Source organism: Mycobacteroides sp. LB1, from assembly GCF_013449725.1.
In the GTDB taxonomy this organism is placed as follows: Bacteria; Actinomycetota; Actinomycetes; order Mycobacteriales; family Mycobacteriaceae; genus Mycobacterium.
Genome location: NZ_JACCFF010000001.1, coordinates 2110774 through 2225154, shown reverse-complemented (window position 1 = coordinate 2225154; position 114381 = coordinate 2110774). Strand labels below are relative to the sequence as shown.

Below are 114381 nucleotides of genomic sequence, written 5' to 3'. Positions count from 1 at the left end.
CTCTACCAGTTCCGCGATCGCGATCGTCGCCAACGCGGTATGCTCGGTAGGCAACAGCTGGCGGAACTTGGGGAACTCCGCATCCAGCAGACGGGTGGTGCTGCGCTTACCGCCGCTAACAACCCCGAGCAGCCCCTCAGATCCGATGGACGAACCGGCTCCCAGCGCGAGCTGCACATCCGAACCACTGGACGCCGACTTCGCAGCCTCCGACAGGGTCTTGGCCGGCACCAGCACGGCAGCATTGGCCTCACTGGATCCCGACGTCCACTTCAGCTCGCGCACCGCCAGCCGGAACCGATCGGTTGCGGCCAAAACCACTGTGTCACCGCTAATTTCGACACGAATACCGGTCAGCATCGGCAGCGTGTCATCCTTGCCCGCTGCCACCGCGACCTGGCCGATAGCCTCCGCGAACACATCGGCGGGCAGAGCACCAGTCTCATCAGGTAGCGAGGGCAAGGCCGGGTAGTCCTCGACCGGCATGCTCGGCAACGAGAACTTCGCGCTTCCACAGCTGATCAGCAGACGCGTGCCTTCCAGCGCCACGTCTACCGGCTTGTTGGGTAACGACCGGGTGATATCCGAAAGCAGTCGACCCGAGACCAGCGCACTACCGGCCGCGGCGACCTCGGCCGGCACCTGCACCTGTGCGGAAACCTCGTAATCGAAGCCGGACAGCCTCAAACCGGTTTCATGCGCAGTCAGCAGCACACCTGCCAGCACCGGAACCGTCGGCCTGGAGGGCAGGCTCCGAGCGACCCAAGCCACCGAATCGGCGAAGTCGTCGCGCGCAACCCTGAACTTCAGGCTGGTGTCTGTGGCAGTGGGGCTCGCAAGATCCATGGATACCCTTTGCTTCCTCGTTGTCCAGGTCGAACTGTCTCCACACGAAAAATCTGTGATAGCCATCGTGGCACGACCGGGTGACAGCTTTGACAGCGCATCCGGCTGCCATCCGGTACTGACCGGGGCGCCGTGTACAAGTCCTGTCACTCGGGGTGGGAAGTCGTCAGGCCATGCGACTTCCGAAGCACAACCGTAGATGCTTTCGACGCATCGGGAAAGCCGTTCTGTTCCGTTTCGTCCATCGCCGGGTTACCGGCCAGATGGTCGGTGTTGAAGCGTCCATCCACACAGCTGCTTTTAAAGAGGAAGATTAGATAGAGATTTAAGCAGTAGTAGTAGGTCCTGTGGAATCTGTGGACAGACAAGTGTTGTCGCACGATAACGCGGCATCCGGGTTGTCAGCGGATTGTGGATTCAGAGGCAGTTGGCAGCGCGCGGATGTGGACGCCATGTCATTCGTTCAGCAACTCCCAGCCGATCGCAGGTTTACCCGATGGCAGTCCACAGTCCTGTGCACAGCCACCACTGTTGTGGATGTGACGTATGAGCCCCACGAGGTGACAGAAATTCGTTGAGAAAAATCTCGAAAAGTCTTGAAACACGAGTGCGTTGAGGGCCCGAAGCAGTGTTTCGAGACGAAAAAACCCGGCCACGGGGGCCGGGTTTGGTTCGGAATCAGGTCAGTGTCGGGAGCGCTGACGGATCCGCGCGGTGAGCTCTTTGACGTGATCGAAAACCTCACGCCTCTGTGCCATTTCGCCGCGCACCTTCTTGTCGGCGTACATGACGGTGGTGTGGTCGCGCCCGAAGGTCTGCCCGATCTTGGGTAGGGATAGATCGGTGAGCTCGCGACAGAGGTACATGGCAATCTGGCGGGCCTGTGCGAGAGCCCGCGTCTTGCCGGGGCCACGAAGCTCCTCGAGGCTGGTGTCGAAGTACTCGGCGGTTACCGCCATGATCGTGGCAGCGCTGATCTGGATGGAGTTGGAGTCGGGGATGAGGTCGCGCAACACGATCTCGGCCAAGGACAACTCGATGGGGGATTTGTTCAGCGATGCGAACGCGGTCACACGTATCAGAGCGCCCTCGAGCTCGCGAATATTGCGTTCGATCCGGCTCGCGATGAGCTCCAGCACGTCGTCGGGGACATCGAGGCGGTCCATCTGCGCCTTCTTGCGCAGGATGGCGATCCGGGTCTCCAGCTCAGGGGGCTGAACGTCGGTGATGAGGCCCCATTCGAAGCGGGTACGCAGCCGGTCTTCGAGGGTGGCCAGCCCCTTGGGCGGCCGGTCAGAAGAGATCACGATCTGTTTGTTGGCGTTGTGCAGGGTGTTGAAGGTATGGAAGAACTCTTCCTGGATACCTTCCTTACCCTCGATGAACTGGATGTCGTCTACCAGGAGTACATCGATGTCGCGGTAGCTGCGTTTGAACGCGACCCTGCGGTCATCGCGCAAAGAGTTGATGAAGTCGTTGGTGAATTCTTCGGTGGACACGTACTTGACGCGCATACCGGGGAACAGCCGCTGTGCGTAGTTTCCGGCGGCGTGCAGCAGATGCGTCTTGCCTAGCCCGGATTCACCCCAGATGAACAACGGGTTGTACGCCCGGGCGGGCGCTTCGGAGACTGCTACCGCCGCCGCGTGGGAGAACCGGTTGGATGCGCCGATGACGAACGACTCGAAGGTGTACCGCGAGTTGAGGCTCGTGTCAGGGGTCTCGGCCTTGTCGGCGCCACCGGGACGATTGATGAAGTACGAAGGCCACGATTCGTGTGCACTAGCAAGCGCCTCGGTGGTCTCGTCGACCTCGTCGACCTCGAGTTCGAGGGCCGGCCCGGCGACGTCTGAATCTTCGCCAGGAGGTGGCGCTGCGATCCGCACACCCAACTCGACATTTTCGCCCAGCCGCCTGGAAAGCGCCTCTACGATCGGCCCGCGCAGGTGCCGTTCGATCTCGTTTTGCACGAAACTGGACGGCACCGAAAGCAGTGCGAAGCCCTCAGCCATGGTGAGTGGTTTAACCAGAGTCAGCCAGGCGCGCTGTTGCGGCGTTAATGGCGGGAAACTCGACAGGTATTGGCTGTCGTCACCGTTGAGCTCGGCGACGACGGTATTCCATACCGCCGTGAACTGGGAATTCAGTTCGTCAGTCAACGGCGGGCATCTCTCTGGCTGGAAGGGACACGTCGACACTAGCCCCTTTTCAACGATGGATCGCGGGTTTCCACACGGTTATCCACACCTGTGGACAACAAAGCCGACCACCCTATGGTGGTCAGTGCGCTCATACCAGGAGATCGCTGCGGATCACCTGTTCCGGGGGACCGGCTAGTCGGTGTTCGACCGCGATCGGCATCGGCCACCGGGGGTGGTTCCGATGCATTCGCCCGGCAGAAATGGCATTCGCAGAAGCTAACAGTTTTTGTTCCGCCCCGCCAACTGATCGGGAGACATCGGTGACAACTCTCGTAAAGCTGACAGACTCGTGTGCCCAGGGGATACGGATGTGGCGTTTGTGATCAGTTTGACCGGCGTCGAGCAGGTCAGTACCCTCAAACAGTCGCCCGAACGTTGGCGGCACGGCCGCGACCCGCACGTCATCAGGGATGAAACCCAGGATTCCGTAGGTACCGCGCCGGTGGCGAGTGAGAAGTACCAACGGACTGATACGTCTCAGCACATCGCATGCGTCGTGAATGAACGGCGTGGGTGATCCCGGCTGAGAACGTGAAGGACATGAAGGAGTAGTTGCGGTGGCAAAGGGCAAGCGGACCTTCCAGCCAAACAATCGGCGTCGCGCGCGTACCCACGGTTTTCGGTTGCGCATGCGCACCCGCGCCGGGCGCGCGATCATTGCGGTCCGGCGTCGTAAGGGCCGCAAGGAACTGACCGCCTGAGTTTCGGGCGCAGGTAGGTAGTCGGTGTTACCGACTCGACACCGGATGACGAAATCATCCGAATTCCGGCAGACCGTCAAGCGTGGCGCTCGAAGTGCCCACGCGGACTTGGTGATTCACCTGCAGCGTGGTTGTGCGGGCTCCGAGTGTGGGCAGGTCGAAGGCCCTAAAGTCGGTCTGATCGTCGGGAAGTCGGTCGGTGGAGCGGTAGTGCGTCACCGGGTATCGCGCCGACTTCGGCATGTTGCCGCGGAAATACTTCCCAGGCTTGAGCCGGTGGATCGAATGGTGATCAGGGCGCTGCCCAGCAGTGGAACCGCACTATCGGCGAGCCTGCGTCAGCAATTGCGTGACGGGATCGATCGGTCTGCACGACCACAGGAACCCGTACAGAAGCGGCAACGATGAAAAGCCGCCCGGCCAGGGCTGTGATCTTTCTGATCCGTCTGTATCAGACCTGGATCTCCCCGACACGATTGCCGAGTTGCCGATTTATGCCGACCTGTAGCCAGTACGCGGTGGAGGCGCTGAGTGTGCACGGCCTGATTCGCGGCAGCTGGTTGGCGACGATCCGCCTACTGAAGTGTGGTCCGTGGCACCACGGTGGATGGGATCCGATTCCCGACCGTCATACGAAGCATGGGGGCCCAGTTGTTCGGGGCCGAGAGCACGTGAGCGTGCAGAGGAGCACAGCGGATGTTTGATTGGTTCAGCCTCGGGTTCGTCTACTACCCGGTCTCGGCGATCATGTGGGTTTGGTACAAGCTGTTTGCGTACCTGCTGGGGCCCAAGAACTTCTTCGCGTGGGCGCTGTCGGTGATGTTCCTGGTGTTCACCCTGCGCGCGATTCTGTACAAGCCGTTCGTGCGGCAGATCCGGACGACTCGGCAGATGCAGGAGCTGCAGCCACAAATCAAGGCCCTGCAGAAGAAGTACAAGAACGATCGCCAGCGCATGGCGTTGGAGATGCAGAAGCTGCAGCGTGAACACGGCTTCAACCCGATCTTGGGTTGCTTGCCGATGCTGGCGCAGATTCCGGTGTTCCTGGGGCTGTTCCATGTGCTGCGTTCGTTCAACCGAACTACCGGCGGCTTCGGACAAGTACATATGTCGGTGGAGGCGAACCGCGCCACCGGTAACTACATTTTCAGCGCGGGCGACGTCGCCAACTTCCTGGACGCCAATCTGTTCGGTGCGCCGCTGGGCGCGACCATGATTCAGACGACGGGTCTGGACGCGTTCACCGAATTCAATAGGTGGGCCGTGGCCGGTGTCGCGGTGCCGTTGATGGTCCTGGCCGGTGTCGCCACCTACTTCAACAGCCGGGCATCAATAGCGCGTCAGAGCCCGGAGGCACAGGCGAACCCGCAGACCCAGATCATGAACCGGTTGGCGTTGTACGTCTTTCCGCTGGGCGTGGTGGTCGGCGGACCGTTCCTGCCGCTCGCGATCATCCTGTACTGGGTGGCGAACAACATTTGGACGTTCGGGCAGCAGCACTACGTCTTCAACGCGATCGCCAAGGAAGAAGAAGAGAAGAAGCAGGCGGATCTGGAACGGCGAGCAGCCAACGCCCCGAAGCCGGGAGCCAAACCGGCGCGTGGTGGGAAGAACCAGCCGACCAAACAAACAGACGAGTCCGAGAACGACACAGACGACCCTGTAAGTACCGCGGGGTCCGATGGAACGGACGAGGACACCGGGGGACAGGCTTCCCCGAATTCGACAAATGGATCAGGCGCGACCAGCCGCACCCCGAAGCCGGGTGCCCGGCCGGACCGTCGCCGCAAGCGCTAACCGCCCGCGTTCCTGCACGGGCGTGACAGAGGGAGAAGAACGATGACCGATCTCGATACGCAGGCCGAAGAGACCACGGCCGAAGAGACCACGGTGGAGGCTGCCACCGAGCCGGACACCGAGCCGGATGCCGAGCTGGACACTGAGCCGCGCGGCAGTCTCGAAGAGCGTCTGGTTGCCGAGGGCGAGGTCGCCGGCGACTATCTGGAAGAGCTCCTGGATCTCCTCGACTTCGATGGCGACATCGATCTGGATGTCGAAGGGGACCGCGCGATCGTCAGCGTCGATGGCGGCAGTGATCTGACCAAGCTCGTTGGCCGCAAGGGCGAGGTGCTGGACGCGTTGCAGGAACTGACCCGGCTGGCTGTCCAGCAGAAGACCGGTGAGCGCAGCCGTCTGATGTTGGACGTCGCCAACTGGCGTGGCCGCCGCCGCGATGAGTTGGCGACGTTGGGCACGAAGATCGCCAAGCAGGTGCTGGAGTCGGGGGAGCGCGAGGAGCTCTCTCCGATGACTCCGTTCGAGCGCAAGATCGTGCACGACGCGGTCGCCGCGATCGATGGTGTGCACAGCGAGAGCGAGGGCGTGGAGCCGTCGCGTCGCGTCGTCATCCTGCACGACTGACCGCACTTAAATCTCACCCATGTAATTCAGCGGCCGCGCTCCGGGAGGAATGTTTCACGTGAAACACGGCGAGACTCTCCCGGTGCCGGAGGCTGCGGCAAAAGTCTTCGGCGACCGCCTCCCTGTCGCGGTGGAGTACGTCGACGCGCTGGCCACCATCGGTGTGGAGCGGGGCCTGATCGGACCCCGTGAAGCCGACCGATTATGGGAGCGCCACATTCTCAACAGCGCCGTCTTGGGGGAGCTGCTCGAGCCCGCGGAGCGCGTGATCGATATCGGGAGCGGCGCGGGTCTTCCGGGCATCCCGTTGGGCATCGCGCGCCCCGACGTAGGTATAGCTCTCGTCGAGCCGATGCTGCGCCGGACCGACTTCCTCCGTGAAATGATTGAGCGGCTCGGGCTGACCAACGTGTCGGTTGTACGCGGCCGGGCGGAGGAGCCGAGTGTTATCGCGGCGGTCGGTGAAGCGGACGCGGCGACGTCCCGGGCGGTCGCGGCATTGGACAAGATCGGCCGCTGGTCTCTTCCCTTGGTGCGGATCGGCGGACGCATGTTGGCGATCAAAGGCGATCGCGCCGATGAAGAAGTGCGGCAGTACGGAAGTGCGCTGAGCCTGCTCGGCGCTGACGATGTGAGGGTGGTGCAGTGTGGCACGCGGTACCTCGATCCGCCCACCACGGTGGTGGTCGCGCGGCGGAAAGAATGCGACGGAGACCGTCGGCGGGGAGACACCCGCGGCGGTCCGCGAAAGCGGAGCCGGTGAGCATCCGATCAAGGAGACGACTGTGAGTAGCGACAAGCACGGACCGCCAGATGTTTCACGTGAAACCGGCGCACCGGGAGACGGTCGCCGATCACCCGCGGAGTTCAAAGAGTCGGACACCCCGATCGGTGCCGCTGCTCAACGCGCCACCCAAATCAAGCAGGGATCGGTCCGACTCCCGAAGCCGGCGCAGCGCCGGATGCTGACGATCGCCAACCAGAAGGGTGGCGTCGGAAAGACCACCACCGCGGTGAACCTGGCCGCTGCGATGGCGCTGCAGGGGCTCAACGTTCTGGTGATCGACCTCGATCCACAGGGCAACGCGAGCACCGCATTGGGCGCCGACCACCGCGCGGGCACCCCGTCCTCGTACGAGGTGCTCCTCGGGGAGATCTCGATCCAAGAAGCAATCCAGACCAGCCCGCAGAGCGAGCACCTCTTCTGTGTCCCGGCGACGATCGACCTCGCCGGCGCCGAGATTGAGTTGGTATCGATGGTCGCCCGCGAAGGACGGTTGCGCACCGCAATCGCCGGCCTTCCCGCCGACACTTTCGACTTCGTCTTCATCGACTGCCCGCCGTCGTTGGGTCTGCTGACGGTTAATGCACTCGTCGCCACCAATGAGGTGCTGATCCCCATCCAGTGCGAGTACTACGCACTGGAGGGTGTGGGTCAGCTGCTGCGCAATATCGAACTCGTCCAAGCACACCTGAATCCGGCCCTGCATGTGTCGACGATTCTGCTCACCATGTACGACGCCAGGACCAAGCTCGCCGATCAGGTGGCAGACGAGGTGCGCAACCACTTCGGTCCGAAGGTGCTTGGCTCGGTCATCCCGCGCAGCGTCAAGGTGTCCGAGGCCCCCGGGTACGGGACCAGCGTCCTGGATTACGACCCGGGTTCGCGTGGTGCGCTGAGCTATCTGGATGCCGCACGTGAGCTCGCGCAGCGGCCAGGACCGTCGGCGAGTGGTCCCCAATGAGCCGGTTGCGGTACGGGAAGATAGTCGCATGCGTGACGAGGAGAGGTAACCGATGAGCCAGTCGCCACCACGGCGTAAGGGCGGACTCGGCCGGGGTCTGGCATCGCTGATTCCCACGGCACCGACGGACGGCTCGCCCACACCTGCGGGTCCAGGGCTGGGTGCCGCGGCGGCCGATGTCGTCATCGGCGGTGGTTCGGCGGCCGCAGTTGCGCCGACGGTCGATATCGGCGCGGTGTACCGCGAGATTCCGGTGACTGCCATCAAGCCCAACCCCAAGCAGCCTCGCCAGGTGTTCGACGAGGAGGCCCTCGCCGAGCTGGTCCACTCCATCCGTGAGTTCGGCGTGATGCAGCCGATCGTGGTGCGCACGGCGGAGGGTGGTGACTACCAGCTCGTCATGGGGGAGCGGCGGTGGCGCGCCACCCAGGCAGCGGGTCTGGAGACCATCCCGGCGATCGTCCGGGAGACGGCAGACGACAACCTGCTTCGCGATGCGCTGCTGGAGAACATCCACCGGGCACAGCTGAACCCCTTGGAAGAGGCGGCAGCCTACCAACAGCTTCTCGAAGAGTTCGACGTGACGCATGAGGAGCTGGCCTCCCGGATCGGTCGTTCGCGACCGGTGATCTCGAACATGATCCGCCTGCTGCGTCTTCCCATCGCGGTGCAGCGGCGGGTCGCGGCAGGCGTGCTGTCGGCCGGACACGCGCGCGCGCTGCTCGCCCTGGATGGTGGGGCCGAGGCGCAGGAGGAGCTGGCGGCTCGGATCGTGGCCGAGGGGATGTCGGTGCGTGCCGCCGAGGAGGCGGTGACGCTGGCGAACCGCAGCGATGCTGTCAAACCGGCACCGCGGCGCAAGCCGATCCAGATGCCCGGCCTCCAGGATGTCGCCGAGCGGCTGTCGGGTACCTTCGACACCCGCGTGACGGTGAGCCTGGGCAAGCGCAAGGGCAAGATTGTCGTCGAGTTCGGTTCGGTCGAGGATTTGCAGCGAATTGTCGAGATGATGTCCGGCGAAGCAACGTCCTAGCCCACAGGGGAGAAACGTCACAGTGACGTGTAACCCGTTTCAATCTCGTTCGGAAGCATGCCAGTCACGAAAATGGTTGGTAGGTAAGAGCTTTCAGTTCTGCGAGGCAATGATGTGCTCGGCTGTCGTCGGCGCGGCGGACACGGGCCCTCGCGATGCGGCTGCCGGGTGCCAAACGAGAAATTTCGCTTATCCTTGAAGGGTTGCCGGACGCACGATGCGTACCGCGCACCATGGTGACCGGACGTGGAGGCGTGCAAGACCAGTGTCGGCTCGGATCGTTCCCTTGCGGCTCGATGGTTTCGAGCAGCTGCCCAAGCACGCCCGGCGGTGTGTCTTCTGGGAGGTGGACCCCGCTACCGTCGGGGATCGTCAGCACCTATCGGACCCCGAGTTCGAGAAGGAAGCGTGGCTGTCGATGGTCATGCTCGAGTGGGGGTCGTGCGGTCAGCTCGCGGTGACCGGTCCACAGACCCGACCCACCACCGCGGGGTACGCGTTCTACGCTCCACCCGGTGTGGTGCCGCGCGCCCGGTTGTTCCCGACGGCACCAGTCAGTGCGGACGCGATCCTGTTGACCTCCCTCGGGGTGGAGCCGGGGCACGAATCAGACGGCTTGCCGCACAGCATTATCGCCAGCGTGGTGACCGAGTTGGTGCGCCGTGGTGTGCGCGCGTTGGAAGCGTTCGGTCGTACCAGCGAGGCGTTGGAATTATGCGGGGGATCGGTGCCGGATCCTCTTCGCCCGGGAGGTTTATCGACGGTCAGGCATTCGGAAGCAGCGGATGTATTGGGGGAGTGCACCATCGAGCAGTGCATGATCGATGTGAACTTCTTGAAAGACGTGGGTTTCACGGTCGTGGCACCGCATCAGCACTTCCCGAGGCTACGCATGGAGCTCGATAGCGGGATCGGCTGGAAGGCCGAGGTGGAGGCGGCGTTGGAGCGACTGCTGGAGTCCGTTCACGTGCCACAACCGGCCGGGGCAGGCCCCGTGGTGGGCGCCGGGCTCTAGCCGTCGAGTGGCTGTGCCGAGACGGCGATCCCCCGGCAGACGAGATCGGCGGTTGCACGCACTCTTGAGGCAAGGATCGCCTGATCAGGGTCGTGCCCGTAGCGGGCGAGCAGGCCCAGCGGAATACCCACCACCGAATCCGCAACAGCTTCGACGTCGATATCCTGCCTGACGTATCCGGAAGCGATCCCATCGCGTAGTAGAGCAGCGAGAACTGAAGCGCCGGTGTCAAATACGCGGCAGAACTGATCGGTCATCTCTTTGTCCACCGCGGCGCCCTGCTGCAGCAGCAAGCGCGATAGGCGGGGGTCCTCCACCACCAGATCGATGTACGCAAGCCCGAGATTCACTGCGAAATCATGGAATTCGTCTAACGACGTGATTTGACCGGGCACGGTCTGAGCGAGTGTTTCGATGGTGCGCTGTGTGGCGTGCTGGACCGCGTGTTCGAGGATATCTCGCTTGTTCGCGAAGTATCGATAGAACATCGAGTGACCGGTGCCGAGCCGTTCCGCGATGTGCGCAATCGAGGTCTGGTGGTAGCCGCGCTCGGAAAACTCGGCGAGGGCGGCATCGACAACCTCTTCTTTGACGAGTTCACTGCGCCGAGCGCGCTGCCGATCTGCCATCCGGATCGGCGGTCCCGATGGGTCCACCATGCGGCCGAGGATAGCCGATCGAAGCGCTCTCGTGCCACCCATGTCGTTGTACGGAATGGTTTGTCTTGAAATGATTGACATGTTCCCAAACAAGACATTAGTGTCCGGAGCAACTTCTTTACGGCGGCGAAAGGACACTCGGGATGACACGGCTGAGCACAGGCACGGAATGGGGGCCGCCACCGGTCATTCATGGTGAGCCCTGGTGGGCCTGGATGGTGGTCGCCGTACTCGTTGTGTGCCTGGTGATTTCGCTTGTTTGGGTCGGGTGGATGACGCTGCGCAAGCACGAGGACGCGTTGATGTACTGGCTGGTCATGCTCAGCGGGGTGACGATTCTGCCGTACTTCGTTGAGCCGTGGCTCGACATCATCGGTGCCACGACATACATGACCAATGTTCTGCCCTACGTCACCATCGCGGACCGGCCGCTGCCGATCTTCGTCCCGCTGGTGTGGGTGGGCACGGCACCGACCGCACTGGTGGTGTACGAGATGATCAAAAGGGGATGGGCCGCCCGAACGCTCATCGTGTTCGCGTTGGTATTCGGGATCTTCGAGTGCATCGGTGAGATGGTCAACAGCCACTTCGGCGTGATGAAGTACTACAGCAATAACGCGTTGGTCCTCGGCGTGCCGCTGCCCAGCCTCGTGCAAAACGGCGGATTCCTGGTCATGATCGCCTGGGTGCTTGTCGTGATACGACCGCACATGCGGGGATACCGTTGGGCCGCTATCCCTTTTGTTGCGCCCGGTGCTTATCTCGCGTACACCATCATCTGTACGCTGCCCAACTACTTCGCGATCCATTTGGGGCTGGCACCGGTGCCGTCGTGGGGGCTGGCCCTTCTTTCCACGGCACTCAATCTGCTGGCCGTCGTCATCGTCGCGTACTCGCCCACGTGTCAACGCTTTCGGGACGAGGTCGGCGCCAAGGTGCTGGGACCGGCGCGTACCGCAGCCGCCAGACAGCCCGTACCTGCAGCGTAATCGGAACCTCCGGAAAGGAGACTGAATGAGTACCTCGCAGCCATCGCTTGCCGAGTCACGTGACGGAGCCTGTCCGATTGCGCCCGCGGTTTCGCAAAGCCACAGTTCGGCAGCAGATCTCAGCCTGCCTCGCCAGCTGGCGGGGCAGTGGGGGCCCCTGCCGATGAATCCAACAGTGCGCGAGGTCAACGAAACTGCCAGGGCACAGGGAAGATTCGCGTCCTTGCGGCACGATCCGTTGTGGATCACCCGCGGATCGATTCCACTGGCCTCCAGCGTGGTCCGCGGCGTGGGGAGTCCGACGCTCACCCCGCCCGGGCCCGTCGGTCTGCCCATCGTGGGCAGCGTCCTGGAGATGCGGCGCGAACCATTCGAATTCTTCCGGCGCTGCTCCCAAGAATTCGGTGATATCTATCGCGTGCCGTTCCCGGTGGGCGGCAGCATCATCGTGGTGAATCATCCGGACTACGCGAGCCAAGTGATGGACGATCCCGTCGGCCGGTACAGCATGATCGGTCCCGGCCAGGCGGCGATGGGATTGATCGGAGCGGCGATTCCGATGTTGGAGGGGGAGAAGTTCCGCCAGCGTCGCCGGATGCTTATGCCGATGTTCGGGCGGCGTCACTTGGCCCGGGTGGCCGAGGTTATCGCCGACGAGTTCGTCAGACGAATCGACGGGTGGTCGCAGTGGGCGAACACCGGTGGGGTGGTGGACCTGCAGCACGCCATCGCGCAGGTCACCTTGCCGGCGTTCTTGCGGGCGATGTTCTCGTCGTCGATCACCGCGCAGGAAATCCACGAAACCGATGTTGATCTGCGGACGTTCATGTCCTTGATGGCGTCGGTGACGATGATGAGTCCGTTGCCCAGGCTGATTCCCATGCCCGGGCGGGACACCGCGCCCCGGTCGATGTGGAGACTGCGCCGACTGACTCGGAAGCTGATCAAAGAGCGCCGCAGGAATCCCGTCGACACGCCAGACCTGTTGAGTCTCTTGCTGGAGGCCACCTACGACGACGGAAGTCCTTTGTCGGAACGGGATCTCAGCATGGAGTTGATGATTCTGATGGCGGGCGGATACGAGACGGTGGTGGCGTCGTTGTCCTGGACGCTCGCACTGCTACTGTCGCACCCCGATCACCTCCAGCGTCTCTACACAGAGGTGGACTTGTTGGAAGGCGCCGTCCCGACACCGGAGGATCTGCCCAAATTGGCTTGGGCGAAGGCGTGTTTCGATGAGGGACAACGGTTGCAGGGCCACCCGCTCAATCCGCGGTTCGCGATGGAAGACGATGTTATTGGCGGGTACTTCATCCCGCAGTACACGATCGTCGGCCCATCGCTCTACTCGATACATCGCGATCCACGGTGGTGGGCGGACCCGGACGCCTACGATCCGAACCGATTTATGGATGAGGCCTTGGCCAAGAGCCGGCCAAGGTTGGCATTCATGCCCTTCGGATCGGGTAGGCACCACTGTCTCGGTACGGGCATGGCCTATATGAACGCGCAGTTCCTGTTGTCGATCATCTTTCAGCGGTACCGACTTACCTTGCCGGGGGGCTGGAAACCTAAGCATCACTTCAACTTCTCGGTGACTATCGACGGCGGTCTGCCTGTCACATTGACGAGGGCGTGACCGTGGGCAGCTCAGACGGCGAGCGGTTCACGATCACCGTCGATCAGGATCTGTGTATGGGTTCGGGGTATTGCATTGTGCAGCATCCGGGTCTGTTCGGTGCGGATGCCGACGGCATCGCGATGCCACTCATCACAGGGGCGCTACTGGAGGATCAAGTAGTGGAAGCCGCCGACGCGGCGCATATCTGCCCCGCGAGCGCCATCGAGGTGCTGCGCGGAGACTAGCTGCCTGCGGAAAGTTCGTGGGCCAGCAGCTCATCGAAAGTGAATGTGCCGGTGGGCCTGTCGTTCTTGCCGAGCAGGTATACGCGTTTCACCGCGGCCAGTATCGATTCGGCCACCATATCGCGATAGTGTGCGCCGCTGAGGATGGAGACGTCGTTCGGTGAGGTGATGTAGCCGATATCCACCTGCACGGTGGGCATCCGGGTAAGGCGCAGCAGGTCCCATGTGCGACCGTGTGTACGGCAGTCGCGTAACCCGGTCCGCGCCACCACTTCTCGTTGAATGAAGTCGGCCAGCATGTGGCCGATGGTGGATACCGAACCGTGCAGGTTGCCAAAGTGATAGGAGGCCACGCCGCTGGCGACCACGGCAGGCTGCGAGTCGAAGCGCAGGCTGATCATCAGGTCTGCACCCACGTTGTTGGCGTAGGTGGCGCGCTCGATATCGGTGGGGTTGTTCTGGATGGCACGCGAGATGTAGGTCTCCATCCCGATCGCGGTCATCCGCCCTTCGAGGCGGCTCGCCAAGTCCCACAACATATCTGCTTCACTCGTGGGGCCCTCGCGGCCCGGCACGATGCGGCCGTGGTCGCCCCCGCCAAGGCCGGGATCGATCACGATGCGCTTACCCGACAGTTGCGGGCCGGCGTTGCGGACGTGCTCGGTCTCGCGGATCGCGTGCGCGGAACCACCGGTGACGTGGCGGCCCAACAGTTCAAAGGAGCGCAGCGTCTCGGGTCCGCAGATACCGTCGGCAGTCATCCCGTACTCCCGCTGGTACGACATGAGCGAGTTGTAGGTCTGCAGTCCGAAGTTCCCGTCCACCAGGCCGGTGTAGAACCCGAGATCCTGGAGGCGCTTTTGCAGGGTGGCGACGTCATCGCCGTACATGGGCGCCGAGAACTGGTGGAAGAGCGTGCGCGCCCCGAGTCGGTAGGAGGCTTCTTTGAGGGTGCGGTAGGTCGCGGGACCGACGACACCGTCGACGAGCAGGCCACGGCGCTGCTGGAACGCCCGAACGGCGTCGTGCAGCGTCGCGTCGAAATGGTCCACCACGACCAGTGGACCGGTCGCCAGGACTTCGTCGGGGTCCGCCAGGAATCCGAGCGCCAAAAGGACCTCGCGGACCTCAGTGACAGCCGGGCCTCGATCGCCGTGGCGAATGTTCGACGCGCCTGTCGTCATACTCAGCCTTTCGCAGCCGTTCGCAAGGAATCCGCACTGCCACCGACCCGGGCTACAGCTGTCCGTCATCGGGACCGCAATATTGTCTCAGATGCCTAGGCGATGGGCGAAACTCCTGTGCCCTTCAACCGGTGCGAGTCGAGCCGGTTAGACGACCCCGTCCAGTTCGCGCAGCAACGCGGACTTGCTCTTGGCGCCGACAATCCGCTTGGTTGCCTCACCATTTTGGAACAGGATCAGCGTGGGGATCGAGGTGACCTGGAACGCGCGGGCGGTATCCGGGTTGGCGTCCACGTCGAGCTTGGCGACAGTGAGTGCTTCGCCATGCTCCTTGGCAATCTCCTCCAGTACGGGGGCCACCATCTTGCAGGGCCCGCACCAGGTCGCCCAGAAATCCACAAGCACCGGCTTATTGCTGGAGACGACGTCCTCCTGGAACGAGTCGTCGGTGACCGTCACGGTCGCGTGGTCGCTCATGATTCTCCTTTGATCAGTGATTACGAGGCTAGGCTTCGACGAGGGTCTGGGAATGCGCCGTCTCGGCGAGCCACCGTTCGGCGTCAATGGCTGCAGCACAACCGCTTCCGGCAGCAGTAACCGCCTGCCGATAGGTCCGGTCTACGAGGTCTCCGGCGGCGAACACGCCCTCCAGCGAGGTGAATGTGCTGCGGTCTCGCACTAGCACGTACCCGTCGGGATCGACGTCGACGGCGTCGCGCACGAGTTCGCTGCGCGGGTCATGACCGACGGCGACGAACATCCCGGTGACGGGCAGTTGTGAAGACTCACCGGTGAGCGCGTTCTCCAGTTTGAGCCCGGTGACCGAGTCGGTGCCCTCGACCCCGGCGATCTTGGTGTTGGTGAGGACGGTGATCTTGGGGTCCGTGTAGGCGCGTTCCAGCATGATCTTGGAGGCGCGGAATTCCTCGCGGCGGTGGATAAGTGTCACGCTGCGGGCAAATCGGGTGAGGAAGGTGGCCTCTTCCATCGCGGAGTCGCCGCCGCCGATGACCGCGATGTCCTGATCCCTGAAGAAGAAGCCGTCACAGGTGGCGCAGGAGCTCACGCCACGGCCCAACAGGGTGTCCTCGCCGGGTACGCCGAGGTACCGCGGTGCGGCACCCATGGCCAGGATGACGGCCCGCGAACGGTAAACCTCGTCACCCACGGTGACGCTCTTGACGGGACCTCGCAGGGAGACCTCGTCGACGTCCTCGGTGCGCAGGTCGGCACCGAACCGGATGGCCTGTTCACGCATCTGGTCCATGAGGTCCGGGCCCATGATCCCCTCGCGGAACCCGGGGTAGTTCTCGACCTCGGTGGTGGTCATCAGTGCTCCGCCGAACTGGGTGCCCTCGAACACGATCGGTTTCAGCTGGGCGCGGGCCGCGTAGACGGCAGCGGTGTACCCAGCGGGTCCCGAGCCGATGATGATGAGCTCGTGGACGTCCGATTCGGTCTCGGTCGACGTAGCCGACGGTGCAACCCCTGCCATGCGGTTCCCTTCTGATTCCGATCTGATTCCCTCATCTGATGAGGTCATGCGAGTGCTGAAACAACAGCCTAGAGCGGGATGTTCCACGCGGGTGGGATGGGTGGTAGGCGCGGTCTAGCGGCCGGGCGTCGCGCCGAGGCGGGTCTGGGCCACCCGTTGAGGATCCGACTGGTTACATCCCGGCCGCACGGCTACCGCCAATAGTTCACCCGGCCGTTCGGCGGGCAGCACCATGAGCACCGCGGGGCCATCGATGTCGAGAGTCTGTGCGCCGAGGACCGGAGTCGATGCCTCGAAGCCGAGCCCGGCGAGGCAGGACGCACGTTTCGCGGCATCGGCAAGATCGCCGAACGCGGGGGTGCGGCCGACGAGTGCGGTGATCTCATTTCCTGAGATCGGGAAGGCTGTCACGCCCCGGGCACGCGTCGCGGGCAGGTTCGGCGCCACGGGGGCACCTGTCTGGGGGGCGGTCTGCTGAGACAGCGACGGACCCGCCACAGCGGCGGTGGTCTCGGAAACGCGTCGTTCGTTCTGTGCGATGAGGGTGACGGCGACGGCAGCGCAGGCTGCGGCCGCCAACCCTGCGGTGGAGTAGGCGATCCACCGACGCTTTGCCGCAGGGCGTCGGCGATGGTCCAGTGGGACCGAACCGGTGACGAGGTTGAGGCTGGGGTTGGCGGGGCGAACGGCGTTCGCAGCTACCGCGGGCAACGTGGACTTGGATGTCTCGGCGCGTAATGCGGCAACGATGTCGTCGACCACGGACCCGGGTACATCGGGTGCCGGGCTGTCCATCCACACCGCCAGATCGGCGCGCACTTGGTCGAGGGCGGCCAAGGTACTGCGCGCATCCCTATCTTGTTCTGCGCGTTGCCGAAGTATGTCGGTATCGCCGGCGTCGTAGACGCCGGCCTGTAGTTCGGCCAGGACCTCTAGTGACAGCGGCACCTCAGCGAGGTTCACCTTGTCGAGGTTACCTTCGCCATCGGGACCGTCCGGATTCTCGCTGACCATTTGAGTTCATTGTTCCCATATCCAGCTACCGTTCGCCACGCCCATGGCCCAATTCGTAGGCGGATCGTGACACGGTGGCACACGGCTAGTAGTCGATGGTTTCCGGTTCGACCGAGCCGGCCTTGTCGAGATAGTGCAGGGCGACCGCCAGGCGTGCGCGAGCACGCGCACAGCGGCTCTTCACCGTGCCCTCGGGGATGCCCAGCAGCTCAGCCGCGTCGGCAACGGAGTATCCCTGCATGTCGACCGCGATGACGGCGGCGCGCTGCTCGGGAGGCAGGCGCAGCAGGGCCTTCTGAATGACGATCGAGGTGTCGACGTGGGTCGAGGGGTCCTCGACGGCGTAGAGCTCATCTTCGAGTTCGATGGGGACGTGGGCCTTATTGCGACGCAGGCGATCCAGACAGGCGTTCACGACGATGCGGTACAGCCAGCTGGTGACGGCGGCGTCATTGCGGAAGTTGGCGGCCCCGCGGTGTGCCGACAGCATCGCCTCCTGGAGCGCATCGGCGGCATCCTCGGGGGTGCGGCTGGTAGCCCGGGCGAGTCGGTAGAGGCGGCGGTGGTGACGGCGGAACAGCTGTTCGAAAGCTGACGGATCGCCGGCGACGTGGGCAGCCAACAACTCGGCGTCCGAGTGTTGAGGTGCGGTGAGAACCCCCTGATCCATGCCCACACGCGCACAGTAATCAAAAATGTGGTGTGTCGTCGACCACGGGACGCCCCTGTAGCAAACTGTTATACAAGTTTCAACAATCGGTAACAGTGATACGCGTAACTGAACAACATGAACCGCAGTTCAACGGACAATTTCGAGGTTGCCATCGGGTTTCAACTACCGCGAAAAATATAGGGCTGTAATTGCGGGATCGATACCGAAGGCCTTTCGGTAATTGCTCGACTGGCAGACGACCGCGCAGCTAGGACGCCGTTGAGACGGTGATTTCGCTGATCTCCGCATGGTGATCACCGTTGGTGGAGCCCAGCTTGTTGATCCACACCAGCACATGAGAGACCTTTGAGCTGCTGGTGATGGGAATCGTTGTTTTGCCGGGCTGCAGCGTGGTGGTGGCGGAAATCTCCTTGGTGTCGTTGACGGAGGCCGGTGTGGCCGAGTCGGCAGACCGTATCTGCACTTGCGTTCCGACACTGTGCGATTCGATGGTGACGCTGCTCAGAGCGCTGGCGGACTGCAGATCGAGCAGCAGGCCCACCCCGGGTTTGAAGAGCGTCGGAAAGGGATCGGCGTCGGTGTAGGTATCGGTCGTCCACGACGTGGAGGCGTTGCCGTCCACCGCCATGCCCACCTTGCCCGGCTGATCCGCGTCGGGCCCTGGGGGGAACACGGTTGCCTGGGTGATCTTGGCAGGGCTACCCGCCGCCGCTGTGTCGCCGTTCGAGGACTGGGTCGGCAATCCGATCCCGATGTTGATCTTGTCGAGAGGCCCGACGTCTCCGAAGATCCGCGTGACCCAGACACCCAGCGCGATGCACAGGGTGATGACGAGGACCCCGACCACGCCGAGACCGATCAGGAAGATCTTGCGGTGGCGGGCCGCATCCTCCGGATCGTCCTCGTCTTCGGAATCCTCGGGCTCCTCGTCGTCGTCAGCTGCGTCCGCCGGACCCTGGAACCCGCGGGGGCGGCCGATGTCCAGCGCCTGCGTGGATGCCGCGGCCGCAGGTTCGAGCATGGTTGTGTGGTCGACGCTCGCGACGGCCGATTCCAATTCGTCGAGGAGGCCGGCGGCGGAAGCGGGGTCATCGCTCAACGCGCGTGCGGCCACATCGGAAATCGCTGCGGGGACGGTGGGCACGACGACCCGCGCCTCGACCGGTCGACCGTCCGGAGCCCGGCTGGCGGTGGCCAGCCCGCTGGGTTGGCCGGTCTCGGCCAGCGGCCAGCGGCGGGTGGTCAGCGCATACAGGGCGGCGCCCAGGCCGCGCACGTCCTCGTCCGCGCTCGCCGAGGACAGGGTGGCGGGGAACGCCAGCACGGCGTCCCCATCGATGCTGATGCGCACGCGGTCGGGGTGGTCGATGCTCAGCGCCGACCCGGCCTCGAAGGCCGCGTCAGCAGCCTCTGCCAAGGACCGGACCGCCCGGCTGGCACCAACGGCGGACGGTTGGGTGTCGGCGACCTCGCGCAGCGAACCGCCGCGGACCCATTGCGCGACAACGATGCCACCGGTTCCCTCGCGTACGGCATCCAGCACGCGGGCGAGGCCCGAAGATTCGATCTTGCTGAGCCGCAAGGTATTCGACAGGACTTCCTGCACCTGATCGGGGCTGAACACGGTTCCGTCGATGATGGTGAGAGCCACCGGTCGATTCAGCTGGGTATCGGTAGCCTGCCAGAAGTGCAGCCCTTCCGGGCCACCGTGCGATGTCAGCAGGCGGTAGCGACCGTCCGCGATGCGAGCACCGGGCATCACGGGTGTGGAGAGAGCACCCCCGGAAGGAGACTGGGTAGGAACAGGCCGGGTAGATGATCCGGGAGTGTCGGTCACGGCCCTGCCCTTCCTCGCGTCGGCACCGTCCCCGCGCGGTGGTTTGTTTGCGGTATCAGGGTACGGCAGGGATGGCGCCGGGGAGTTGGGCATGACCGAAGCGTGATCATTGGCGCCCGATCCCTGGCGACGACCCAGGAGGCGCTGCAACACAGAAACCACGCTAAGCGCCTCTGGCAGCTTGACCGCCACCATGAGCGCAAAGGTGACGCCGAGCATGACGATGCCGAGGATGGCCAGCCGCAGAATCGAGCCCAGGCCGCCGCCGCGCAGGGTGAGTAGATCTAGGCCGAATCCGCGGTCGATGGCCAGGCCGATGGCCGCCGCCGTCGCAGAGGCAGCCAGCGAGACCAGAACCGTACGGGCCACCTCCGGTGCGATGAGCGGCCCGGCGGTGCGTCCCATACTTCTGCGCAACAGCAGGTATCCACAGATGGCGCCCACCACCCAGCCGATGCCGTTGGCGGTGCCGAGATAACCGGCGACCATGCGCGGATCGTCGGTGAGGTGCGGTGCGATGACCGAGGCGACGATCTTCACCGTGGTGATCGCGATGATGATCAGCGTGGGCGTCCAGGCCTCGTGGCGCGCATAGAACACCCGGAGCTGTAGCAGTACAAGGGCGTACGGAATGAGAGTGAATGCCGACAGCGCGATGGATAGCCCCAGATAATGTGCGGAAGCGAGGCTGAAATTCCCGTAGGCGAATAGCGCGGGTCCCATCGCCGGACCGCCGACGGTCATCACCGCCACCACCGGAATCAGCACAGTCATCGTCAGCCGGGTGGCCAGAGACATGTCACCGAGTACGGCACCGATGTCCTCAGCGGCCGCGTTCCGACTGAGCCGGGGCATGATCGCGGTGAGAATGGTGACGCCGACCACCCCGTATGGCAGCTGCAGGATCATCCAGGTCTGGTTGTAGATGATGGGGCCGGAATCGGCTGCGCCGGCGGCAATCCGGTTCGTGATAACGAACCCCAGCTGGCTGATGGCCACATACGCGAACATGGCAGCGGCCATACCGGCGAACTGTTTGAGGCGGTCGTCGAGCCCCCACAGTGGCCGCAGGGGGATCTGTTGGCGCCGGACCGCGGGCACCAGCACCGCGGCCTGCGCCACCACACCGAGCGTGGTGCCGATGCCCAGCACCAGGAGTTTGGGATCGCTCAACCGCGTCGGGTCGAGGGTGAGCTCGCCGGGCATCAGCCAGAACAGGATCAAGGTGACGATCGCGACGACGTTGTTCCACACCGGAGCCCACGCTGGTGGACCAAATACATTGCGGGTATTGAGGATCGCCATGAACACCGAGGACAGCCCGTAGAAGAAGATCTGCGGGAGAAGTAAATACGCCAGCGCGGTGGTCAACGGCGTGCTGACCTTCGGGTCGCTACCGAGCATGAGTGAGGCGAGCAGCGGTGCGGCCAGGACCGACAGCGTCGTCGTGACCAACAGCAGCGTCGTCACGATGGTCAGCAGCTTGCGGACGAAGGCCTGTCCGCCGTCGGCATCCTCCCGTTCCGCGCGGGTGAGCACCGGGATGAATATGGCGGTGAAGGTGGCCTCGAGCACCAGTGCGGCAATGATGTTCGGCAGCTGGTTGGCGGTCGAGAACGCGCTGGCGGATGCGGCGCCGAGGGCGGCCGTGATCAACAGCAGTTTGATAAATCCGGTGACGCGGCTGACCAGGGTCGCCACTGCCATGGAGCCGGAATGCGCGACGACCGCTGCGTCGGACAGCTCGTCGATCGTGTCGTCGGATTCGGGATCGGGCAACGGGTCGAGCGGCTCTCTCACGGGTGCCGCGATTCATCAGGGCCCGTCGCTCTTCGCGCCAGCTGGGGGTCCCTCCCGCTTGCGGGGGCCTCATCACCCCGGTCGAGGTCTGCGCGGTCGGGCTGACCGCGGAACCGGTGCCACAGACGCCGGCCCGTCAACGCGAAGAGCACCGTGGCGGCACTGATGGTGATGAAGAACAGCAGCTTGCCGTACGCGTTGGAGTGCACCGAGAGACGCACGGGATCGCCCAAGGGCAGGCCGTCGGGCGTGTGCAGCGTCACGTCGACAGCCATGCGCTGTGACACGTTGACCTCCACGGGGACCTTCACCGGCAGGTACCCGGGCGGAATCTCTTGTACACCAACATCGGTCGCGCTCATGCCGGCCGGCGTTTCGGCGCGAAGGGTGACCCTGATCGGCACCGGAAGTTCGTTGCGCAGCACCAACGGCAGCGGGCTGTGCTCGGTGGCCAGTGTGTAGGAACCACCCGGATTGACGACGGTGACGGCATTGAACAGATCACTGACCGTGTGGCGGATGGCCGCGAGCCGTTCCCGGGCGGTGTCGTCACGCGCATCCGACGGCACGCTCTGGCTCACGGCCCGCAGGGCGTCCTGACGCAGCGGATCGGTGTACTGGGTGCCCGTGAGTCCGGTGCGGGCGTCCACGGTCAGCGCTGCGGTGAGTCCCCACAGTCGGCGGACCTCGTCACCCAGCTGCTGTGACACCCAATCATCCACGCTGCCGGACGAAGCCACCCCATACGCGGTGTCCACCGGATTGGCCTGGGCGCCCGCGCGGTCCTCGCCGATGACCGTTGGCAGCGGACGCGGTATTGCGAGTCCGGCGTGCAGGAGGGTGGATGCGGCAGACAGGATCGCGCGGGCCTCGCCATCGGACAGATCCCAGGTGGCCGCAGGCAGGAGGATCGTCTGGCGGGGGGTCTCCTGGGGGGTGAGCGCCTGCCAGGCCATCGCCCCGAGCGCATCCTGCATTCGCGCGACACGCGAATCGTGTTGCAGCGCAAACCGGAGCGACTGGGGCACGTATTCGGGGGTGGTCGGCGCGCGACCGGCCGCGCTGAGCGCGGCGCCCACCGACGGGTCGAAGGGTGCCGCCACGACGGTGTCGGATACCCGGCGAGGGGTGAAATCGGGCGGTGTCTCCTGGTCCGAGGGCAGGGCGGACACGGCGACGGTGGGCCCTTGTCCGGTGAGCAGGTCGATGCTTGCATTCGAAAGGTGGCCGTCCCCAAGGAGGGTGGCGCCGCGCAGGCTTCCGATTCCCAGGATCTGGTCGAGGACATCCGCTGCGGCGGTGGTGGCCTGATGGGACAGGCCCTCGTCGGCCATTTGTGCGACCGCATCGAGGCTGGCCTGGGCGTAGGGCAGCGGTGTGACACACGTGCGTTTTGCCAGTGCGCGCAGCCGGTCGAGCCACCCGGCGGCAAGCCCCTGTCCGGTACCGGGATGTACGGGACCGGTGGGATCGGCCGAATTGTCGAGAACCTGGTAGCCGAGCGTCATTTCGTTCACGGTCACCAGCAGATCGGGGTCGATCGCCATGCAGACCGTGCGGCCCAGATCTCCCTTGGGGTCGACGGCAGCGTCGGTGGCGAACTCCAGGGCGCCCAGCAGCGCGTCCAACCGACCTCCGGGGGAAAGGGACCGCTCAAGCTGATCGTCCAGCAGCCGCACCGGTGTGGGGCCGCCGGGCTGGCCGGGCGCGAGCCGGGGACGGTCGGCCAGGGGCCACAGCAGTGTGAGGCCTACCGGGCGAGAGGTATCGGGGGCGACCTCCGGTTCGGGGGACTCACCGGCCGGTGGCGAAACCCCGAGAATCGGTAGCAGGAAACGCGCGTCGTCGAGCCGCGCGGCGGCCCCGTAATCCGGGGTGCCGTTGACGTTCACGAGGGCGGGATATACCCCGGGTTTGTCGATGTTCCAGGTGGGTCCGGTACCCCCGCGCAGCGGGAAGGCGAGTGTGAAGGGACGCTGCTGCCCCTGTTCGAGAGTCCCTGCGACGGTGACGAATTCGCCGACGGGGCGGAACTGGTCGTGGCGGCCGTGCAGATTCGCGCGCAGCTCGGCACGGGTGGCGACGGCGTCGGCGCGTTCCAGCCGGACCACCACGTCGGTGACGGGGCGATCGCCGACATTGGCCACTGTGCCCCGCACCGTCACCGTCGGATCGGCGGTCGTGACGGTTTGTGGTGTCACTTCGTCGATGAGGACCTTGAGGAATTGCCCGTCGCGGTAGGCATGGGCGCGTGGCGTCGACCAGGGAGTGCCGAGCAGGACAAGCGCGAGGACGGCAAGCACCGCTGTCACGCGCGTGGCGCTGCGAGGGGTGAGTCGTCTCATTGTTGTGGTCCGCGGCCGGTACGCCGGCCGGGTGTCCTGTGCGTGCTGGAGTGCGTTTGAGGACGGCGCCTCGGCGAGGATTGGGGCAGGGGTGGCAGGGACGCGGGGCCCCCGGAGTGCAGTTTGTCGATGAGGTCTCCGGCCACCTCGGCCAGACGTCGTTCGTCGGCGTATGCCAGGCGGGTGGGCAGCTCGTCGAGAGGAACCCAGGCGACCTCGGTGACTTCGACATCGTCATCGGACAGCTCGCCGCCCAGGGAGCGCATTAAGTAGTGGTGCACGGTCTTGTGTACGCGGCGGCCCTCGGTGACGAACCAGTAGTCGATGCTGCCGAGTGCGGCCAGCACGCTGCCGCGGATTCCGGTCTCCTCGGCCACCTCGCGGATGGCAGTTTGCTCGGCTGTCTCGCCCTGTTCGATATGGCCCTTGGGCAGCGACCACAGCATCCGGCCGCGGCGGTCGGTCCGTCCGATCAGGGCGGCGACCTGGTCGTTCTTGGGGCCGTCGATCCCGGCGATCACCAGACCGCCCGCCGAGGTTTCGCGGACAGTACGCAGCGAGGTTCCCGCGGTGCCGCCCTTCGCCCGCCCGCGCCCACGACCTTTTCCGTCGGAGCCCTTGGCCCCGCTGGTTCCATGAGCCCCGCCAGCTGTAGGGGAGGGCGTCGGAGTGGGGGCGCCTTGCGCCCGGCCCTGTGCGCGACCCTGCGATCGGTTGCGCCGACCGCGGCGCGACCCCCTGCCGCGCGCTGAGCCGTTGGGCTCGTCCGACGACCCACCCGTGCGGGAACCGCCGGAGGAGTCAGACACCCATGTGATGGTAGTTCCCGCTACTGAGAGCCCTCGCGATACGCGCCGGTAGGCTGCCCGACGTGCCCGAATCGATACCGACCGCCGAGCTGTTGGCCACCGCCCTGGTGACCCTGAACCGGCACAAGAAGATGCTGTCGGAGTTGGGGGCACTCTTCGATTCGGCGGGTTTCAGCCTGTACCTGGTGGGCGGGAGTGTTCGTGACGCCGTCCTGGGCAGGGCAGGCACCGATCTGGACTTCACCACGGATGCCCGCCCCGAGCAGGTGCAGGAACTGGTGACGGGTTGGGCCGAGGCCATCTGGGACACCGGCATCGCTTTCGGCACCATCGGGGTGGCGCGCAAGGGGCAGCGGGTGGAGATCACCACGTTCCGCAGCGACAGCTATGACCAGCAGACGCGGAACCCAGAGGTGGTGTTCGGCGACAGCCTCCGCGGCGATCTGGTGCGCCGGGACTTCACCGTGAACGCGATGGCGGTCAAGATCGGGCCGGACGGACCCGGGGAGTTCTGCGATCCGCTGGACGGTTTGGAGGCGCTGCGTACGGGGGTACTGGATACCCCGTCGGCTCCCGAGATCTCCTTTGGTGACGACCCGCTGCGGATGCTGCGGGCGGCCCGGTTCGTCTCTCAGCTTGGTTTCGCGGTGGCGCCGCGGGTGGGTAAGGCGCTGACCGAGATGGCCGATCAGTTGGGTCGGATCACCGCTGAACGGGTACAGGCCGAACTGGACAAGTTGATCCTGGGCGCGCATCCGGTCGCCGGAATCGATCTGCTGGTGGAGAGCGGGCTCGGTGCGGTGGTGCTGCCTGAGGTCGGTGAGATGCAGTTGACCATCGATGAGCATCACCAGCACAAGGACGTGTATCGACACTCGCTGACGGTGCTGGAACAGTCAGTGGATCTTGAGGACGATGGCCCCGATCTGGTGCTGCGGTGGGCGGCGCTCCTGCACGACATCGGTAAGCCGGCCACCCGCCGGCACGAGGACGGCGGTGGCGTGAGCTTTCACCATCACGAGGTCGTCGGCGCCAAGATGGTGCGTAAGCGGATGCGTGCGCTCAAGTACTCCAAGCAGATGGTCGAAGACGTCTCGCAGCTGGTGTATCTGCATCTGCGGTTCCACGGGTACGGGGACGGCAAGTGGACCGATTCGGCGGTGCGCCGGTACGTCACCGATGCCGGGCCGTTGTTGCCGCGATTGCACAAGCTGGTGCGCGCTGACTGCACCACGCGCAATAAGCGACGCGCGGCCCGGCTGCAGGCCAACTACGACGGGCTGGAGCAGCGCGTCGCCGAGCTGGCGGCCATGGAGGATCTGGCGCGGGTGCGGCCCGATCTCGACGGTAACGCGATCATGGAGCTGTTGGGTGTGCCGGCCGGGCCGATTGTCGGGGAGGCGTGGCGGTTCTTGAAGGAGCTCCGGCTGGAGCGGGGTCCGCTCGATCATGACGAGGCGGTCGAGGCTCTGCGCGAGTGGTGGGCGGGTCGCAGCGGCTAGCCCCGCTTGCTCGTGTGTCCGGTCAGCCGAGCATGTCGTAGCCCAGCTTGCCCACCATCACCACGACGACCACCAGCAGCACCACGCGGACAAATCCGGCTCCGCGCCCAAGTGCCATGTGTGCGCCAAGCTGGGCACCCGCGATGTTCGCGAGGCCGAGGGCCAGCCCGAGCAGCCACAGCACGTGCCCCTGGGACGCGAAGACGATGAGCGCCCCGACATTGGTTCCCGAGTTGAGCACCTTCGCGGTGGCCGAGCTCTCCAGGAACGTCATCCCCGCGACGGCGGTCAACACGATGATCATGAATGTCCCGGTGCCCGGGCCCATGATGCCGTCGTAGAACGCAATGAGGACGGCGGCAGTGGTGAGTGCGGTCAGGGTGGCGGCCTTGGTACGGGGGGTGTCGGCCTCCGTGGTTCCGAATTGGGGACGCGTCGCGACGAACAGTCCCACGGCCACCAGCAGGACGAGCACCACGGGCTTGAAGACGGATGCCGGTAGCCGCGAGGCGGTGTAGGCGCCGGCACTGGCGAAGGCCGCCGCGAGGACGAAGGCGCCGAGCAGCGGACGCCAGTTCAGGGGCGTCTGTGGGAAGAGCCGAATAGCGGCCGATGCGGTACCCGCCAGCGCGGTGAGTTTGTTGGTTCCGAGTGCGGTGGCGGGAGCCATCCCGGGGAAGATGAGCATCAGTATCGGGATGAGGATGAGCCCGCCCCCACCCACCACTGCGTCGACCCAGCCGGCGGCGGACGCGGCGGTGAGAAGCAGCGCGAGGGTAGGGGCGTCCACGGGGTCAGAGATTACGGATGGAACCAAACAGCTGCAGTTCCCCTCCCACGTATGTGAACCGAAATCAGCGCACGTTCTGTCTCCGCGGTTATCCACATGCCCGAAGACGACGGAACCGCCGCGCAGGCGGGGCGCTCATATCAGGTATGGACTACTGCTTTGGTGCGGGCGACGGCATCGTCACCGCGTGGGATGCGCCACCCAACGCTGACCTGGACGGTGACGGGGTACTGGATGCGGTGCGGCTGGATTTCGACGGTGACGGGGTGTTCGACGACATGATGTGGGACGCCGACGGCGACGGATCGGCCGATCACAGCGTCCTCGATGTGGACAACGATGGCACGCCCGAGACCTACTTCACCGATGATGGTCTGGGCACCTGGGTGTTTCACGTGGAACGAAGCGGATCGATCAGTTGGTTCGGCCTTGACGGGATCGAACACCCCGGCGGCGCAGCCGATCTCGACGGAGACGGGACACCCGAGCGGCTGCTCGATATGGATGGCGACGGTGATGCCGAAAGAGCCTACCGTACAACCGATTCCGGTGTGGCTGTGTACGTCGACACGACTGGCGACGGCCGCTGGGATGTCGAGCTCACCGATACCAACGGGGACGGAGCCGCCGACGCGTCGCGACCCCTCGGACCACCGCGGCCGTCAGCCGAGGATCCGGTCGAAGGATCGCCCTAGCGCACCTGTCCATGCGAGCGTGGGGTCGGACTCGTCCGCCACCCATGTGGGATGGTCGAGACTGAGCCGTCCCTCGCAGGTGGTGATGAAGAAAGTCGGCGGAGCCACCGCGGCCCGACTGGTGCGTGAACCGCTTGCGGAGGCGCGAAAGTCGTGAATCTGCACGCCCTCCGGCAGACGCAGAGTGGGAATACGCCCCCAGTTGGTGACCATAAGAGGATTCGTGACGGGTTGCCGCCAGATGTCCCGTGGTCGCAGAAAGACCTGATGCACGGCGCGTTGGGAAAGGCCATCTGCGAGGGAGCCCAGGACCGCACGTCCGATGCGCACAGGGTCATCCTCCGGCAGTACCTCGATCGCTGCGGTGTCCGCGCCTTGGATGACGGTGCCGGCCTCGGCGGCGATGGGCGGTCCGATTCGCGTGCGCAGGTCCACCGAGGACACCACGCTGAACGGCACGGGGCCGCCCGAGCATGAAAGATCGTGCGCGGCAAGCAGGATCGCGGCACAGACGATTCCATGCACGGTGAGGCCGGACGCGCGTGCGACCTCGAACAAATGGGCGGTGGCATCCCGTCCCAGCCGGGTGCGTCCGTGCCGCATCAGGACGGCCGCGGTGGCCTCCGAAGCGGGCTCCGGTGGCGTCGTCTGGTCAGGCCGCGGAATGTCGACCCCGCGGGCGGCGAGGAACTGCTCCAGCGACATGGCCAGTGGATGCGAAGGGGTGGTCCCGGGTGAGCCCGTCTCGACCACGTGGGTGTAGAACGCGCACAACGCCTCCAGATACCGCAGCGAGGCGGCGGCGTCGGCGATGCTGTGGTGCGTCAGCAAGGTCAGCCGAAAGTCACTGCCGTGCTGGGCCACATCGACGGCGCATACCGCGTCGGGGTCGACGACGGCGAAGCCCTCCGGTGGTAGGGCGGTGGATGTTCCCACCCGCAGCGCGGGCGTGCGGGGAGCGTGCTGCAACGCGTATCCGTTTCCGGCGGGAATGATCTCGGCGGCCAGCACAGGATGGCTCGTCAACAGCGCGTGGAAGGCGGTTGCCAGGGCTGCGATATCGAGCGCACCGGTTCCGAATGCCGAATACGCGACAGTGCTGCGGTTATCCGCGAACATCGCCTCCGAGGGGTAGAGCCGGCGATGGAACACCGAAAACTATCCGCGACCAGAACCCGGAGGTCCGGCGAATGCCTGTCCAATGGACAGCCATTTCTCGGCGTCCTCGCCGATGGCCTGTAGATCCAGCTCGGCCCGCGGACGCCGTTGGGTCACCAGGTAGCAGAAGTCGAGGGCCGAACCGGTGACCCGCTGGGCCGCGTCCTCGGGGCCCCAGATCCACGCATCGCCCTCGGGGCCGATCAGCTCGACCCGGAACGGTTCGGCGGGAGCAGGCAGTCCATGCACCGAGAACGCATAGTTTTGGGTCCGAACACCAAGATGGGCAATGGATTTGAGGCGAGCGGTCGGTACGGTTGTCACCCCGAGCGCATCCGCGACGTCAAGGCCGTGCGCCCATGTCTCCATCAAGCGTGCGGTACCCATGGAAGCCGAGCTCATCGGCGGCCCGTACCAGGGGATCTTCACACCGTCCGGCACCGCGCGCAGCGCCGCATGCAGTTGGTTTCGAGTATCGCGCCAGTGGATGAGTAGTTCGGCGGGCGGAGTCTGTGCGGTTTCCTCGGCGGCCTTGTCCACGAATCCAAGTGGGTCGGCCAGCGCCTTGGGCAGCTCGTTGGCGAAGCCATCCGGATCGGTGACGGCCAGCAGCGACTGGGCATCGGTCCAATGCAGATGGGCGATTTGGTGGGCGATGGTCCAGCCCGCCGCGGGAGTGTCCTGGGCCCAGCCTTGTTCGGACAGCGGTGCCACCAGGGCATCGAGCCCATCGCTCTCGTCGCGCAGGTCGTCGATGACTGCGTCAGCGGTCGAGGTCACGGGTTGGTCCTTCCGGGTCGGGCTGGGTGGGCAGAGACTCAGGGTCGGGCTGGGTGGGCAGAGCTTCTGTGTCGGGCTGGTCCGGAGTGGGCCAAAGGGTCCGGGTCATATGCACGAGCAGGCCGATCAAGTAGACCACTGCTCCGGAGAGGGCCAGCCAGTGCGCATGCGTGATGAAGGCGGCGCTCACGCTCATCGCGGCGGTGAACGTCACCCAGAACAGCGAATCCTGTACGGCGAAAACGTGTCCGCGGAGGGCATCGTCGACGTTGGTCTGCATCCCGACATCGGCGGACAGCTTGATCACCTGCCCCGCCATTCCCAGACCGAACGCGGCACCCAGCAGGATTGGCATGTACAAACCCGAGGCCAACAGCTGCAGGACGACCGCACCGCCGAGCGCCATCCCGAGGGTGCGCCCGCGGCCGTACCGCCGCAGCAGGGCGGGGGTAGAGATCGTCCCCAGGAACGAGCCGATGCCGGTGCACGCCAGGAACAATGCCGCCGCGCCGATCCCGGCGAACACCGACTCGGTATTGCGTACCAGGACGAGCACCAGCAGGGTGTTGATCCCGAACACCCATCGGTGTGCGGCGAGGCCGATGAGTGCATCGAACACCGACGGTGTGTTGACGATGGTCCGCGCTCCATGGATCCATCCGGTGGCCACCGCATAGAAGGCCGAGCCGTGTACGGCGCGCGCCGTGTCATCGGGGCCCAACCGGTCGCCGGAAAATCCGGAGGCGACCCACGCCGCCGCCGTCGCAGGCACGATCACCAGGAAAATGACTGTGGCAGAGCCCAAGTCTCCGGCGCCGAAGGCAGCCCGCAGCATCAGCATGAAATTGGCGCCGACAAAGGTGGCGCTGGCGCCGACGGCGGTGGCCACCGAGTTCATGGTCGCGACCTGATCCCGCGGCACCACATGGGGGAGTGCCGCAGACAGACCCGATGTCACGAATCGGGTGACTCCGTTGACGATCAGCGCGCCCAGCAGCAGCACCACATCGTCGGCGCTGAAGGCCAGTTCGATGCCGACGAGCGCCACCAGCAGCACGCGAATCAGGTTGGCGACGATCAGGACGGTGCGCCGGTCCCAGCGGTCCAGTAGCGCACCTGCGAACGGACCGATCGCCGAGTACGGCAGGAACAGCACCGCGAACGCCCCGGCGATCGCCCAGGGCTCGGCCTCACGCTCCGGGTTGAACAACAGCGCACCGGCAAGCCCGGCCTGGAAAAGGCCGTCACTGAACTGGGTGAGCAGCCGCACCCACACGAGCCGCCCGAAGTCGGGGAGATCGTGGATCGCGCGCCACAGACTCAGCGGCGAGTGGCGCGGAGTCATGTGAGTCGCTTTCGTGGTGTCGGCTGGGGCATCTAGGGAATTGGCGATAGGAATTAGGCAGAGTACTTAACGCCCACACTACAAATGTGTAGCGGTTAGCCGAGCACAAGTCATGAAACGGCAAACGGTGTCATGATGTTGAGGTGGCGCATGGGGACGAGCCCGATGAGGGCGAGGCATACAGCGAGGGGTACATGGCGCCCCCCGCACATCGCCTGCGCGCGGGTACCTTGCTGATCGCCAATACCAATCTCTTCGAGCCGACCTTTCGGCGCAGCGTGATCTTCATCGTCGAGCACAATGACGGCGGCACGCTGGGCGTGGTGCTCAACCGGGCCAGCGAGACGGCGGTGTACAACGTACTGCCACAGTGGGCCAAGCTCGCCAGCAAGCCCAAGACGATGTTCATCGGCGGTCCGGTCAAGCGGGATGCGGCGCTCTGTCTGGCGACGCTCCGGGCCGGAGTCAGCATTGACGGCGTGAAGGGTCTGCGTCATGTGGCGGGCCGCATGGCCATGGTCGATCTTGATGCCGAGCCCGAGGATATCGCCCCGCTGGTCGAGGGCATCCGGGTCTTCGCCGGCTACTCGGGTTGGACGATCGGTCAGCTGGAGGGTGAGGTCGAGCGCGACGACTGGATCGTGTTGTCGGCGCTCCCGTCCGATGTGCTCACCGATGCGTGTGCCGACCTATGGGCCAAGGTGCTGCGGCGGCAGCCGCTGCCTTTGTCGTTGTTGGCGACGCACCCCATCGACGTCAGCCGCAACTGACCCTTACGCGCCGCGTGACCTAGAGATCGTCGCCCACCGATGGATCCGGTGGGATGACGGCCCGGCAGAAGTCCTCACCGAACGGCGTCAGGTGGACGCTGCGGCGGACGGTCTTGTGTGCGCGGCCCGCGCGTCGGCAGGCCGCGACGACATCCGGTTGCACCTCCAACACCTGATAGCGCTCGGCCGCAACCGCTTCCGTCGATGCGCGGACCAGGCCGAGCCGCACGAGATTATTGGTGTACGCGTTGTTGCGGTCGGTGTAGCGGCAGCCGGATCGTTCGGCCACCATCGATAGGCCCTCGGCGATCATCTCCGAGCCGACGTCGAACGGACGGCTGGTGCGCACGTCCACCACCGGTTGCGCGCCGTGCGCGGCAAGGAACCGCAGAATGCGCGCCTCATCGGGTGCCAGCTGATTGAGAATCCGGGCATAGGCGGGATGGGTGTCCTCGACGTCACTGACATCTGCTGAACGCCGCAGCAATTCGGCTCCGCGCCGCCGCAATTCATCACAGTCGGGGGAGCCCGATTCGGTGATGTCGATGGTGACCCGTGACGGGGTGGGTTGTTGCGGTTTGACGAACGAGAGCCCGCTCGAATCGGATGGCAGCTGCAGCGCATCGCGAACGGCTCCCAGGACGTGCTCGGTGGCCGACAGCGCGATATCGGAGGCCGACCGCCCGGCACGCACATCGTCGATGATCTTGGTGCCCGTGGTGGTGGCGATATCTGCCGACCACTTCACGCCGCGCCACCAGGTTTTCGCGGCCAGCATGGCGACGCCCTGGACTACGCGATCTGGCCGTACCTGGCGATTGTTGTGCGCGGGGACGGGCGTGTTATCGGTCATCGGGCATCATCTTGTCAGGTCGTTTCGGGCATGTGTCATCCCGCCGGTGGGAAGATCAGCAGGTGCGCCAGGCCGCCGGCGGCCCCGAGAACGGCCCCGTGCACGAACAGCAACCACTCGTCCTGTTTGACCGCCGAGCGCAGCAACTCGTTGAAATCGTCGAGTGAGAGCTTGTGCATCTGGGTTGAGACGAACGAGCCGATTTTGCCCTGGCGTTGTTTGTTGAATTCCGGATCGGAAAATGCAAGGGGTGCAAAGCCGGTTGCCTCGAGGGTGACGGATTCGGTGATCTGGTCGTACTGGCGCCGGCCGACGGCCACCCGGATGGCGCGGCGGGCGGGCCCGAGGGCCTGCTCGAGTGCCGGCCGGATACCGTCGGCCAGCATCTGCCGAGTGCGGTCCGAACGCGGCCCGTTGAGCATCTCGTTGCCGATGTTCTCCAGGGTGATGACGTTCTCGGAGATGGTGCGCGCGTATTCCTCCGAGATCTCCGCCTTGCGTTTGATGAACAGACCCTGACGCCACGGCACCCATTTACTGGGGTGAACCGGTTCGAAGATCATGGTGATGCCGAGGTAGTTGACGATGTACCCGATGACGATTCCACCCAGTGGCAGCACGATCCATGGTGTCCACCAGTGGTGGGGAACGGAATGCAGGATCCCGACGAGAACGAAGCCCATGGGGTAGCCGAAGTAGAAGCCGAAGTTCTGCATGAACTGCAGCTCTTTGGTGCCCATGGTCCGGAAGATGTCGTTGAGCAACTTGGGATGTGCGGTGAGGTACCGGATGATCATCAGCTTGGCGTCGACCAGCTGCCCGATGTTCTCGCCGATCTGGTCGGTCATGTTCTTGACGATCTGCGGCAGCTGGTTCTCGATGCGCTTGAACATCATTTCCCGCAGCGCCGGGGGCAGGTTGTGCCACAGCTGCGGGTTTTCCCGCTCCATGATCTTGGTGATGACGCTGCGAATCTCTGACTTGGCAATCAGCGCAAGGTGATTGGCTATGAGGTCCGGTTCGAGCTGCTCATAGAAATCCGAGATGCTGCCGAGCTTGGCCAGGCTCTTGTCGACGGCGATGCTGGCCATCTTCTCGGCGCGCGACGGCACGATGCCCTGCCATCCGAACCGTCCGTCGGAGGTGATGGCGGGGATCACCTGCACGCGCCGGGGCAGGAACGCATACAGCGTGCGTAACCCAGGGATGCGCCAGCCGTAGAAACGCAAGGGTGCGAACAGCATCAGCACACCGGTCCAGTTGGTGATGTACCCGATGATGCCGGTGAACAGGGGGACGGTGAGCAGATCCACCATCAGCTGGTCATCGCGATAGATGTATGCAGCGATACCGGAAACGAGGGTGAGAACACCAACGAAGATGAACTTCACCATCTGTTTGGTGTCTTTCACGGCTCCCTTTCTGACCACACTCGTCTGCGAGTGTTCGGAGACATCACACCAAAAAAGGGGCGGACGTGGGCGAATACCGCTCAGATTCCGATGAGGTCGTGGCGGCGGTGTCTAAAGAGTGGACACGTTAGGGCCGTGCGCACACGGATGAGCCGCGTGCGGCGGTGCTCGGGCATCCTGCACAGGAACTACCGCAGCCGCCCGAGGATGACGACATTTGTTGTGCGGCGGTGGTGTACCGCGATACCTGCCACGCTGCCGCACTCACCGTCGCAACGGCAGCAATGCAGCACACCAACAGCCCCACCAAACCGATTGTGGTGGAGCCGAATAACGCGGCGACAGCGCCGGGCACAAGAATGACCGCGGCCGCGGCCTGAGCCGGTGCCATCATGCGCTGCGGGCTGCCGTGCGGTGCGCGCAGGAACGCCGCTGCCGCCAGCGCAGCCAGCAGCCCGGCGAGGGCAATGGTCACGATAGCGGCGGTCAGCACCCGCTCAGTTTAAGGGGTGTCAGATCGGCGTCGAAAAGGTTATGCCGCGGGCGGCGCCGGAGGCACAAGCGGAGGCAGGGTGGGCAGGGGCGGCAGACCGGGGATACCCGGTGCCGGAGCAGGCGGTGCGTTGGGGTCCGCGGGTGCTCCCGGAGCGGGCGTCAGGGGTGCTGCCGGCAGGGCATCCGGATCGGCGAGGGCATTGGGATCGGCTACCGGCGCCGTGACCGGTGCGGCATCCCCGAAGCGTAGCCCGTTGACGATCAGGTCGGTGGCCGGGGCCTCGGCGATGGCGTTGCCGACGGTGGTGGTGACGGCGAGTTGAACCAGGTACCGGTCCTTGCCCTGCGTGATGATCACGGCACGGCGTGAGGTGTTGAGGGTTTCACCGTCCTGGCGGAAGGTGCCCTCCACAACTGAGGACGGAAAGCCCTGGTAGGTGACCAGCGAGGCGTCGGTCGGCTGCCAGCCCTGCAAGCCCCTGACCTCAACAGGGCCGTGCGAGACGGCCTCGTTGGTATCGAATTCGCCGACGAGCTTGCTCATCAGGACCTGCGCGTTGGACTGGTACAGCCCGGTGCCGTTGGCCTTGCTGACAATCACCTGGTAGGCGTTGGGGACGTTGGGGTCCGGCACGTCCGCCCAGTTGCTCGGGACGGGGATAGTGATACGTGGGCCGCCATGGCTGTTCTTGGTCAGCGGTTCCAGCTTGACGTTCTTGGATGTGAAGAACTCCGCCAGAGTGCCTTCGGCAGCGGGTGCCACCCCGTTGATCGGGGCCGCAGGCTGCAACGGATTCGTGGCCGCGGCGGGCGCCGCCGCGGCATTCGGGGCAGCCGGGGCATTGGGAGTCGCCGCCGGTGGGACGGGAGCCGAGGTGGCCGCGTTCGGAGTGGCCACCGGTGCGGGAGGCACGGGTACCGGCTGCGGGTCGGCCAGCGCCACGGCGGCAGTCCCGACGAGCAGCGCCGCGACGGAGATCGTGGCCGCCGCGAATCTGACTGAATACCGTATGGTCGTCACCTTTTGGTCCCTCCGGATCTGTCCAGTGCGTGGTGTGAGGTTGTCTTGTGGCGATCCCGAAGTTAGTGAGCGCAGCTGAGAAACCACCCCGGACACCCCCGGAAGTGGCCGGATTGTGACCAGAGTGATGAACTCTCGTCGCCAAACCGGCGATTTCAGTCCCTGAGCTGCCGCCTTTACCCTTGACGGGTGAGTGAAGCCCAGCAGGATCCCACCGCCAGTACTTCTGGAGAAACCCCCGAGCATCGCTACACCGCGCAGCTCGCCGGGCAGATCGAGCGTCGCTGGCAACAGGACTGGGCCGACCGCGGCACCTTTCACGTACCGAACCCGGTGGGATCGCTCGCACCCACCGATGGCACACCGGTTCCCGCGGACAAGATGTTTGTCCAGGACATGTTCCCGTATCCGTCGGGTGACGGTCTGCATGTCGGACACCCGCTGGGCTATATCGCGACGGATGTCTACGCCCGGTTCCATCGGATGCGCGGCGCCAACGTGCTGCACGCGCTGGGGTTCGACGCATTCGGGCTGCCTGCCGAGCAGTACGCGGTGCAGACCGGCACCCATCCGCGGGTGCGAACCGAGGCGAACATCGTCAACTACAAACGCCAGCTGGGGCGGCTCGGCCTGGGCCACGATTCACGCCGCAGCTTCGCCACCACCGACGTCGGCTTCTACAAGTGGACGCAGTGGATCTTCCTGCAGATCTACAACGCCTGGTACGACACCGACGCTCAGCGGGCCCGTCCCATTCGTGAGCTGGTCGCCGAATTCGATTCAGGTGCACGTAAGCCCACCAACGGTGGGGCGTGGGACGAGCTGAGTGCCGGTGAGCAGGCGGATCTCGTCGACTCGTATCGCCTGGTTTACCAATCGGATTCAGTGGTCAACTGGTGTCCGGGACTGGGCACCGTGCTGGCCAACGAAGAGGTCACCTCGGATGGTCGCAGCGAGCGCGGGAACTTCCCGGTATTCCGTAAGCGGTTGCGGCAGTGGATGATGCGGATCACCGCGTACTCCGACCGGCTGATCGATGACCTGGAGTTCCTGGACTGGCCCGACAAGGTCAAGGCCATGCAGCGCAATTGGATCGGCCGGTCCCAGGGTGCTTCGGTGCTGTTCGCCGTAGAAGGTCGGCCGGGTGCGGGCGATATCGAGGTGTTCACCACCCGACCCGACACGCTTTTCGGCGCCACCTACATGGTGCTGGCCCCCGAACACCCGCTGGTCGACGCGCTGGTCGGGGACACCTGGCCGGACGGGACCGATGCGCGGTGGACCGGCGGGCAGGAGTCACCGCGCGCGGCGATCGCGGAATACCGTCGCTCCATTGCCGCCAAGAGTGATCTGGAACGTCAAGAGAACAAAGAAAAGACGGGCGTCTTCACGGGCGCGTACGCCACCAATCCGGTGAGCGGGGATCCGGCGCCGATCTTCATCGCCGACTATGTGCTGGTTGGCTACGGCACCGGGGCCATCATGGCGGTGCCGGGCCATGACCAGCGTGACTGGGACTTCGCCAACGCCTTCGGTCTGCCTGTGCGAGAGGTGATCTCCGGCGGAGATATCACCCAGGCCGCATACACGGGCGATGGTGCATTGGTGAACTCCGACTACCTGAACGGGCTGGACGTCGATGTGGCCAAGGCCGAGGTGACGCGCAGACTGGTCATCGACCGGCGCGGTGAATCGCGCATCGAATACAAACTGCGCGACTGGCTCTTTGCGCGCCAACGCTATTGGGGCGAGCCGTTCCCGATCGTCTACGACGAGGATGGGCGACCGCACGCGTTGGCCGATGGCACGTTGCCGGTCGAACTGCCCGAGGTCGAGGACTACGCACCGGTGTCCTTCGATCCGGATGACGCAGCGTCGGAGCCGTCGCCGCCGTTGTCCAAGGCCACTGACTGGGTGAATGTCGAGCTGGACCTGGGGGATGGGTTCAAGCACTACACCCGCGACACCAATGTGATGCCGCAGTGGGCGGGCAGCTCCTGGTACGAGCTGCGCTACGCCGATCCGGACAATGCGGAAGCGTTCTGCGACAAGGAGAACGAGGCATACTGGTTGGGTCCGCGCCCGGCCGAGCACGGCCCGGACGACCCGGGCGGGGTCGACTTGTACGTCGGCGGCATGGAGCATGCTGTGCTGCACTTGCTGTATTCGCGGTTCTGGCACAAGGTGCTGTACGACCTCGGGCATGTCAGCTCACGCGAGCCGTACCGGCGCCTGCTGAACCAGGGCTATATCCAGGCCCACGCCTACACCGACTCGCGGGGGATGTACGTGCCGGCCGCCGAGGTGGTCGAGGAGAACGGAAAGTTCTTCTACCAGGGGGCCGAGGTAAATCAAGAGTTCGGCAAGATCGGTAAGAGCCTGAAGAACTCGATCTCACCCGATGACATCTGCGAGAACTACGGCGCCGACACGCTGCGCGTGTACGAGATGTCGATGGGTCCACTGGAGCTGTCCCGCCCTTGGGCGACAAAGGATGTGGTGGGTGCGCACCGTTTCCTGCAGCGGGTGTGGCGCGCGGTCGTCGACGAGGAGACCGGCAAGATCCGCGTCTCTGAAGGCAACCTGGATGAGTCGAACAGCGAAGGCACCCTGCGGGTGTTGCACAAGACCATCGCGGGTGTCACGGAAGACTATGCGGGGCTGCGTAATAACACCGCGGCCGCCAAGTTGATCGAGTACACCAATCACCTGACCAAGGAGTACCCGGAGGGTGCCCCGCGGGCCGCGGTGGAACCGCTGGTGCTCATGCTGGCTCCGCTGGCGCCGCACCTGGCCGAGGAGCTGTGGAGCCAGCTGGGCCGTGACGAGTCGCTGGCCCACGGACCTTTCCCGGTATCCGATGAGCGATGGCTGGTGGCCGATACCGTCGAGTATCCGATTCAGGTGAACGGCAAGGTGCGTGGCCGCATCACGGTGGCTGCCGACGCACCGGCCGTCGATATCGAGGCGGCGGCACTTGCGGAGGAGAAGGTGCTGGAGTTCCTGGCGGGCGTCACCCCGAAGAAGGTCATCGTGGTGCCGGGCCGCATGGTGAACCTGGTCGTCTAGTTCTGGCGCACCACGATCTGGTGAACACGGGCGTCACGTGGCAGGTTCACGGCATCGGCGACTAGTTGTGCGACGGACTCGGGGCGCATGTACTCGTCCGGGTTGTATGTGCGCCCTTCGTGTTCGGTGAGCTCCTGTTGCATGGGCGTGCTGATCCTGCCGGGATGTACCGAGGTCACCCGCAGCGCGGGCTCCTCGGCGCGCAAGACATCGGCGAAGCCGCGCAGCGCAAACTTGCTCGCCGAGTATGAACCTATTCCGGCGTGCGCGTTGATCCCCGCTCCGGAGTTGATGAACACGATGTCACCCTGCGCCGCGCGGAGGGCGGGAAGGAGCGCCTTGGTCAGTGCAACGGGTGCTAATACGTTGATATCGAACGTCTTTCGCCAGTCGCCCAGCGCCGAATCGGCAATCGTCGCCGGATAGGACACACCGGCGTTGTGCACCAGTACGTCAAGTGTGCCGATATCGGTGGCGGCGGCGAGTACCGCGTCCTCGTCCCCCAGGTCCACCGACCACGCGGTGGCATCCAGTTCGCCGGCCAGCTCATCGAGCCGCGCGGACGGGCGGCCTCCCAGGAGGAGCTCATGGGTGGGAGCGAGTGCACGCGCGATGGCGGTACCGAGGCCGCCGCTTGCACCGGTGATGAGAGCGAGAGGCATGCGCGTCACGTTAGCCCTCTTATGCCGGATGTCGACTTTTGGCGGGTTCTACTCGCACTTTCGCACCAAAAGTCGATATTCGACGAGAGGGAATGGTCGGGTACACCCCACAATGGACGGATGCCATCCCACCCGATGTTCACCCCCACGCAGCTAGCCGCACGCGCGGCATACCTGCTCAGGGGGAATGACCGGGGGACGATGACCAGTGCCGCGCCCAAGCTGTACCCGCACATGTGGAGCTGGGATGCGGCATTCGTGGCGGTGGGGCTCGCGCCGCTGAGCGTCGAACGGGCGGTCACGGAACTGGACACGCTGCTCTCGGCGCAATGGGCCAACGGGATGATCCCGCATATCGTCTTCGCCAACGGGGTCGACGGGTACTTTCCCGGACCCGCTCGCTGGCGGACCTCAGAGCTGGCAGCGAACGCGCCATCGGGATACCAAACCTCGGGGATCACCCAACCACCCGTACATGCCATTGCGGTACAACGCATCTTGGATCACGCGCGCCGTCGAGGTCGTAGTGCGCGGGGTGTTGCCGAGGCATTCCTGGACCGGCGCTGGGCCGATCTCATGCGGTGGCACCGTTGGCTCGCCGAGACACGGGACCAGAACGGGCACGGTCGAATCACTCTGTATCACGGGTGGGAATCGGGGATGGACAACTCTCCGCGTTGGGATGCGGCCTACGCCAACGTAGTTCCGGGCGAGCTGCCGGCGTATGTGCGCGAGGACACCGCGATCGTCACCGATCCGTCGCAGCGCCCCAAGGACTCCGAGTACGACGTGTACCTGTGGCTGCTGGAAGAGATGAAATCGGTGCGGTACGACGACGCGAGACTGCCCGACGCGATGAGCTTTGTCATGGAGGACGTGTTCGTCTCGGCGATCTTCTCGGTGGCCTGCGAAGTGTTGGCCACCATCGGCGAGGAGCACGCCCGGCCGCACGCCGATGTGCGAGAGCTGCACGGCTGGGCCGACCGGTTTCGACGCGGAGTTCTCGATACTACCGAGGAACGTAACGGTGCGGCAAGGGATTTCGACGTCAAGACCGGCAAGTGGGTGGCGACCGATACAGTGGCGATGTTCGCGCCGCTGCTCTCCGGCGGTCTACCGCGCCCGCGGGAGCTGGCACTGCTGAGACTGTTGGAGGGGCCGCGGTTCTGTGGCCACCCGGATCTGCGGTATGCACTGGTGCCCTCGACGTCGCCGGTGTCGCGAGACTTTCGTCCGCGCGAGTATTGGCGGGGCCCGGTGTGGCCGGTGCTCACCTGGCTGTTCTGTTGGGCGTTCGAACGGCGGGGATGGAGCGAGCGTGCGTTCCTGTTGCGGCAGGAGGGATTACGCCAAGCGGGCGACGGGTCGTTCGCGGAGTACTACGAGCCCTTCACCGGCGCGCCCCTAGGCAGCATGCAGCAATCCTGGACGGCCGCAGCAGTTCTGGACTGGCTCGGCTAGTCACTCAGCACCGGCGAGACGCCTCAGCAGTGGTGTCATCCGGAATGCCACCAACTCGTGCATCGCAATCGCGATCGAGGTCCGGGCGATGCCGGGGATATCGAGGATGTTTCCGGCGATCCGGTACAGGTCGTCGCTGTCGACGGCCACCACCTTGATCATCAGGTCGTCGGCGCCCGCGAGGCCGTGCACCTGCACCACCTCCGGCACGTCGGCGAGGGCCACCCCGATGGCCTTCAGTTGGTGCTGGTCGATGCGCGCGGTGACGTACGCGGTCATCGGATAGCCCATCGCGCGCGGCACGATCTGGTGGTCGATCCCGGCCAGCGCCTCGTGTTGGTCCCAGCGGGTTAGCCGCGCCTGCACGGTGTTGCGCGACAGATTGAGCCGCTGCGCCAGCTCGACCCCGGACGCGCGGGGTGTTTGCGTGAGCGCGAGTAACAGCTTCGCATCAGTGGCGTCCAGAGTGGTCATAGCGCGCAGTATCGCACAGAATGGCCCAACAAATATGCGCAGAATGCTCAATGCGACACGCATCGGTTGCGCAGTATGACTATCTGATGCACTGTGAGGCATGGCACACCCACAAGGTGGCAGTCATCCATTGGCGGTGCACCACATCGTTAGCGAGGCGAGGCGGTTATGGAGACCATCCAGCTTCTGGATCCGGACGGCAACCGGGTCGAGAATCCGGCGTACACGCCGCTGATCAGCGATGTCCTGGACGAGGAAGGTCTGGCCCAGCTGAGGGCGCTGTACGAGGACATGGTCGTGGTGCGGCGCATCGACACCGAGGCCACGGCACTGCAGCGGCAGGGCGAGCTAGCGCTGTGGGCGCCGCTGCTGGGCCAGGAGGCCGCACAGGTTGGCTCCGCGCGCGCACTGGAGCACGACGACTTCGCCTTCACCAGTTTCCGTGAGCACGGCGTCGCCTACTGCCGTGGTGTCGAACCCACCGCCATGCTGCAGTTCTGGCGCGGTTCCACACAATCGGGCTGGAATCCCCGCGACCACAACATCACTGCACCGGCGATCATCGTCGGGGCACAATCCCTGCACGCCACCGGATACGCGATGGGGGCCAAATTCGACGGCTCGGACACCGCAGTCATTGCGTACTTCGGCGATGGCGCCACCAGCCAGGGGGATGTCTCGGAGGCTTTCGCCTTCGCGTCGAGCTTCGGTGCCCCCGTTGTCTTCTTCTGTCAGAACAACCAGTGGGCCATCAGTGAGCCCGTCCGAGTGCAGAGCCAGCTGCCGCTGGCGGCCCGCGGCATAGGATTCGGCATCCCGGGAATCCAGGTCGACGGGAACGATGTGCTTGCCGTGATGGCCGCAACACGGTCGGCGTTACGGCGCGCCCGAGAGGGCAGCGGACCCACCCTTATCGAAGCCGTCACCTACCGTATGGGGCCGCACACCACTTCCGACGATCCGACTAAGTACCGCAACGCCGCGGAGCTCGACGAATGGCGCGCCAAGGATCCGCTGTCGCGGGTGCAGAAGTACCTGGAGAGCCATGGGGCGCTGAGTGAGTCGGAGAAACAGCGCATTGCGGCCAAGGCCGACACGGTGGCCGCGGACATGCGTGCCGGTTGTCTCGGCACGGTCGAGCCGACTGCCGCCGACATGTTCAACCACGTGTACGCAGAACCACATTCGCTTGTCGCCGCGGAACGGCGCGACTACCTGGAGTACCTGGCCGGATTCGAGGAGGCAGCATCATGACCAGAATGACCATGTCCGGCGCCCTGAATGCGGGCCTGCGGGCGGCCCTGGAGGACGACGACAAGGTGATCGTCATGGGCGAGGACGTCGGCAAGCTCGGCGGCGTCTTCCGGGTCACCGACGGGCTGCAGAAGGACTTCGGCGACCACCGTGTCATTGATACACCGCTCGCGGAGTCTGGAATCATCGGTACTGCAGTTGGTTTGGCGATGCGTGGATACCGCCCGGTGTGCGAGATCCAGTTCGACGGCTTCGTGTACCCCGCCTTCGACCAGATCGTCAGTCAGGTTGCGAAGCTGCACTACCGCACCAAGGGTGCAGTGGGCATGCCACTGACCATCCGCATCCCGTTCGGCGGCGGTATCGGTGCGGTGGAACACCATTCGGAGTCTCCGGAGGCCTACTTCGCGCACACCGCCGGCTTGCGGGTGGTGTCCTGCAGCTCGCCGCAGGACGCGTACGACATGATCCGCCAGTCCGTCGCGTGTGACGACCCGGTGATCTTCTTCGAACCCAAGCGCCGCTACTGGGAGAAGGGTGAGGTGATCCTGGATAGCGCGGGAGGGGCCGAACCGCTGCCTCTCTCCTCCGCGCGCATCGTCCGGCCCGGTACTGGGGCCACTATTGCCGCGTACGGGCCGATGGTCGCCGTTGCCTCCGCCGCCGCGGAAATGGCGGCCGAGGAGGGAATATCGATCGAGGTCGTGGATCTGCGTTCCCTCTCACCCGTTGACTTCGACACCCTGGAAGCTTCGGTACGCAAGACCGGACGGTTGGTGGTGGTTCACGAGGCGTCGGTGTTCATGGGATTGGGCGCAGAGATCGCGGCGCGCATCACCGAAAGGTGCTTCTACCATCTTGAGGCGCCGGTGCTGCGGGTTGGCGGCTTCGCCCTTCCGTACCCCGCCAACAAGGTGGAGCACCACTATCTGCCCGACGCCGAACGAGTGATGGACGCCGTCGACCGCGCCATGGCCGCGTAGGGAGGGGACGAAATCCATGGCAGTCAAACAGTTTCTACTCCCGGATCTCGGCGAGGGGCTCACCGAAGCCGATCTGATCACCTGGAAGGTGAAGGTCGGCGACGAGGTGAAGCTGAACCAGGTGCTCGCCGATGTGGAGACTGCCAAAGCGATGGTCGAGCTACCGTCCCCGTACGAGGGGACGGTAGTGGCCCTGGAGGCGACCGAGAGCTCCACTATTGCGGTGGGTTCGCCATTGATCTCGATCGAGGTGGCCGGCGCGGAACCCGACCAGCCCGCCAACCTTGTCGGCTACGGTCCGTCGGAATCGAGTGGCCAGACGCGGCGGCGTCGTCGCGTGACAGGAGCGGGGTCGGCCGCTCTCGCCCTCGTGGAACCTGCCGAGGCGCCCGCGCCGGAGACTGTTCTACCGGCTGCCAAGCCGTCGGTCCGCAAGCTCGCCGCCGAACTGGGTGTGGCTCTCGAACACATCAGCGGGACGGGTATCGGGGGCAGCATCACCCGACAGGATGTGGAGGCCCACACTCGGAGCCTCACGGCGCAGGCCGTGCCGGAGCCTGTGATCCGGGTGTCGGCACCGGAGGTGGCCGGCCTTGCGGCGCCGGTGGGAGGGGAGACGCGGATAACCATCGCGGGCATCCGGAAGCACACCGCCGCCGCGATGGTTCGTAGCGCCTTCACCGCGCCGCATGTCACCGAATTCCTCACGGTCGACATGACCGCGACGATGGAGCTGCTCGCAGAACTGAAGGTCAAGTACCCGAACCTCAAACTCACGCCGACGACCCTGGTGGCGCGGATGGTGCTGCTGACTCTGCGATCGCATCCCTCGCTCAACTCCAGCTGGGATGAGCAGGCCGGTGAGATTGTCGTCAAGCACTATGTGAACCTCGGACTGGCGGCCGCCACCGCACGCGGTCTGGTGGTGCCGAACATCAAGAGCGCTAACGCGATGTCACTGCATGAACTGGCCGCCGCCATCGCACAGTTGGTGATCACCGCACGCGAGGGCAAGACCGCTCCCGCCGATATGACGGCAGGAACGTTCACGCTCACCAACATCGGGGTGTTTGGCGTCGACGCGGGCACTCCGATCATCAATCCGGGCGAGGCCGCCATCCTGGCCCTGGGATCTGTCGCCAAACGCCCCTGGGTGGTGAAGGGAGAACTCGCGGTCCGCGACGTCACCACGCTGGCGCTGTCCTTCGACCACCGGCTGGTCGACGGTGAGCAGGGATCGAGATTCCTCGCGGATCTGGGCGCGATGCTCACTGATCCGCGCCTGGCCCTGGTGGTGTAGCTACACTTCTAGCAAACCCGGTTCGAGGGTGCGGGGATACCTATGGTTCCGACAACAAGGTGGGTGACGTGTTGGACCGGTTGACGAAGAAGCTGTCGGAGTGTCGGTAATGCGCTGGGCACCAGGCGTTTTTCTCAGCATTGCCGTTCTCGCGTCCGGGTGTACCCACCCGGTCGGTGGTACTGCGGCGGCTCCCCAGGGCACCAAGCCGTTCTACTCGAAGGTGCAGCCCGAGCAGCGGATCATGGCGAAAAAGTTGCTTACCGCCGAGGAGATCGGCGAGGTGACGGGGATACCTCGGTTGGAGCAGGTGGTGCCGATCGAGACCGTGCTAGCCAACGGGAACATAGTGTCGGACTGTGCATTCGGTGCCACCCTGGCCACCCGTCAGCAGTACCTGAGCTTCACCGCCGCTCGCGTGCAGACCGCGACCAAGGTCGCCGACGGCGTCCGGGAGTACACGATCAGTAATGCACTGGTGGTGTTCGAGAGCGTGGCGAATGCGCAGCAGCAGTTCGAGCAGTTCTCCTCTCGGATGCAGCGGTGTGACGGGGTGCGCGGCGATCTCAACACCGCGACCGGCTCCGAAAGCTGGCACATTCAGGTGATCCACGCCGGTGACGATGAGGTGAATTGGACACGGAAGAACGATTCCGGAAAGTGGTCGTGTCGGCTGATTGCGCGGCCGCGCGCCAACTACATCGCCTCGGTTATGTACTGCCGATTGGTTGACGCCGACGACAAAGCCGAACAGGTCATCAGTCGGCTCCTGGACAAGCTCGCTGGCTGAATCGGGGCGGTGGCCCCTTGCGGTCCTAGTGCTCCCTCATTTAATGTATCGATCGCCACATTAAATGAGGGAGCACCGGATGCTGCAGGACAAGGTCGTCGTCGTCACCGGCGGAAGCCGCGGATTGGGGCGGGCGATGGTGCAGGCATTCGCGGCGCACGGCGCCGATGTGGTGATTGCCAGCCGCAAGATCGACTCCTGCAATGAGTTGGCCGCCAAGGTGGAAGCCGAGCACGGCCGCCGCGCGCTCCCCGTCGCCTGCAATGTCAGCTCCTGGGAACAGTGCGATGGGCTGGTCGACACCGTGTACCGCGAGTTCGGGCGGGTGGACGTGCTGGTGAACAACGCGGGACTGTCTCCGCTGTACGCCAGCCTGGACCAGGTATCGGAGGCGCTGTTCGACAAGGTCATCGGGGTCAACCTGAAGGGCCCGTTCCGGTTGTCGGCATCGATCGCCACCAAGATGGCAGCGGGGGCCGGCGGTTCGATCATCAATATCAGCTCGATTGAGGCGGTGCGACCCGATGCGACGGCGTTGCCGTACGCGGCGGCCAAGGCCGGATTGAACGCCCTGACTCTCGGGTTGTCGCATAGCTTCGGGCCGACCGTGCGTGCCAACACGATTCAGTGCGGGCTGTTCAACACCGATATCGCGGCGGCCTGGCCAGAGGGATTCGCCGAGGCGCTGATTCCCAGCATCCCACTGCGACGAGTCGGCGAACCGGAGGATATCGTTGGCGCCGCACTGTATCTCGCGAGTGAGGCGTCGGCCTACTGCACGGGGAGCACGATCCGATTGGACGGCGGCATCCTGTGACGGAAACCGGCGCAAAACCGCGCCGGGGCCGTCCGCCCGCCTCCGACGGTGATGCCGCGGCGACTCGTCGGCGGATCATGGACGTGGCTACGGAGCTCTTCGCGGAAAAGGGGTTTCACGGCACGGGCGTCGCGGAAATAGGCTCCGCGGCCGGTGTGCGCGGCGGCGCGCTGTACTACCACATCGGGTCCAAAGAGGAACTCCTGTGGGAGATCCTGCGCAGCTACATCGATGAAATGCTTACCGAGGCAGCCCATATCGCTGGCATGAACACTCATCCGGCCAAGCGCCTGCGCACACTCATAGGCTCCTACGTCATCCTCATTGTCAAGTATCGCAAGCAGGTCGCCATCCAGGTCCGCGACGGTTCCGCGCTGACTGGTGAGCGCGCGGCGGAACTGCAGGAATTGCGCGACGAATTGCAGCGCTGCTGGCAGCGGGTCCTCGATGAGGGACACCAGGCGGGGGTGTTTCGTACGGCCGACCACGTGGTCACCAATGCCATCCTCGGCATGCTCAACATGGTCTCGGTGTGGTACCGCACGGACGGCAAGAGCCCGGCGCAGATCGCCAAACGTATCGCAGACATGATTTTGGACGGTGTCCAAATGAACTGTCCAAATTGACTTTCTAGATGAACCCCGAACCGACAGGAAGTGACTGACATGGCATGGGATTTCGAAACCGACCCGGAGTACCAGGAGTTGTTGGACTGGGCCGACGAGTTCGTCCGCACCGAGGTCGAACCGCTCGATTATGTGTTCGCCAACCCGTACGACAAGTCCGACACCGAAGCGATGGACTACGTGCGTCCCCTCAAGGAGGAGGTCAAGCGCCGCGGCCTGTGGGCCTGCCACTTAGGGCCCGAGCTGGGCGGCCCCGGATTCGGCCAGCTGAAGCTGGGTCTCCTCAATGAGATTCTGGGCCGATCAGTATGGGCCCCTTCGATATTCGGATGTCAGGCGCCCGATACCGGTAATGCCGAGATCCTCGCACATTATGGCACCGAGGCGCAGAAGGCCAAATACCTGCAGCCGCTGATGGACGGTGATATCGGCTCCTGTTACGTCATGACCGAGCCGCAGGGCGGGTCCGACCCGACGCTTTTCAAGACCACTGCGGTGCGCGACGGCGACGAGTGGATTCTCAACGGGGAGAAGTGGTTCAACTCCGAGGCGCGGCACGCGGCCTTCTGGATCGTCATGGCTGTGACCAACCCCGACGTCAGTGCGTATCAGGGAATGTCAATGTTCATCGTCGACCCGAATGCCCCCGGGGTCGAGATCGTCAGAAACATCACCGTGCACGGGTTCAGCGAGGACGAGGCGTATACCCGCTTCACCAATGCTCGGGTCCCTGCCGAGAACATGCTGGGTGCCGAGGGTGCGGCGTTCGTGATCGCGCAGACTCGCCTCGGCGGCGGTCGCGTGCATCACGCCATGCGGACGGTGGCCCAGGTTCGCAAGGCATTCGACATGATGTGCGAGCGAGTCATCAGCCGAGAGGCCCGCGGCGGCACCATCGCGAAATTGCAGATGACACAGGAGCGCATTGCCGACAGCTGGATCGAGATGGAGTCGTTCCGCCTGCTGGTGCTGCGTACCGCCTGGCTGATCGATAAGCACCAGGATTACCTCAAGGTGCGCAAGGACATCTCGGCCATCAAGGCCGCTATGCCCAAGGTCATGCACGATGTCGCCCAGCGCGCGCTGCACCTGCACGGCTCCCTCGGGGTGTCCGAGGAACTGCCGCTGGCCAAGATGTTCCTCTACTCGGAGGTGATGGGCCTCGTCGACGGCCCGACCGAAGTACACAAGGTCACCATCGCCAAGGAGGTGCTCAAGGAGTACGCCCCGTACGAGGGGCTGTTCCCGCCGAGCCACATCCCGGCGCTCACCGAGAAGGCCCGGGCGCATGTCGCGGCTCGGCTCGAGCACCGGGTGGGCAATCTGTAATGGCCGCACCTCAGCATGTGGATCCAAAAAGCGTTGATTTCGATGTTGTTTCGCGCTGGATGGATGAGCAGGGCCTGCCGGGGGGAGAGGTCGTCGATGTCGCCCCGATTTCGGGTGGCACCCAGAACATCATGGTGCGTTTTACCCGTGGTGGACGCGAATACGTGTTGAGGCGGCCGCCAAAGCATCTGCGCGAGGCCAGTAACAATGTGATCCGTCGGGAGGCGCGATTGCTGGGAGCGCTACGCGGGCAGGGGGTTCCCGCACCGGAGCTCATTGCGGCGTGCACCGATGAGTCGGTGCTGGGAGGTGCGGTCTTCTACCTGATGGAACCGGTGGACGGCTTCAATGCCTCGGTCATCTTGCCGGAGTTGCATGCCGGCAGTGCGGATGTCCGACATCAGATGGGGTTGGAAGCCGTCAGTGGTATCGCCGCGCTGGGTGCACTCGACTATCAGGCGCTGGGACTTGACGGCTACGGCAACCCCGACGGCTTCCTGGAACGCCAAGTGCCCCGTTGGCTCAAGGAGCTGGATTCCTATGCCAAGCACGAGGGGTATCCGGGGGCCGATATCCCGGGCCTGCAATCGGTCGCGGATTGGCTTGAGCTACATCGACCCTCGCAGTGGAAACCGGGAATCATGCACGGCGACTTTCACCTGGCCAACATGATGTTCCGGAACGACGGACCCCAGCTCGCCGCGATCGTGGACTGGGAGATGTCGACGATCGGTGACCCGCTGCTGGATTTGGGTTGGCTGCTGGCGACCTGGCCGTCGGAGGCGGACGATGCGTCACTGGGTGGAGCGCTGGTCCAGGCCGGGAACCTACCCACACCGGAGGAACTGGTCGCGCATTATGCGGAACGCACGGACCGGGATCTGAGTGCCATGGACTGGTACACGGTGCTGGCCTGCTTCAAGCTGGGCATCATCCTGGAGGGCACGCATGCCCGCGCATTTGCCGGGAAAGCGCCTGTGGCGGTGGGGGATTACCTCCATGGCCTGACGCTGCAGCTGTTTGCGAGGGCGGTGTCGATCACCGGGTAACCGGCTCCTTGGGTACCGGCGCGCGCCGCTGAGTCAGTCGGAGCACACCGAAGAGGCACAGGATCACCGCCCAGGACAGCAGGCTGGCCCATAGTTGGGGGCGGGTCTCGTCCTGAAAGCCCATCTCCACCAGGATCGCGACGATGGCGATGGCGGTGAGAATGGTGAGCCAGGGGTAGCCCCACATCTTGACGATCAACTTCTCGGGCGGCGTCCGCCTGCGCAGCACGAGCTGCGAGATGGCAATCATCAAGTACACGAACAGGATTACCGCACCCGATGAGTTGAGCAGGAACAAGAAGACCGTCTTCTCGAAGAAGTACGCCAGGATAACGCAGACGAAGCCGACCAACGAGGACGCGAGAATCGCGTGCACCGGGACGCCGCGAGAGTTCACCGTGAGCCAGCTACGAGGCGCTTCTCGACGGCCGGCCAGCACAAAGAGCATCCGGGATGCGGTGTACATCGCCGAGTTCAGACAGGACAGCACGGCAGTGAGCACGACAAACCGCATGACGTGATCGGCCGCCGGGATTCCCATGGCGTCGAATGCAGTCACGTACGGCGAGGTCCCCAGCTCCGGGCTGTCCCACGGCACGATCACCGCGATCAGGAAGATCGAGCCGACGAAGAAGATTGCGACGCGATAGATGACCGAATTCGTCGCGCGGCTAATGGCTTTGGCGGGATCCTTGGATTCGGCCGCGGCAATGGTGGCGATCTCGGCGCCGACCATCGAGAAGATGACGATGACGATGCCGCTGAAGATCGCACCCGGTCCGTGTGGCATGAACCCGGTCTTCGTGAGGTTGGAGAAGTCCATCTCCTTGTTGGGCCACCACCCGAGGACGTAGCACGTTCCGGCGATCAGAAACGCCACTATCGCAGCGACTTTCACGCTGGCGAACCAGTACTCGAACTCGCCGTAGGAACGCACCGAGAAGAGGTTGGTGGCGGTCATCGCCATCATGAGGAGCAGTGCCACCAGCCATAGCGGGGCTCGCGGTAGCCAATCCTGGATCAACTTGCCACCGGCGACCGCTTCGAACCCGACCACGATCACCCAGAAGTACCAGTACAGCCAGCCCACCGAGAAACCCGCCCAATCGCCGAGGGCGCGGCGGCTGTAGTCGGCGAAGGAACCGGTGGATGGGTTGGCGACGGCCATCTCGCCGAGCATCCGCATCACCATGACGATGAGGACGCCCGTGATGGCGTAGGTGAGGAATGCAGCGGGCCCAGCGGATTGAATGATGGCTCCGGAGCCCACGAACAGGCCGGCACCGATCACGCCGCCGATCGCGATCATCGTCAGGTGGCGCTTCTGCAACGAGTGCTGCAGGCCGCCACCCTCGATGGGCTCATCCGCAGCCATGATGTGCCTCCTTCGGTCCGGGGGTAGCTCGAGGATGCACCCCGTAACCAGATTGTGCAGTGCGTTGCCTGGAATTCGCAGCGTGAGATGGCGGTTCCTGCTTGTCGTGACCCTCATTCCGAGCTTCGGCATCTCCACCTCATCCGCAGACGGATACGTGACCCCGGATGTGCTTGCCCGTGCTGTCGAGGAACGCGGATTCGACTGGCTGCTATTCGATGACCACTCCTACTTTCCGGTGGATACGCCGGGTCAGGACGAGATCGCGCCTGCTTTCCGTGCCCGATTGCCGTTGATCAGAGATCTGCCGGTGGTGCTGGCCTATGCACTGTCCGCGACGCGACGGCTGGTCATCGGTTCCGGAGTCGCCTTGCTGCCGCAGCGCGATGTGTTGCATACGGCGAAGGCCACCGCCACCCTGGCCACGCTGTCGGACGACCGGCTGGTGCTCGGCGTCGGTGTCGGGTGGAATCTGGGCGAGCTGAGTAACCATGGCGCCGACCCAACGAAGCGGGGCGCCAAACTCGATGAGCAGCTGACTGCGCTGCGGGCTATCTGGACCCAAGACCAGACCGAATTCCATGGCAAGCACGTCGATTTCGGGCCGATTGTGTCGCGGCCCCGTCCGAGCAGGCCGGTACCCGTTTACGTGGGCGGGGCCAGCAAGGCGGCGCTGTCGAGGACGGTGCGCCTGGCCGATGGCTGGCTGCCGCTGGCGCCCGGCACCACACCCGAGGATGTCCGGAATATTCGCGGCTGGTTCGCCGAGCAGGGCCGCGCCGACCTGGGAGTGACCGTTACCGAGGTGCCGCCCGATGACAGGCTGGCCGCGAATTACCTTGAGGCAGGCGCGGATCGCGTGTTGTTCCACCTGGATCCGTTGAGTGAAGCGGAATCCATGGCAGCACTCGATGCGTTGGCCCAGATCGCGAATACAGCGCGAGCGCGCAGTTAGGCACCGATTTCTCACAAAACCTGTGCATAACTACGCGCTCGGCGCATAGGGACTTAACCCTCGATGAACTGCTCCAGCTGGGTACGCGCGATATCGTCGGGCAGCTGCTTGGGCGGGCTCTTCATCAGGTAGGCCGAGGCCGGCAGGATCGGGCCGCCCAGGCCGCGATCGAGCGCGATCTTCGCAGCGCGCACCGCGTCGATGATGATGCCCGCCGAGTTGGGCGAATCCCATACTTCGAGCTTGTACTCGAGGTTCAGTGGCACGTCACCGAAGGCGCGGCCTTCGAGGCGGACGTAGGCCCACTTGCGGTCATCGAGCCAGGCGACGTAGTCGGACGGGCCGATGTGCACGTTCTTGTCGTACACCTTGTCGGCCAGCGAGCCGCTGAGGTTCGAGGTGACGGCCTGTGTCTTGGACACCTTCTTGGACTCCAGGCGCTCGCGCTCGAGCATGTTCTTGAAGTCCATGTTGCCGCCGACGTTCAGCTGGTAGGTGCGGTCCAGGGTGACACCGCGATCTTCGAACAGCTTGGCCATCACGCGGTGGGTGATGGTGGCGCCCACCTGGCTCTTGATGTCGTCGCCGACGATGGGCACACCGGCGTCTTCGAACTTCTTGGCCCACACCGGGTCGGAGGCGATGAACACCGGCAGCGCGTTGACGAACGCCACCTTGGCGTCGATGGCGCACTGGGCGTAGAACTTGTCGGCTTCTTCCGAGCCCACCGGAAGGTAGGAGACCAGGACGTCAACCTTGTTGTCCTTCAGCGTCTTTACGACGTCGACGGGCTCAGCTTCGGAGATCTCAATGGTCTCGGCGTAGTACTTGCCGATGCCGTCCAGGGTCGGGCCGCGCTGCACGATGATGTTGGTCGGCGGTACGTCGGCGATCTTGATGGTGTTGTTCTCGGAGGCCGAGATCGCTTCGGAGAGATCGAAGCCGACCTTCTTGGCGTCCACGTCGAACGCGGCGACGAATTTTACGTCGCGCACATGGTACTGACCGAACTTGACGTGCATGAGACCGGGAACATTGGAGTTCTCGTCCGCGTCCTGGTAATACTGCACACCCTGGACCAGCGAGGATGCGCAGTTGCCAACGCCGACGATAGCGACGCGCACCTCAGATGTGTTGTTGGACATGGACGGTTCTCCTTTACCGATGGACATGCTTTGGGTCACTGCTCCGTGCCCCTGGCCTGAGCAGTGTGCTCGGCCGCGATTAAATCGTTGAGCCACTTCACTTCTCGTTCGCTGGACTCCAGGCCCAGCTGGTGCAGCTGCTTGGTGTAACGATCAAACGAGCTGCTTGCCCGGGTGACGGCCTCGCGTAGGCCTTCCCGGCGTTCCTCTACCTGGCGGCGGCGGCCTTCGAGGATCCGCATCCGAGCCTCGGCCGGGGTGCGGTTGAAGAATGCCAGGTGCACACCGAAGCCGTCGTCGGTGTAGTTCTGCGGGCCGGTGTCCGCCACCAGCTCGCTGAACCGGGCTCGGCCGGCGGCTGTCATCTGGTAGACCCGCTTGCCGCGAAGCAGCACCGTGGTGCCTGCGGGGGCGGAGTCCTCCTCGATAAGCCCGTCGGCTTGCATGCGGCGCAGCGCCGGATACAGCGAGCCGTAGGAGAACGCTCGGAACGCTCCGAGCAACCCTGTCAGGCGCTTGCGCAGCTCGTAGCCGTGCATGGGTGACTCAAGCAGCAAGCCAAGGATGGCCAGTTCCAACATGAAGTCACCTCCCACCAACGTATATGTCGCCGGAGCATCTCTGTGCACCGATCGAGCAATAGTATCGCCGCGATATATGCGGGCGCCACACGGGGGAGGATCTAGTTCCCGGATGGATACATGGTGCGAATGGGCGTGCCGTCGGGATTGACGTAGATCGATCCGTTCTGGAACTCGCCGCTCACCGAAATATCGATCTGCACGGTGTCCGGTGGCGCGGTTTTGTCCTCGCTGGGCTTGATGAAGAGGTAGGTGTTCTTCACCTCGGTCGCCTTGATGCCAAGGGTCTCGGGTGCGCCGCGCAGGATTCCGATGATGGTCTTGACGTCGAACTTGCCGAGATCCACCACGCGATCGTCGTGATCGGGGGAAGAGGATTCGTCGGGGTGGTCCCACCCGCCTGCGTAGCGGTACCGGAGCGTGCGGCGCGGTTCACGCGGATCCGGTCGGGTGAGAAGGGCATAGTCCCCGTAGATGTTCAGCTCGTATCCCGTGGTGTCACCGAACTTTTGGCGCATCTGATCCAGCAATCCGGTCAAACCACCCAGTGACATCAGTTGACGTGGGGGGGTCAGCACAATCGGTGCCACACCGTCCGGTTTGGCGCCGGGGTCCGTGGTGAAGTCCAAGGGGGAGCTGGTGTTTCCATACGCGCCCCAACCGACGAGGACACCCACCAGAACCAGCGCGGTAGACACCCCTACGGGGATGTACCACCGCCGCCATCGCCGTCCTTCCGGCCCCTTGAGGACGCGCATGTCCGCGGACTCTTTGGCGTTCTGCAGGTCGGAGACCAGCGAGCTGAGCTGCGCCAGCGTGGAGGCGTTGGTGGCAGACGTGACGCGCTCCCGGTGCTCCTCCATGGACAACTGCCCGTCGCTCAGCGCGTCGTCGAGGAGCTTGCAGGTGTCGTTACGGTCGCTGTCCTTGGCCCGGATGACTGTCGCCATGCGAGGAATCGTAGAGCGGCCGGGATCTTGGTGGTCAGGGAGCGGGCGCAACCTCCTTGGGTTCACCGTTTCCCGCGACCACCATGCGGCCGGTGCGGTCCCTCTCCGAGACGGTGATGGTGATGTCGACGCCCTCGTCACTGGGCCGGATCACCATGACGGTTCCGCTCTCTCCGGCTGCGGGCACGTTCAGGGTCTGGGGTGCGCCGCGCAGCACGCCGACGATCTTGGTCGGATCGAATCGGCCCAGATCTCCGATTCGTACATTCCGCCAGGTGCCCGGCATCGCACCGCCGTCGCGGAACCCGCCCTGGTACGGGTACGTGATGGGCAGGTTCGGGTCCGCGGATTCGATGCGGACCAACGACGCGTTGTTCGAGCGGACGGTCAGCTCGATACCGGTGGTGTCGCCGAACTTCGCGTGCATCTGGTCCAGCAGGCCGGACAGGCCCGGGACGGAGAACAGTTTCGTCGGGGCGATCACCACCGGTGCGACGCCGTCTGCGGCAGCACCCGGGTCGGGAGGTACCGGTCGTGTCACATAGGTATTGGCCCCTGCACCGATTGCTGCCGCGGCGATTGCGGTGAGCAGCAGGGCGGGCCATATCCGGCGCCGCGGCGTGGGCGGGACCGCGGCGAGCTCAGCCGGGCGATTGGCCAACTGCAGATCGGAGACCACACCGTTGAGCTCGCCAAGGGTCTGCGCGCGGGTGGCAACGGCGATCCGCTGGCGGTGTTCGTCGGTGGAGATTTGGCCCTCGCCGAAGGCGTCGTCGAGCGCCTTGCAGGTGAGGTCTCTGTCGGAATCCTTGGCTCGGGTCGCCATGCGAGGAATCGTAGAGCGGCCCATCCGCGGTCGTGATCGTCAGGATGCGGGCGCGAGCACCTCTACTCGTAATACGAGAAGGAGCAGACGGGATTGGCCTTGTTGTCAAAGGAACCGATGCCATTGGTAAGCCCGCCGGCGGTCACCTTGATGACGCACATATCGCCGCCCTGCGCCTTGACCCCGGAGACGGCGTGTTCGATGACCTGGATCCGCCGGTTCCACGGCAGCACCACATCGCGTTCGACATGCTCGGGCCCGTCGTTCTCCCGCCAGGTGATGGTGGCTCGGCCGGTACCGGATACCTCCATGACCGCCGATCCGACGACTTTGCCGGGTCCGGTCGCCGCGGCCGATGCCGACGGTGACGTACTGACTGCGGCGGAGGGCGATGAGGACGCCCGAGCTTTTGTTGTCGACGATGTCGATGAGGCAGTGGGCGCAGTCTCGTCTGGTCCGCCCTGGGTGATCGCAAGCATGGCGCCGATGAGGATGACGACGACAAGAAGACCGAGGATGACCAGCAGTGGTCGGCGGTTCTGCGGTGGCGGGGCGGAGGGATGCACGGAGCCGTATGTCATCGGGGTCCTTTCGGGCCGGCGGACAGCCAAGCGTAACGAGCACATCGCGGAGTCACCACGGTTTGCAAAAAGGACAGGCTGACTGGGCGGGCAGCGAGGGCCAGTTCCGAATCGGACGTACTCTGGTTACCGTGCGATTGCAGAGACAGGTGGTGGATTACGCGCTCAAGCGGCGATCCCTGCTGGCAGAGGTCTATTCCGGACGTACCGGTGTGGCTGAAGTCTGCGACGCGAACCCTTACCTGCTCCGGGCGGCTAAGTTTCACGGCAAATCCAGCGTTGTGGTGTGCCCGATCTGCCGCAAGGAGCAACTGACGCTGGTGTCGTGGGTTTTCGGTGAGCACCTGGGCGCGGTGTCCGGATCGGCCCGTTCGGCCGAGGAACTCGTGATGCTCGCCACTCGGTTCTCGGAGTTCGCCGTGCACGTTGTCGAGGTATGTCGGACCTGCAGTTGGAATCATTTGGTGAAGTCGTATGTCATGGGCGCCCTCCCGGCGCCGAAGGGGACCCCACGTCAGCGAACAACTCGTGCCCGGACGGCCAGTGAATAGGCAAACGGGTGACGGCGGTGTGGTTGGGGAGCAAAATCCGGTAGCGCCCAGCGGCCGCCCGGATGCACCGCAGTTGGATGCTGCCGGTGCGGCTCCGCGTACCCCCGGCATGGACGATCGCCCGACGTCGATCCTGGATCCCATCGAGGATTTGCCGTTGTACCGGCGCGACGAGGACGCGGTGGCCGCAGCGCGAGCCGCGCTGGAACGTGACGGCGATGACCACGACGGGGGTTTCGGACACGAGCCACCGCCTCCGCCGCTGGGCCCGCCTGGCCGGCCGGGCGGTTCGTCGCACCCGCCGCAGCGCCGCCGCAAGCGGAAGAGCAACGGCTGGAGGACCTTCCGTCGCATTGCGATCGCACTGGTGGTCCTGGCGATCATCATCCCGCTCGCGACGTTCGCCCTGGCGTATTCGGTGGTCGACATCCCAAAGCCGGGTGATATCCGCACCAGCCAGGTGTCCACCATCCTGGCGAGTGACGGCAGCACCGAGCTCGCCAAAGTTGTTCCGCCGGAGGGAAACCGGGTCGATATCAAGATCGACCAGGTGCCCCAGCATGTGCGCGCGGCGGTGATGGCCGCTGAGGACCGTGATTTCTACGGCAACCCGGGCTTCTCCTTCTCGGGCCTGCTACGCGCGGTCAAGAACAATATGTTCGGCGGCGATACCCAGGGCGGGTCGACGATCACCCAGCAGTACGTGAAGAACGCGATGGTGGGTTCGCAGCGCGCCGGTCTTGGGGGTCTAACCCGTAAGGCCAAGGAGATCGTCATCTCCACGAAGATGTCGCAGTCCTGGTCCAAGGATCAGGTGCTTGAGGCCTACCTCAACATCATCTATTTCGGGCGCGGCGCATACGGCATCTCGGCGGCGTCGAAGGCCTACTTCGACAAGCCGGTCGAGCAGCTCACGGTGTCCGAGGGTGCGCTACTGGCCGCGCTGATCCAACGGCCGTCGCGGCTGGATCCCGCGGTGGATCTGCCGGAGTCGACGAACCGTTGGAACTGGGTGCTCGACGGCATGGTCACCATCGGCGCGCTCTCCGCGCAGGATCGCGGCGGGCAGGTGTACCCGGCGACGGTTCCGCCCGAGCAGGCCGCGGCACAGAACGCGACGACGGGCCCCAACGGCCTCATCAAGCGTCAGGTGATGGCCGAGCTCACCGACCTGTTCAATATCGACGAGCAGACCCTGAACACCGAGGGATTGCAGATCACCACCACCATCGACACCAAGGCGCAGCAGGCCGCCGAGAATGCGGTCAACAGCACCCTGCAGGGGGAGAACCCCGATTTGCGGACGGCGGTGGTGTCGGTTGATCCGCGCACGGGCGCGGTCAAGGCGTACTACGGCGGCTCCAACGCGCAGGGACTGGACTATGCGCAGCAGGGTCTGCAGACCGGTTCGTCTTTTAAGGTGTTCGCCTTGGTTGCCGCATTGCAGCAGGGGATCGGCCTGGGCTACCAGCTGGACAGCTCGGAGCTGACCTATCAGGGCATCACCATCAAGAACAGCGAAGACGCTTCGTGCGGAACGTGTTCGGTGGCCGAGGCGCTCAAGCGCTCGCTCAACACCAGCTTCTACCGGCTCATGCTGAAGCTGAAGAACGGCCCTGATGACGTGGCCGCGGCCGCGCACACCGCCGGTATCGCCGAGAACTTCCCGGGGGTGTCGCACACCTTGTCCGAGGACGGTCAGGGCGGAGGGCCCAACAACGGTGTAGTGCTGGGCCAGTACCAGACCAGAGTGCTCGATATGGCTTCGGCGTACGCCACCTTGGCGGCGTCGGGCACGTACCGCAAGCCGCATTTCATCCAGAAGGTCGTGAACGCCGACGGGCAGGTGCTTTTCGACGCCGGCTCCTCCGACAACACGGGCGAGAAGCGCATCTCCGATGATGTTGCGAACAACGCGATTTCGGCGATGAAGCCGGTCGCGGCCTACTCGCGTGGGCATGGATTGGCAGGTGGACGAGACTCGGCCGCCAAGACCGGTACTGCACAGCTGGGCGACACCAAGGACAATAAGGACGCCTGGATGGTCGGCGTCACGCCGTCGCTCTCGACCGCGGTGTGGATCGGTACCGACGAGGGTAAGGCGATCCGGAACAGTTGGGGTGGGCCGATTTACGGTTCCGGTCTGCCCTCGGATATCTGGAAGAAGACCATGGATGGTGCGCTGGACGGCACCAACAAGGAGACCTTCCCCAAGCCGGGGCCGATCGGTGGTTACGCGGGTGTGCCGACCTACGTGCCGCCCCCACCGTCACAGGACGGTCCGCCGGGACCCCCACCTGTTGGCGGCGGAGATATGATGACCATCCAGCCGACCATCGAGATTGCGCCGGGTATCACCATTCCGGTGGGGCCGCCCACTGTGGTTCCGCGCGGTCCGGCACCGCCACCGGAGGGCGACGTTCCGCCACCACCGGGGCCGTAGGCAGGTGCCGGCCGAATCTCAAAGCCGCGTAGTCGGCGACATCCAGCCTGAAACGGTGTCTCCTCAAACACTCGCGGACGATTTGCGCAGTGCCGACGACCGGGACTTTCCCAGTCATACGGACGTTATCGGTGCAGAGCTTTCAGAGGTCGTCGGCGGGCCGGTAGGCCGGCACGCGTTGGTTGGCCGACAGCCGTTCTGGACGCCGCTGCGGATCGTGTTCATCATCGCGCTGGGGTTCCTCATCTTGGGGTGGACCAGCAAGGCGCCGTGTCTGCAGCAGACCGGGAGTGGCAACGGTGCTCAGCGCGTGGCCAATTGGGACAACAACCGGGCCTACTACCAGCTCTGCTACTCAGACACGGTGCCTCTGTACGGCGCGGAACTGTTGAACCAGGGCCGGTTCCCGTACAAGTCGAGCTGGCTGGAGACCGACTCGGGTGGACATCAGAAGATCCAGTACGACGGCACTCCGGCGGTCCGGTACATGGAGTACCCGGTGGTCACCGGGGTGTACCAGTACACCGCGATGGCTCTCGCCAAGACGTACACACAGGCCAGTGATCTGTTGGGGCTGCCCGTCGTCGCCGAAGTGGTGATGTTCTTCGACATCGTGGCATTCGGGTTGGCGCTGGCGTGGCTGGTAACCATTTGGGCCAGTGCGGGATTGAGCCCGCGCACCCGCCCGTGGGATGTGGTGATGATCGCCGCGTCCCCGATCGTGATATTCCAGATCTTCACGAATTTCGACGCTCTCGCAACGGCTTTCAGCATGACGGCACTATGGGCATGGGCGCGCCGAAAGCCGTGGCTCGCGGGTGTGCTGATCGGGCTGGGGGTGTCCGCCAAGCTCTACCCGGTGCTACTGCTGTTTCCGCTGCTGCTGGTGAGCCTGCGCAGCGGCAAGATGCACGAGTTCTCCAAGACCGCCGCGGCCGCACTGGCCACCTGGGTCGTGGTGAACGCGCCGGTCGCGATGATGTTCCCGCGGGGGTGGGGGGAGTTCTTCCGGCTCAACACCCGTCGTGGCGACGATATGGACTCGCTGTACAACGTCTTCAAGTCCTTCACGGGGTGGCAGGGCTTCGACGGCCCGCTGGGCTTCTGGGAGCCGCCCGTCGTTCTCAACGCCGTATCGGCGGCGCTGTTCGGAATCTGTTGCCTGGGCATCGGATACGTGGCGCTGACCGCTCCGCGACGCCCCCGGGTGGCGCAGCTTGCGTTCCTGGTGGTCGCGGTGTTCCTGCTGACCAACAAGGTGTGGAGCCCGCAGTTCTCACTGTGGTTGGTGCCGTTGGCGGTGGTGGCGCTGCCGCATCGTCGCATCCTGTTGGCGTGGATGACCGTTGATGCGCTGGTGTGGGTTCCGCGGATGTATTACCTGCTGGGGATGGATAACAAGGGGCTGCCCGAACAGTGGTTCACCGGCACCGTGCTGGTACGCGATATCGCGGTGATCGGGTTGTGCATGTTGGTGCTGCGCCAGATCTACCGTCCCAGTGAGGACTTAGTGCGCGCGCACGATGACGATCCGGCGGGCGGGCCCTGTGACGGGGCCGCCGACGCGGTTCCGGCTTGGCTGCCGGTCTGGTTGCGGCCGCGTAAGCCGGCGCCGCAGATAGCGCGCGCCTGAATCCACGATTTCGCCGGTCAGGGGGCTGTGCGGTAGCCTTGGCCGGTTGCCGACGCAGGCGACTCTCCTGCCACGGGTACGCCGTGGCCGCACTAGACCAAAGGAGGTGATGAGTTTCTCATGCGTCAGTACGAAATCATGGTCATCCTCGACCCCACTCTTGACGAGCGCACCGTAGCTCCATCGCTGGATACGTTTCTCAATGTCATCCGCAGTGATGGCGGAACCGTCGCGAAGGTGGAGATCTGGGGCAAGCGCCGTCTTGCTTACGAGATCGCCAAGCACGCCGAAGGCATCTACGCGGTGATCGACGTGGTTGCAGCCCCGGCCACTGTGTCCGAGCTGGATCGCCAGCTGGGCCTGAACGAGTCCGTGCTGCGGACCAAGGTCTTGCGGACCGGAGCCCGCTGACGCCCCACGGGAGTCAGCCGACTTCCGTAGGCTCCGGTTAACCACGCCAGCTGACAGATACGAGGAGGAACCGTGGCAGGTGACACCATCATCACGGTCGTCGGAAACTTGACCGCCGATCCGGAACTGCGTTTCACGCCGTCCGGGGCTGCCGTCGCCAACTTCACGGTGGCGTCGACTCCCCGCACCTTCGACCGACAGACGTCGGAGTGGAAGGACGGCGAGGCGCTGTTCCTGCGGTGCAATATCTGGCGTGAGGCCGCCGAAAACGTGGCCGAGAGCCTGACTCGTGGTTCCCGCGTTGTCGTCACCGGTCGGCTCAAGCAGCGCTCCTTCGAGACCCGCGAGGGCGAGAAGCGCACTGTGGTTGAGCTCGAGGTCGACGAGATCGGCCCGTCTCTGCGGTACGCCACTGCCAAGGTCAACAAGGCCTCGCGCGGTGGTGGCGGCGGCGGAGGCTTCGGTGGTGGGGGTGGCTCTGCTGGTGGCAGCGGAAACCGTTCCAACGAGCCGGCCGACGATCCGTGGGGCAGTGCTCCGGCCTCCGGTTCCACCGCCGCGGACGACGAACCGCCCTTCTGATTCGGGCGACACACCTACTTACCTAGCTAGAAAGAAAGAGATTCAGCATGGCCAAGACGACGAAGCGCCGTCCTGCCCCGGAAAAGCCGGTCAAGGCACGTAAGTGCGCGTTCTGCACCAAGAAGGCGCTGAACATCGATTACAAAGACACCAACCTGCTGCGCACGTATATCAGTGAGCGCGGCAAGATCCGGGCCCGCCGGGTCACCGGAAACTGCGTGCAGCACCAGCGCGATATTGCGATCGCAGTGAAGAACGCTCGTGAGGTGGCTCTGCTGCCGTTCAGCGCGGCGACGCGGTAGGACCGGAGGACATCTGATGAAGCTGATTTTGACAACCGAGGTCGAGCACCTCGGCACGGCCGGCGACGCCGTCGAGGTGAAGGACGGCTACGGACGCAACTACCTGCTGCCGCGCGGGCTGGCGATTGTCGCCACCCGTGGTGCGGAGCGCCAGGCCACCGACATCCGTCGGGCCCGGGAGGCCAAGGAGATCCGCGGCGTCGAGCACGCCAACGAGATCAAGCAGACGCTCGAGGGGCTGGGTGCCGTCAAGCTCACAGTGCGGACGGCTGGCGAGGGCAAGCTGTTCGGTTCGGTGACCGCCACCAACGTGGTGGCCGCCATCAAGGCTGCCGGTGGGCCGAACCTGGACAAGCGGACGGTCACTCTGCCGAAGGCGCACATCAAGCAGCTCGGTTCCTACGTACTGGATGTGCACCTGCACACCGGCGTGGCTACCAAGGTCACTGTGGATGTAGTCGCCGAAGGCTGATCGATCCGAAATACTGCCGGGTCAACGGCGTCGCGGGGTTCCGCGGCGCCGTTGCCGTATCTACTGGCGAATGTATTGGACGAGTGTGCCACTCCAGCGAAGCTACCTCTAGTTAACCTAGAGGGTTGATCCAGGTAACAGAACACGCCCGAGCACGCAACCTGATGCGACACGCCGAACGGATTCCCATCCACAGTCCTGTCAACTAGATCACTGGCCGCTATCTGGGAAAAGTGCAGGAATGTAGGTAGCTATCCCCAGGTTGTCCACAACCCCCTAACACCGTGTTGGACAGTAGTCCACACACCATGCCCAGGCTCATCCACAGGGTCGCTTGGCAGGGCCGCTAGCAACATCTAACGTCTACCGCGGCGCGCCGGAGTAATCCGTACTTGTCGGACCTCGCCGCGATCATGTGTTCGACTTGATTTGAGTAGGAGGACCGCGCGCCGTGGCGATAGTCGACGATCTGGGCCAGGCCGGCCCGGTAGCACCTCCTCAGGAGGAGTTCGGCCGTCAACCGCCCCAGGACGGGGCGGCCGAGCAGTCCGTGCTGGGCGGCATGCTGCTGTCCAAGGACGCCATCGCCGATGTGCTGGAGAAGCTGCGGCCGCATGACTTCTACAAGCCCGCCCATCAGAGCGTGTACGAGGCCGTCCTCGACCTGTACGGCAGGGGAGAGCCTGCCGATGCGGTGACGGTGGCCGCCGAGCTGGATAGGCGCGGGCAGCTGCGCCGTGTGGGCGGGGCGCCCTATCTGCACACCCTGATTTCAACGGTGCCGACGGCCGCCAACGCCGGGTACTACGCCGGCATCGTCGCCGAGAAGGCGCTGCTGCGCCGCCTCGTGGAGGCTGGGACGCGCGTGGTGCAGTACGGCTACGCCGGGGCCGAGGGCGCCGATGTCGCCGAGGTGGTGGACCGGGCGCAGGCGGAGGTCTACGACGTCACGGATCGCCGGATGTCGGAGGATTACGTTCCCCTCGAAGAGCTGCTTCAGCCGACGATGGACGAGATCGATGCGATCGCGTCGGCGGGCGGCATTTCCAAGGGTGTACCCACCGGCTTCACCGATTTGGACGAGGTCACCAACGGGCTGCATCCGGGGCAGATGATCATCGTGGCGGCTCGACCTGGTGTTGGTAAGGCGCTGGCGCTCGATACACCGCTGCCGACACCGACCGGGTGGACCACCATGGGTGAGGTCCGGGTCGGGGACGAGCTGCTCGACGCCGACGGCAAGCCGACCCGGGTGGTCGCCGCGACCGAGGTGATGGCCGGACGCCCGTGCTACGAGGTGGAGTTCTCCGATGGCACGGTGATAGTGGCCGACGAGCAGCACCAGTGGCTGACGGAGACTCGCGCCTCGCGGCAGTCCGCGCACGCGGCCGCCACCGGATACAACCGAACCCGGAATCAGCGCACCTTCGCGGACGTGCGCACCACACGCGACATCGCCGAGACCCTGCGTTGCGAGACGGCGGATCGTCGGCTGAACCATTCAGTAGTCAACGCCAAGCCGGTGCAGTTGCCGCAGCGGGACCTCCTTGTGGGGCCCTACACTTTGGGCGCCTGGTTGGGCGACGGGACAAGCGCGTCGGCCCAGATCACCTGTGCCGATCCGGAAATCGTGATGTACATCGAGGCCGAGGGCGTCGAGGCGCATCCTTCCCCGGCGGCGAAGTACCGGTATCAGCTGACGCTCCCTGATGTTCCTGTGGCGGAACGCAACTGCGCTGTCTGCGGCCAATCGTTCATTCCGAAAACCAGCCAGGTCCGTACGTGCGGCCAATCGTGCGGTGGCCGTGCCCGGTTCATCTCGGAAGCTGTGGCGGCGCCGACCTGCGTGCGGTGCGGGCACCCGTCTGCGGGCGGGCACCTGTGCCAGATCTGCCACCGGTCCGTCGGAACGCTGCAGGCGCGCCTCCGGACTATCGGAGTGCTGGGAGATAAGCACATCCCCATCGAGTACTTGCGTGCATCCGAGCCCCAGCGGCGAGCGACGCTCGCGGGGCTGCTGGACACCGACGGCACGGTGACCGCCGGGGGATCCGTGCAGTTCGCCGTAACCAGCGCACGGCTTGCCGCTGACGTAGCCGAATTGGTGGTGAGCCTCGGCTACCGCTGCCAAACCTCGACAAAGAGAGTGGGCGGGCGCAGGGAGTCTTCCTCGATCGCGTACACGCTCACGTTCGCGTGCGAGGACGAGGTGTTCGCACTGCCGCGTAAGGCGTTGCTACACAAGGAGCGTCGTGCAGGTAAGGGAACCGCGCGGTCCGGTTCGCGCTTTGTCGTCGATGTGCGTCCGATCAGCAGCGTGCCGGTGCGGTGCGTTGAGGTCGACAACCGCGACCACCTGTATTTGGCGAGTAGGTCCATGGTGCCCACGCACAACTCGACCCTGGGTTTGGATTTCATGCGGTCATGCTCGATTAAGCACCAAATGCCAAGTGTCATTTTCTCTTTGGAAATGAGCAAGACCGAGATCGTCATGCGCCTGCTTTCGGCCGAGGCGAAAATCAAACTGGGCGATATGCGTTCGGGTCGCATGAGTGACGACGACTGGACCCGGCTGGCGCGGCGGATGAGCGAGATCAGCGAGGCACCGCTGTATATCGACGATTCGCCGAACCTGACCATGATGGAGATCCGGGCCAAGGCGCGTCGGCTCAACCAGAAGGCCGGGCTCAGGCTGGTGGTGGTCGACTACCTGCAGCTGATGACCTCGGGTAAGAAGCACGAATCCCGTCAGCAGGAAGTCTCGGAGTTCTCGCGAAATCTGAAACTGTTGGCCAAAGAGCTTCAGGTTCCGGTGGTCGCGATCAGCCAGCTGAACCGTGGACCCGAACAGCGCACCGACAAGCGACCGATGGTCTCGGACCTTCGTGAATCCGGCTCGCTGGAACAGGACGCCGACATGGTCATCCTGCTGCACCGACCGGACGCGTTCGAGCGAGATGATCCGCGCGGCGGCGAGGCCGACCTGATTTTGGGCAAGCACCGTAACGGTCCGACGGCCACCATCACCGTGGCGCATCAGCTGCACCTGTCTCGCTTCACCAATATGGCCCGGTAGCCCGAACGCCGTGTAGGGTGCCGAGTTTCGCGTCATATTCCCGAGTCTGATTGCACCTGGACTGCATTTGTGCAGTAAGAGTGAGGCATGCGGCGAGAGGTGCGCAGGACCGTGTTCGTGAGGTGAGAAGGTCGGGGTGTGTCCGGTGGTGGACGGACCACCGATGCGACGGTTTCCGTCCGTAACGGGGAGACCCCGGCACGAAAGTGCTTGTTGTGCAGGATGTGCCGTCAATTTGGTGTGGGAGCGTTGCGCAGCATCCGGCGCGTGCCCATAGATGTCGGCAGTGATTGCAGTATCTGAGTGGCCGAGGATCGCGGACACGAGCTTGATATGCGCTCCGTCCTCGAGCAGGGAGGTCGCAGCAGAGTGCCGAAGCGTGTGGAGACTGGTTCCTTCTGGAAGTTCCAGCTCTCTCCGCGCACCGATCCGTCGGTGGCCACCGTGATGGGCGGTAGTTGAGATCCGTGGATCGGCGTCACGTTGGGCGGCGGCTCGGCGGCAGATGACATGCTCTTGAGCAGCTTGCGCGAGGCTTCGGTCGAGAGGTCCCCGCACCGGCGGGTCCGGCCCTTCGCGGCCGCGTCGCGGTCCGGACACTGACCGACCCGCTGATGGTCCCGATCCAAGCCTTATGGCTGCCGCACAACATTTCCGAACCCCGCACACGTCCTGCTCGCCGGCACTCAGGCAGGGTAAAACCACAAACCCGTTGGCGCGCCTGGGCTTTACGACAACCGCTCTGGAAATCGGCCTGGACCCATCCGATCTCGAGCAGCACTGCTGGCGGATGCAATGCGGTCAGCCCAGCGCAGCAGACGAGACGCCCCCTATGTCGAGCGCCGACGCTCAGCCACCGACCGTCGCCGGCACATCGTCGCGCTGACAGACGCCGGTGCCCGGATGCTCGACGACGTCGAGCACGTGGTGGCATCCATCGAGAACCAGATGTTCTCCACGCTCACCTCCGACGATCGCCGCGTCCTTTACACCCTGTTGCAACGTGCGGCTGCAGCGGCATCAGGTGGGCCAGAAGCGCCTGCACCAGATCCTGAATGAATGGCGCTACCCACGTGATGGCAGCCGGGTTGCTGTCGGCTTGATAGCGCCGAAGTCCTTTGTCGGGCACCCGCGTGTATTCGCGAGGCTCCGCACCGAGGTATGACCCAAACCACCACGCGCATCGTCGAACACACCCGCGGCCTCCTCGTCACCGACGAGGAGGCCGCGGGTGCCTTCCTTCGCGATCGGTTCGCTCTAGTCGTAGACGATTACGGCGCGGCCGATCACGTCGCCGCGACCGATCGCGTCAAGGGTCTCATTGACGTCATCGAAGCGCACCGGTGTCACGGTGTGCTTGATCTTGTCGGCCTTGGCAAGGGCCAAGACCTCGGTGAGGTCGTTGTAATTGCCCCAGCAGGACCCGAAGTACGTGAACTCCCGCATGACCATATCGACCAGGCGAACCTTGGCCTGCTGGCCCATGAGGCCGACTGATGCTACGGCACCCTCGGTGGCCAGCAGGGAGAACGCCAGTTGGATAGCTTCCTCGGCGCCTGAGCACTCAATCACCGCGTCGAGCTCGCTGCGCCCCGTGAGGTTTTCGAGTTCGGCGCGGATGGCGTCGGTGTCCTTATCGCGGACGTTGATGACGTGATCGGCGCCGTTGTCGAGGGCAACCTTTAGCTTCTCGTCGCTGCGGCCAAATGCCACCACGTCGGCACCCCCGCCGAGCAGTTTTGCGTACTGGGTGGCGTAGCTGCCCAGGCCGCCGATGCCGCTGACCGCGAGCGTACGGCCAGCCGTGAGGTGACCGGAGTTGCGCAGCTTCTTGATGCCGCGGTACGGGGTGAGTCCGGCATCGGTCAGCGGCGCCAGGTTCTCTGGCGACAGGTCACCGCCGCCGGGCATCTTGATCAGGTATCGGTAGTGGACGGGCATGTACTCCTGGTAGCCGCCATGCTCGGCGAACCCCGACCAGACGACGTGGCCGCACATTTGCTCGTTGCCTTCGTGGCACTGGCGACAGGAGCCGTCACCCCAGCTGCCGAACACCACGACCTGGTCGCCCTCCGACAGACCCGCGGACTTCGGCACCTGTGAACCAACGCCGTCGATCCACCCGGAAACTTCGTGTCCCAGAGTGACCGGGAACTCCAGCTCCATCCCGGCGAAGTGGCCGTCGATGAGTTGGAAGTCGGTCCGGCACATACCGGCCCCACCGACCTTCACGAGCACCTCCTCGGGACCGATCTGGGGTACGTCGATCTCCTCCAGGCGCAGTGGCTGCTTGTACCCGTACATCCGGGCCGCGCGCATCTTCATGTCATGTCCTCCTGGCAATCCGGCGTGATTAACTGATAGCAGCTATTCTTGACGATAACACGATTCTCAACGATAGCAACGAGTATAGACGCTCAAGTCGGGCGCTCGTATCCGCCAATATCCAGTGCAATTGTGTCTTTAGGTGCGTGCGTCCATTGGCGGATAGCTACATTCGACTGTCGGACATCGCGGCGATTTGGCTACGCCGTGTCGTTGGGCAGCGCGTGACTGCGCGACCGGATTTCCAGCTTGGCAGCCAGAAATCGAAAGAACGACGCTCACGGTATGAGCAAGTAATACGGCCAAGCTTTCAAAATCCGCCATCCTTGTGAAAACCGGTCGCGGTATAGCGCGAAGTACACCCGCTGCCTTGACTGTCGTCAGAATCGATCACCACCTGACCCACAGGATCAGGGCCGCCGTAGCTTGCAGCAGCACCAGCAAAAATCACGGTTCCCGTCTGCCCGCATTCACAGCACGCCCTCTGCACCGGCCGGGAACCCGAAATCAACACCTGCATGCACACCGCCCAACCGGGGACCAAGCGGCGTCGTCACAGCCCACCCAACATCCGATGGCCAATAACGCTGCACCACAACAAAGCACCTCCACCTAATAGTCGCCGCAGCCCTACCGGGACTATCGCGGTAACGGTGTTTCCGGCGTTTTCCATCAGTAGGTTTCGGCTGCCGGGAATCGGTCGCCGAAGGTGATCGCGAACGCATTCAGGGCTGGTTTCCACCGCATCGTCCATCGTGCCCTGCCGATACCGGTTGGGTCCGGCGATCAGGTCACCAGATAGAGGCGCTTGAGGGCGGCCTGCTCGGACGGGAAGTGCCCGCGAGCCTTGATCGCGCGGCGGTAGCGAGCCTGCATCTGTTGTGGCGACAGGAACTGACTATCGATATGGCTGAACCCCTTTGTGCCAATACGGTTTTGAGCAGGCCGGTCTCCTGATGGACGGCTATATGCCGAGGTCTTCAACGGCACTTCGCCTTTGATCACAGCTTGATCGACATACCGCTGACATTTTCGGCGACTCGCGTGTACACGGCGCGATGCCAGCTCGCTGGGAGCGGTGCGGCTTCTGGGTGTGCGCGGTGGTCTGGGGCGCCACTGCTGTAGATCGTCACACCACGCGCTGTTCGATCGGGGTGCGCTGCAGACAACGATGCTGCAGTCATATCCGACAAGAGGCTAGGCAGCGACCCGCCCCGAGTTGCGGCACCAGCCTCCTCGGTCCCGGCGGGCCTGCATCGACTTAGCCGGCATTGACTTGTAGGTGCAGTCGGCTATTGTGACCTCGGGCCACTCAGTGACTGCCGGTCGCTGAGATGATGTGACTGGTACTTGGAAGAGCGGGAGTCGGCATGGGGTTGTCTCGGCGGCAGGTCAGTGCTGATGGAACGCGGCGGGCCTTGATGGAAAGTGCTCGGGATTGTTTCTCCACCACCGGTTATGAGGCGACGACTGTGGAGGCTTTGACCTCGCGCGCACAGGTGAGTAAAGGCGCGTTCTATCGGCATTTCGTGGACAAGAAGGCGGCCTTCGAGGCGGTGTTTCTTGAGCGTCTTGTCTGGGTGGCGGCATTGATCGGTAGGGCTTGCGAGCAGCTTGATGGCCAGCCCCGTGGTGCTGGGATCGGTATCGTTTCGCGGGTCGCTACAGAATTTGCTGCTTTATCGGTTACTGATCCTGTGCACCGCGAACTGTTGCGTCAGGCGCCGGAGGTGCTGGGGGCTGACCGCTATCAGGCTATCGATGATGAGCACGTGCTGCCGCCGCTGGTTGGGCTGCTTACATCCATGGTCGACCGCGGAGAGTTAGTGCCGACGGTTCCGGTGGCTACCACCGCGCGCCTGCTGTTAAGGGTGCTGTGTTCCGGGAACACGCTTGTGTGCCAGGCAGCTAATCCTCACGCAATGCTCGGTGAAGTCGTCGCCGCTTCGGGGGCGTTCTTTAGTGGTCTGATGGCGGCCGATCTGCGCGCCGAACTAGCGGCCACGAATCAGTGAAGATCTCGATCGTACGAGTGCGAAGGAAGCTGGGCTGACATGGATCTATTGGTGGACACATTCGGCAAGCCGGGTAAAAGGGCGCTGAAGATCGCGAACGGGCCGCGGCGCGACGCTGGATACTTCGGCCCAGGCTCGGTGAGCTGGAGGGTATGGGGGCATCCGGTGATCTCCCTGGCCGGTATCCGCGGTTCGATCGTGGCGGTGTTCGATCCGGCGGGAGCGGCCGGCGTCGATCAGCACTCCACCTACGCGGCCGACCCGATGGGGCGGGTGCGGCGCTCGAACATGTTCTTTACCCAGGCAGTATTCGGCGATACCGCCGCCGCCGAAAAGATCGGTGAATGGCTGTTCAAGCGGCACAGCACAGTGAACGGCATGGTTCCCGACTCGGGGGAGCCTTACGTAGCCAATATTCCCGAGACATTGCTGTTCGTCTACGTCACGGGATGGCACGGGCTACTGGAGTGCTATCAGCGATTCTGTCAACCCGGAAAGGAGCTGACCGAGGAGGAAATCCGCCGCTTCTACAAAGAAAGCCTCATCACCGCCGACCTGCTCGGCATCCCACCGCAGTATGTTCCCGCCACACCAGGGGATGTCGCCGACTACCTGCGAGTCGACGCGAAGAAAATCATCAGGCCGACCGAAGACATGCGCAAACTCGTCGAGTTCTTCCTGCACCCGCCGATCGCACCAGCATTCCCCCTCCTCCCAGTCAATCCATTCCTGCGCATGGCGGCCTACGCGGCAGTGTCCACTATGCCCACGGAATGGCTCGAACTCATTGACGTGCAACGCCATCCCCGGCGGTGGGCGCTCAACGGCACCGTCGTGCGCCAGGCACTCAACACCGCGCACCGATACCAGATCGTTGACGACTTCCTCGCGATCGCCGGTCCCGAGGCCTGGGGATACCGCCACAACTCACGACGCCACCCCTCACTGGTAAACGCAGTGCCTTACCAGTTCAAGCAAGGAGGAGCCCTTCAAGCAACACGTGGCCTCACCCACCCACGACAGGGCCAAGCCACCCACACCCTGTGAAGCAGCTCCGGCGATACCCGCAAGCGTTAAATGCTGAGATGACAGCGAAGTACCGCTACGAGGGCCCCGCGGTCGACGGTTATCAATTGTCTTCACACCAGTCATCACACCGCGTGTGTTGGTGGATGATGTCTACACCACAGGCGCACAACATCAACAGTGCAGCGGTTGTTCTACGACAGCGAGAGGACAACGGCGACGACGGTAGGGCACGGCCAAATGCTCTCTGCTCAAGTAAGTTCGCGCGGGGGACAGCACTACAACGTCCAGACGGCTTTACACGGCAGGCGACAGGCGCGTGAGTCGCTAGCTCGGTGGCAACAACCAAACTCGTACAGATCACGGCCCCGAGGGCTGAGGTTAGGTAGGCGTCATCGGGCACCGAAGATAGATCCGAGAAGAACCGGACTGCAGTGTTGTTCCACAGGGCTTTTCGAGGATTACGCTGTGGCAGTGGGGGATTCTCCCCAGTCAGGTTCGGCTTCAGTTCTCAGCGTTGAATGCGTCAATTACCTCAGAGGGAATGCGGCCACGCGATGACACCGAATGCCGCTCCGCGTCGCGGAGCGCGCTTTCGAGCGCGGCGCCCCTCGGCTGCGTCAGCGCTCACGGTGTCCGAGGATCGCGTCCGAGCGCCGCTGCGGTCAGATGCAGTCAAGTAACAACTCCTAAGTCAATCCGAACGGAGGTAAGCGATTTCACCTACCAGGGGCAGGTCTATGCGGACGTGCGGCACGGATATGGGCGTCGACCGAGCTGCCGCTGCAGGGTGAGGGGCGTGCCGCGCTAGTTGAGGCCGAAACGTTGTTTGAAGTTTGTGTAGAAGGTCTCGTCGTCCATTGAAGCTCGGTCTGCGAGCATGTGCTCGGCGTCCGATCCGGCGATGAAGCGGAGACGACCGCTGGTGTCGGTCGTCGCCTCGTACACGATCTCCGCTATCGCAGTCGGGTCAGTGCCGACTTCGAGTCCCTCGACGACCTCGGTGATGCTCGCCGACAATGCTTGATACTCGACAATGCGCGCATCATCGGTGAAATCAAAGGAACGGCGCCCGAAGTCGGTCTTGATGCCGCCGGGCTCGACAATCTTCACCCGCGCACCAATGGCCGACAACTCATATTGCAGTGCCTCCGAGATGCCCTCCACAGCGAACTTACTGCCGTGGTACAGCGTGCCCAAAGGCATGGTCAGTCGTCCTCCGACTGAGGAGATGTTCACGACCACCCCGGCGTGGTTCCGGCGAAAATGCGGCAGGAGCGACCGTGTGGTGGCGAGCAACCCAAGCACATTAACGCTGAACTGACGCTGCGCGGTCTCCCTCGTTATCAATTCCAGCGGGCCGTACGCGCCGTAGCCGGCGTTGTTGATCAGTGCGTCAATGCGCCCGAATCGTCTGATTCCCGCCTCAACTGCCGCATCGATACTGTCCTGGTCTTCCACATCAAGACGGGCCAACAGAACGTTATCGAGGGAGTCGAGTTCAGGCCGGTCCGCTGGGGACCGCATAGTCGCGATGACATTCCATCCGCGAGCCTGAAATAGCAGCGCGGTGGCGTGTCCCAGACCGCTTGAGGCGCCCGTGATCATGACGGTGTTCATTGGTGCATCCTTCGCATATGAGATTCGGGCGGGTCAACGCGCCCGATATCGCTGTGGTGGTTGAAGGGGTTCGTTAGGTTCGGGCGCGCCGGCGGGGCTGTGAAGTTGGCTGTCCCCGCCGGCGCGGACATACGTCATTACTCCTGGTTCTTGTTGAACATCGCCGCACACCGTGTGGGTGCGGCGGTTCGGAGAGTGTTCTGGCTACATACCCAGTTTCTGCCCGGCATCGGCCGGACACGTTGATCTGGATTGCTCGGCCCTCTGCTGAGGCCGGCACTGGCCACACATCGAACGAACGACGCCTACGGTATGAGCAAGTCATGCAGCTGAGCTTTCAAAATTGGGCACCCTTATGAAATCGCGCAGCGGGGTCACCTGAAGTAACCGGATGCAACGAGGCTGAGGCGCAGGCTGTCTATCGGAGCTAACCTCTCAACGAACCAGGCGTGAGACGGATTTTGCGGCCGTCCCATAGTCCGCTGCCAGGGCCGCGTTTCGATAGCTGAAATTAACGGGCAACAAGCTTGTGGGACGATACGTCCTGTGGGATGGCACCAGGGCCTCGGCAAGGTGTGCGCAGAGCAAGCATTTCGGTGCGGCGCACACCGGGGGCCGTCATGACATCCCCCGCGGAGATTGACTTTTCGTTCATCAGCCAAGACATCAACGGATCCTTTGACTGCACTTTCCGCCAGCCACATCACCTCGTTTTGGTTCACCTGGCTGGAAACCTTGAAGCCAAGGAGTACGAACTCGAAAAGGCAGGTTCACTGCGCATACAAACACCCAGGATCGGAAGCGCATGGGTACTGCCTGCCGAGCAACATGGTTCCGGAAATGCCATCGGGCGCACCACCGCCCAATACTGCCAGCTCACTGTGCCCCACAAAGCATTTGGTTCACGCAATCTGCTACCGACGATCGGTCCAGACCCGCTGCTTCATCAGCTTGTGGCGAGAATCGGCAGTGTGCGCGACCGCGATGATGTTCCGGCGCGTCTGCTCCGAGAAGCACTCACCGAGACAGTGCTACTTCATCTGGCCGATCGCTACGGGACCCCTGTCCCTCAACTACCAGTTAGCTCTGCGGCCGAATTGGATCAGACGATTAAGGCTGCGATCGTCGAGTTTCTCGCCGACAGCCTAGATTCCAAAATCTCCCTGCAAGAAATGGCCGGCCTGGCCCGCTTGCCGGTCCGCACGTTCGTCAAAGCCTTCACCGACGCGTTCCACACCACACCCCATCAATACGTTCTCGATCAGCGGATCGCCCGAGCGAAAACGCTGCTGTCCACCACAACGCTTCCCATCACCGAAATCAGCACAACCACAGGATTTTCAAGCCCAAGCCATCTCGCCACGACATTCAAAAAGCGCGTCGGAGTCACACCGAACCAATACCGGCAAATCAGCTAGCCCAGTCTGCCCGTGGTTAGTGGGCGATTTCTTCCATCATGACGAGGAGGGTCCATCGCATGCTGAATGAGACAACGACGTCGCGGAACGTGAGAACCTACATGCTGTGGGCCAGTACTCTGCCGATATTCTCGCTGCTGGGCTCGACGTAGTTTTCTGCGGGATCAATCCCGCCTCGACCGCGGTGGCCGACGGACATAACTTCTCGAACCGGAGCAACCGTTTCTGGGAAGTGCTCTACCGGGCCGGGTTCACCGACACTCGGCTACGCCCGGAGGATGAACGCCAACTGCTGACGTACGGGTGCGGCATCACCGCTGCTGTCAGTCGCGCAACACCGCGCGCCGACGACATCGTGGCGAGCGAGTTCCGCACGGCGCGGCCAGATTTCGAGGAGAAGATTCGTCGCATGCGACCTCGAGCGCTGGCCTTTCTCGGAAAGCGTGCGGTGGTGTCCATGCTCGAAGCTCCGCATATCGCGTTCGGACTACAGCCGTTTCGCTTCGCGGACGCGACGACATGGGTGCTGCCGAACCCAAGCGGGCTCAACCGGCGGTTCACGCTGGACGCGCTCGTTGACGCTTATACGGAACTGCGGGTGTCTCTCGGGTAGCCGACATGGAGCCGGGGCTAGTCAGTGGTCTACGACATCACTGATGGAAGTTCCACTGGCCGACATCCTGGGCCAGGGCGTCGCTGACGTCGACTTCGAGCCCGCCGACCACCGGGCCCGGATTGGACGCGGTGCTCACGATGCGTTGGTAGAGAACTGCGCCGGGGAAGACCTGGCCGCGAGACCATGACCGTGTCTGCCAGGCCCACACGTGGCCGGGTGAACGCGAATTGCCGATCACCCCATCGGCGGCGGCCCACTGGCATGGATTGACGCCCCCATAGATGCCGGTGCGCTGCACCCCCAGCACCGAATTGATACCCCGAAACCACGGCAGCGCAACGTCGTTCCATGTCTCACGGTTGACGTCGTCATCGACGGAGAAGAAGACCGGTGCGCTCTGGCCGCCGCCGGCCGCGGTATGCAGCTGCCAGGCGGTGCGCGCGTCGTCGACGCCACCGGCGAATCCGCGCGTGAAGTCCGAAGGTGCTGTCCCGCCCGGCTTTCCGTATTGGAAATTGCTGACGATCACCAACCCGGCCGCGGTGAGCGACTGGGCGTAGGGCCGGGTGATCGGCTTGGCACCCATGGACGAGCCGGGACGCGACGTTGAGACGTAGTTGATCACCCCCGAGTGCCCGGCGGCCTTGATGTGCTCCGCCGGAATCTGGCGCATGGCGAAGTCAATCAACGTGGGGGCGGCGGCGGACGCCGTCGGAATGCCGGCAACAGCTGATGCCGCACCCAGCCCGGCTAGCGCCGACACCGCTGTGGCGTAGCGCAACGCGTCACGTCGGGTTACCGAACGTGAGGAGCGCAGAAAGCTGTTAGTCCCCGACGAGTCTTGCATCGCAGGATGTTAACAATGTGACCGTTGTTAAAATTGTAGCCTCGCCGGTACTTCCGATAACGCTCTGATATCAAGGCGAAGGATCTCGTGATCGTCACGGGCACAGTCGTTCTCGACTGCGGACCCGACTAGTTGCTGTAGAGATGCAGAACTTGTGCTGCCGTTGTGGCGATATCGCCGCTCAGCCTCACGATGGGCGGGCCGCCGCGCTGATGGATGACGTTCGCCAGGACGATCACGTACGTGTCCGAACCCGGGTCCATCCACAGGGATACTCCGGTGAAGCCGGAGTGGCCGAAGCTGCCGATGGGAAAGAGCATTCCACGCGGTTTGGACAGTTCGGTATCGATATCCCAGCTGAAGCCACGGAGGTTCTGTCCCGCTATTGCCGGATAATTCGGTGCGAGCAGGGGATCTGTTGGGTTAGGGGTCTTTTCGATGGCTTGGCGGGTGGCGTTGTTGGCCGCCTCGAGTTGTGCGGCGGCATGGCCGGGCTGCTGCGGACTCGTCATCAGTTCCAGGGTGGATTGTTTCAGCGGGAACAGGCTCGGGCGCCCGGCGAGCCGATCGAGAAGTGCCTGCGAGTACCGGCCGATGTCGTCGGCCGTCGAGAACACACCGGCGCTACCGGCCACACCGCCCATCCGGCGCGCCGTCGGGTCGTGCACGGTGCCGCGAAGCAGACGGTCGTAGTCGGGGTTGACGCCCGGAGTGTCTTCGTCATGAGCCGTCGGCGCGATGCGTGTCAACAGATCAGTACTCCAGGTATCCGCCGAGCACGGCGCCACAGCGTGTGCGGTTTTGTCGAAAGCAATTGCCGTACCGATGATTTGGTGCGGACCGCACACCTTGGCTGCGGGAAGGTACCGAGTGTCGGCCATGCCCAACGGCGCAAAGACGTTGTCCTGCACATAAACATCCAAAGGCTCGCCGGTGATCTTTTCGATGAGTGCACCGAGGATGATGAAGTTGATATCGGAGTAGTGGAACGTCTTACCGGGGTCGAACGCCAACGGGGCGGTAAGTGCGCGATGGATGCCGTCTGCTTTGTCCGCCTCCGTCAGTCCCCAGGCGCCCTGATGGCTCAAGTCGCCTCCGACGCCCGAGGTGTGCGTGAGCAGCATGCGAAGGGTCACCTGGGCGCGTCGTGGGTCGTTGGTGGGGTTGAAGTCCGGCAGGTATGTCTGCACGGGTTCGTCGACTCGAATCAAGCTCCTTTCGTACAGCTGGAGAAGGGCCACGCTCGTCGCGAGAGGTTTGGTCAACGACGCCAGGTCGAAAATCGTGTCTTCGGTCATCGGCTCGGCTGGTGCGGGCGACCCGTCGAGGCCCGGTTCGTCGGGGAGCTTGCGCCACCCGAAAGCCTGCCGGAAGACGATTTTGCCGGCGTGCCCGATTTCAACCACCGCACCGGGCAGCCGAGGTGCCGACACGGCATCATTCACGAGGCGAGTAACGGGCGCGAAAGGGCCTTGGGGAACCACGCTCGGCGCAGAGATCGGATGCGCTGAATGTCCGCACGAAGGCGTCCCCGCGAGGGCAAGCAAAACTGTTCCGACGGCGCAGGCCCGGGCGACGCACGATCCTGACACCTTCACCAGATCGACGGTAGTTGAGGATGGCATGGGTCGAGGGCAACGGCGCCTCTCGTGACCCGCAACAACGTGCGCTGGGTCCTTTCACACACTTCGTGCGCGTGCGCCGTTTTTCCGTCCCCAGATCGGGGCGTCCCATAGGTTCGTTGCAGTGGGGTACGACGCAGTACGGACACGCTAGGAGCACCATGTTGAAAAACCCGCTTCGGCGCCCGGCAGCGGTACTACGCACGGAAACAGCCGCAGGTGTGCGCGACGAGTACTCGGTGTCTGTGTCCGCACCGCGGGAAGAGCTGTGGGACATGGTTTCCGATGTCACCCGTATGGGCCGTTTCAGTCCGGAGAACCGCACCGGATGGTGGCTGAAGCCTTCCGCGGTACCCGCTGTGAACTCATGGTTCGTCGGTTTCAATCGCATTGGACCGGTCATTTGGGCGACGCCGTGCAGGGTGACGGCACTGGAGCCTGGCCGCCATTTTGAGTTCAAGGTCTATCTCGTCGGCACGGTGTGGGGCTACTACCTGGATTCCGCTGAGGACGGCGGTGTCACGGTCACCGAGTACCGAGAGTGGCCCCGCTCGGCATTTCTTCACAGAGTGCTGCGCTGGTCGGGTCCAGTCGGTAGACCACGTGACGTCCTCGCACTGGAGGGACTACATCGCTCGTTGCAACGAATCAAGGAGAGCACTGAGGCGGGCCCCTCCGAAAAGCAAAGTGTGAAAACGCAGATTGCGGCAGCTCGGCGCCTTCGTCACCGCACGTAGGAGCCCGGATACCCGGGGCCTTGTGGGGTCTCGTCCTCAGGATGGGAGTTCAGGGCTGGGGGTCTTCGCCGGAACGGGTGTGCCGGTCATTGAGGCTGCGGTGGAGTTGGGCGTTGATGGCTTGGGCCTCGGTGAGTTGGTCTTCAAGGATGATGATGCGGCATGCCGCATCGAGAGCGGTACCGTGCTCGATGAGTTCACGGGCCCTGGCCGCGATCCGCAGTTGATAGCGCGAGTAGCGGCGGTGCCCGCCCTCAGAGCGTTGCGGGGCAAGTAGTTTGGCCTCATCAAGGCTACGCAGGAACGCTGGGGTGGTTCCCAGAATCCGGGCGGCGCTACCCATACTGTAGGCGGGGTAGTCCTCGTCGTCGAACTTCTCATTCGGGTTACTATCGGCAGAATCGTGCTTCTCTTTTGCCACAACACCTTTCGAACCTGCAGCAAGGCCACCTAGCAGGCTCACTACACACTTGTTATATAGCCGGGGCCCGGCACCTGAGGCAAGTCGACACCTCGCCAGGTAGGAGGGCCGGCGCCCCCGGGCACATAATCGCACCGGGGCCGCCGGCCCTGAGGAGATAACTACCATCTATCGACACTGCTGTGAAACTGCGGCATCGGCCCGATACTGACGATCACGGGCGATCCGACGGCAACTGACTCCTTCCTCTTTATCCTTACTGGTACTGCACTTACTGGTACTGCACTTACTGGTAGCGATCTGAGAACCGGTGTCCTACCCGGCTCTGGCGTGTACGACCGCACTCATACTTCACACCTCACGGGCAGTTCGTCTTCTCCCGTGCCATCACCCTCTGCTCTGTATACGAGGGATAGTCTAACCACACAGATGACGAATGTCTACCCCACCCACTATAGATTTTAGATAGCGCCAGTTGAAGCAAATGTTCTACGATCCCGATATGCCCCTACGTGACCCCGCGGCCGGTGTTGACGCGATCCTGCGTCATATCGACACAGAAGCCGGTTCCGCCAGCATCGAAGTGACGCTCTACCTGCCCTGGGGTGTGGCGTCTGGAATAACCGTGACCAGCGCGTACTTCGGGCACTACGTCGCCAAGTTCTTCACCAGAAACGATGCCTCTGATGTCGCCGGCCGTATCGGGGCGCTCGAAGCCGAGCGGGACAGCGTCTTTCTTCACCTTCGTAAAGCCCGGTGTTATGTCGCAGGCACCATCGTCGAGCACGACTCGCTGCGCATCCGCCTCTCTGATGTGTCCGCATGGACAGTTACCGGCATCAAGGAACCATCAACAGAGCCGCCGCAGCTCCCCTAAACAGACCCGGTCGCATCCTCGCCGAGGTCAGGCCCGGCCAACTAGCGCTGGACCTAAATTCGACGACCGGTTGAGGCGGTGCTGCGACGACCGGCATACGGCCCGAAGTGAAACGGTCGGCATCGTCCCAAGCGGCCCTCGTGCTTCACCACTTACAGTGGTCTATCGAAGAACTTCGAGAGGACCGGATGGCTACGGAAGTCCCTGCTACACGCCTGAGGACCGACGTTCGGGTTGTGCAGCCGCGAGCCTTCCTGCCCGTGTTTCTGCTGGCCTACTTCGCCTCCGCGGTTGCGCTGCTGGCCGCTGGTGGGGTGAGCATCCCGCTGCGTCTCGCGGAGCTGGACCCGGGGCACAAAACGCAGGCGCTGTCGTTGACGATGGCTCTCGGCGGTATTGCGATCATCGTGGTGACACCGCCGCTGGGTCATCTCAGCGACACATCGAGATCGCGATTTGGTATCCGCAGGCCGTATCTCGTCGGTGGCACTCTCGTCGGGGCGGTGGGCCTGACGACACTGGCCACAGCGCCGACAGTCGGAGGCGTCGTAGCCGGCTGGTGCATCACCCAGATGGGCTTCGCCGCAACGCTTGTGGTGTTCAACGCACTGTTGGCAGACCAGATATCGGTAGCAATCCGGGCACGTGTTGCGGCAGCGTTCGGCATCTCGACCAGCCTGGCGCCCGTGGTCGGCAGCGTTTTCATCAACGTTCTACCCAACGATCCCCGATGGTGGTTCGGTCTTCCTGCGGTGCTGGCTTTGGTATTCAATGCCGCCGCCGCACTCATCCTGCGCGATACCGTCCGCGCGCAGCGAGTGCCCCTGAGATGGCAAGCGATCCTGGCCAGCTATTGGATAAATCCAAGGAAGCATCAGGATTTCGCATGGGCGTGGATCTGCCGGCTCTTCGTCACAATGTCGGTGCTGTTGGTGACGGTCTACATGCTCTACATCGTGGCCGGCACCCTGGGGTTGTCTGAGCATGAGGCAGCCGCCAAATACGGCGTCATTATCGGCGCATTCTTGATCACCAATATGCTCACAGCGGCGATATCTGCCTGGTGGTCGGACCGAACCGGCCGGCGCAAGGGCATCGTCTGGACCTCGTGCCTGATCACCGCGGTCGGCTTGGTGATCCTGTTGCTGTTCAAAGACTTTCACGCCCTCCTGCTCGGTGCGGCGGTAATCGGAGCAGGGCAGGGCGCCTACGCCGCAGTGGATCTGGCACTGATGACAGAGGTGCTGCCTGAGACTGAGTCCTCAGGGAAAGACCTCGGCGTGGTGGCAATGGCATACCTGCTCCCACAACTGCTTGTTCCCATGTTGGCGACGGTGCTGTTCGGACTGCACAACGCCCAAGGAGATTTCAGCGTCCTGTACTTCGCGTCGATGGTCTTATCAGTCCTCGGTGCTCTGGCGGTGCTGCCGATCAAATCCGTGCGATAGCAGAGGACGCCAGGGCGCCGGCCAGCTTCATTGCGGGGCGTTCTTGTCGAACTGTGCCCGCTTGTAGTCCCCGTAGGGCTCGTCGCGTTCACGCACTGCCTCACGGAATCCGGCTGTGGCCGAGCGTAATTGAAAGGCGTAGCCCTCACGCGTGTGTCGCGAGATACCGTCGAAGACCGTGCTGATCATGCCCGAGTTCGCCACCCCCTGCGAGTACAGCGCGGAGTTGAGGGCGAGTTTGGTCATCATCAGCTGATTGACGGGCATCCGGGCGATGCGTTCGACAAGGGCCTCAGTGCGTGCGTCGAGTTCGTCGGCGGGACAGGATTCGACCGCCAAACCCCATTCGGCGGCCTGCTTTCCGCTGATGCAGTCGCCGGTGAACAGCAGTCGTTTGGCGCGCTGGTCGCCAAGCCGGTGTGCCCACATACCGGCGGCGGGGATGCCCCAGGTCCGGGTGGGGGGATAGCCGATCTTGGTGTCGTCGGCGCAGATGATCTGGTCGCTGTAGAGAGCGATGTCGGTACCACCGGCGACGGCGAAGCCGTGCAGCTTGGCGACGGTGGGTTTGTTGGCCTGCATCAGACAGGCGAAGCCCCGATTGAAGCGGCTCATCATGGCGTAGTCGATCATCGGGTCCCACGTTCCCCACGGATTGTGGTTGATCGCGTTGACCACAGGGTCGAGCACGGTGCCGGTGACCTCGTCGTTCCCGTCGCGGGTGTCGAAGCCCTTCTCGGCGAACATGTCCAGGTCGTAGCCGCCGCAGAATCCCTTGCCGCGCCCCGAGACGAGGATGACGTGCACCCGGGGATCGAGGTCGGCGCGTTCGACGGCGTGGACCAGATCGCGCGGGGTGTCCGGGGTGATCGTGTTGCCCTTTTCGGGGCGGTTGAACGTGATCCGTGCAATACGGCCGTCCCGCTCGTAGGTGAGCGTCGGGTAGTCGCGCTCGAAGTCCGGTGCCGGCCGATCCTTCCACGGAGAATCGGGTACCTCGGTCCAGTTCTCGTACCAGGCCGCCGGCCGCGTGCCGGAATGAGAATCGCTGTTCGACAAGTGAATTGCCCCTCTCTAGCGTGCCGGGCGTCAATGTGCCCGTAGCGGTTGGCCAGAAGCAGCATCGCCTACCGGAAGGTTCACAGTCAAGTGTGACTGTGAACTAATTGGAGTGCAGACGTGCGACACTGCACGCGGATTCGGCAGAAGAGGCAAGCGGCTAGCGCATTGAGAGGAGACGCGATGACCAGTCGGGAGGAGCAGAAACAGGCGACGCGGGCTCGTATTCTGCATGCTGCAACCGAACTGCTGGTGGCCCGCGGATACTCGGCGTTGACGACGGTGGCAGTCCAGGAAGCCGCCGGGACCAGTCGCGGCGCACTCTTGCACCATTTCCCCACGGCCGCGGACCTCACCCGGGCACTGGTGGCCAACCTCGTCCAATCGAATGAGGCTGCCGCGCGAGCAGCGGCAACTCGGATCGGCGGGAGCGTTGATGCCGTCGACCGGGCCCTGACGGCACTTCTCGAGACGATGACACGACCAGCCGCCCAGGCAGAGTTTGAGCTGTGGGCGGCCGCGCGTACCAACCGTGAGCTCGCCACCGTCCTCGTTGAGGCCGAGCGTCAAGCGGGCCGTGACCTGCGCAGGGTTGTCGACGACCTCTTTGGGTCCGAAGTTGTTGCACACCCACGGTATTCGGTGATCCGTGACCTCAGCATCACCATGCTGCGCGGTCTGGCGTTGTCGCGCTCACTGCGGACCTCGGACCGGTCGGTTCGCGCAACGCTGGGCCACTGGGCGGACACCGTCAGGACATTGCTCACCCTCAGTTCGGCGTAGCGCGTTCGGGCATCGCCGGGTGGCAATAAGGGCGCTGAATTGTGTTGACGGTCAGTGAATCTGACGGTCGCCGTTCGCGGCGTTCCAGGTTCCCGGCAGCATCGGGGTGGTTCGGTTCTCGGGTGCGTCCGCGGCGAGCGTGGTCAAGCCGACGGCCTCGGTGGCCGCCGATGTGGTGCGGACGCCGGCAAAGCCGAGCCGCCCGGCACCCGTACTTGAGGCGGTCACCGCGACCGGCTCGTCGGGGCCGGCGGGCATGGCGTCGTCCATGGTGGCGTACTCGTGGCGATAGCCGCGGTCCTCGGCGGTTCCGCGACGGCGCCTGCGGGTCTTGGACTTTCCGGGATTGCAGGCCAGTGCAGCGGCGGCCGCCACTGCACTGCTCGGTGCATGGGCCACGGCACCAGTGCTCTGTCCCATGGTCGGGCCGAACCCGAATCCGGGACCGTCGCCTCGAATGGCGTACCCCAGGCCCTCGGCTCCCGCCGATGGTGGTGTGGGCGCAGGGGCAGAGCCGGACGTCACCGTGGATGGGGAGGGCGGGGCCGGCGCGGCCGAACTCGCCGTGGGCGCCGGGCCACCACTCATCGCTACCGCGTTCGGTTGGTCGGCAGGCGGATTGACGACGACTGCGGGCTGGTCGACGGGCGGGGCTTCCGGCATCTGCGACAGGCTGGACAAGGTGATGGCAAGCGGGATCGAGATCCCCGCTGCGGGGCCCAAGATTGCGGCGTAGATCGGCGTGCCCATCACGCCAAAGGTTGCGGCGTAGGCGAATACGAAGAACAGCGGCTGCCACGTAACCAAGGCTGCCGCCGGGTTGGTGGAGAAGTCGATGATTATCCGAATGATGGTGCCGACCGGGTCGGTGATCAGTCCCTTCAGCGCGCGATACATGCCCAGGAAGTGTTGGGAGTTCGCTAACAACATCTCAATGGGATCGTTCGGATCAGGCACGATGGGCGGTGGCTTTGTGGCGGCCTGGGCCTCGGCGCGTGCGGTACCAACACTTTCCGGTGTGAGCAGCATCGGTGAGGGAAGGGTTGGCGGTGCTGATGTCAGCGAGATTTCGGAGACGGCCTGATAGGTGCTCATCACGGTAGCCGCTTGGATCCACATCCGGATGTAGTCGGCCTCGTTGACGGCGATCGGAATGGTATTGATACCAAAGAAATTCGTGCCGATCAGCGCGACGTGCGTCGCGTGATTTGCGGCGAGTTCGACAAGGGTAGGCATGGTGGCCAGTGCCTCGGTATAGGCCGTGGCTGCGGTCTCGGTTTGGGCGGCAACTCCGGCGCTGACGGTACTGGTCTGCTGTAACCAGCTCAGGTAGGGCACGTGCACCGCCTGGTATTGCTCGGAGCTGGGGCCGTTCCATGAGCCCGCCCGCACCGAGCCCAGCGTCGTGGTGAGATCGGTTGCTGCCGAGGTGTATTCCATGCTCAGCGAGCGCCAGGCGTTGGCAGCGGCGAGCAGAGGTCCGGGTCCGGGGCCGCTGCTCAACAAGGCCGAATGCACTTCGGGAGGGGCCGCGATCCATACCGGAGCCGTCATGACCCGTTGCCTGCGCCGCTGATCGGACCGACTGTGGGGGAATCGATTTCGCTATTCATCATCTGCCCGGTTTCCAGGGCCCGGCGCGCGGGCGGCCTGGCGTCTCCTCTCCAGTGCTCACTAACCGCTCATGACATTGGGTCAGTCAATGTAGGTTAGCGTAACCTTCCTTCGGCTGGTGGTGTCCCTCATCTGGTCGCTGAGGCCCTCTATATCCATCACGTCCCGCGGACTCAAGATGGATCCCTGGAATTCAAAGACGAAAGCCGCCTACCCGTGGCGACCGGTGCGCGGATTCGAGGGCCGATCGAACGGGGCGGATAGGCTGGCCAGGGTGGACATACAAGCGACCTTTGGAGCGATATGACCAACAAGACGCCACGCGAGGAAGCCATCGAGAAGGAAGAGAAGCGCCGCGAGGAAGAGCGTCGGCGTCTCGAAGCGGAAGAAGAGCGTCGCCTGCGTTAGTGCTGCGAGACCTACGAGGACCGATACTGGGCGCATGTCTGATCGCAATGTGCTCGGCGGCCCGCTGGAACCATGCGGTACCGACCCCCTCACCGGCTACTACCGCGATGGCTGTTGTTCGACGGCGGAAGAAGACCGCGGCCTGCACACGATCTGTGCGGTAGTGACCGCGGAATTTCTGGAGCATCAACGGTTCATCGGCAATGACTTGTCTTCGCCGGCACCGCGCTACCAGTTCCCCGGCCTGGTCCCCGGCGACCGCTGGTGCGTCACCGCGGCGAACTGGCTTCGGGCTCACGACGACGGCCGCGCGGCCCCGGTAGTGTTGGCGGCCACCCACGAACGAACCCTCGACGTTGTTGCTCTGGAGGTGCTGCAGCAGCACGCCATCGACGTACCCGACGACCCGCGTGACCTGTAATCATCGAGGGGTCACCGACTTGCAGACAGGGCGGATCGCGGTGGTGCGACGATGAACCCATGACTGCAACGCTTGTCGCGAAGAATGTGGCCGGCGGATTCGCTCATCGCACCCTCTTCGAGGCGCTCGACCTGACCGTGGCGCCGGGTGACGTAATAGGAGTCGTCGGCGCCAACGGCGCCGGCAAGAGCACACTGCTGCGGATCCTTGCTGGGGATCTCGAGCCGCTTGAGGGTGCCGTCAGCATCGCACCGGCTGACGCGTTTGTCGGGTGGCTGCCGCAGGAGCACGAGCGGGTACCGGGGGAAACCGTCGCCACCTATATCGCGCGCCGTACCGGATGCATCGACGCGACGCGGGCCATGGAAGCGGCGGCCGCGGCGTTGGCAGACCAAAACCAGAGCGCTTCAGGGATTGATCCGGCCGACGCCTACGCGGTCGCGTTTGATCACTGGCTCGCCTCGGGTGCGGCGGATCTCGATGAGCGGTTGCCGGCGGTTCTGGCCGACCTCGGCCTCGGCTCGGATGCGGTGCAAGCCGAATCGACCCTGATGACGGCCTTGTCGGGTGGGCAGGCGGCGCGTGTCGGACTGGCGGCGCTGGTGCTGTCGCGGTTCGACATCGCCCTGCTCGATGAGCCGACCAACGATCTTGACCTCGACGGACTCGCTCGGCTGGAGGACTTCGTCCGTGAACTTCGTGGCGGTGTGGTGCTGGTGAGTCACGATCGCGAGTTTCTCGCCCGCAGCGTCACCCACGTCCTCGAGCTGGACTTGGCCCAGAACACCACCACCGTCTTCGGCGGCGGCTACGAAAGCTATCTGGCAGAGCGCGCGGTTGGTCGACGGCACCGGCGCGAACAATACGAGGAGTTCGCCGATAAGAAGGCAGACCTCGTGGCGCGTGCGCGTACTCAGCGGGAGTGGTCGAGCCAGGGTGTTCGCAACGCGATGCGCAAGGCTCCCGACAACGACAAGATCCGGCGCCGCGCGGCTTCTGAGTCCAGCGAGAAGCAGGCGCAGAAGGTGCGTCAGATGGAGAGCCGGATCGCCCGCCTCGAAGAGGTCGTCGAACCCCGCAAGGAATGGGCCCTCGAGTTCACCATCGGCGCCGCACCCCGGTCGAGTTCGGTCGTTGCGACTCTCGCCAATGCCGTTGTGCAGCAGGGAGAGTTCGTCCTCGGGCCGGTGTCGCTTCAGGTCGATGCGGGTGAGCGGATCGGTATAACGGGCCCCAACGGGGCGGGAAAGTCGACATTGCTGCGCCTGCTACTAGGTCGCCAGCGGCCAGACGAGGGCCGCGCGAGTCTGGGCGCGAATGTCGCCATCGGCGAGATCGACCAGGCGCGTGCGGATTTCACCGGCCCCGGCCGGCTTGTCGATCGCTTCGAGCAGCGGGTGCCGTCATGGTCGACGGCCGATGTTCGAACCCTGCTCGCAAAATTCGGGCTGCGTGCCGACCATGTGGAACGCACGGTTGACGAGCTGTCGCCCGGTGAGCGAACCCGTGCGGGCCTCGCGCTGCTGCAGGCATGCGGCACCAATGTGTTAGTTCTCGATGAGCCGACGAACCATCTGGACCTCGCCGCCATCGAGCAGCTCGAGCAAGCGCTCGAGACCTATGACGGTGCGCTGTTGCTCGTGACGCATGACCGCCGGATGTTGCAGAACGTTCGGTTGGATCGTTCATGGATGGTCGACAACGGACACGTGGCGGAGCTCTGACCGAGAGAGTCGTCCAGCGAGCATGGTTGTGACAAATATTTTGCTGCATGCACGATTCATCAACCATTCCCGTTTGCGGTCCCGAAAAGCGTGCCGCAGCTTCCACGCCGAAGCCAGACACAGTGGAGAATGGTTGTAACCAGTGTTCATCCACCTTTTTCGGGGTCGACAGGCGACCTGGCGGCGTGCGTTGTGCGGCTGCACCCAGTGGACCATCAGCACCAGCACCGACGTCCGTCATGAATTAGCTGAAAGGGATTGTCGACGCTATCGAGAACTGCTAGCGTCCAGGTCTTAGGGAGCTCGGCTTCGCGAGATATTTGAGCCTCGGGATTGGCCTGCGCCTCTGTATCAACGTTCCGTACGACAGCAAGGGGACGTTCATGGGTACCGCAGCCGAGCGGGCGTCACGTCTGGATCTGGTGGCGCGCCTGAAGTCGTCCTATCCGGAAATCGTGGACGCACCGACTCCCGATCTCATCGATCACGCCTACTTCACCGCGTACATGAAGACATCCCATGACGTCGGCGGCGAGCCGGATGCGCCCATCAAGTACGAGAACAAGCAGTACGAGAAGTGGGAGGAATTGACTTACGTCATGTGCGAAGTCCTGGCGTGGCGCGGGATTTGGCTCTCGGAGGAGCGGCGCCGGATCGGGAACGTCGACGTGGGTCGCGCCATCTATCTCGGGCTGCCGTACTACGCGCGCTGGCTGTGGGCGGTCGGCCGGGTCCTGGTGGAGAAGCATCACATCAGCCTGGGTGAGCTGAATGACCGGATGTTGGAGGTCAAGATGCGGTACGCCGGCGGCCTGAATGGCAGGACCCCGGAGGCAAAGCCGAAGTGCGAAGGCGACGGTGCGCAGGTGAAACGCAACGCTCATCACATCGAAGCGGTCGGTAAGGGCGATCCGCAGGTCTATGCCGGGCAGGCCGGTGAGCCCAAATTTCATATCGGCGACCCGGTTGTTGTGCGTGAGGAGCCTGCCCTGTTCTACACCCGCACTCCGGAATACGTCCGGGGCGCTGCGGGCGAGATCGCGGCGATCGCATACGAAACCCCTGCCGCGGAGGATGAGACGTGGGATCACCCGGACGCCAAGACCGAATGGATGTACATCGTGCGGTTCAACCAGTCCGCGCTATGGCACGGCTACACCGGGTCCGCGACCGACACCCTGCAGACCGAGCTTCCTGAGCGCGCACTGGAAGCCGCCCACTAGACCAATCCGTCCCGAGACCGGCACCCGTACCGAGAGGGATCAGCACATGACCGACGATCACGATCACGATCACACGCGGACCGTTGCCCCCATGGTGGACGAGATTACCGACTTCGAAGTCCTGGAGATCGCGTTGCGCGAATTGTGCATCGAGAAGGGGATTTTCACCGCCGAGGATCATCGACACTTCACCGAGTTCGCCGAGCAGATCGGTCCCACTCCGGCCGCACGTCTGGTGGCGCGGGCGTGGCTCGACCCGGAATTCAAGGAGCTCGCGCTCACGAAACCGATGGACGCCAGCAAGGAAGTCGGCGTCGATTGGTTGGAACCCACCGGGTGGGGTACACCCAGCGACTTCGTGGCGTTTCAGATACTGGCGAACACACCGACGCTGCACCACGTCATCGTCTGCGCATTGTGTTCCTGTTACCCGCGACCGATCCTGGGGAATTCCCCTGAGTGGTATCGCACACCCAACTATCGTCGCCGCCTCGTTCGTTGGCCGCGCCAGGTGCTCTCCGAATTCGGCCTCAATCTGCCCGACGACGTCGAGGTTCGGGTGGAGGACTCCAACCAGAAACATCGGTTCATGGTGATGCCCGTGCGCCCGGGGGGTACCGAGGGCTGGGATGAAGACCGGTTGGTCGAGATCATCACCCGCGACTGTCTGATCGGTGTTGCCCTGCCCAAGGTCGGTGTCACCACCAACGTCATCGTCGACACGCGTCCAGCCGTCCATCCGTAGCCGACTGAGGGCTGAAACATGACGGAGACAGAGAATTCCGGCTCGATCGAACGAGTTGTCGTTGCGCCCTTGCAGGACATGGTGAAACGCCATCAGGTCTGGCCGGAGATGGCCGCCAAATACGGCGTCGAGAATCCCGTGCCACCGTGGAAGACCAGTTTGGACGGCCTCTGCGATGCCCTCGACCATGCCGCCTGTGGGGCCGACGTCCCCACCTTCGCACAGCGGCGCGACGAGGAGGACGCGCTATCGGAAACCCTCTATTCCAGCCTGCCCTATCCCGAGAGCCAGCTGGTTTCACTCGCGCACTCGCTGGTCGCCCGTGGTGTCATTGATGACGCCGAGCTTCGACGGCGGCTCGCCAGCGTCCGAGCCCGGCTGGAAGCCTGAACGCCGTCGGTGAGGCGCCAGGACACGGCCTGAGTTACCGACCCGTCCATTGAGGTGAGCGACGTTCGAAGAACGCCGTGATCCCCTCGGCCATGTCCGCAGACTGAAGCACAGCCCCGAATGCTGTCTCGGTGTGCGTCCACCCGGCATCGTCGGCGTTCGCGAAGGCCTTGTCCATCGCGCGCAGGCTTTCCTGTACGGAGACAGGCGAATTAAGCACTATCCGCTGGGCAAGTGTGATCGCGGAGGACAGCGCGGCTCCGTCTTCGGTCACCTCGTTGACCAGGCCGAGCTGGTAGGCGCGGTCGGCGGTTATCGGATCGCCGGTGAGGAGTATCTGTCGTGCGATGTTCAGTGGCAGCGCTCGCTGCGCTCGAAACAGGCCACCGCAGGTAGCGATGACTCCCCGCCGCACTTCCGGTAATCCGAAGGTTGCCGATGACGACGCCACCACTAGGTCGCAGGCGAGCACCATCTCCATCCCTCCGCCGAGGGCCATTCCCTCGACGGCAGCGATCAGTGGCTTGCGCCGTGAGCGTCGGATCAGGCCGTATTCGCCGCCGCGCTCGGTACGCGGACCCGAGGATTCTGCGAGATCGGTACCAGCACAAAATCCCTTGCGGTACCCCGTCAACACGGCCACCCACAGGTCGGCGTCGTCCTCGAACTGATTCAATGCGGCGTCTAGCGCCAGTGTCATCTCCGGATTGATGGCGTTGCGCTTCTCCGGACGGTTCATCTGGATCACGCAGATCTGTTCGTGTCTCTCGATCGTGACAGGCATACTGCCGAGCATGCCTGAACGCCGCACGCGACGCACGTAGATACCGGCTGATTGGTTTGTAAGACGATAAGCGGTTCCCCTTGGGGAAAGCGAGCTTTCCTCAGTGTCGACCTGATGTGGCAACACATCTGGACGAGTTCCTACATGTCAGCGACACTTTGCGGGCCGGTCCGGTGGTGCTTGCGAAACTTCCAAAGACGAGTAGAAAAGTACCGCGTGTTAGTTGATTATGATGGGGTGATCTTATCGAATGTATCTGTTGCGCAGCATAGTTGGAGTGCGACCTGTGTTGAGTTCGTTGTAACTGGAGCACTAATTGCAGCGGCAGTCCTAGGAGCGGGTGACGCGCACGCCGAGCCGGCCGCCCTCCCATCGCCTGACCAGTTGACCAAACAGTTGTCGGTGATCTTCGATAACAACGCCAGCAGTGCGCAACGTACCTCGTATCTTGAAGGCGGCAATGCGGCGCTTCCGGTGGCAAATTTAATTGGGGGGCCGATTGCCGAACACCGTTCGATGGTGTCGTTGCAGGTCGAAAATCCAACGTTCGCAGGCGATCACCTCACCTCGCAACTGAAGATGTCGGTTATGGGCATGGGTTCTCAGCGTCGCCCATTGGACTGGGTCGAGCGGCGCGGAGTGTGGAAGTTATCGAACGGATCTCTCTGCGACATCTTCAACGAAACTGCCAGAGGCAACAGTTGTCCGCTGTGACAGAGACCTATCCGCTGTTCCGCAGCGCAGAGGCCAGGCCGCTCATCGTGAGCAGTATGCCGCGCTGAACCAACTCGGCCTGGTCGCCGGAGCGGTATCGCCGAAGTAGCTCAACCTGAAGGTGATTGAGTGGCTCAAGGTAGGGAAAGCGGTTGAACACCGAACGTGCCAGCGCCGGGTTGTCGGCAAGCAGATCGTCATGTCCGGTGATCAGTTGATGCATGGCGATGGTTCTGTTGTGTTCGGCCACGATCTTGTCGAAAACTCGATGCCGTAGGGCCTCGTCATCGACGAGTTCGGCGTAGCGCGCGGCCAACCCCATGTCGGACTTGGCCAACACCTGGGCCATGTTGGACAGCACGGTTCGGAAGAACGGCCACTGAATGTAGAGCCGCTGCAATACCTCCAGCCGCCCGTCGCCCTCCCCGATCCACTGCTCGAAGGCCGACCCGGTGCCGTACCAGCCGGGCAGCATGACCCGCGACTGGCTCCAGGCCAACACCCACGGGATGGCGCGCAGGTCGGCGATCGAGGTCGTGGGCTTGCGTGAGGTGGGCCGACTGCCGATATTGAGCGCCCCGATCTCGCTGACGGGCGTCGAAGCCTTGAAATACTCTACGAAGCCGGGTGTTTCGTGCACGAGCTCGCCATAGGCGCGCTGTGCCCGAGCGGCAAGATCGTCCAGTATCTCGTAGGCCGTGGTAGCTGCCTCGCCTAGACCCTCGACGTCGAGCAGCGTCGACTCCAAGGTCGCCGCCAGCAGTGTCTCCAAGTTGCGATGCGCAGTTCGCGGTTCGGCATACTTGGCCGCGATCACCTCGCCCTGTTCGGTGATACGAAGCGATCCTGATACCGCTCCCGGTGGCTGAGCCAGGATCGCGTCATAGCTCGGACCGCCGCCGCGGCCCACGGTTCCGCCCCGACCGTGGAAGAGCCGCAATCGAATTCCGGTCCTGCGCGCCGACTCCACCAGATCCAATTCGGCACGGTAGAGCGCCCAGTTGGCGGCCAGGTAGCCGCCGTCCTTGTTGGAATCGGAGTAACCGAGCATCACCTCTTGGCGCTCGCCGCGGGAGGAGACCAGTGCGCGATACAACGGAAGTTCCAGTGCGGCTTCGAGAATCGTTGACCCGCGTTGCAGATCATCAATGGTCTCGAACAGCGGCACAATGCCCACTGGGCATCTTGGCTGCGGACATGACGCATCCAGTAGGCCCGCCTCTTTGAGCAGTATCGCCGCCTCCAACATATCCGAAACCGATTGACACATCGAGATGATGTAGTTGGGGACCGCTCCTGGGCCATAGGTCTGGACGGCCCGCGCGGCGGCGGAGACGATGTCGAGTTCCTTGCGGGCTAGCTCGGAGAGCTCCGCACCCTCGCCGACTAGCGGGCGGCGAGTGCGCAGCTCGGCGACCAGCACCTCGATACGTTCCGATTCGGGCAGCGAGCGATAGTCGGCATGAACGCCGGCCCACGACAGTAGTTCGGCCACCACTTCTTCATGGATATCGGAGTTCTGCCGCATATCCAGTCCGCTGAGATGAAACCCGAAGACATGCACTGCTTCTCGAAACCCGCGCAGACGATCGTCGGCCAACACCACGCTGCCGTGCGCCCGCAACGAAGCGTCGACGACGTCAAGGTCATCAAGGAGTTCGTGCGGCGTGAGATATGGACTAAGGCCCAGGTCCAGATCATGCTCCGGCATATCGTCAAGGATCTGGGCAGCCGTCGCGGTGAGCCGCGCATGAATCGTGCGCAGAGCGCGGCGATAGGGCTCATCGGCTCGGGCGGTCTCTCCGCCCTGTTCGGCTAACGCGGTCAGGTCGTCAGAGACGGTGACCAGTCGGGCCGATAGAGAGAGCTCCTGTTCCAGCGCCACCAACTGTTCGAAGTAGTAGGAGATCGCCGTTCGTGCGGCACTGCTCGTCGCCAGGTGCACCACCTCGGCGGTCACGTTCGGATTTCCGTCCCGGTCGCCGCCGATCCACGAGCCGGGTCGCAGAATCGGCTCGGCGAGCAATTGAGCGTCCGGCCAGCGATGATGTAACGCCGTCCGGACCTCGGCATTGATACTCGGTATTACCTCGAAGAACGCCGCCGGGTAGTACCGAAGACCCACAGCGATCTCATCTTGAATCTTCAATCGGGACAACCGAATCAGGGCTGTCTGCCACAGCGTGAGGATGTGTCGGCTGAGCTCGCTCTCGATGTCGCGACCGGTTTCGGTTTGAGACAATCCGTGCATCCGGAGCCGCATGAGCTCGGTCACCCGATGCTGTGTTTCGAACACGGTACGCCGGCGGGTCTCCGTCGGGTGCGCGGTGATCACCGGGGATACCAGGGCTCCGGCGAGCAGGTTCGCGACAGAATATGAATCTAGCTGTGCTGCATCGAGTTTGAGGTAGGTGGCAGCGAGCGTACTGTTCTGCGGTGCAGCGTCGGCGGCGACGTGAACCGCCCGTCGGCGCTCCCGATGAATGTCTTCTGCGACATTGGCCAACAGCGCGAAATGGGTGAAGGCCCGCACGACCGGGATGGCCTTGTGGATATCGATGCCGTCGAACAGCTTTGCCAGCTCGGCGCGTTCGATCTCTGATCGGCGTACCTTGAATGACTCCACGCGAGCCCGCTCGACGAGTTCGAACACCTCGTCGCCGGACTGCTCACGTATGGTGCGCCCCAGGATCGATCCCAGTAGTCGAATGTCTTCACGCATCGGCTCGGTGGCCTCACGGCCTACCTGCGTTCGGGTAACCGCGCCGATCGGTGCAAGTTCCGCAATCTCGGCCATAGTGCCGAGTATCCGTGGCGAGAATGCTATCTGCACGCCAAGCGCCAGGTTTACGGCGCCACCAGGCATTTTGGCTAACGATACGGTGATTTTCGAGAGCACCTCGTCAGAACCCACTCCGGAGCTAGCCGACGGTCGCGCAGACAGAGCCGGTCCGTCGTGACAGACCGCGGCGATGAGATGACCCTCGCCATGCTGGTCCGAACCGAGATGACCGCAGCGTCATCACGGAACGGGTCCTCGTGACCGGCGTCGGCTAGGCCGCGACGTCAGCTGAAGCGGACGTTCAACGTCGCCAGGCCGAAGATCTTCTTCCCACTGGACTTCGCCGCGACCACGATGACACCGGTGCGGGTCTCCGGATCCAGCGACTTGATCTTGCCGCTGAACTCGATGTCCGCGCCCTCGGCGGCCGACACGATCGCCGGCGCGGATAGCCGCGCCGCGTAACGGGTAACCGCACCGGGGTCGCCCGACCATGCGGAGGCGAATCCGGCACCCAAACCCATGGTGAGCATTCCGTGGGCGATCACATCGGGCAGACCGGCCAGCTTGGCGATTTCCTCGTCCCAGTGAATCGGGTTGGCATCGCCTGCCACGCCGGCGTAGTTCACCAGATCGCCGCGAGACAGCCGTGTGTGGTGCACCGGTAATTCTTCGCCGACCTTCACCTCGTCGAAGGACGGCGTACCCGGTTTGCGGGTCGTGTCCTCGGCGATCCGGAACTCGCCCTCGGGGCGCACCGTCTTCTGGTAGTCGGCCTCGGATAAGCCGATACCGGAGAAGTCCACGTCGTGCATCATGGCCCTCTGCACGGCCGCCATCGTCCCCGGATTGATGTCGTCGGCGGTGACGCCGACGACGGTGGTGTGCAGGGTGTGCACCCGTTCGCCGGCGGTGTCGGTGAACGTGTTGGTCACCGTGATGAGGTCTCTGCCGGCCATCCTGCGCACGGATGTCAGTTCGACATCGATGTGCAGTTCGTCACCGGCCACGATCGGGCGGTGCTGCTCGAAGACTTCTTCGGTCTGCAGGTAGGTGTCGTAACCGACGACCACGGACTCGAACATGCGGCGATTGCAGGCCATGGCCGGGGTCGACGTGAACGTCAGTGGCGCCACCAGACCCGAGTAGCCCAACTCTGCTGCTGCGGAGGCATCCCAGTGCACGGGGTGATAGTCCTGCACCGCACGGGCGTACTCGCGCACCTTCTCACGGCCGACCAGATAGGGGCCGTCCATCTGGTAGTAGTGGCCGACGCGCGCCTCGAGTGCCGACGCTTCTGCGGGTGCAGTCATGGGTGTACTCAACTTTTCTATCGGTCTGTTCGCTGATGCCGACGAAAGCACAGTAGCGCGCGGAGGTCGTAGTCCGGGTATCTCAACGTCCATCCCCTCGTCCCCCGCATGTGGTTCATGTGGGAGACGATGACGACCATTTTCAAAGGCGGCGATAGTCACTTCGATCGATATGTCCGACTTACATTCCGCAGAGGCATGCGGTTGTAAAGTGAAATGCGTGCTTTCAAGCATTTGAGAGGCGGAAATTAGGCGGATACTCACCGCCGCCTCCGCCGCCAGTAACTGCTGAGAAGCCGTGGTCAGAGGTTGTGCCCGTAGGAAGAAGGGAGGGCGCGCTATGACAGCCAATATTCGAGGCGCCGTTGCAGTGGCCTTTGTTGTAGCAATCACAGGTGCCTACCAAGTCTCGATTCCCGATATGTATGCGACGCACGAAAATCGCGCGAGCTGCGAGAGGGTCAACGTCTTCGGTGATTGCGAGCAGGACCCGCCCAGTCAGCAGGACGGCGGAGATAGCTGCGTGCTCGTCAATGCTTTGGGTGCTTGTGAGAGCCAGCAGGAAGTGGATGACCCGCCACACACAATGGACAGGTAGCCGCAGGAGAGTTGCCCGCCTTTGGGCGCATAGCGGCGGGCGGGGTGTGATTTTTGGGGTGCGTCATGGGGTGGCTGGCGATCATGGCGTGCAGCCGCTACTTTTCTGAGGTGATTTCTTCAGCTGTCGGTGCAGTCGGGCGGCGGATCGTCCCCTTCCTGGTCGTTGCGTGCATGGGTCTCTTTGTCGGCCCGGTGGCCAAGGCGGATAACCCGCTGGACGGTCAGGGGTTCTACGTCAACCCGAACTCGGCGGCCATGCGCGCCGCGCAGGGTGCGCCACAGAGCCCCGAACTGACGACCATCGCCAACACGCCGCAGGCGTACTGGATGGACAACGTGTCGACTCCCGGTGTGGACGCGAAGTACATCAGTGCGGCCCAGGCCTCCGGTGCTACGCCGGTGCTGGCTCTGTACGCAATCCCGCACCGCGACTGCGGCAGTTTCGCTGCCGGCGGGTTCGGATCGGGTGATGCGTATCGAGGGTGGATCGACGGCGTTGCATCCGCCGTGGGTTCCGGTCCGGCGGTGATCATCCTCGAACCCGACGCGCTTGCGATGGCCGATTGTCTGTCAGCCGGCCAACGCCAGGAACGCTTCGAATTGATGCGCTACGCCGTCGACACGCTGACCCGCAATCCGGCCACTGCGCTTTACGTCGACGGTGGCCACTCGCGCTGGGCAAGCGCCGACACCATGGCTGCCAGGCTCAACGACGTCGGCGTGGGCAAGGCCCGAGGGTTCAGTCTCAATACCGCGAACTTCTTCACCACCGACGAGGAAATCGGTTACGGCGATGCGATTTCGGGGATGACGAACGGCGCGCATTACGTGATCGATACCTCGCGTAACGGCGCCGGACCGACCAACGACCAGCTCTACTGGTGCAATCCCAGCGGCCGGGCGCTGGGTACCCCGCCCACCACGGCCACCGCGAGCCCGAATGTCGACGCCTACCTGTGGGTCAAGCGCCCCGGTGAATCGGACGGGAGCTGCGACCGCGGGGATCCTCGGGCGGGTGCCTTCGTGAACCAGTTCGCGATCGATCTGGCCCGCAACGCGGGTCGGTAAGGAGCCGGACGCTGTCGCTCTTAGACAGATTTGATCACCAGATCGTCTCTCTATTGCTTACAGAGGTGGACGATCCGGTCGATGCTCGCGTCCTTGATGCCGCTGCTGAATTGATTGGCCGCGACGGCGAGCAGGGTGTGACCATGCGCGCGATTGCCGCGCATTCGGAGGTCAGTCGCGCCACCGTCTTCCGGCGATTCGGAACGAAGAACGTTGTCGTCAACAGAGTGATCCTGCGCGAACTCCGAAAGTTCGTGCTGGGCACGCTCGCAGCCATCGATGAGGGTGTCGGTCCCGCCGCTGCCATCGCAGAGCTGCTTACCCACGCTATCCAGTTCTCGCGTGTGAACCCGGCCTTTCGCCGACTGGTGGCGGACGATCCGCAACGGCTGGTGAACTTTTCGAGGTCGAGCGAGCTGGGTGCCATGGATTTGGCGCGTGCGCTCGTTGCGACCGTCCTCGTCACCTCCGAACCGGGATCCGCGCTGCCGATCGATGCGATTCACCTCGCCGACATCGTCTGTCATCTGGCCATCGCGTATGCGCTGGTGCCGGATTCGAGCATGGACGTGGAAGATACCGTCGAGTTCCAGCAGGTGTTTCTCCGATTAGTCGGACCCGCGCTGGGTGCTCACCGCGATACCGACTGAGCCTGCGCGGCTGTAACGGGAGTCTCGTGGGTCGTCGAGGTGATCCGGTGCTGCCGAGCCGATCGCGAATAGATGCACAGAAGCGGTAGCGCGGCGTTGGTGATGGTGACGGCGATCCCCAACAGGAGAAGCGTGGAACGGGATGCGCCGGTGTTGAGCGCCAGGTACATCGGCCAGGTGGCAATGAATGCCTGGAGACCAAATGCGATGGGGACCAAGGGGATAAGCAGCAGTCGTTGCCTTCCCGCGAGATGCGGCATCGCGATCAGCACGGCCCATCCGCCGACGACGGCGAGTGCCCCGTTCTGGATCAGCACGTACAGGGGTAGTCCGAGCACCAGCGTGGGATTGTCGCCGTAGTAGGTCATCACGTCAAAGTGGATGGCGGTCATCTCCATAGCGGCATCGAAGAGGCTGAAGACCACGATGATGACCAACAGGCGCGCCACACCCAGCCCGGTGACCAAGAACCGGTAGGCGTAGTAGACGGCGGTCGCGAAGAACATGGATTCGCCGACGAAGACGTATAGCGGGATGTGTCGTCCGAATAGTTCGAACACTAAGAGCGGAGTGTTCAACGGGTAGAACGTCGCGCCGAGGATGTCGCCGAAGGGTTCCAGGAATCCGCACAGGGCGCCGCCGGTCATCAGGATCAGCGGCAGCCAGTCCTTGGAGCGAACGCCCAGTCGCACCGCCCACGCGAACGTTGCGACGAACGAGACCACGGTGAACGCGAGAAATCCCCACGATGCCGCGACATTTGCGGTCATCTCGATGGGGATCGGCGGGTGCTGGAACTGCATGTTTCTCTCCTGAAGTCGGCGACAATAACGCCTCCGTGGCGCTTTGAGGTGCTCTGTGAGATGAACCAATGGGAAAAGTCGCATGCGACCTTCTATTGGTGATAGTCTCATTTGAGACTTTAGATAGTCAAGAGTCGCATCAACGCTCTATCGAGTAGCGGCGGGCAGATCTGTCGCAGACAACGGAGGCACACGATGGCGCAGCCGATGACGAGCACGTTTGGAGACGAGCAGGAGGCAGGCCGGCTTGACGTCGACAGCGATGAGGTTGGCCGGTGGGCGACGGGCCGGCGCAGTGTTCTTGGTGCATTGCGCGAAGACCCGTTCTGGCCGACTCGACGCCCGCTGCGTGTGGCGTCGAGCATCGTCAACGGCTCTGGACGTCCCGGCCCGATACCACCGGGACCGAAGGGGCTGCCCGTCATCGGGTCGTGGATTCCGTACTACCGCAACCCATATGAGTTCCTGCGAACCAGTGCCGCGAAGTATGGGGACGTGTTTCGCGTGCCACTACCGCTGCATGACCTGGTTGTGGTCAGTCACCCGGATGATGTTTCGTACTTCATGGACAGCACCACCGGGAACTACAGCATGTTCGGAACCACGCAAGGGCTGTTTCGGCAGATCGGCCGGTCGGTACCGACTTTGGAGGGCGAAGCGTCCAAAGAACGCCGTCGGATGCTGTTGCCGATGTTCGGTCGCCGCCACCTGTCGCGGGTCGCCGACACGCTCGTCGAGGAGTTCGTCAGCAGGATCGATCGCTGGTCGGTGTGGGCCGGAACCGGTCAGTATGTCGACCTGCAGCACCAGATCGCTCGGGTGACGCTCCCGACCTTTCTCCGCACGATGTTCTCCACCTCGATATCGGACGAAGAGATCGAGCAGATTGATACGGACATACGCGCCACGATGCGCCTCGGCGCCACCTATCTGCTGCTGAGCCCGCCGCCCAATCTGATCCCCTTCCCCGGAGTCGAGAGTGCGCCGCGTTCTCTGCTCCGCCTGGTGATGCAGATGAAGCGAATTATCCGGCGTCGCAGGGAGAACCCCGTCGACAAGCCGGACTTGTTGAGCATCCTGTTGGAGGCGCGCTATGACGATGACTCGGCGCTCAGTGAACGAGACCTGATTGCCGAGCTCATCGTTCTCATCGCGGGTGGATACGAGACGATCGTTGCGGCACTGTCCTGGACACTGGCCCTGCTGCTGCGTAACCCGGAACATCTCGAACGCGTGTACGGCGAAGTCGATGCGTTGAAGGGTGCGCCCCCGGGTGTGGCCGATCTGCCGAATCTGAGCTGGCTCAAAGCCTGTTTCGACGAGGGGCAACGCCTCCAGGGTGCACCGTTGAACTGGCGATTTGCCATGCAGGAGGACGAGATCGGGGGATACGGCATACCGCGGGGCACCTTCGTGGCCACCTCGCTGTATGTCGTACACCGCGACCCTCGGTGGTGGGGTGACGATGCGGACCGATACGACCCCAGGCGATTCGCAGACCCTGCGCGGGCACGGTCGCGGCCACGGCTCGCCTTCATGCCATTCGGGTCAGGTCCACATCACTGTGTGGGCACCGGTATGGCGTACATGAATGCACAGTTCCTGCTGTCGATCATCTTTCAGCGCTACCGGCTGAGCGCCCCCGTCGGATGGAATCCGGAGCACAGGTTCGCCTTCTCGACCGTCATCAAGGGCGGGCTCCCGGTGACGATCACCCGGATATGACGAAAATCTGTGCGCACCAATGACTCTCATCTCAATTGACCAGGATATGTGCATGTCCTCGGAGTACTGTGTCCGTTCGAATCCGGAGTTGTTCTCCGTGGACGCCGACGGAGTGGCCCAACTCGCCGGCGGCGGTGCCGGTCCCGCCGAGCTAGCGGAGGCACACCGGGATGCGGCAGTCGCGGCCGCCGGAGTGTGCCCGGCCGGGGCAATCGAGATATCGAACCGCGAGACGGCTTAACCGGCAACGGAATACCCCGCGTATCCGTCAGACCGTTCTGGCGCGCGTCTCCGGATGATCGATTCCCCACGAGATGATCCGGTGGGGCGTGATGCGGATGACGTCACCGCTCAGCCCGCCATCTGTGCTGCCCTGACCCGGCAGCACCTCGGCCGTTCCCCGGATCTCCACGCCCCGCGCCCGGGGCGGCGTCACAGAGGTCACCTCGTCCACGATGAACGCCACCCGTGGGTTGTTGATCACGTTGCGCCACTTTTGCGTTGACGCGAGTGCGTGACCAACGATATCGATCGACCCCTCGCCTGGGCCGAGGTGCACGCCCACCGGCCTGATCTGTGGATCACCATCGGGGCCTATTGTGCACAGGCGACCGATGGGCTGTTGGCGCAGGAATTCTTGTTCACCTGGGGTGAAGGCCATGACCGGGTCCCTCAGGCCTTGTGGGCGATCACGAGATGTCCGGGCAACTGCACGCTCGCCGGGCCGGCTCCCGCCTGCAGACGTGCGGGGCGGATGTCCTCGACCCGCCAGTGCTTCGAGACCACTTCGCGCAGTTGGTCTTCGGTGAACTGAGTGGGTGCTGGCTCGGCGTGATCCGGGAACGCACCGGTACCGAAGGCCAGGATGTAGAACGAGGCGCCCGGTGCCGCCGCGCGATGTACCGATTGCAGGTATCCGTCCCGCAGCTCCGCGGGCAGCGCATGCAATAGGCCGCTGTCGAAGATGGTGGAGAAACGACCGTCATGGCCGGTGAACGAGCTGATGTCGGCCTGCTGAAACGTGGCGGTGGGCAAACCGCGTTCGGCGGCGGCGGCCGTGGCGGCCTCGACCGCGGTGGGTGTCAGGTCGATCCCGACGACGGTGTGTCCACGTGCGGCCAGCGCGAGTGCCAGTTCGGCGTATCCGCAGCCGGCATCCAGCACTTCGCCGCGCACGACCCCGGCTTGGTCGATGAGTGCGGCGTATTCGGGTTGCGGCTCACCGATGTTCCATGCGGGCTTGTCTTCTTCCCGGTAGGCGCCATCCCAGTCGATCACGTGCGTCATCTGTTCGTCCCTTCTCGTCGGTACTATTGACACAATAACTCAACGCTTGTCTACTTTTATTCCTGCGAGGATGTCCACATGCCTTCACCAGCACCCGAACGCAAGGGACAGCGGACGCGACAACGAATCCTGTCGGCCGCCCGGCGGGTGTTCGCCGAGGTCGGGTACGAGAAGGCCACCATTAGGGGTATCGCGGCCGCGGCCGACGTAGACAAGTCGTCGGTCATCCAGTACTTCGGGACCAAGAGCAACCTCTTCCGCGAGGCCGTCCACTGGACGATCCCGGTGGCGGAGCTGACGGTGACGGACCCGGCGGAAACGGCTGAGAACTACCTCCGAGGGCTGCTTTCGGGATGGGCCGCAGAGCCGAACGGCCCGATGGCGGTTCTGCTCCGCAACAGCATGACCAGCGAGGATGCGTTGGAACTGTTGCGCGAACAGGTCACCGACCATGCGGTGAGTTCGGTGGCGGCCACCATTGACGAGCCTGACGCGCGGCTGCGAGCGGCGCTGTTGAGCGCCATGTTGATGGGGATCGCCAGTCAGCGCTATCTCCTGCGTCTGCCCGATCTGGCGGCCGCCAGCGACGACGAGATTGTTGCGCTGACGGTGCCGCTGCTGACGGCTCTCATCTCGCCCGGAAGCGCCGCCGGAAGTACGACAATTTTGGGTGAGCCCGAGACCAGTTAGCGGGCCCGATTCGCTGACTTTTTTGTTACCAAACCGTGGGGAATGCGTGACCGAAACGGCAAGCGCGCCCGCTACTTCGGGTGTTGATGCGTCCTTACGATCACATCATTCATGACGAAGTGGTCATCCCAGAGGGGTCGGGTCGATGAGGGCAGTTCTTCACATGGTTGTCGCGGTGTCCGTGGTCGCCGTGACGCTGGCAGGGCGTACTACCGGCATCGACACTACGGCTGTCAGCCTGCCGCTCGATCTGGATGTCAGGTCGATTGCGCCCGCACCGGGCAAGCCGGTGGGTATCGCGCATCCGGTGGTGGTGACATTCAACGGACCCATCGCCAACCGCCAGGCCGCCGAGCGCGCCCTGGGGATCACATCCACGCCGGCCATGACGGGCACGTACGAATGGCTCGACAACAATGCCGTGCAATGGATTCCAGACCGGTTCTGGCCGTCGCACAGCACGGTGAGACTGATGGTGGGTGGCAAGCCCGCGGAGATCTCGACGGGCCCGGCCCTCATCGGTATCGCGAGCATCTCGCGGCACACTTTCACCGTGTCCTACGAGGGAGTGTGGAGGCGACCATCCGAGGGAACGACGGGATTACCTGCGCCGCACCATCTTCCTCGTATGGGCGAGGAGGGTGTCTTTCCGGCCTCTATGGGGCGGCCGGAGTATCCGACCCCTGTCGGCACCTACTCGGTTCTGGGGAAGGAGCGTTCAGTGCTGATGGATTCCAGTAGCGTCGGCATTCCCGTCACCGCTGCCGACGGCTACAAGATCGACGTGGAGAACGCCGTCCGCTTCACCAGCCGCGGCCTTTTCGTGCACTCGGCTCCCTGGGCCGTGCCGGCGATGGGCTACGAGAATGTCAGCCACGGCTGCATCAGCCTGACTCCGGCGGCCGCCGAGTGGTACTTCAACAACGTCAATGTCGGCGATCCGGTGGTCGTGCAGGAGTAGTAGCATATTCGTTTGAAATCCGTAGTAGCGCAGAATGTTTGGAACGTAGGGGATGCCTTAGGGCCTTATGTGCAGTCGCGTGATGGAGCCGCGGAAAGGCCGAGTAGCAATGATGCCGAGGCTGCTGTCGGCAGCCTCGGCATCATCGAAGAATCGGATTCGGCGACGATTAGCCTTGCGGGCCGGCCGGAGTCGGGACACCCGGTACCGGAGCACCCGGAACCGTAGAACCGACGGGCGCGCCCTTACCGGCAAGCACAGGCCCTGCGGCCACCGCCCCATCCAGGGGTGCTGCGGCAGGTACTACGGGTGCCGCCGGAACTACAGGTGCTGCCGGCACGACGGGTGCTGCGGGAACAATGGGAGCGGCCGGAACAATGGGAGCGGCGGGTGCCGCGACAGGTCCCGGCAGAATCGGCACGCCGGCTACGGGTGCCACTCCGGCGGCGGGAGCGCCGATCAGCGCACCCTTACCGGAGCCGCCGGTACCGTCTTCGACGGCGTAGTGCGCACCGGCGAATGAGTCTGCGACTGCGGCGGGCGCCAATGCTACGACGGCCGCGCATAAACCAGCGCTGGCAATTACCTGAATAGCCAATCGATCAGAGATGACCGCCACCGACCCGACTCCCTAGCTTATGCGTGTAAATCACGCTGATGAAATTCTCTGACTGAACTTTATAACGCTCCTAAAATGGCGTCCAGCTGACGTTCAGGTTGGTTATGAAGTTGATGCGAAAAATGAACTACTCCCGTGATCTAATAGGCGCACGGCGGTGATCAGATGTTAAGCACTGGTTATGCTAACAGGCATGTCAGAGGGCGCATCTCGGTAGTGCTGGGCGCTCGTCCCGGTGAGACGGAACCGTAACGGAAACGTATTCAATACGCGCTTCTTGTCGTGTATGCGGGCACGTATGTGCAGCGAATAAATCGCTCAAATTTGTGACAAGCGGGATGAATTTAGAGGTTCACAAAAGGCGTGCGAAATGAACCTGGCGTACAAATTCCCGCTCCGAAATTCTGCATCCGCCGTTACTCAAATTTGAATCCACGAATGCGTTAGGGGCTAGGACTTTCCAGCCGCACTTCGGCGCGTGCTCGTACCTGTCAGTGCTTTGGCGGTCGCAATACGTGCGAACCCAGCCGCGAGAACCCCTTGACCCGCACTCCGCGCAGGTGGCGGAGAGTGAACTCGCGGTGGCTGGTCAATGCGGCGGCGGCGCCGTCGTCGAGAAGTACCGTGCCTGGGCGAGCGACGCCGGTCAGTCGCGCGGCGACGTTGACCACGGTTCCGTAGAGGTCGCCGAAGCGGGTCAAGACCTCCCCATATGCCAGACCTACGCGGATTTGAGGCATGTCCGGAATCGTTTGTGCCGCTTTAGCAATCGCGGTATTCATAGACAAGGCGATACGTGCGCCCTCGTCCACACTCGCGGCGGCGAACATGACCTCGTCGCCGACGTTCTTGATCACCCAGCCGCCGTGCGTGGTGATGGCTTCGGTGAGGGCAGTCTCGAACGCCTCCAGAAGGTTGGTCAGCTCAGTGGATTCGAGGTGGCGGGACAGGCGTGTGTAGCCGACCATATCGGCAAATCCGACGAGTAATTGCCTTGTGGTGCTACCGGATTCAATGGAACGAACGAGAGATGCCGCCAAATGTCGCTGCCACGCATACTCCTGCAACTCCGTAAGCGTGTCGATGGTTCGCGCGACGGCGTTGACGTTGAGCTCGGGCGTGGAGTCGCCACCCCCGGCCGTGATACGGCTTTCGATCTCACGAGTGATCAAATCCGCCTGCCATTCGGCCAATCGCGCCATGGCCTGACCGAGAGTACGGGCGGCGGCGATCTGGCTTTTTTCGTCCGCCTCCGTCACCGGACCCAGCGACGCGAAGGTGCGCACCGCGGCGATGTCGGCGTCGGTGAAGGCAACCTCGTCATCGTTCGCGGCCGCCGTAAAGCCCAGCGCCACCCAGAGTTTCCGGGCGCGTTCCACAGAGACCCCGGACAGCTCAGCCACTTGCGCGCGGGTGTACCGGCGCGGTCCTCCGAGTAAGGACTGTTCGATCGTCGCGTCGACCACCTCGTTGAGCCCGCCAGACTCGACCATCTCGCTAGTACAGCACAAGCGGGACCGGCTAACCAGATGTGCTCTGGCAGTGTCAGGAACCTTGACTTGATCCCGGGAAACCCCGAGTATCTCCAGGGAGATTGCTCGACAGTGAGGCAAAGGGACGGCGCGATGAACTGGAACTTCTTGGGGCATAACTGGCACCTCTTCGGGTACCTGGCGGTTTTCGCCTTCGTGGCCCTGCTGGCCTTCGCCACGTGCATGTTCGTGTACACCACGCGCCTGCGGACCCAAGCGTCGTCACCGCTGGCGGACAGGGTGGGTGGTTACCCATTCATCCTGAAAAAGGTGCGCAAACGCGAGCAGATGTCGGCGGACGAGCTCCACTTTGCGCGGCAGGCAATTGCCGATCGGGGGTCGTTGTGGGCGTTCTCCATCCCGGCCACCATCTTCAGCCTCGGCTGCTTCTACGTGCTCGGCAGTCTCGAACAACTACACGGCGCCACCCCCTCCGAGCGAACGTTTCTCGGGGTGATCCCGATGATCTCGTCCATCAACATCACGGCGCAGGTACTCAGGATGAGAAGGCTGAAGGGGCGTCTGCCGAGCGCGTCATGAGGCCCATCTGACGGACTCTGGATGCGGTAAATGTTGGTCCGCGCATTCCCAGGTTGTGCTGATAGCATTTCCGACCGTACGAATGTCAGTTTCATTGACATGTGCGGGATGTGAGGTGCGGAAAGGTGGTCGGGTGAGCCCACGTTCGGTTGGCAGGACGGCCCTGGCACGAGCCTGGATGCCCTTGGTCGCCGTCATCGCGCTCGGTGTGGCGGGGGGCTCGATGTTGAAGGTTCACCAGCTGTCCGCTCCTGGACCCGTGATCACCGTCAACCCACCGCAGGCACCGCCGGAGTTCACGCCCAAGACGCTCACGTACGAGATATTCGGCTCGGTCGGGAACGGCGGGATGTTGAGCTATGTCGATATCGACGGTCACCCACACCAGGTTGACCTGACCGCGCTCCCGTGGTCTCACACGGAGACGACGACTCTCACCGTGGTGTCGGGCAGCATCTCCGCACAGGTGCACGGGGGCCAGATCGGTTGCCGGATACGAGTGAACGACGTTGTCCGCGACGAGCGGTCGGATGATCATCAGGATGCGAACGTTATGTGCAGGGTGAAGTCGGCATGAGCGAGCACCGGGTGAAGCGACCGTTCGTCGCTCGGATGGTCCGCATCCTGGCTGTACCCATCATCGTGTTCTGGGCCATTGTCGCGGTGACGACGAATACGTTTGTGCCGCACGTGGAAGATGTCGCCACGGAGCTCGCGGGGCCGATGATTCCGCACTATGCCCCGTCGCAGCGGGCGATGCTGCAGATCGGTGAGAAGTTCCAAGAGTCGACGTCCACCAGCTTGACCATGCTCGTGTTGGAAGCCGACCGGCCCCTCGGCGATGCCGATCACCAGTACTACGACGATCTGGTGCGCAGGCTGAAGAACGACACCGAACACGTGCAATACGTGATGGACACCTGGGGGAAGCCCATCACTGCGGCCGGGGCGCAGAGCCTCGATGGCAAGTCCGCGTTTGTCTTGTTGCGATTGGCGGGTGATATCGGCCAGATGCAGGCCAACCGCTCCGTTGATGCGGTGCGCGACCTGATCGACAAGGACACGCCACCGGCCGGACTCAAGGTCTACGTCAGCGGCGCGGCTCCGCTCGCCTCGGACACGCTGAGCGTCGCTAACTCGAGCCTCAACAACATCACGATCGTCACGATCTTCCTCATCATCTTCATGTTGCTGATGGTGTACCGCTCCGTCACCACGATGCTGGTGCCGTTGTTCGGAGTTCTGGTCGAAATGCTGGTTGCAAGGGGAGTTGTCGCCACCCTCGGGCACTTTGGGTACATCGAGCTGTCCTCGTTCGCCGTCAACATCGTCATTTCGCTGACGCTTGGTGCGGGGACGGACTACGGCATCTTCTTGCTGGGGCGCTATCACGAGGCGCGGAACGCGGGGTTGAGTCGAGAGGAGGCGTACTACGCGGCCTACCGTGGGGTCTCCCACGTGATCATCGGCTCAGGCCTGACGATCGCGGGGGCGGGTCTGTGCCTAAGTTTCGCCCGGCTCAACTACTTCCACACCATGGGTCCGGCTGTCGCCATCGGCATGCTCTTGACCATCGCGGCAGCACTGACGCTCGGACCGGCCATGTTGAGCCTGGGCAGCCTATTCGGGCTCTTTGACCCCAAGCAGAAGGCCAAGGCACGTCTGTATCGGCGCATCGGGGCGAGCGTGGTGCGCTGGCCCAAGCCGATCCTGGTGGCAAGCACCGCGGCTGTTCTGGTCGGGGCGGTTTTTGTGCCGACTTACCAAGTGAACTATGACGATCGCGCCTACCAGCCGGCGGACGCTCCGGCGAAGGAAGGTTTTGCGGCCGCAGACCGGCACTTCCCGCCGAGCAAGCTGTTCACCGAGATGCTCATGGTTGAGTCGGATCACGATATGCGCAACTCGGCCGATTTCATCTCCCTGGACCGGGTCGCGAAAGGCCTTGTCCGGCTTCCCGGTGTCGCGATGGTGCAGAGCATCACTCGGCCCATGGGGCGCGCACTCGAACATGCCTCTCTGCCTTACCTGTTCACAACGCAGGGAAGTGGGAACGGGCAACAGCTCCCGTTCACCAAGGCGCAGAACGCCAATACCGATAAACAAGCCCAGATCATGGCGCATTCCGTCGCGGTGCTGCGACAAACCGTCGACCTGACGCAAAAACTGGCGGACGAAATGCACAACACCGTCGTGACGATGGAAGACATGCAGCAGGTCACCCAAGACATGAACGAGAAGGTCTCGAACCTCGACGACTTCATGCGTCCACTGCGCAACTATTTCTATTGGGAGCCACACTGTTTCGATATCCCCGTGTGCTTGTCCTTTAGATCGTTGTTCGACATGCTCGATAGCATCGACAAACTGGCGGCCGACATCAAGGATGCGGTGGGCTCCCTCGAAGCCGTCGACAAACTGTTGCCTCAGATGGTGTCGCTACTGACGCTCACGGCCAACGACCAGGAGGCCTTGCAGGCCCTCATCGTCAATACGTACGGGCAGACGAATCTGCAGGCCACCGCCACGGACCAGACCTTCGACGACATGATCAACGTGGGTAATGACTTCGACAAATCCCGCAGTGACGACTTCTTCTATATTCCACACGAGGCCTTCGACAACGAGGACATCAAAACCGGTATGACGCTGATGATGTCGCCGGATGGCAAGGCTGCCCGGTTCATCGTCACCCACACGGGAAATGCCATGGGCCCGGAAGGCATTGAGCACGTCGACGATTTCCCCGATGCCGTCACGACGGCATTGAAGGAGACCTCGCTAGCAGGCTCCAAGGTCTACATCGGTGGCGCCGGGTCGAACAACAAGGACATCAAGCAATACTCGGCGTCCGATCTGCTCATCGCCGCGATTGCAGCCTTCACATTGATCTTCTTGATCATGATGGTCATCACGCGAAGTCTGGTGGCCCCCTTCGTCATTATCGGCACGGTGGCCTTCTCGTTCGCGGGGGCGTTCGGCCTTTCGGTGCTCATCTGGCAGCACATCGTCGGTCTGCCGCTGCACTGGCTGATCCTGCCCCTGACGTTCATCATCCTGGTAGCGGTCGGCTCGGACTACAACCTGCTGTTGATCGCTCGCCTCAAGGAGGAGACGCACGCCGGGTTGAACACGGGGCTGATTCGGGCGCTGGGAAGCACCGGTGGCGTGGTGACCTCCGCGGGTTTGGTTTTCGCCTTCACCATGTTAGCCATGCTGTCGAGCGATCTGCGAACCATCGGCCAGGTGGGCACCACGGTGTGCATCGGCCTGTTGCTCGACACGCTGATCGTGCGCTCGTTCATCGTGCCGTCGCTCGTCAGGCTTCTGGGGACGTGGTTCTGGTGGCCGACAAGGGTTCTCGCTCGTCCGCGCCGGGAATCTGCATCGCCCTGACACGGGCACGTAGCCGGGCTCGGCGCCGCCAGTGCCAGGTGCTGAAGCCGGTGAGGGCAAGCAGCAGTGGAGCCATTCCTAGGATGAACCAAAATGCGCGCCAGTAGCCGTTGACTGCAAGGCCGAAATGGGCAGCAGGCCCGGCCCATTCGTCAGCGAGGGTATTGGACGCAGTCGGAGGCTTTCCGCGAAGGACCTGCACGTGTCCGGCATCGTGGGCGTCTACGCTCACCGAACGGTTCCCATGGTAATTGGGGCTGTGTGCCCGTAGGTCTGGTCCGTCACGGTCGAGCAGGTCGACGGTGTAGAACGGATTATCGTCGTCCGGCATGCCTATCCAGGTCACCTCGGCCCCGGGGAAGTTGCTTGCGGCGGCGGCCGCTGCCCGCTCCACACTGACCTCCTGATCACCGTGCCCCCCTTCGGGGGCATTCAAGACGGGCTCGTAGGCCCGGCCACCGGTCATCGAGTACCAGAGGTTGGTGAGTCCTGGGATCTCGAACTGCAGCCCGGTCAGCCCCCAAAGCAGCAGCGGTACGGTCGCGGTGATGCCGATGAGGGCATGGAGATCGAAATCACGGGCGAACCGCCCGAAGGCCCACCGGACACGCAAAGCGTTGCGCAGCTTGCGGATCGCCTTCCACCAGATGAATGGCGCGGGAATCACCAGCAGTAGCAGGATGAGAGCTGCGAATGCCAGCAGCGCCGATCCCCAGGACAATCCCGAGAACGCGCTCAGATGCGCCAGCGGGGTCGGCTGGTCCAGGAATGGCAAGTAACCGCTGTAGTCATCACAGGTGAACCCGCAATCGTGCATGTTCACCAGGAACCCCAGCATGCCGGCGCCGAGATCAACTCTCCCGTTGAAAAGGCCGGTCCCCGCATCGACGAAGAAGGTGTCGTGCGTGCCGGACGAGGCGCTCAGCAGGTACACGCCGTCTTTGAGAGAAGCACTCGCAATCTGGATTTCGGGAAAGCGGGACTGTACTTCGGCGATCGCCTGCGCGAACCCAGCCGGTTCCGCGGTGGGTGTGGTGTGGAACATCTCGGGGTGCAATATGCGAACCAGCTCCGGCTGGTACACGAGGAGGGCACCGCTGGTGCTGACGATCACCACCAGGAGCCCGCAGATAAGACCCACCCAACGATGGCTCAGCACCAAAGCGCGCCGGGTTCTTAACGACACACGGCGGCGACGGGTACCGCTGCGCGATACGCGGGATGTAGACACCTTCTCCTCCAGAACCCGCACCGACGGTTACCCGGGAAGTAACGCTAGCGTCAGTCGATCTTGAAAAGGGACGTCCCCATCGCCTTCGCATGGTGCCTTACGTCCTCGGTCTGCGCAGGATGGTGATGGACTCGTCGATCTTCTTGAACGTGGAGAAGGTCTCCGTCGGCACTCCGAACACCGCGGCCAACACATCGGGTGGGAGCTTGCTGATCGAGGCGCCAATCCCGATGTCGTCCTTACCTTCTGCGGTGCTGGCGTTGAATACGATCAGCAGCTTGAGGTCTTCGGTGCCCTTGTTCTCGAAGTAGTGCAGTGATCCCTGTGGTGCGAAGACGACATCGCCGACACGGGCGTCGAAGGTTTCGGCGTGTCCCTCCGGGTCCAGCAGCGTCCACTTCGCGACGCCGCTGGTGATGATGTTGATCTCCCAGGCGCTGGGATGCCAGTGCGGTTCTCGAATTCCACCCGGTTGCAGGGTCACCATGACGATGCTGGCCTGCTGTCCGGTGAGGATGGGGAAGTTGCCCTCATGAGCTTGGCGCAGATCGCCACCGTCGAAGGTGGTCGGTGCCAGTGCGCCGAGGTGAAACATGTGTGGCTGTGCGGTATTCAGTTCGGCGGGGATGCGTGGATCCCCGAACCGGGCGGCGTCGTCGGTCACGATCTCTTCCTTCTGGTTGTCGTGGGAGCGCGGGGAGAAGAGCGCCCGATCCGCACCGGCACCAGCGGCGGCCGCGACCCCCGCCACGCCGACGCCGCCGAGCATGGTGCGTCGATTAATCGGCTTCATCCCGTCACGGTATGACTGCGCGCACTGATAGCGAAAGACGATAGAAGTGATTACTTCAAACTGAAACAGCGATTAATACCCGCCGTCACGGGTCCGTCGCACCTTCTCGTTTGATGGGGGCTCTATATATGAGCATTCTGAAAAACAGAATGCTCATATCGCTAGAAACCGATTTACCTGCGGTTTCTCATCGGCATACGGTGAACACGTGAACCTGGAAACGCGCCTAACCCGCCGCCTTGGCATTGAGCATCCGGTGGTGCTCGCACCGATGGACGATGTCGCAGATGCGCGTTTGGCGGGTGCGGTCGGTGCCGCGGGCGGTCTCGGCTTGCTCGGCGGCGGATATGTCGACGAGGCATGGATTAGTCGACAGTTCGAGCAGGTCTCGGCTCCGTTGGGATGCGGATTCATCACCTGGAACCTGGCAGGCAAGGAACACGTGCTGGACTACGTGCTCGATCAGCGGCCCGCGGCAATCTTCCTGTCCTTCGGAGATCCCGCACCGTACGCGCCGCGTATCCGCGCCGCCGACGTGCCGTTGATCTGCCAGGTCCACAATCTTGAGCAAGCCGCCCGCGCCATCGAGGTTGGTGCCGATGTCATCGCCGCCCAGGGCGGAGAGGCCGGTGGTCACGGTGCCGGGCAACGCTCGACCTTCACCTTGGTGCCGGAGATTGCCGATATGGCCGCCGGCACCGCACCCGACGTCTTGGTGCTCGCCGCCGGGGGAGTCACGGACGGCCGAGGTCTGGCGGCTGCGCTCGCTCTCGGGGCCGATGGCGTATTGGTTGGAACCCGATTCTGGGCTGCGCAGGAGGCGGCGATCCCTGCGGCCGCGCAACGGCGCGGTCTGCTGGCCAGTGGAGATGACACGATCCGTCAGCACGTCTACGACATTGTGCGCGAAAAGAAGTGGCCGAGCGGCTACGGCGGCCGAGTACTGCACAACGACTTCGTCGACAAGTGGCATGGCCACGAAGCCGAGCTCACCCGACATCGCGCCGAAGCTCACGCCGATTACGAGGCGGCGGTCAACGCCGAGGACTACGCCACCGCGAATCTGATCATCGGCGAGGGGATCGGTCGGATACGGCGAATCGAGAGCGCCGCCGACATCGTGCACTCCATGGTCGCCGAGGCAGCCACCATCCTCCAACGTCCCCAACTCTGAAACAAAGGAGCCAACTCATGCCATTGGTGCGTATCGATCTGACCGCGGACCGGTCAACCGAAGAGCGGCGTGCAATCGCCGACGCAATACACGAGGCATTGGTCGAGGTGTTGAAAATTCCTGTGCGCGATCGATTTCAGATCATCACCGCCCACGACCCCGCGGAGATCATCGCCGAGGATGCGGGATTGGGGTTCCAACGGTCACCCCGCGTGGTGATGGTGCAGATCTTCACCCAAACCGGCCGCTCGACGGAAACCAAGCAGCGTCTCTTCGCCACAGTTGCCGACAAGCTTGCCGCTGTGGGGGTCGACGGCGCCGACTTCTTCGCAGGCATCAACGAAAACGGGCCGCAGGATTGGTCATTCGGTTTCGGCGTTGCTCAGTACGTCACCGGTGAACTCGCCGTACCGGCTGCGGTGAACTGATGATGATGGATCCCTGGCAGCATGGACATCATGGAGCTGAGTGACGTCATCTTCTTCTTGGCGGTCGCTGAGGCCGGCGGTATCTCGCATGCATCGAAGAAGCTGCATACCGTGCAATCGAATGTCAGCACCCGCATCAAGTCGTTGGAGGATGAACTCGGCGTCGAGCTGTTTCGACGGCACGCTCGCGGCGTCACCCTGACCAATGCGGGTGAGGCATTCCTGCCGTACGCGGAACGGATGACGGCGCTCATGCGGGAGGCCTCACAAGTGGTCGGCAACGAGGCCGAGCCCACCGGGTCTCTCGCGATCGGGGCGATGGAAACCACCGCAGGCCTCCGTCTGCCCGACGTCCTGGCGGCCTATACCGCCTCGTGCCCCCGAGTGGACCTGACTCTCATCACAGGAACCAGCGCTGAGTTGAACGATATGGTCATCGACCATCGACTAGACGGCGCTTTCGTCTGTGGCCCAGTCGAACACGATGCCCTCACGGTAGATCCGGTCTTCGTCGAAGAACTCGTGTTGATCACCGCACAGCGTCATAACGACATGCGAGAGGCCCTCGATGCGTCTCGCCGGATGCTCGTCTTCCGCAACGGATGCGCCTATCGAGACCGGCTGCATCAGATCCTTCGGGATCACGGGGTCGCCGATCCACACGTCCTGGAGTTCGGCAGCATCGAAGGCATCCTCGGCTGCGTCGCGGCGGGGATGGGCGTCGCACTGCTCCCTGCTGGTGTCGTCACCGCCTCGACGCGGTCCACCGCACTTCGCCTGCACCGTCTTCCCGGTGCGCAGGCCAGAGCCGAAACGGTGTTCGTCCGCCGTGTCGATTCGGTTCTCTCACCGGCGATGTCACAGTTCCTGCGTGACCTCCAGCGTGCCGATACACCGGTGATGCTGCGATCTGTCGCACCGTGATCCGGACTGTGCAATACGCTTACCGGTCGTGACGGATTCCGTTTCACGACGCGAAGTTCTTAGATTGTTGACCATCGCCCCGGTGCTCGCCGGTGCGGGCATCTCGGTGGCGACCGCGCCGAAGGTCCATGCCGCCAACCTGCGGCTTATCGACTTCGCAGAGCGGCTGGTCAAGCCCGAGTCGATCAAGGCGGCAGGCTTTGACGGGGCACTGGTTTATGTGTCCGAGCTACGGCCAGGTGCCACGTTCGATTTCAAACCGGTCACTCGCGAGTACACCGACGCCCTGCGTGCGGTCGGTCTACATGTCGTGAGCTGTTACCAGTTCGGGAAGCCCGGCTGGCCGACACCGTCCGACTTCACTCGCGGATACGACGGTGGCGTTGCCGATGGGCGGACCGCGCTGCGGCTGCACGCCGCGGCCGGCGGCCCGGATACGGCGCCCATCTTCTTCAGTGTCGACGAGGATGTGGACGCCAAAGCATGGAAAAGCACTGCGGTTCAGTGGTTTCGGGGCATCAACTCGGTGTTGGGTGCCGCCCGGACCGGTATCTACGGGCATAACCGTGCGTGCGCCTGGGCGATCGATGACGGGGTCATCGGGCACTCGACCACATCGGGTTATCACTGGGCGTGGCAGACCAAGGCCTGGTCGCGCGGTGAGCGGGAGCCGGCGGCGGTGCTCTATCAATCCGAAGTAGTGACCGCCTCAGATCCAGGTGTCGTGATCGACGATGTTCATGTCGACGTGGATGAGGTGCTTGCCGCCGACTTCGGTCAGTGGGGCCTTGTTCGGTGACCTACTCGGCGGTGACGGTGACGCCGCTCAGGTATTGCCCTTTTGCGCCAGGATGGCTCCGCCGAGCCAGCGCTTGAGGAATTGACGCAGCTCATCGCGGGAGCGGGTCGGCTCATTGGGGGAGACGAAGAACGACAGCATGATTCGTAGTGCGAACTCCACCAGACCGTCTTTGGCCGCGTCGTCGTAGCCATAGTGGTCCCAGTCCACGTCGAACCTGCTGAGCATGCGCAGACCGAACGCCTGGGCCTCGTCGGAGGTCATATCGCTCGTGTGCGAGCGTGCGTACGGCTCAGACATCATGATGCCCAAATGCGGTGTGCGGGCGACCTCTTCGAGGGTGAAGAGCACGCCTTCGGTGAGCGCATCGGCGGGATCGGTGATGCCACGCACGACGTCGGTCAGTCGGTCGAGGAATCCGTCGACTGAGGCGATCGCCGCGGCATGCATGAGTGCGTCGGTGGTGGGGAAGTATCGATAGACGGTTTGGCGGATGATGCCGAGCTCGGCCGCGACCTCGGCGAGGCTGACTCCCGATCCGGTCTCACCGATCAACTTCACGGCCGCGGCGACAATCCGCCGGGTTGCTTCGTCATCTGTACTGGGCGGTTGTCCGTCCCATCCCCGTCTACGCGCCATCGTTGAGTCCCCCGGCCGCCGGCATCTCTGCAGCATATCGCCGTTGACATAGCTCGCTCGTTCAAGTAATCATACAGAAAGACGACAATGCGTCTTATTGTATGTTTTGAAATAAGCTGAGGTGCCTCCATGACGGAACTCATCGTGCGCAAGCTGCGGTTTGCGTTCGCCGACCATCACGTCCCGTTCCTGTGGAACGAGTCCAACCCCGCGTTTTCGAGCATGGCCAACGCGGTGTCCTTCCTTGCGATCGCCTTCGAGAAGATGATCGGCCAGATGATCCCCGAGGCCATCCCGCTGATCTCCGACCCCAAGATTGCAGAGGAGGCTGAGGCCTTTGTCCGGCAAGAGGGGCAGCACTCCATGGGGCATCGGCAGCACGCTAAAGGTCTGATCAAGAGTTACCCGGGACTCAAGGAGACCCTCGACGAGGTCATCG

General features: G+C 63.7%; 109 protein-coding genes and 4 pseudogenes (2 of these 113 cut by a window edge). 64 read left to right on the top strand and 49 right to left on the bottom strand.

The window, feature by feature from the left end; all coding sequences use genetic code 11:
• The 3 genes from dnaN to MLB1_RS10670 form a co-directional block, all read right to left on the bottom strand.
• Positions 1-846: the 5' portion of a DNA polymerase III subunit beta gene (dnaN, locus tag MLB1_RS10680; RefSeq protein ID WP_180749578.1), read on the bottom strand. The gene continues 354 nt to the left of window position 1, outside the view; only the first 846 of its 1200 coding nucleotides appear in the window; it begins with the start codon at positions 844-846; its stop codon lies off the left edge, out of view.
• A gap of 683 nt (positions 847-1529) precedes the next feature.
• On the bottom strand, positions 1530-3005 hold the full coding sequence (gene dnaA, locus MLB1_RS10675) for a chromosomal replication initiator protein DnaA (RefSeq protein WP_180749577.1): 1476 nt from the start codon (positions 3003-3005) through the stop codon (positions 1530-1532).
• Positions 3006-3135: 130 nt separating this feature from the next.
• The gene (locus MLB1_RS10670) at positions 3136-3531 is read right to left on the bottom strand and encodes a hypothetical protein (RefSeq protein ID WP_180749576.1); all 396 of its coding nucleotides are present in this window, start codon (positions 3529-3531) and stop codon (positions 3136-3138) included.
• A 73-nt stretch (positions 3532-3604) separates the two neighbouring features.
• Here MLB1_RS10670 and rpmH point away from each other — a divergent pair, with 73 nt between their 5' ends.
• From rpmH to MLB1_RS10625, 9 genes are all read left to right on the top strand, one after another.
• A complete protein-coding gene (gene rpmH, locus MLB1_RS10665) occupies positions 3605-3748 on the top strand; it encodes a 50S ribosomal protein L34 (protein ID WP_030097696.1) in 144 nt (47 codons plus the stop codon).
• 24 nt (positions 3749-3772) lie between these two features.
• On the top strand, positions 3773-4156 hold the full coding sequence (rnpA, locus tag MLB1_RS10660; RefSeq protein WP_180749575.1) for a ribonuclease P protein component: 384 nt from the start codon (positions 3773-3775) through the stop codon (positions 4154-4156).
• Positions 4153-4452 (top strand): membrane protein insertion efficiency factor YidD, encoded by a 300-nt coding sequence (yidD, locus tag MLB1_RS10655; protein ID WP_180749574.1) that lies wholly within the window; start codon positions 4153-4155, stop codon positions 4450-4452. The genes rnpA and yidD overlap by 4 nt, the downstream gene beginning before the upstream one ends.
• Positions 4445-5545 carry a membrane protein insertase YidC gene (gene yidC / locus MLB1_RS10650; RefSeq protein ID WP_180749573.1) on the top strand — a complete coding sequence of 367 codons (1101 nt, stop codon included), beginning with the start codon at positions 4445-4447 and terminating at the stop codon, positions 5543-5545. The genes yidD and yidC overlap by 8 nt, the downstream gene beginning before the upstream one ends.
• 42 nt (positions 5546-5587) lie before the next feature.
• Positions 5588-6169: a R3H domain-containing nucleic acid-binding protein gene (locus MLB1_RS10645; RefSeq protein WP_180749572.1), complete on the top strand. Its 582-nt coding sequence runs from the start codon at positions 5588-5590 to the stop codon at positions 6167-6169.
• A gap of 49 nt (positions 6170-6218) precedes the next feature.
• Positions 6219-6932: a 16S rRNA (guanine(527)-N(7))-methyltransferase RsmG gene (gene rsmG / locus MLB1_RS10640; protein WP_180749571.1), complete on the top strand. Its 714-nt coding sequence runs from the start codon at positions 6219-6221 to the stop codon at positions 6930-6932.
• Between the two features lie 124 nt (positions 6933-7056).
• Positions 7057-7914 (top strand): ParA family protein, encoded by an 858-nt coding sequence (locus MLB1_RS10635; RefSeq protein WP_180749830.1) that lies wholly within the window; start codon positions 7057-7059, stop codon positions 7912-7914.
• A 52-nt stretch (positions 7915-7966) separates the two neighbouring features.
• Positions 7967-8947 carry a ParB/RepB/Spo0J family partition protein gene (locus MLB1_RS10630; protein ID WP_180749570.1) on the top strand — a complete coding sequence of 327 codons (981 nt, stop codon included), beginning with the start codon at positions 7967-7969 and terminating at the stop codon, positions 8945-8947.
• Positions 8948-9212: 265 nt separating this feature from the next.
• Entirely contained in the window at positions 9213-9962 is a 750-nt protein-coding gene (locus MLB1_RS10625) for an acetyltransferase (RefSeq protein ID WP_180749569.1), read from the top strand.
• Here MLB1_RS10625 and MLB1_RS10620 read toward each other — a convergent pair.
• Positions 9959-10621, bottom strand: coding sequence for a TetR/AcrR family transcriptional regulator (locus MLB1_RS10620; protein ID WP_180749568.1), 663 nt, complete (start codon positions 10619-10621; stop codon positions 9959-9961). The two genes, MLB1_RS10625 and MLB1_RS10620, sit on opposite strands and share 4 nt — an antisense overlap.
• 143 nt (positions 10622-10764) lie before the next feature.
• Between MLB1_RS10620 and MLB1_RS10615 the strand changes: the two genes are divergently transcribed.
• The 3 genes from MLB1_RS10615 to MLB1_RS10605 all read left to right on the top strand — a co-directional run bounded on the left by MLB1_RS10615 (position 10765) and on the right by MLB1_RS10605 (position 13476).
• Positions 10765-11610 carry a hypothetical protein gene (locus MLB1_RS10615; RefSeq protein ID WP_180749567.1) on the top strand — a complete coding sequence of 282 codons (846 nt, stop codon included), beginning with the start codon at positions 10765-10767 and terminating at the stop codon, positions 11608-11610.
• 163 nt (positions 11611-11773) lie between these two features.
• Positions 11774-13249, top strand: a complete 1476-nt coding sequence (locus MLB1_RS10610) for a cytochrome P450 (protein WP_180749829.1) — start codon at positions 11774-11776, stop codon at positions 13247-13249.
• A 2-nt stretch (positions 13250-13251) separates the two neighbouring features.
• Positions 13252-13476, top strand: a complete 225-nt coding sequence (locus tag MLB1_RS10605; protein ID WP_358148958.1) for a ferredoxin — start codon at positions 13252-13254, stop codon at positions 13474-13476.
• Here MLB1_RS10605 and MLB1_RS10600 read toward each other — a convergent pair.
• From MLB1_RS10600 to MLB1_RS10565, 8 genes are all read right to left on the bottom strand, one after another.
• Positions 13473-14660 carry an N-acetylmuramoyl-L-alanine amidase gene (locus MLB1_RS10600; protein WP_180749566.1) on the bottom strand — a complete coding sequence of 396 codons (1188 nt, stop codon included), beginning with the start codon at positions 14658-14660 and terminating at the stop codon, positions 13473-13475. The two genes, MLB1_RS10605 and MLB1_RS10600, sit on opposite strands and share 4 nt — an antisense overlap.
• Positions 14661-14807: 147 nt before the next feature.
• A complete protein-coding gene (gene trxA / locus MLB1_RS10595; protein WP_180749565.1) occupies positions 14808-15137 on the bottom strand; it encodes a thioredoxin in 330 nt (109 codons plus the stop codon).
• A gap of 28 nt (positions 15138-15165) precedes the next feature.
• Positions 15166-16155: a thioredoxin-disulfide reductase gene (gene trxB, locus MLB1_RS10590; RefSeq protein ID WP_180749564.1), complete on the bottom strand. Its 990-nt coding sequence runs from the start codon at positions 16153-16155 to the stop codon at positions 15166-15168.
• A gap of 114 nt (positions 16156-16269) precedes the next feature.
• Positions 16270-17169 (bottom strand): hypothetical protein, encoded by a 900-nt coding sequence (locus MLB1_RS10585; protein WP_180749563.1) that lies wholly within the window; start codon positions 17167-17169, stop codon positions 16270-16272.
• Positions 17170-17254: 85 nt separating this feature from the next.
• On the bottom strand, positions 17255-17839 hold the full coding sequence (gene sigM / locus MLB1_RS10580) for an RNA polymerase sigma factor SigM (protein ID WP_180749827.1): 585 nt from the start codon (positions 17837-17839) through the stop codon (positions 17255-17257).
• A 250-nt stretch (positions 17840-18089) separates the two neighbouring features.
• A complete protein-coding gene (gene murJ / locus MLB1_RS10575) occupies positions 18090-21479 on the bottom strand; it encodes a murein biosynthesis integral membrane protein MurJ (protein WP_180749562.1) in 3390 nt (1129 codons plus the stop codon).
• Complete coding sequence (locus tag MLB1_RS10570; protein WP_255485646.1) at positions 21476-23824, bottom strand: DUF6049 family protein; 2349 nt, start codon at positions 23822-23824, stop codon at positions 21476-21478. Before MLB1_RS10570 ends, murJ begins: the two co-directional genes overlap by 4 nt.
• On the bottom strand, positions 23821-24633 hold the full coding sequence (locus MLB1_RS10565) for an NUDIX hydrolase (RefSeq protein ID WP_358148949.1): 813 nt from the start codon (positions 24631-24633) through the stop codon (positions 23821-23823). Before MLB1_RS10565 ends, MLB1_RS10570 begins: the two co-directional genes overlap by 4 nt.
• A gap of 62 nt (positions 24634-24695) precedes the next feature.
• Between MLB1_RS10565 and MLB1_RS10560 the strand changes: the two genes are divergently transcribed.
• On the top strand, positions 24696-26135 hold the full coding sequence (locus tag MLB1_RS10560; protein ID WP_180749561.1) for a CCA tRNA nucleotidyltransferase: 1440 nt from the start codon (positions 24696-24698) through the stop codon (positions 26133-26135).
• Between the two features lie 22 nt (positions 26136-26157).
• Here the strand turns inward: MLB1_RS10560 and MLB1_RS10555 are convergent, their stop codons facing one another.
• The gene (locus tag MLB1_RS10555) at positions 26158-26904 is read right to left on the bottom strand and encodes a TSUP family transporter (RefSeq protein ID WP_180749825.1); all 747 of its coding nucleotides are present in this window, start codon (positions 26902-26904) and stop codon (positions 26158-26160) included.
• 167 nt (positions 26905-27071) lie between these two features.
• Between MLB1_RS10555 and MLB1_RS10550 the strand changes: the two genes are divergently transcribed.
• Complete coding sequence (locus MLB1_RS10550) at positions 27072-27620, top strand: pullulanase (protein WP_180749560.1); 549 nt, start codon at positions 27072-27074, stop codon at positions 27618-27620.
• On the opposite strand, the gene MLB1_RS10545 is transcribed toward MLB1_RS10550, so the two are convergent.
• From MLB1_RS10545 to MLB1_RS10535, 3 genes are read right to left on the bottom strand one after another with little or no spacing between them, the layout of a single operon-like run.
• A complete protein-coding gene (locus MLB1_RS10545; RefSeq protein ID WP_180749824.1) occupies positions 27588-28739 on the bottom strand; it encodes an acyltransferase in 1152 nt (383 codons plus the stop codon). The two genes, MLB1_RS10550 and MLB1_RS10545, sit on opposite strands and share 33 nt — an antisense overlap.
• 39 nt (positions 28740-28778) lie before the next feature.
• The gene (locus MLB1_RS10540) at positions 28779-29558 is read right to left on the bottom strand and encodes a TIGR03084 family metal-binding protein (RefSeq protein ID WP_180749559.1); all 780 of its coding nucleotides are present in this window, start codon (positions 29556-29558) and stop codon (positions 28779-28781) included.
• Positions 29542-30903, bottom strand: a complete 1362-nt coding sequence (locus MLB1_RS10535) for an MFS transporter (RefSeq protein ID WP_180749558.1) — start codon at positions 30901-30903, stop codon at positions 29542-29544. Before MLB1_RS10535 ends, MLB1_RS10540 begins: the two co-directional genes overlap by 17 nt.
• A 143-nt stretch (positions 30904-31046) precedes the next feature.
• On the opposite strand from MLB1_RS10535, the gene MLB1_RS10530 reads away from it, so the two are divergent.
• On the top strand, positions 31047-31673 hold the full coding sequence (locus tag MLB1_RS10530; protein ID WP_180749557.1) for a YqgE/AlgH family protein: 627 nt from the start codon (positions 31047-31049) through the stop codon (positions 31671-31673).
• 19 nt (positions 31674-31692) lie between these two features.
• On the opposite strand, the gene MLB1_RS10525 is transcribed toward MLB1_RS10530, so the two are convergent.
• From MLB1_RS10525 to MLB1_RS10510, 4 genes are all read right to left on the bottom strand, one after another.
• Positions 31693-32526 (bottom strand): DUF4393 domain-containing protein, encoded by an 834-nt coding sequence (locus MLB1_RS10525; RefSeq protein WP_180749556.1) that lies wholly within the window; start codon positions 32524-32526, stop codon positions 31693-31695.
• A gap of 35 nt (positions 32527-32561) precedes the next feature.
• The gene (locus tag MLB1_RS10520) at positions 32562-33938 is read right to left on the bottom strand and encodes a hypothetical protein (protein ID WP_180749555.1); all 1377 of its coding nucleotides are present in this window, start codon (positions 33936-33938) and stop codon (positions 32562-32564) included.
• Positions 33939-34065: 127 nt separating this feature from the next.
• Positions 34066-34431 carry a hypothetical protein gene (locus tag MLB1_RS10515; RefSeq protein ID WP_180749554.1) on the bottom strand — a complete coding sequence of 122 codons (366 nt, stop codon included), beginning with the start codon at positions 34429-34431 and terminating at the stop codon, positions 34066-34068.
• A 39-nt stretch (positions 34432-34470) separates the two neighbouring features.
• Positions 34471-35454, bottom strand: coding sequence for an LpqN/LpqT family lipoprotein (locus MLB1_RS10510; protein ID WP_180749553.1), 984 nt, complete (start codon positions 35452-35454; stop codon positions 34471-34473).
• 189 nt (positions 35455-35643) lie between these two features.
• Here MLB1_RS10510 and leuS point away from each other — a divergent pair, with 189 nt between their 5' ends.
• Complete coding sequence (leuS, locus tag MLB1_RS10505) at positions 35644-38523, top strand: leucine--tRNA ligase (RefSeq protein WP_180749552.1); 2880 nt, start codon at positions 35644-35646, stop codon at positions 38521-38523.
• On the opposite strand, the gene MLB1_RS10500 is transcribed toward leuS, so the two are convergent.
• Entirely contained in the window at positions 38520-39185 is a 666-nt protein-coding gene (locus tag MLB1_RS10500) for an SDR family oxidoreductase (RefSeq protein WP_180749551.1), read from the bottom strand. The genes leuS and MLB1_RS10500 overlap by 4 nt on opposite strands.
• 120 nt (positions 39186-39305) lie before the next feature.
• On the opposite strand from MLB1_RS10500, the gene MLB1_RS10495 reads away from it, so the two are divergent.
• Positions 39306-40646 (top strand): glycogen debranching protein, encoded by a 1341-nt coding sequence (locus MLB1_RS10495; RefSeq protein WP_180749550.1) that lies wholly within the window; start codon positions 39306-39308, stop codon positions 40644-40646.
• On the opposite strand, the gene MLB1_RS10490 is transcribed toward MLB1_RS10495, so the two are convergent.
• Complete coding sequence (locus MLB1_RS10490) at positions 40647-41120, bottom strand: Lrp/AsnC family transcriptional regulator (protein WP_180749549.1); 474 nt, start codon at positions 41118-41120, stop codon at positions 40647-40649.
• Positions 41121-41288: 168 nt separating this feature from the next.
• Between MLB1_RS10490 and pdhA the strand changes: the two genes are divergently transcribed.
• The 8 genes and pseudogenes from pdhA (at position 41289) to MLB1_RS10450 (ending at position 49268) form a co-directional block, all read left to right on the top strand.
• Complete coding sequence (gene pdhA, locus MLB1_RS10485; RefSeq protein ID WP_180749548.1) at positions 41289-42374, top strand: pyruvate dehydrogenase (acetyl-transferring) E1 component subunit alpha; 1086 nt, start codon at positions 41289-41291, stop codon at positions 42372-42374.
• 11 nt (positions 42375-42385) lie between these two features.
• Positions 42386-43357, top strand: a complete 972-nt coding sequence (locus MLB1_RS10480; protein WP_180749823.1) for an alpha-ketoacid dehydrogenase subunit beta — start codon at positions 42386-42388, stop codon at positions 43355-43357.
• 16 nt (positions 43358-43373) lie between these two features.
• Complete coding sequence (locus tag MLB1_RS10475) at positions 43374-44657, top strand: dihydrolipoamide acetyltransferase family protein (protein ID WP_180749547.1); 1284 nt, start codon at positions 43374-43376, stop codon at positions 44655-44657.
• Positions 44658-44766: 109 nt separating this feature from the next.
• Positions 44767-45447 carry a sensor domain-containing protein gene (locus MLB1_RS10470; RefSeq protein WP_180749546.1) on the top strand — a complete coding sequence of 227 codons (681 nt, stop codon included), beginning with the start codon at positions 44767-44769 and terminating at the stop codon, positions 45445-45447.
• Positions 45448-45526: 79 nt separating this feature from the next.
• Positions 45527-46264 (top strand): glucose 1-dehydrogenase, encoded by a 738-nt coding sequence (locus tag MLB1_RS10465; protein ID WP_180749545.1) that lies wholly within the window; start codon positions 45527-45529, stop codon positions 46262-46264.
• Positions 46261-46924: pseudogene (locus tag MLB1_RS10460) on the top strand (TetR/AcrR family transcriptional regulator). Before MLB1_RS10465 ends, MLB1_RS10460 begins: the two are co-directional and overlap by 4 nt.
• A 5-nt stretch (positions 46925-46929) precedes the next feature.
• A complete protein-coding gene (locus MLB1_RS10455; protein WP_180749543.1) occupies positions 46930-48219 on the top strand; it encodes an acyl-CoA dehydrogenase family protein in 1290 nt (429 codons plus the stop codon).
• A complete protein-coding gene (locus MLB1_RS10450) occupies positions 48219-49268 on the top strand; it encodes a phosphotransferase family protein (protein ID WP_180749542.1) in 1050 nt (349 codons plus the stop codon). The genes MLB1_RS10455 and MLB1_RS10450 overlap by 1 nt, the downstream gene beginning before the upstream one ends.
• On the opposite strand, the gene MLB1_RS10445 is transcribed toward MLB1_RS10450, so the two are convergent.
• Entirely contained in the window at positions 49258-50643 is a 1386-nt protein-coding gene (locus MLB1_RS10445) for an amino acid permease (protein ID WP_180749541.1), read from the bottom strand. The two genes, MLB1_RS10450 and MLB1_RS10445, sit on opposite strands and share 11 nt — an antisense overlap.
• A 115-nt stretch (positions 50644-50758) precedes the next feature.
• Here MLB1_RS10445 and MLB1_RS10440 point away from each other — a divergent pair, with 115 nt between their 5' ends.
• Positions 50759-51598, top strand: a complete 840-nt coding sequence (locus MLB1_RS10440) for a TIGR03619 family F420-dependent LLM class oxidoreductase (RefSeq protein WP_180749822.1) — start codon at positions 50759-50761, stop codon at positions 51596-51598.
• A 53-nt stretch (positions 51599-51651) separates the two neighbouring features.
• Here MLB1_RS10440 and MLB1_RS10435 read toward each other — a convergent pair whose 3' ends face one another.
• From MLB1_RS10435 to MLB1_RS10415, 5 genes are all read right to left on the bottom strand, one after another.
• Entirely contained in the window at positions 51652-52743 is a 1092-nt protein-coding gene (locus tag MLB1_RS10435; RefSeq protein WP_180749540.1) for an inositol-3-phosphate synthase, read from the bottom strand.
• A gap of 35 nt (positions 52744-52778) precedes the next feature.
• Positions 52779-53324, bottom strand: coding sequence for a PadR family transcriptional regulator (locus MLB1_RS10430; RefSeq protein WP_180749539.1), 546 nt, complete (start codon positions 53322-53324; stop codon positions 52779-52781).
• Positions 53325-53425: 101 nt separating this feature from the next.
• Complete coding sequence (locus MLB1_RS10425; RefSeq protein ID WP_180749538.1) at positions 53426-54274, bottom strand: DUF1707 domain-containing protein; 849 nt, start codon at positions 54272-54274, stop codon at positions 53426-53428.
• A 34-nt stretch (positions 54275-54308) separates the two neighbouring features.
• Positions 54309-55100 carry a DUF1707 domain-containing protein gene (locus MLB1_RS10420; protein WP_180749537.1) on the bottom strand — a complete coding sequence of 264 codons (792 nt, stop codon included), beginning with the start codon at positions 55098-55100 and terminating at the stop codon, positions 54309-54311.
• A 62-nt stretch (positions 55101-55162) separates the two neighbouring features.
• Positions 55163-55681 (bottom strand): hypothetical protein, encoded by a 519-nt coding sequence (locus MLB1_RS10415; RefSeq protein ID WP_180749536.1) that lies wholly within the window; start codon positions 55679-55681, stop codon positions 55163-55165.
• 131 nt (positions 55682-55812) lie between these two features.
• Here MLB1_RS10415 and MLB1_RS10410 point away from each other — a divergent pair, with 131 nt between their 5' ends.
• The 8 genes from MLB1_RS10410 (at position 55813) to dnaB (ending at position 65151) form a co-directional block, all read left to right on the top strand.
• Complete coding sequence (locus MLB1_RS10410; protein WP_180749535.1) at positions 55813-56232, top strand: DUF5318 family protein; 420 nt, start codon at positions 55813-55815, stop codon at positions 56230-56232.
• A 19-nt stretch (positions 56233-56251) separates the two neighbouring features.
• Positions 56252-58675: a transglycosylase domain-containing protein gene (locus tag MLB1_RS10405; protein ID WP_180749821.1), complete on the top strand. Its 2424-nt coding sequence runs from the start codon at positions 56252-56254 to the stop codon at positions 58673-58675.
• Positions 58676-58730: 55 nt separating this feature from the next.
• On the top strand, positions 58731-60308 hold the full coding sequence (locus MLB1_RS10400) for a glycosyltransferase family 87 protein (RefSeq protein ID WP_180749534.1): 1578 nt from the start codon (positions 58731-58733) through the stop codon (positions 60306-60308).
• 120 nt (positions 60309-60428) lie between these two features.
• The gene (rpsF, locus tag MLB1_RS10395) at positions 60429-60719 is read left to right on the top strand and encodes a 30S ribosomal protein S6 (RefSeq protein WP_180749533.1); all 291 of its coding nucleotides are present in this window, start codon (positions 60429-60431) and stop codon (positions 60717-60719) included.
• A gap of 72 nt (positions 60720-60791) precedes the next feature.
• The gene (locus MLB1_RS10390) at positions 60792-61301 is read left to right on the top strand and encodes a single-stranded DNA-binding protein (RefSeq protein WP_180749532.1); all 510 of its coding nucleotides are present in this window, start codon (positions 60792-60794) and stop codon (positions 61299-61301) included.
• 47 nt (positions 61302-61348) lie between these two features.
• Positions 61349-61603 carry a 30S ribosomal protein S18 gene (gene rpsR / locus MLB1_RS10385; protein ID WP_180749531.1) on the top strand — a complete coding sequence of 85 codons (255 nt, stop codon included), beginning with the start codon at positions 61349-61351 and terminating at the stop codon, positions 61601-61603.
• Positions 61604-61619: 16 nt separating this feature from the next.
• On the top strand, positions 61620-62075 hold the full coding sequence (gene rplI / locus MLB1_RS10380) for a 50S ribosomal protein L9 (RefSeq protein ID WP_180749530.1): 456 nt from the start codon (positions 61620-61622) through the stop codon (positions 62073-62075).
• Between the two features lie 451 nt (positions 62076-62526).
• Positions 62527-65151 (top strand): replicative DNA helicase, encoded by a 2625-nt coding sequence (dnaB, locus tag MLB1_RS10375; RefSeq protein WP_180749529.1) that lies wholly within the window; start codon positions 62527-62529, stop codon positions 65149-65151.
• A gap of 324 nt (positions 65152-65475) precedes the next feature.
• Here the strand turns inward: dnaB and MLB1_RS24260 are convergent.
• Positions 65476-65709, bottom strand: a pseudogene (locus tag MLB1_RS24260) (hypothetical protein); the annotation flags it as partial.
• A 237-nt stretch (positions 65710-65946) separates the two neighbouring features.
• Here MLB1_RS24260 and MLB1_RS10365 point away from each other — a divergent pair.
• Entirely contained in the window at positions 65947-66210 is a 264-nt protein-coding gene (locus MLB1_RS10365; protein ID WP_180749528.1) for a hypothetical protein, read from the top strand.
• A 198-nt stretch (positions 66211-66408) separates the two neighbouring features.
• Here the strand turns inward: MLB1_RS10365 and MLB1_RS10360 are convergent, their stop codons facing one another.
• Both MLB1_RS10360 and MLB1_RS10355 read right to left on the bottom strand, forming a co-directional pair.
• The gene (locus tag MLB1_RS10360) at positions 66409-67476 is read right to left on the bottom strand and encodes an NAD(P)-dependent alcohol dehydrogenase (RefSeq protein WP_219602619.1); all 1068 of its coding nucleotides are present in this window, start codon (positions 67474-67476) and stop codon (positions 66409-66411) included.
• Between the two features lie 672 nt (positions 67477-68148).
• Positions 68149-68358 (bottom strand): annotated as a pseudogene (locus MLB1_RS10355) (IS256 family transposase); the annotation flags it as partial.
• 488 nt (positions 68359-68846) lie between these two features.
• On the opposite strand from MLB1_RS10355, the gene MLB1_RS10350 reads away from it, so the two are divergent.
• Complete coding sequence (locus MLB1_RS10350) at positions 68847-69491, top strand: TetR/AcrR family transcriptional regulator (protein WP_180749527.1); 645 nt, start codon at positions 68847-68849, stop codon at positions 69489-69491.
• 39 nt (positions 69492-69530) lie between these two features.
• Positions 69531-70538 carry an oxygenase MpaB family protein gene (locus tag MLB1_RS10345; protein ID WP_180749526.1) on the top strand — a complete coding sequence of 336 codons (1008 nt, stop codon included), beginning with the start codon at positions 69531-69533 and terminating at the stop codon, positions 70536-70538.
• A gap of 483 nt (positions 70539-71021) precedes the next feature.
• Here MLB1_RS10345 and MLB1_RS24255 read toward each other — a convergent pair.
• Together MLB1_RS24255 and MLB1_RS10340 are read right to left on the bottom strand one after the other, a co-directional pair.
• A pseudogene (locus tag MLB1_RS24255) lies at positions 71022-71111 on the bottom strand (Lsr2 family protein); the annotation flags it as partial.
• 213 nt (positions 71112-71324) lie between these two features.
• Positions 71325-72137 (bottom strand): SDR family oxidoreductase, encoded by an 813-nt coding sequence (locus MLB1_RS10340; RefSeq protein WP_180749525.1) that lies wholly within the window; start codon positions 72135-72137, stop codon positions 71325-71327.
• A gap of 620 nt (positions 72138-72757) precedes the next feature.
• Between MLB1_RS10340 and MLB1_RS10335 the strand changes: the two genes are divergently transcribed.
• Complete coding sequence (locus tag MLB1_RS10335) at positions 72758-73555, top strand: AraC family transcriptional regulator (protein WP_180749524.1); 798 nt, start codon at positions 72758-72760, stop codon at positions 73553-73555.
• A gap of 106 nt (positions 73556-73661) precedes the next feature.
• Positions 73662-74168, top strand: coding sequence for a G/U mismatch-specific DNA glycosylase (mug, locus tag MLB1_RS10330; protein ID WP_180749523.1), 507 nt, complete (start codon positions 73662-73664; stop codon positions 74166-74168).
• Between the two features lie 37 nt (positions 74169-74205).
• Here the strand turns inward: mug and MLB1_RS10325 are convergent, their stop codons facing one another.
• Both MLB1_RS10325 and MLB1_RS10320 read right to left on the bottom strand, forming a co-directional pair.
• A complete protein-coding gene (locus tag MLB1_RS10325) occupies positions 74206-75018 on the bottom strand; it encodes a DUF1906 domain-containing protein (protein WP_180749522.1) in 813 nt (270 codons plus the stop codon).
• A 128-nt stretch (positions 75019-75146) separates the two neighbouring features.
• Positions 75147-76619, bottom strand: a complete 1473-nt coding sequence (locus MLB1_RS10320) for a serine hydrolase domain-containing protein (protein ID WP_180749819.1) — start codon at positions 76617-76619, stop codon at positions 75147-75149.
• Positions 76620-76801: 182 nt separating this feature from the next.
• On the opposite strand from MLB1_RS10320, the gene MLB1_RS10315 reads away from it, so the two are divergent.
• Positions 76802-77377: an SRPBCC family protein gene (locus MLB1_RS10315; RefSeq protein WP_180749521.1), complete on the top strand. Its 576-nt coding sequence runs from the start codon at positions 76802-76804 to the stop codon at positions 77375-77377.
• A gap of 49 nt (positions 77378-77426) precedes the next feature.
• On the opposite strand, the gene MLB1_RS23930 is transcribed toward MLB1_RS10315, so the two are convergent.
• Positions 77427-77798 (bottom strand): helix-turn-helix domain-containing protein, encoded by a 372-nt coding sequence (locus tag MLB1_RS23930; RefSeq protein WP_358148864.1) that lies wholly within the window; start codon positions 77796-77798, stop codon positions 77427-77429.
• 502 nt (positions 77799-78300) lie between these two features.
• Here MLB1_RS23930 and MLB1_RS10305 point away from each other — a divergent pair.
• Together MLB1_RS10305 and MLB1_RS10300 are read left to right on the top strand one after the other, a co-directional pair.
• Positions 78301-78675 carry a hypothetical protein gene (locus MLB1_RS10305; protein ID WP_180749519.1) on the top strand — a complete coding sequence of 125 codons (375 nt, stop codon included), beginning with the start codon at positions 78301-78303 and terminating at the stop codon, positions 78673-78675.
• A gap of 188 nt (positions 78676-78863) precedes the next feature.
• Positions 78864-80123: an MFS transporter gene (locus MLB1_RS10300; protein ID WP_180749518.1), complete on the top strand. Its 1260-nt coding sequence runs from the start codon at positions 78864-78866 to the stop codon at positions 80121-80123.
• Between the two features lie 27 nt (positions 80124-80150).
• Here the strand turns inward: MLB1_RS10300 and MLB1_RS10295 are convergent, their stop codons facing one another.
• The gene (locus MLB1_RS10295) at positions 80151-81182 is read right to left on the bottom strand and encodes a crotonase/enoyl-CoA hydratase family protein (protein ID WP_180749517.1); all 1032 of its coding nucleotides are present in this window, start codon (positions 81180-81182) and stop codon (positions 80151-80153) included.
• A 183-nt stretch (positions 81183-81365) separates the two neighbouring features.
• Here MLB1_RS10295 and MLB1_RS10290 point away from each other — a divergent pair, with 183 nt between their 5' ends.
• Positions 81366-81965, top strand: coding sequence for a TetR/AcrR family transcriptional regulator (locus MLB1_RS10290; protein ID WP_180749516.1), 600 nt, complete (start codon positions 81366-81368; stop codon positions 81963-81965).
• A 51-nt stretch (positions 81966-82016) separates the two neighbouring features.
• Here the strand turns inward: MLB1_RS10290 and MLB1_RS10285 are convergent, their stop codons facing one another.
• Positions 82017-83519 carry a PPE family protein gene (locus tag MLB1_RS10285; RefSeq protein WP_180749515.1) on the bottom strand — a complete coding sequence of 501 codons (1503 nt, stop codon included), beginning with the start codon at positions 83517-83519 and terminating at the stop codon, positions 82017-82019.
• A gap of 502 nt (positions 83520-84021) precedes the next feature.
• On the opposite strand from MLB1_RS10285, the gene MLB1_RS10280 reads away from it, so the two are divergent.
• The 5 genes from MLB1_RS10280 (at position 84022) to MLB1_RS10260 (ending at position 88490) form a co-directional block, all read left to right on the top strand.
• On the top strand, positions 84022-84408 hold the full coding sequence (locus tag MLB1_RS10280) for a DUF2237 domain-containing protein (RefSeq protein WP_180749514.1): 387 nt from the start codon (positions 84022-84024) through the stop codon (positions 84406-84408).
• Positions 84409-84467: 59 nt separating this feature from the next.
• Positions 84468-86132 (top strand): ABC-F family ATP-binding cassette domain-containing protein, encoded by a 1665-nt coding sequence (locus tag MLB1_RS10275; RefSeq protein WP_180749513.1) that lies wholly within the window; start codon positions 84468-84470, stop codon positions 86130-86132.
• Positions 86133-86515: 383 nt separating this feature from the next.
• Positions 86516-87355, top strand: coding sequence for an SH3-like domain-containing protein (locus MLB1_RS10270; protein ID WP_180749512.1), 840 nt, complete (start codon positions 86516-86518; stop codon positions 87353-87355).
• 46 nt (positions 87356-87401) lie between these two features.
• On the top strand, positions 87402-88100 hold the full coding sequence (gene scnC, locus MLB1_RS10265; protein WP_180749511.1) for a thiocyanate hydrolase subunit gamma: 699 nt from the start codon (positions 87402-87404) through the stop codon (positions 88098-88100).
• 78 nt (positions 88101-88178) lie between these two features.
• On the top strand, positions 88179-88490 hold the full coding sequence (locus MLB1_RS10260) for a thiocyanate hydrolase (protein WP_371750603.1): 312 nt from the start codon (positions 88179-88181) through the stop codon (positions 88488-88490).
• Between the two features lie 34 nt (positions 88491-88524).
• On the opposite strand, the gene MLB1_RS10255 is transcribed toward MLB1_RS10260, so the two are convergent.
• Positions 88525-89274, bottom strand: coding sequence for an enoyl-CoA hydratase-related protein (locus MLB1_RS10255; protein WP_180749509.1), 750 nt, complete (start codon positions 89272-89274; stop codon positions 88525-88527).
• A gap of 384 nt (positions 89275-89658) precedes the next feature.
• Between MLB1_RS10255 and MLB1_RS10250 the strand changes: the two genes are divergently transcribed.
• The gene (locus MLB1_RS10250; RefSeq protein ID WP_219602618.1) at positions 89659-89988 is read left to right on the top strand and encodes a hypothetical protein; all 330 of its coding nucleotides are present in this window, start codon (positions 89659-89661) and stop codon (positions 89986-89988) included.
• Positions 89989-89995: 7 nt separating this feature from the next.
• Here MLB1_RS10250 and ppc read toward each other — a convergent pair whose 3' ends face one another.
• Both ppc and MLB1_RS10240 read right to left on the bottom strand, forming a co-directional pair.
• Positions 89996-92785 carry a phosphoenolpyruvate carboxylase gene (ppc, locus tag MLB1_RS10245; protein ID WP_180749508.1) on the bottom strand — a complete coding sequence of 930 codons (2790 nt, stop codon included), beginning with the start codon at positions 92783-92785 and terminating at the stop codon, positions 89996-89998.
• Positions 92786-93054: 269 nt separating this feature from the next.
• A complete protein-coding gene (locus tag MLB1_RS10240; protein WP_180749507.1) occupies positions 93055-94083 on the bottom strand; it encodes a fused (3R)-hydroxyacyl-ACP dehydratase subunits HadA/HadB in 1029 nt (342 codons plus the stop codon).
• Between the two features lie 340 nt (positions 94084-94423).
• Here MLB1_RS10240 and MLB1_RS10235 point away from each other — a divergent pair, with 340 nt between their 5' ends.
• The 3 genes from MLB1_RS10235 to MLB1_RS10225 all read left to right on the top strand — a co-directional run bounded on the left by MLB1_RS10235 (position 94424) and on the right by MLB1_RS10225 (position 96401).
• Positions 94424-94681, top strand: coding sequence for a hypothetical protein (locus MLB1_RS10235; RefSeq protein WP_180747724.1), 258 nt, complete (start codon positions 94424-94426; stop codon positions 94679-94681).
• Positions 94682-94746: 65 nt separating this feature from the next.
• Positions 94747-95751, top strand: coding sequence for a glycoside hydrolase family 6 protein (locus tag MLB1_RS10230; RefSeq protein WP_371750581.1), 1005 nt, complete (start codon positions 94747-94749; stop codon positions 95749-95751).
• A gap of 65 nt (positions 95752-95816) precedes the next feature.
• Positions 95817-96401: a helix-turn-helix domain-containing protein gene (locus MLB1_RS10225; protein WP_358148843.1), complete on the top strand. Its 585-nt coding sequence runs from the start codon at positions 95817-95819 to the stop codon at positions 96399-96401.
• Here MLB1_RS10225 and MLB1_RS10220 read toward each other — a convergent pair.
• Positions 96383-97204 (bottom strand): hypothetical protein, encoded by an 822-nt coding sequence (locus MLB1_RS10220; protein ID WP_255485639.1) that lies wholly within the window; start codon positions 97202-97204, stop codon positions 96383-96385. The genes MLB1_RS10225 and MLB1_RS10220 overlap by 19 nt on opposite strands.
• 207 nt (positions 97205-97411) lie before the next feature.
• Between MLB1_RS10220 and MLB1_RS10215 the strand changes: the two genes are divergently transcribed.
• Complete coding sequence (locus tag MLB1_RS10215; protein WP_255485638.1) at positions 97412-98929, top strand: cytochrome P450; 1518 nt, start codon at positions 97412-97414, stop codon at positions 98927-98929.
• 19 nt (positions 98930-98948) lie between these two features.
• A complete protein-coding gene (locus tag MLB1_RS10210) occupies positions 98949-99170 on the top strand; it encodes a ferredoxin (protein WP_180749505.1) in 222 nt (73 codons plus the stop codon).
• A 27-nt stretch (positions 99171-99197) separates the two neighbouring features.
• On the opposite strand, the gene MLB1_RS10205 is transcribed toward MLB1_RS10210, so the two are convergent.
• A complete protein-coding gene (locus tag MLB1_RS10205; protein WP_180749504.1) occupies positions 99198-99590 on the bottom strand; it encodes a PPOX class F420-dependent oxidoreductase in 393 nt (130 codons plus the stop codon).
• A gap of 11 nt (positions 99591-99601) precedes the next feature.
• Entirely contained in the window at positions 99602-100216 is a 615-nt protein-coding gene (locus tag MLB1_RS10200) for a class I SAM-dependent methyltransferase (RefSeq protein WP_180749503.1), read from the bottom strand.
• A gap of 78 nt (positions 100217-100294) precedes the next feature.
• Between MLB1_RS10200 and MLB1_RS10195 the strand changes: the two genes are divergently transcribed.
• Positions 100295-100906, top strand: coding sequence for a TetR family transcriptional regulator (locus MLB1_RS10195; protein WP_180749502.1), 612 nt, complete (start codon positions 100295-100297; stop codon positions 100904-100906).
• A 163-nt stretch (positions 100907-101069) separates the two neighbouring features.
• The gene (locus MLB1_RS10190) at positions 101070-101867 is read left to right on the top strand and encodes a L,D-transpeptidase family protein (RefSeq protein WP_180749815.1); all 798 of its coding nucleotides are present in this window, start codon (positions 101070-101072) and stop codon (positions 101865-101867) included.
• 169 nt (positions 101868-102036) lie between these two features.
• Here the strand turns inward: MLB1_RS10190 and MLB1_RS10185 are convergent, their stop codons facing one another.
• Positions 102037-102486 carry a hypothetical protein gene (locus MLB1_RS10185; RefSeq protein WP_180749501.1) on the bottom strand — a complete coding sequence of 150 codons (450 nt, stop codon included), beginning with the start codon at positions 102484-102486 and terminating at the stop codon, positions 102037-102039.
• A 491-nt stretch (positions 102487-102977) separates the two neighbouring features.
• Positions 102978-103979, bottom strand: coding sequence for an adenylate/guanylate cyclase domain-containing protein (locus MLB1_RS10180; RefSeq protein ID WP_180749500.1), 1002 nt, complete (start codon positions 103977-103979; stop codon positions 102978-102980).
• A gap of 132 nt (positions 103980-104111) precedes the next feature.
• Between MLB1_RS10180 and MLB1_RS10175 the strand changes: the two genes are divergently transcribed.
• The 3 genes from MLB1_RS10175 (at position 104112) to MLB1_RS10165 (ending at position 107954) form a co-directional block, all read left to right on the top strand.
• Positions 104112-104558 carry a hypothetical protein gene (locus MLB1_RS10175; RefSeq protein WP_180749814.1) on the top strand — a complete coding sequence of 149 codons (447 nt, stop codon included), beginning with the start codon at positions 104112-104114 and terminating at the stop codon, positions 104556-104558.
• A gap of 178 nt (positions 104559-104736) precedes the next feature.
• Positions 104737-105135: an MmpS family transport accessory protein gene (locus tag MLB1_RS10170; RefSeq protein WP_180749813.1), complete on the top strand. Its 399-nt coding sequence runs from the start codon at positions 104737-104739 to the stop codon at positions 105133-105135.
• A gap of 35 nt (positions 105136-105170) precedes the next feature.
• A complete protein-coding gene (locus MLB1_RS10165; RefSeq protein WP_180749811.1) occupies positions 105171-107954 on the top strand; it encodes an RND family transporter in 2784 nt (927 codons plus the stop codon).
• Here the strand turns inward: MLB1_RS10165 and MLB1_RS10160 are convergent.
• The gene (locus tag MLB1_RS10160; RefSeq protein WP_180749812.1) at positions 107878-109140 is read right to left on the bottom strand and encodes a PepSY-associated TM helix domain-containing protein; all 1263 of its coding nucleotides are present in this window, start codon (positions 109138-109140) and stop codon (positions 107878-107880) included. The genes MLB1_RS10165 and MLB1_RS10160 overlap by 77 nt on opposite strands.
• A 142-nt stretch (positions 109141-109282) precedes the next feature.
• On the bottom strand, positions 109283-109978 hold the full coding sequence (locus tag MLB1_RS10155) for a cupin domain-containing protein (protein ID WP_180749499.1): 696 nt from the start codon (positions 109976-109978) through the stop codon (positions 109283-109285).
• A 157-nt stretch (positions 109979-110135) separates the two neighbouring features.
• Here MLB1_RS10155 and MLB1_RS10150 point away from each other — a divergent pair, with 157 nt between their 5' ends.
• The 4 genes from MLB1_RS10150 to MLB1_RS10135 are packed head-to-tail and all read left to right on the top strand — an operon-like array spanning position 110136 to position 113303.
• A complete protein-coding gene (locus MLB1_RS10150; RefSeq protein ID WP_371750602.1) occupies positions 110136-111152 on the top strand; it encodes an NAD(P)H-dependent flavin oxidoreductase in 1017 nt (338 codons plus the stop codon).
• A gap of 17 nt (positions 111153-111169) precedes the next feature.
• The gene (locus tag MLB1_RS10145) at positions 111170-111580 is read left to right on the top strand and encodes a tautomerase family protein (protein ID WP_180749497.1); all 411 of its coding nucleotides are present in this window, start codon (positions 111170-111172) and stop codon (positions 111578-111580) included.
• A gap of 30 nt (positions 111581-111610) precedes the next feature.
• On the top strand, positions 111611-112504 hold the full coding sequence (locus MLB1_RS10140) for a LysR family transcriptional regulator (RefSeq protein ID WP_180749496.1): 894 nt from the start codon (positions 111611-111613) through the stop codon (positions 112502-112504).
• Between the two features lie 28 nt (positions 112505-112532).
• Complete coding sequence (locus MLB1_RS10135; RefSeq protein ID WP_180749495.1) at positions 112533-113303, top strand: DUF1906 domain-containing protein; 771 nt, start codon at positions 112533-112535, stop codon at positions 113301-113303.
• A gap of 27 nt (positions 113304-113330) precedes the next feature.
• On the opposite strand, the gene MLB1_RS10130 is transcribed toward MLB1_RS10135, so the two are convergent.
• On the bottom strand, positions 113331-113942 hold the full coding sequence (locus MLB1_RS10130; RefSeq protein ID WP_180749494.1) for a TetR/AcrR family transcriptional regulator: 612 nt from the start codon (positions 113940-113942) through the stop codon (positions 113331-113333).
• Positions 113943-114071: 129 nt separating this feature from the next.
• Between MLB1_RS10130 and MLB1_RS10125 the strand changes: the two genes are divergently transcribed.
• Positions 114072-114381, top strand: partial view of a metal-dependent hydrolase gene (locus MLB1_RS10125; protein ID WP_180749493.1) — the start only. Its footprint extends 626 nt past the window's final position; only the first 310 of its 936 coding nucleotides appear in the window; its start codon is at positions 114072-114074; its stop codon lies off the right edge, out of view.

What these genes read in the sequence shown, in the direction of transcription:
- MLB1_RS10205 (WP_180749504.1), bottom strand. Translation starts at nt 99,590, where the DNA reads ATGGCCTTCACCCCAGGTGAACAAGAATTCCTGCGCCAACAGCCCATC.
- MLB1_RS10480 (WP_180749823.1), top strand. Translation starts at nt 42,386, where the DNA reads ATGTCCGGCGCCCTGAATGCGGGCCTGCGGGCGGCCCTGGAGGACGAC.
- MLB1_RS10645 (WP_180749572.1), top strand. Translation starts at nt 5,588, where the DNA reads ATGACCGATCTCGATACGCAGGCCGAAGAGACCACGGCCGAAGAGACC.
- MLB1_RS10470 (WP_180749546.1), top strand. Translation starts at nt 44,767, where the DNA reads ATGCGCTGGGCACCAGGCGTTTTTCTCAGCATTGCCGTTCTCGCGTCC.
- MLB1_RS10500 (WP_180749551.1), bottom strand. Translation starts at nt 39,185, where the DNA reads ATGCCTCTCGCTCTCATCACCGGTGCAAGCGGCGGCCTCGGTACCGCC.
- MLB1_RS10170 (WP_180749813.1), top strand. Translation starts at nt 104,737, where the DNA reads ATGCCCTTGGTCGCCGTCATCGCGCTCGGTGTGGCGGGGGGCTCGATG.
- yidC (WP_180749573.1), top strand. Translation starts at nt 4,445, where the DNA reads ATGTTTGATTGGTTCAGCCTCGGGTTCGTCTACTACCCGGTCTCGGCG.
- MLB1_RS10610 (WP_180749829.1), top strand. Translation starts at nt 11,774, where the DNA reads ATGAATCCAACAGTGCGCGAGGTCAACGAAACTGCCAGGGCACAGGGA.
- MLB1_RS10325 (WP_180749522.1), bottom strand. Translation starts at nt 75,018, where the DNA reads ATGCAAGACTCGTCGGGGACTAACAGCTTTCTGCGCTCCTCACGTTCG.
- yidD (WP_180749574.1), top strand. Translation starts at nt 4,153, where the DNA reads ATGAAAAGCCGCCCGGCCAGGGCTGTGATCTTTCTGATCCGTCTGTAT.
- MLB1_RS10345 (WP_180749526.1), top strand. Translation starts at nt 69,531, where the DNA reads ATGGATCTATTGGTGGACACATTCGGCAAGCCGGGTAAAAGGGCGCTG.
- MLB1_RS10275 (WP_180749513.1), top strand. Translation starts at nt 84,468, where the DNA reads ATGACTGCAACGCTTGTCGCGAAGAATGTGGCCGGCGGATTCGCTCAT.
- ppc (WP_180749508.1), bottom strand. Translation starts at nt 92,785, where the DNA reads ATGGCCGAGATTGCGGAACTTGCACCGATCGGCGCGGTTACCCGAACG.
- MLB1_RS10425 (WP_180749538.1), bottom strand. Translation starts at nt 54,274, where the DNA reads ATGGCGACAGTCATCCGGGCCAAGGACAGCGACCGTAACGACACCTGC.
- MLB1_RS10155 (WP_180749499.1), bottom strand. Translation starts at nt 109,978, where the DNA reads ATGAAGCCGATTAATCGACGCACCATGCTCGGCGGCGTCGGCGTGGCG.
- MLB1_RS10340 (WP_180749525.1), bottom strand. Translation starts at nt 72,137, where the DNA reads ATGAACACCGTCATGATCACGGGCGCCTCAAGCGGTCTGGGACACGCC.
- MLB1_RS10175 (WP_180749814.1), top strand. Translation starts at nt 104,112, where the DNA reads ATGAACTGGAACTTCTTGGGGCATAACTGGCACCTCTTCGGGTACCTG.
- MLB1_RS10335 (WP_180749524.1), top strand. Translation starts at nt 72,758, where the DNA reads ATGACATCCCCCGCGGAGATTGACTTTTCGTTCATCAGCCAAGACATC.
- MLB1_RS10525 (WP_180749556.1), bottom strand. Translation starts at nt 32,526, where the DNA reads ATGACCGATAACACGCCCGTCCCCGCGCACAACAATCGCCAGGTACGG.
- MLB1_RS10550 (WP_180749560.1), top strand. Translation starts at nt 27,072, where the DNA reads ATGGACTACTGCTTTGGTGCGGGCGACGGCATCGTCACCGCGTGGGAT.
- MLB1_RS10215 (WP_255485638.1), top strand. Translation starts at nt 97,412, where the DNA reads ATGACGAGCACGTTTGGAGACGAGCAGGAGGCAGGCCGGCTTGACGTC.
- sigM (WP_180749827.1), bottom strand. Translation starts at nt 17,839, where the DNA reads ATGGATCAGGGGGTTCTCACCGCACCTCAACACTCGGACGCCGAGTTG.
- MLB1_RS10200 (WP_180749503.1), bottom strand. Translation starts at nt 100,216, where the DNA reads ATGACGCACGTGATCGACTGGGATGGCGCCTACCGGGAAGAAGACAAG.
- MLB1_RS10365 (WP_180749528.1), top strand. Translation starts at nt 65,947, where the DNA reads ATGCGGTCAGCCCAGCGCAGCAGACGAGACGCCCCCTATGTCGAGCGC.
- MLB1_RS10240 (WP_180749507.1), bottom strand. Translation starts at nt 94,083, where the DNA reads ATGACTGCACCCGCAGAAGCGTCGGCACTCGAGGCGCGCGTCGGCCAC.
- MLB1_RS10190 (WP_180749815.1), top strand. Translation starts at nt 101,070, where the DNA reads ATGGTTGTCGCGGTGTCCGTGGTCGCCGTGACGCTGGCAGGGCGTACT.
- rplI (WP_180749530.1), top strand. Translation starts at nt 61,620, where the DNA reads ATGAAGCTGATTTTGACAACCGAGGTCGAGCACCTCGGCACGGCCGGC.
- MLB1_RS10305 (WP_180749519.1), top strand. Translation starts at nt 78,301, where the DNA reads ATGCCCCTACGTGACCCCGCGGCCGGTGTTGACGCGATCCTGCGTCAT.
- MLB1_RS10210 (WP_180749505.1), top strand. Translation starts at nt 98,949, where the DNA reads ATGACTCTCATCTCAATTGACCAGGATATGTGCATGTCCTCGGAGTAC.
- MLB1_RS10260 (WP_371750603.1), top strand. Translation starts at nt 88,179, where the DNA reads ATGGTGAAACGCCATCAGGTCTGGCCGGAGATGGCCGCCAAATACGGC.
- MLB1_RS10145 (WP_180749497.1), top strand. Translation starts at nt 111,170, where the DNA reads ATGCCATTGGTGCGTATCGATCTGACCGCGGACCGGTCAACCGAAGAG.
- MLB1_RS10195 (WP_180749502.1), top strand. Translation starts at nt 100,295, where the DNA reads ATGCCTTCACCAGCACCCGAACGCAAGGGACAGCGGACGCGACAACGA.
- MLB1_RS10430 (WP_180749539.1), bottom strand. Translation starts at nt 53,324, where the DNA reads ATGTTGGAACTGGCCATCCTTGGCTTGCTGCTTGAGTCACCCATGCAC.
- MLB1_RS10130 (WP_180749494.1), bottom strand. Translation starts at nt 113,942, where the DNA reads ATGGCGCGTAGACGGGGATGGGACGGACAACCGCCCAGTACAGATGAC.
- MLB1_RS10285 (WP_180749515.1), bottom strand. Translation starts at nt 83,519, where the DNA reads ATGACGGCTCCGGTATGGATCGCGGCCCCTCCCGAAGTGCATTCGGCC.
- MLB1_RS10490 (WP_180749549.1), bottom strand. Translation starts at nt 41,120, where the DNA reads ATGACCACTCTGGACGCCACTGATGCGAAGCTGTTACTCGCGCTCACG.
- MLB1_RS10300 (WP_180749518.1), top strand. Translation starts at nt 78,864, where the DNA reads ATGGCTACGGAAGTCCCTGCTACACGCCTGAGGACCGACGTTCGGGTT.
- MLB1_RS10235 (WP_180747724.1), top strand. Translation starts at nt 94,424, where the DNA reads ATGACAGCCAATATTCGAGGCGCCGTTGCAGTGGCCTTTGTTGTAGCA.
- MLB1_RS10165 (WP_180749811.1), top strand. Translation starts at nt 105,171, where the DNA reads ATGGTCCGCATCCTGGCTGTACCCATCATCGTGTTCTGGGCCATTGTC.
- MLB1_RS10445 (WP_180749541.1), bottom strand. Translation starts at nt 50,643, where the DNA reads ATGGCTGCGGATGAGCCCATCGAGGGTGGCGGCCTGCAGCACTCGTTG.
- MLB1_RS10360 (WP_219602619.1), bottom strand. Translation starts at nt 67,476, where the DNA reads ATGAAGATGCGCGCGGCCCGGATGTACGGGTACAAGCAGCCACTGCGC.
- MLB1_RS10290 (WP_180749516.1), top strand. Translation starts at nt 81,366, where the DNA reads ATGACCAGTCGGGAGGAGCAGAAACAGGCGACGCGGGCTCGTATTCTG.
- MLB1_RS10615 (WP_180749567.1), top strand. Translation starts at nt 10,765, where the DNA reads ATGACACGGCTGAGCACAGGCACGGAATGGGGGCCGCCACCGGTCATT.
- MLB1_RS10315 (WP_180749521.1), top strand. Translation starts at nt 76,802, where the DNA reads ATGTTGAAAAACCCGCTTCGGCGCCCGGCAGCGGTACTACGCACGGAA.
- MLB1_RS10620 (WP_180749568.1), bottom strand. Translation starts at nt 10,621, where the DNA reads ATGGTGGACCCATCGGGACCGCCGATCCGGATGGCAGATCGGCAGCGC.
- scnC (WP_180749511.1), top strand. Translation starts at nt 87,402, where the DNA reads ATGACCGACGATCACGATCACGATCACACGCGGACCGTTGCCCCCATG.
- MLB1_RS10140 (WP_180749496.1), top strand. Translation starts at nt 111,611, where the DNA reads ATGGAGCTGAGTGACGTCATCTTCTTCTTGGCGGTCGCTGAGGCCGGC.
- MLB1_RS10455 (WP_180749543.1), top strand. Translation starts at nt 46,930, where the DNA reads ATGGCATGGGATTTCGAAACCGACCCGGAGTACCAGGAGTTGTTGGAC.
- trxA (WP_180749565.1), bottom strand. Translation starts at nt 15,137, where the DNA reads ATGAGCGACCACGCGACCGTGACGGTCACCGACGACTCGTTCCAGGAG.
- MLB1_RS10570 (WP_255485646.1), bottom strand. Translation starts at nt 23,824, where the DNA reads ATGAGACGACTCACCCCTCGCAGCGCCACGCGCGTGACAGCGGTGCTT.
- MLB1_RS10535 (WP_180749558.1), bottom strand. Translation starts at nt 30,903, where the DNA reads ATGACTCCGCGCCACTCGCCGCTGAGTCTGTGGCGCGCGATCCACGAT.
- MLB1_RS10180 (WP_180749500.1), bottom strand. Translation starts at nt 103,979, where the DNA reads ATGGTCGAGTCTGGCGGGCTCAACGAGGTGGTCGACGCGACGATCGAA.
- MLB1_RS10415 (WP_180749536.1), bottom strand. Translation starts at nt 55,681, where the DNA reads ATGACATACGGCTCCGTGCATCCCTCCGCCCCGCCACCGCAGAACCGC.
- trxB (WP_180749564.1), bottom strand. Translation starts at nt 16,155, where the DNA reads ATGGCAGGGGTTGCACCGTCGGCTACGTCGACCGAGACCGAATCGGAC.
- MLB1_RS10280 (WP_180749514.1), top strand. Translation starts at nt 84,022, where the DNA reads ATGTCTGATCGCAATGTGCTCGGCGGCCCGCTGGAACCATGCGGTACC.
- MLB1_RS10255 (WP_180749509.1), bottom strand. Translation starts at nt 89,274, where the DNA reads ATGCCTGTCACGATCGAGAGACACGAACAGATCTGCGTGATCCAGATG.
- MLB1_RS10475 (WP_180749547.1), top strand. Translation starts at nt 43,374, where the DNA reads ATGGCAGTCAAACAGTTTCTACTCCCGGATCTCGGCGAGGGGCTCACC.
- pdhA (WP_180749548.1), top strand. Translation starts at nt 41,289, where the DNA reads ATGGAGACCATCCAGCTTCTGGATCCGGACGGCAACCGGGTCGAGAAT.
- rsmG (WP_180749571.1), top strand. Translation starts at nt 6,219, where the DNA reads ATGTTTCACGTGAAACACGGCGAGACTCTCCCGGTGCCGGAGGCTGCG.
- MLB1_RS10230 (WP_371750581.1), top strand. Translation starts at nt 94,747, where the DNA reads ATGGGGTGGCTGGCGATCATGGCGTGCAGCCGCTACTTTTCTGAGGTG.
- rpsR (WP_180749531.1), top strand. Translation starts at nt 61,349, where the DNA reads ATGGCCAAGACGACGAAGCGCCGTCCTGCCCCGGAAAAGCCGGTCAAG.
- MLB1_RS10545 (WP_180749824.1), bottom strand. Translation starts at nt 28,739, where the DNA reads ATGTTCGCGGATAACCGCAGCACTGTCGCGTATTCGGCATTCGGAACC.
- MLB1_RS10600 (WP_180749566.1), bottom strand. Translation starts at nt 14,660, where the DNA reads ATGACGACAGGCGCGTCGAACATTCGCCACGGCGATCGAGGCCCGGCT.
- MLB1_RS10220 (WP_255485639.1), bottom strand. Translation starts at nt 97,204, where the DNA reads ATGCAGTTCCAGCACCCGCCGATCCCCATCGAGATGACCGCAAATGTC.
- MLB1_RS10420 (WP_180749537.1), bottom strand. Translation starts at nt 55,100, where the DNA reads ATGGCGACCCGAGCCAAGGATTCCGACAGAGACCTCACCTGCAAGGCG.
- rpsF (WP_180749533.1), top strand. Translation starts at nt 60,429, where the DNA reads ATGCGTCAGTACGAAATCATGGTCATCCTCGACCCCACTCTTGACGAG.
- MLB1_RS10435 (WP_180749540.1), bottom strand. Translation starts at nt 52,743, where the DNA reads ATGTCCAACAACACATCTGAGGTGCGCGTCGCTATCGTCGGCGTTGGC.
- MLB1_RS10450 (WP_180749542.1), top strand. Translation starts at nt 48,219, where the DNA reads ATGGCCGCACCTCAGCATGTGGATCCAAAAAGCGTTGATTTCGATGTT.
- MLB1_RS10350 (WP_180749527.1), top strand. Translation starts at nt 68,847, where the DNA reads ATGGGGTTGTCTCGGCGGCAGGTCAGTGCTGATGGAACGCGGCGGGCC.
- MLB1_RS10495 (WP_180749550.1), top strand. Translation starts at nt 39,306, where the DNA reads ATGCCATCCCACCCGATGTTCACCCCCACGCAGCTAGCCGCACGCGCG.
- MLB1_RS10465 (WP_180749545.1), top strand. Translation starts at nt 45,527, where the DNA reads ATGCTGCAGGACAAGGTCGTCGTCGTCACCGGCGGAAGCCGCGGATTG.
- MLB1_RS10585 (WP_180749563.1), bottom strand. Translation starts at nt 17,169, where the DNA reads ATGGTCAGCGAGAATCCGGACGGTCCCGATGGCGAAGGTAACCTCGAC.
- MLB1_RS10270 (WP_180749512.1), top strand. Translation starts at nt 86,516, where the DNA reads ATGGGTACCGCAGCCGAGCGGGCGTCACGTCTGGATCTGGTGGCGCGC.
- MLB1_RS10630 (WP_180749570.1), top strand. Translation starts at nt 7,967, where the DNA reads ATGAGCCAGTCGCCACCACGGCGTAAGGGCGGACTCGGCCGGGGTCTG.